The sequence below is a fragment of the Streptomyces alanosinicus genome (genome assembly GCF_014650595.1).
In the GTDB taxonomy this organism is placed as follows: domain Bacteria; phylum Actinomycetota; class Actinomycetes; order Streptomycetales; family Streptomycetaceae; genus Streptomyces; species Streptomyces alanosinicus.
In genome coordinates, this window is sequence record NZ_BMVG01000012.1 from 114,332 (window position 1) to 212,846 (window position 98,515).

Below are 98,515 nucleotides of genomic sequence, written 5' to 3' on the forward strand. Positions count from 1 at the left end.
GCGCCTTCGCCGCTCGTGTCCCCCCATCCGGAGACGAGGGCCTGTGTGCCCGGCGTGTAGGCCTGGTCACCGGGGCGCGCCATGGCGACGACCGAGCTCTGCGGCAGCGGCCTGGCCAGCGTGAGTACGGCGAAGTCGCCGGTGTTGGTCTGGCTGTCGTACCCGGAGTTGATCCGGGCGTCGCGTACGGCTATCTCCTGGCCCTCGTCGGACATCAGATGGGTGCGGCCCGCGATGACCTTGAGGTCGCGCACGCGGTTCACGGGCGCCCCGAGGACTCCCTCGGCCAGACAGTGGGCCGCGGTGAGCACGGTGGTGGGGGCGACCGCCACACCCCCGCAGAACTGACCCGCGCGTGTACCGCCGAACCGGTCACGGCTGGACAGTGCCACGGTCCAGGGGGCCTGGGAGACATCGATCGGGAAGCCGCCCACCACCACGCCGCCGACGGCCGCGTGGGCCGCGCCGACCAGGGGTATGGCGGTCAGGGTGGCCGCCAGGACCAGCGGCCGGGCCAATGCGTGGACAAGGGAACGGCGCATGCGCGCTCCTCACTCTGTGGTTCCGTCGGAACACCCAGAGTCAGCCATATCGGCTTCACGCGCAGCCCGAAGGCCCGGCCCCTCGAGGGGAACCGGGCCTTCGTCGTCGTACGAGCGCGACCTAGTCGAGGTAGTCGCGCAGCACCTGGGAACGCGAGGGGTGGCGCAGCTTCGACATGGTCTTGGACTCGATCTGGCGGATGCGCTCACGCGTCACGCCGTAGACCTTGCCGATCTCGTCGAGGGTCTTCGGCTGACCGTCGGTGAGACCGAACCGCATGGAGACGACACCGGCCTCGCGCTCGGACAGGGTGTCGAGAACGGAGTGCAGCTGCTCCTGCAGGAGTGTGAAGCTGACGGCGTCGGCGGGGACGACAGCCTCGGAGTCCTCGATGAGGTCACCGAACTCGCTGTCGCCGTCCTCGCCCAGCGGGGTGTGCAGCGAGATGGGCTCACGGCCGTACTTCTGGACCTCGATGACCTTCTCCGGGGTCATGTCGAGCTCCTTGGCCAGCTCCTCCGGGGTGGGCTCGCGGCCCAGGTCCTGGAGCATCTGGCGCTGCACGCGCGCGAGCTTGTTGATGACCTCGACCATGTGCACCGGGATACGGATGGTGCGGGCCTGGTCGGCCATGGCGCGGGTGATGGCCTGACGGATCCACCAGGTGGCGTACGTGGAGAACTTGTAGCCCTTGGTGTAGTCGAACTTCTCGACCGCGCGGATCAGACCGAGGTTGCCCTCCTGGATGAGGTCCAGGAAGAGCATGCCGCGGCCGGTGTAGCGCTTGGCCAGGGAGACCACCAGACGGAGGTTGGCCTCCAGAAGGTGGTTCTTGGCACGGCGGCCGTCCTCGGCGATGATCTCCAGCTCGCGCTTCAGCTTCGGCGCCAGCTTGTCGGCGTTGGCCAGCTTGTCCTCGGCGAACAGACCCGCCTCGATGCGCTTGGCCAGCTCGACCTCCTGCTCCGCGTTGAGCAGGGGGACCTTGCCGATCTGCTTCAGGTAGTCCTTGACCGGGTCGGCGGTGGCGCCGGCGGCGGCGACCTGCTGCGCGGGCGCGTCGTCCTCGTCCTCGTCGGACAGGACGAAGCCGGCGTTCTCGGCGCCCTCGGGCTCCTCCGCGACCTTGGTGTCCTCGAGGACTTCCTCCTCAAGAATCTCGGCGTCGTCCTTCTTCGCCGTGGTCTTCTTGGCGACCGTCTTCTTCGCGACGGTCTTCTTGGCAACCGCCTTCTTGGCGGTCGTCGTCTTCTTGGCCGCGGCCTTCTTCGCGGGGGCGGCTTCCTCGGCGGAATCGGCTGCGACCGGCGCGGCGGACGCCGCGGGGGCGGCCGTGGTGGCGGTGGCCTTCCTGGTCGTCACCGTCTTCGCCGCGACCGTCTTGGTGGCGGTGCGCTTCGCCGGGCTCTTCGCTGCGACGCTCTTGCGGGTGCGCTTGGGCTCTGCGGCACTGACCATCAGCGTCACACCCTCTTCCTCAAGAATCTGGTTGAGGCTGCGCAGTACGTTCTTCCACTGAGTGGCCGGAATCTGGTCAGCTTCGAAGGCCCGACGCACATCGTCGCCGGCGATCTGCCCCTCAGCCTTTCCCCGCTCAATGAGCGCCATGACAGAGACGGACTCGGCGATCTCCGGCGGGAGCGTACGGGATGTGCTGGCCGACACGAACAACCTCTCGGAACGTTGGAAAACGGCTTCCGGCACCGTCCACTGCGGACAGGAGCCGACCACCGGCCTTGGGGATGGGCCGACGGTGCGGGCGGGGCCGGGAAGATGCACAGCGCCTGTCATGGCGTCCGTATTCCCTCCGCGGCTGTCACCTCTTAGGTCATCGCGCTGTTTCCGCGAGCGTTACGCCCAATCTGCGTGGCCCGAGTCACACCCCGTAAGGGGTCAAAAGCAGTCAGATGCAGACAGAGGAGATCACCGATGTCATTGCGCCCGGTCACACACGGCTCCCGGCGGCCCGTCGCACCGTCGGACCCCGCCGGACCGCACTGGGTCCGGCGGGGTCCGACGGGGGCCGGCTACGGCCGGCAAGGACCCCGCACCGCCACGAGCACCACGAGGACGCCGCACACCGGAGACCGCACCGCCTTGGCCGCGGGGGTCAGTGCTCGCGCGGGGCGGGCACCACGCGCTCGACCTCGGGGTGGACCGTGAGCAGTTGACGCATGGCCGCCTCGGCCGCCGTGCCGTCGCCGGTGCCGAGCGCGTCGACGATCCGCGCGTGCTGCGCGAGCGACGTGTCGTTGGCCCGGTCACATCCCGTGACGGGGCCGCCTGAGACCTGGAGCGCCGCCGAGACGATCCCGGAGAGGTGGTCCAGCATGCGGTTACCGGCGGTCTGGATGAGCAGGGCGTGGAACTCGCTGTCGGCGCGCGAGTAGGTCAGCGCGTCGCCCTGGGCCATGGCGTGGCTCATGATCTCCACCATGTCGCACAGGCGCTGCTGCACCTCCTCGCGTCCGTGCCCGGCGGCGAGGCGGGCGGCGAGCGGCTCGATCGTCCAGCGCAGTTCGCTCAGCTCACGGCGCTGGTCGTCGCGCTGGGGGCCGAAGGCCCGCCACTCGATGATGTCGGGATCGAGCAGGTTCCAGTCGCTGACCGGACGCACGCGCGTGCCGACGTTCGGGCGGGCGCTGACGAGGCCCTTGGCCTCGAGGACTCGGAGGGACTCGCGGACGACGGTGCGGGAGACCTCGAAGCGCTGGCCGATCTCCTCGGGCACCAGCGGGCGGTCCGCGCCCAGGTCGCCGGAGACGATCATCTGTCCCAGCTGCTGAACGAGTTGGCCGTGCAGGCCTCGTCCGCGGCTGCCCGCGGCGCGCCGGCCGACGCGCCCCAGGTCGGGGTCCGCCCCCTCCCAGGAGGGCGCTGCGACGCGGTCGGGCACCTGGGGCTCCGCGTAGGGGTAGCGGTCGAGTTCGCCCGGGCCGGCCAGACCGGAGTCGGAGGAGCGGGCGGCGGTCATCATGGTGTGCGCAAGGGTACTCACGGATCCTTTGTCGGCTCCGCCTCCAACTCCCTTGAGGTCTTTGGTGAAAAGCACACGAAAGGGTGATCGCTCACCCCGTCGCAATTGACGCCTTATCGGAAAGAAATGGGCTTTCCGACGGGGAGTTGTGCGCATGCCGGGATCGGAAGTGCACGTATGCCGGTCATCGGAACCGGGCGCGCAGCGTCGAGCACAGATACGCGCACAGCAGCGCCGACAGGGACAACACCAGCGCGCCGCCCACGGGTTGGGCGAGCACCCGCACCATCCCGAGCAGGTAGCGCTCGCCTCCGAAGGGCCACTGCAGCAGAAGCACCTCCCGCATCCGCACCGGGAGTCCGACGGTCATGCGCAGAGCCGGTCCCTGCATCGCCTTGTGCACGACGGGGACGACGACAACGGGTACGGCGAGTACGGCGGCCAGGCCGCCCGCGGTGGACCGGAACACCCCGGCCGCCAGCACACCGGCCCAGGCGCAGCCGAGGACGAGTGCGAACCAACTCACGCTCAGCGAAAGCCAGTCGGCGGGAACTTGTGTCAGCTCCCGTCCGTAGACGACATAGAGCGCTTCGGCGTCGCAGCCCATGGTGAGGAAGGCCAGCAGCAGCGCGGTGGCTCCGGAGACGAGCAGTTTGGCGGTGAGCAGCCCGAGCCTGCGGGGCACGGTGCCGCGGTCCGCCGCGAGGGCGGGGTGGCGGAACTCGTCCCCGAAGGCCAGCGCGCCGAGCAGTCCCGCCGCGAGGGCGGCGGGCGGCAGCGGCAGCTCCCGCGGCCACGCGGCGAACAGCCGCTCCTGCGGGGTGTGACCGAGCCTGGCGAGCAGTACGGCGGTGAGCGCGGACACCACCAGTGCGGCACCGCAGGTGAGGAAGCCGACGCCGATTCCGGCGGCGCGCCGGATCTCGTAGCGCAGGGGGCGGAGGGGGCTGCGGGCGGGGCGGACGGAGATGGGAGGCGGGAGCGGGGACAGGGCATCGAGGGAGCGGACGCCTCCGGTCCGGGCGGCGCGGGCGTCCTGCCGCTGACGACTGCCGTTCCTGGCACCGGGGAGACGGGTGCGCAGGTCGGAGCTGCCCGCGGCCGGGGTGTCCGTGTCGCCGGTCTGCGGCTCCGGGGCGGCCGGGACCGCGTCGTGTCCGGTGTTCACGGTGGCTGCTGCATTGACGGTCCGACCGCCGTCGGCGCCCGCGAGAGCCTCTGCGGGGACCGCTTCGGCGTCGCCGCCGGGCCCGTCCCCGCTTCCGGACCGACGGCCGCCGCACTCGGCTCCCGTGGGCCCGGCGCCGCGAACCAGGTCGACGCCTGTGCCGAGCGCGTCCTCGTGGCCGGGCTCGACGCCCTCGTGCGGCGCCGCCCCCTCCACTCCCGCGACCGTGTCGGCCCGCGACGCGTCCTCCGACGGTACGCGCGCGGCGGTCTCGGCGTACCCGTCCCCCTGCCGGGGGCCGGAGACCTCCGCGGGCGACGCCTTTGCGTCGTCGACGGCCGCCGTCCGCTCCCCCGTCGGGAGTTCCTCGCCCGTGGGTCCGTTGGACGCGGCCCGGCGTGGCGCCGAGATGTCCGCGGTGCCGCTCTCACGGTCCTCCGCCGAGAAGCCGAACGGGAGGGCTCGCCGTTCTCGCGCCTCTCGCGCCGAGGGAGCCGACGCTGTGCGGTCCGGCTCTCGCGACCGTCGGTCGGGCGCCGAGGCGGCATGCTCCGACTCGGGCGAGTCGCGGGCGGACGCGCGGACCTCCGTCCGCGACAAGCCGAGCGCCGAGCTGCCCGACGCCGACGCGGCCACATGGAGCCCGGAGGCCCCCGGCTCCACGGCGGGCAGGCCACGCACGGCTGCCGCGCGCTCCGCCGGGGGCAGGCCGCCTACCGTCGCTTCCGGCTCCACCGCCGGCAGACTGGGCACGGTCGCCTCCGGCTCGCTCACGGGCAGGGCACGCACCACCGCCTCCGGCTCCACCGCCGGTACGTCGCCCACGGCCGTCTCCGGGGCCGCCGGTGACGAGCCGGGCACGGCACGGCCCCGATCCTTCGCCGGCTCGCTCCCCGCATCTGTGCTCGTCTCCCGCGACGCGACGTCATCGGGGCCGGCGTCGGCGCCGGGCCCCATGTCGCCGACCTCGTCCGCGAGTTGGTGGACGAGGATGCCGTGTCGGAACGCGGTCTCACCCACGTCGGCGGTCGTGGAGCCGTACACCGAGAGGCGGTTGCCGCCTTCCTGTACGACCTCGACGGAGCGGCGCGCGGTACGGGCCTCCTTGGCGAGCAGCGCCGCGAGGCGCGCCGCGTGCGGGCTGCGTACGGCCACCCGCGGGCGCAGCCGGGTACGGGCGAACTCCCTTCCCTCCTGGTCGGCCACGAGTCTGCCGCCGTCGAGAGTGACGACCCGGTCGGCGGTGCGCGCGGCCTCCTTGGGGTCGGCGGTGCTGCAGAGCACCGTGCCGCCCTCGTCGGCGTGGGCCCGCAGCATGCCGTGGAGCCATTGCGCCTCGCGGGGGGAGAGACCGTCGGCGGGTTCGTCCAGGACGAGTGTGTGCGGGTCGGGCAGCAGGGCGCAGGCCAGGCCGAGTCTGCGGTCCATCCCGCGCGAGAGCGTGCCGAGGGGTTCCTCGCGAAGGCTGACGAGGCCGACCGCTTCGAGAACCTCGTCGGCCCGGCGCGCCGGAACTCCCGCGGCCGCGCACAACATACGCAGATGGCCACGGACCGAGCGGCCCGGATGCCCGGGTACGTCACCGAGGAGTACGCCGACCTCTCGCGACGGATGGGCGATCCGGTGCAGGGGCCGCCCTCTGAAGTAGGTGATGCCGCGCCCCTGTTGAAGCTCGAGCATCAATCTGAGCGCCGTCGTCTTGCCCGCGCCGGCGCTTCCGAGGAGCACGGTGACATGTCCCGCGCACGCTTCGAACGAGACGTCGTCGACGGCGGGCGGGTGCGCCTTGCGGGAATTGCTGGTCAGTCCGAAGGCCTGGATCACCTGCAGCAAGATAGCGCGCAATGTCCAGTTTTTCTGGTATATCCCGATCTACTGCCGTGTGGGGTGCGGTCCGTGCGCCGTCTCAGACCTCCGGGCGCAGCATCGGGGGGTTGAGCAGAGTGGCGCCTCCGGCCCGGAAGAGCTGTGCCGGCCGGCCACCCTGACGCGTGGTCGTCCCGCCCGTGGGGACGAGGAATCCGGGGGTCCCGGTGACCTTGCGATGGAAGTTCCGCGGGTCGAGCGCCACCCCCCACACCGCCTCGTAGACCCTGCGCAGCTCGCCGACGGTGAACTCGCTCGGGCAGAACGCGGTGGCCAGCGACGAGTACTCGATCTTGGACCGAGCCCGCTCCACGCCGTCGGAGAGGATCTGGGCATGGTCGAAGGCGAGTGGCGCCACCGGCTCGCCGTCACGGCCGTAACCGCCTTGCTGGAGCAGCTCCTCGACCGGCGCCCAGCGTGCGTTGCTGGCGTCGCCGCCCGCGCGCGGGGCAGGCAGGTCGGGCGCGAGCGCGAGGTGTGCGACGCTCACCACACGCATCCGCGGATCCCGCTTGGGGTCCCCGTACGTGGCGAGCTGTTCGAGGTGGGCTCCGTTGTCCTGGGCCGGGACCGAGGGGTCGTGCGCGCACAGCCCGGTCTCCTCGACGAGCTCACGCGCCGCCGCCTGGGAGAGATCCTCGTCAGCCCGCACAAACCCGCCGGGCAGCGCCCAGCGTCCCTGGAACGGGGGTTCGCCCCTGCGGATCGCCAACGCACACAGGGCATGGCGGCGCACGGTCAGCACGACCAGGTCCACGGTGACGGCGAAGGGCGGAAAGGCTGACGGGTCGTAGGGCATGCGGCGATCATAGTCGTCTTCCTGACGATAAACACTCCCTCCATCGGGCCCGTCGGTGGCGGCTCCACTTCGTTCGGATATGGGGAGCAGGACCGGCTCCTGTTCTTCGTCCGGTGCGTCGTACGAGGTCAGACTCCCAGTTGCAGGCCGTCCGCCGCCTCCTCGACCATGGCGAGGCCCAGCCGGCTGACGCGCACGGAGAACGGGGCCCCGGCGACGCGCAGCCCGGTCAGACCGATTTCGCCGATCGGCGCGCTGCGCAGGGGGCACAGCGTGACCGTACCGGCGGGGGTGTCGGGGCGGATGCCCGCGAGCGCGGTGAGCATCGTGATCGCGGAGGCCGCCGCGGTGGCCGCCGGCCGGCAGGCCGCGGGGTGCGGGAGGGGAGCGCTCCCGCTGAAGCGCTGTTCGCCGGCGAACATGTCGGGCAGCCGGTGCCCGAAGTGCTCGGCCGCGTCCAGCAGTCCCTTCAGCAGACCGCTCGCCTCCTTCTCGTAGCCGGCGGCGGCCAGTCCGGCGACGGCGAGAGCGGTGTCATGGACCCGGACGGCTCCGGTCCGGTGGCCGAACGGGTTGTGTCCCGCCTCCTTGGCGCCGAGCGCTCTCAGTCCCCATCCCGCGTCCATGGCGGGGGTGCCGAGCAGCCTGGCGAGCTGTTCGGTCTGGATTGGATCGAGAAGGCCAGGGGCGAGCCGCCCGGAGCCGAGCAGGCCGGTGTCGAGGAGGTGAACGGCGGTGGAGCCCAGGTGCGGCACGGGTCGGCCGTCCGGTGCCAGGGCCGCGGCCGGGCGCCCGCCGCCGCGGTCCTCGACCCAGAAGTCGGCTCGGAAGGCGGTCTGCAAGGCCTGGGCCCACTGGCGTAGCTCGATGGCGCCGGGCCGGTCGAAGGCGTCGAGGAGATCGGCGCCGAGCAGGGCCGCCCGACAGGCGTGGGCCTGTGTGTCACAGCGGGCCGGGCCCCCGGGCTGGGGATCGGGGAGGTAGGGGCCGTCACCGGCGGTGGTCCGCAGCCAGGTCAGGCAGCGTTCCGCCGCGGGCAGCAGCTCTCGCGCCTCCTGCTCGGGAAGTCCCCAGCGGCGGGCCTCGGCGAGCAGGACGGGGAAGAGCAGGGTGGCCTCCGTGCCCGTGCAGCCGGGCGGGAGATGCGGGCCGGCGTCGCGTCGTGGCCCGGGGATCAGTCCGGACCGTGGGCTCCGGTCCGTGAGCTGGGTGCGGGCCAGGGCGCGCAGGGTGCCCGCGGCCAGCCGGGTGCCGAGCGGCAGCGCCATCCGGGCGGCGGCGAGGGCCTCGGCGGGGGCCAGTCCGCAGCGCCAGGGCGCACCCGCGGCGAGGTGGATGTCGGCAGGGTGGGCCGGGTCACGCAGGAGCAGAGCCTGCAGGTCGGCGACCGCCGTCTCCAGCAGCGGGGTCACCCGGGGGTCGTCACCCGTCGCCCGGGCCGGGGCGAGCGGGCCGGCGGTGGCATGTCCCGCTGGGCGCAGCGGCCCCGCACCATCGAGCCGCACCCGGAGTTCGACGGCTGCCGTGCCGCCCGGCGCCAGCTCCACCTCCCACCGGAGCAGTCCGGCCGACGCGAGCGCGTCGGCGGGTGGCGGGTCGGCGATGACGGAGGCGGCGGCACCGGCCGTGGCCCAGCGCAGGCCCGAGTCGTGCACGGTGGCGGCGAGTTCGGGGCCTGCCTTGCCGGAGGCGATGGCGGCGAGTTCGGCGAGGTCCGTGCCGAGGGCCACCTCCACGGGCAGCCTCAGCGGTCGCAGGGCGGCGTTGCGCAGGGTGATCCGCTCGGTTCCGTCGGCACGCCGGGTCCGCTCGACCACGACGTCCGGATCGGGTCCCGCCGACGGGGACAGACGCAGGGTCCCCACGAAACGGGCGCTGTCGGCACCGGTCATCCTGGCCTGCACGGCCAGCGGTTCACGGCCGCCCACGCGGACCTGGCACCGCGAGAGCAGGCGCCTGCCCCCGCGGTAGAAGCCGTCCAGACCTCGGCCGGTCAACTGTCCCTCACCGGAGATCGCAAGGCCTGGCAGGGCGACACAGACGAGGGCGGCGTGTGTGGGCGGCAGCTCGGGCGCCGGACGGCTGCCCTCCGGCGCGCGTGCCGGCGGGGCAGCGGTGGGCCGGCGGCCGCGGCCCGGTGTCAGCGCCGAGGGCCTGCCGCGGCCTGCCGCCGGGTTCAGGCCCAGGGCCTTGGACGACTGCGGAGCGGCGATGGTCTTCCGTGTGGTGGTGACGACACCGTCCGGCGGGTACCACTCGCGTCTGTCCCAGGGCGGACGTTCGCCGTCGGCGGCTGAGGACGCGGTCGGCTGCTGTTGCATGGGGTGGCTTCCTCCGCGCTGGATGCGCCTCGGACGTGCCGGGCGACCGGTGGGGCGCCCGGGCGGACAAGGGTCGTACGGCGGCAGGACCCGGCCAGGCGTTCCGCCACTCAGGTGAACGGAGCGGGACTCGTCGGGGTCACGGCCCGCCTCGGGGAAGCCCGTCGAACGGCGACGGGACGAGTCTGCGCCGTAGCCGCCCGGGCCGTCGGCGCGCCGGTGCCACCAGCGGACGCGCGGCGGACCGAGATGTCGGCGGCCGGCGCTCGGACTGCCCGGGGCGGTGTTCACCTGTCCGCCTCTGGCTCGTGGTCGTCGCGCCCGGGCTGAGCCGCACCGGTCGTGGTGTCGTGCATCTCAGCCGCGCGCGTGGGCATGCCGCCCGGACCGCGGTTGCCGGAGCGCGAGAGGGCGGCTGTCGACGAGCCGGGGCGGGAGCCGGCCGGCCTGAGCCGGTCGGCCGTGGTCCGAGCCGCGCGAGGCGCACCGCCGCCACTCGCCGGCCGCGTTCGCCGCCGTCGGCGAGTGCCCGTTCCCCGGCGCGCTTCGGCGCCCTGGGAGTCTGTCCGATCAGCCGCTCCCGGCGCCGGCGCATCTGCTGTTGCCGACCGGTCGGCTCCGGCCGTCGTCTCCTCCGCGTGCCGCTGAGCGCCGGTCTCCCCCGGCGCGCAGCCCGAACCTCCCACGCGGTCCCTTCGGTCCGCACGCCCCGAACGCTGCGTGCGGTCCACACAGTCCGCGCGGTTCGCCCGCAGACAGCGGCGGATCGCTTCCGGGTCGAGGCCGTCGTTGCAGGCCTGGTGCAGCAGCCGGGCGAAGAGGTAGTCGGGATCCGCGCCCAGGGCCATGGCCAGCGCCTCACGGGCCTCCAGTTCGTCACCCGTCGACCACGCGACCCAGCCGACCAGGGTCAGCGGAGCCGCCGCGTGTTCGCCGTAGGGGCCGACACAGCGGCGGGCCAGGGCGCGCCAGAGCCGGAGGGCCGGGCCGGCCTCGTCGCCCTCCATCCAGGCGGCCGCCCGGTCGCGGGTCGTGCGGTCCTGGAGTCCGAGGATCAGCGCTGCCGCCTCGTCGTGGGCGAGCAGGCCGTCGTCGCGCAGGTCCGCCGGATGCGTGCCCGTCACCGGCACCGCGGCGGCGAAGCGGCGGATGATCCGCTCGGCGAGGGCCAGGGTCTCCTGTGCCACTTCCGTGCGGGACGCCGCGTCGAGCATGCGGGCCACCAGGGTCATACCGGCCGTGTCCAGGGCGGTCTCCTGCTTCAGGGCCGCGGTCGTCTCCCAGGGCTGCATCCTGGCGCGCAACTCCCTGAGTGTGCCGCGCACTTGGATGCCCGCGTAGGTGGCCGCGGCGGCCAGCACGGACGTGCCGGGCAGGCCCATCGGAGTGCCGTCATCGGGACAGCAGCCCTCCGTCGGGCAGCAGTACGACCAGAAGCGGCCGTCGGAGATGCACAGTGCCTCGATGACCGGCACATCGAGGTCGCCGCACTGGGTGCGCAGCAGATGGGCCAGGCGCGCAAGCCGACGTTTGACGTCGCGGCCGGACTCGCCCGGCGAGGGTTCCTGGCAGACGTACGCCACCATCTGCTCGGGCTTGGCGCCGCGCCGTCGGCTGCCGGTCACCAGGCCGTGGGCCAGCTGATGTGCGGCCGCCTCCCAGTCCTCCTCGTGCGCGGGGATGCCGAGCCGGGCCCGGCCGCCGAACCTGCCGCTGCTCTCGCGGTCGTGCAGGGCCACCAGCACCATGCTGTCCTCCGGGCGGTAGCCGAGGAGGTAGGGCAGGGCGTCGGCCAGTTCGGCGGGGGTGCGCAGCGTGATCTGGGTGTCGTGCGTGGGCGATCCGGGGCGCCGCTCCGGTGCCGGGATGTCGCCGTTCTCGATCGGTCCGGTGGTTTCGCTGTGATTCGTCATGCGCCGACGATCTCGCGGACCGCGTCCCTCCGCTTGAGCCTGTGGACAAGTCGAATCAGGGACACGACAAGCCCGTTCCTGGTTGTCCACAGGCACGACAGGAAGCACGCCCGTTTGTCGGTCCCGTCCGGTTGCATCGGACGCATGGAACGCACGAGTTGTCTTGCCCGGCATGGGCTTGCCCGGCATGGGCTTGCCCGGCATGGGGACGAGCCGGTCCGGCGGGACCGGGGAGGCACGGGCCTCGGCGCCGGAGACGTCCGTGTCGGCGGAGGCCCGTGGGGCTCAGCCCGCTGCGGCGAGGACCAGGGGAAGCACCTGCCCGCTGCCGGACCGGCGGAGCAGGCGGGCCGCGACCGCGAGCGTCCAGCCGGAATCGGTGTAGTCGTCCACGAGCAGGACGGGACCGGGCGAGCCGGCCAGGGCACCCACCAGGTCCTCCGGGACGGTGAAGGTGCCCGACAGCGCCCTCAGGCGTTGGGCGGAGTTGCTGCGGCGGGCCGCGTGCGCACCGTTCGGCCCGGTGTACGTCAGCGCGCCGAGGTAGGGGAGGCGGCCGACGGTCGCGATTCCCCGGGCGAGGGAATCGACCAGGCGCGGGCGGGTCAGCGACGGCACGGAAACGACTCCGACCGGCCGGGCCGAGGCGTCCGGGACGTTCGGCGCCCAGCCGCCAGCACAGCGCGCCCAGTCGGCGAGGACGGCCACCGCGGCCTGCAGCACATCGTCGGGGACCGGGCCGTCGGGGGCGTGCTCCGCCAACAGCGGGCGCAGTCGGTTGCCCCAGCCGATGTCCGAGAGCCGGCCCAGAGCGCGCCCGGTGGAGCACTGCTCACCGGCCGGGATACGGCCCTTGAGGTCGATGCCCAGAGCGGGCATCCCCGTCGGCCACATCCGGCGCGGCTCGACCTCCACGCCCGGGCGGTCCAGTTCCTTCGTGGCCCCCGTCAGCGCATCGGCCGAGACGGCGGAGTCGATCCACGCGCCGGCGCAGTTGTCGCACCGACCGCACGGGGCCGCCCCCTCGTCGTCCAACTGTCGGCGCAGGAACTCCATGCGGCACCCGGACGTGCGCACGTACTCGCGCATGGCCTGCTGCTCGGCCGCCCGCTGCCGCGCCACCCGGGCGTACCGCTCCGTGTCGTACACCCAGGCCTGCCCGGTACTCTCCCAGCCGCCCTTCACTCGCTTGACGGCCCCGTCCACGTCGAGGACCTTCAGCATCGTCTCGAGCCGGGTGCGCCGCAGGTCCACCGCGGCCTCCAGGGCCGGCGCGGACAGCGGCCGTGCCGCGCCGGCGAGGGCCGAGAGGGTCTGGCGGACCTGCTCCTCGGGCGGGAAGGCGGTATCTGCGAAGTAGCGCCAGATCGCCTCGTCCTCCGCGCCCGGCAGCATCAGTACGTCGGCGTGCTCGACCCCGCGCCCCGCGCGGCCCACCTGCTGGTAGTAGGCGATCGGCGAGGACGGCGAGCCGAGATGGACGACGAAGCCCAGGTCCGGCTTGTCGAAGCCCATGCCCAGGGCCGATGTCGCGACCAGCGCCTTGACCCGGTTCTCCAGGAGGTCGGCCTCGGCCTGCAGCCGGTCGGCGTTCTCCGTACGGCCCGTGTAGGACGCCACCTCGAAGCCGCGCTGCCGGAGGTAGGCGGTGGCCTCCTCGGCGGCCGCCACGGTCAGCGTGTAGACGATCCCGGAGCCCGGCAGCTCGTCGAGGTGCTCGGCGAGCCAGGCCAGGCGGTGTGCGGCGTCCGGCAGTTGGACCACGCCCAGCCGCAGGCTCTCCCGATCCAGCGGGCCGCGCAGCACCAGGGCCTCGCCGGCGCCGGTCCCCAGCTGTTCGGCCACATCCGCGGTGACCCGCGCGTTGGCGGTCGCGGTCGTGGCCAGCACCGGCACGCCGGGGGCGAGCGCGGCCAGCATCGCGCGCAGCCTGCGGTAGTCGGGGCGGAAGTCGTGACCCCAGTCGGAGATGCAGTGCGCCTCGTCCACCACCAGCAGACCCGTCGTGGCCGCGAGCCGGGGCAGCATGCGCTCCCGGAAGTCGACCGAATTGAGGCGCTCCGGGCTGACGAGAAGCACGTCGGTCCCGCCGTCCTCGACCTCCTGGTGGATCGCGTCCCACTCTTCCGGATTGGCCGAGTTGATCGTCCGCGCCCGGATACCGGCCCGTGCCGCCGACTCGACCTGGTTGCGCATCAGCGCCAGCAGCGGCGAGACGATCACCGTCGGACCCGCGCCGCGCCGCCGCAGCAGAGCCGTGGCGACGAAGTACACCGCCGACTTGCCCCAGCCCGTGCGCTGCACCACCAGCGCGCGCCGGCGGTCCTGCACCAGGGCCGCCACCGCCCGCCACTGATCCTCCCGCAACCGGGCCGAGCCCTCCGGAACACCGACGAGCTCGGCAAGGACGGCATCGGCTTCAGCGCGCAGCTCCAGGGAGTCCATGCCCCCTATGCAACCCGATTCCGGGGACGGTCGGCCAATTCACTGGGTGTGAGACCGACGAGCGCTCAATGTAGGGCGGTGTGTCTTCGCAGGTCAGGCCGCTGATCCGGGTTGGCCTCCGCTTGCTCTTCGAGTTCCGGAGCCCGCGCGACGACGCCACCCGGTTCCATGGCCCGGCCCCCCGGACACCCAGGTACACCCAGGACACCGAGGACAAGGACACCGAGGACACCCGGGCCTGCCGGGCCTGCCGGACCTCCGCGCCGACCGAGACCCCGCCAGGCGCGGCACTCGCGCGGAGGGAAGCATTCCGGCCGTAGTAGAGGGCTCGTAGGGGCGGGCCGCGGGTCGTGTGTCGGACATCGGCCGAGGCGACCGGCATGCGTCCACCGCTGACGCTCTCCGGACCCGGAGTCGGCCGCGCCGATCGCGCGGGCGGCCGCCGTTCGGCTCGATGGCGTACAGCGAGGAGCCGCCGCGGATGCCGTGCGGCGCAGCATGCGGCGGCTGCGGGCTTCGATGCCGCGCGGGCGGTGTCACCACTGGTGGCGGCCGTCCGGAGCCGGTCGCGCCCCGCCTCGCCAGCCGTACGGGGCACGAACCGACACGTCAGGCGTCGCCGGGCTAACCTTTGGGTAGGGATATTAGCCACGCACCCCCAGATAACAGTCGGTGGCCCCAATTGCTCGTTGCCGCATCCAAGTTCGGCAGGAAGAATTGAGGTCCGCTCCCCGCACGGCGCGTCCGTGATCCGGTTGGGCTCTGTCGCGGTGCGCGGTCCCTCGAATCCGACCTCGCCCGCAGTCTGGGCGCGTAGCCGAAGGGAGGAACGTGACCTTCGGATTCGCCTCGTCCTCGGCGGGCTCGTTGTCGACCTCCGCGTCCGCCGCTTCAGCCAGCCGCTTGCTCGAGCCGGCCGAGTGGGCCTCCGCCGGAATCCCTCTGCTGCGCAATCCCCGCGAGGTCGTCAGCGGACTGCATGCCCGCCATCTGCCGGGAATCTCCACGGCGATCGTGGCCGTGCTCGATCCGGACGAGCGGCTGTGCGCCAGCGCGTCGTTCTCGCGCCGTCCGGCCCCAGCCGACGGCTGGATGTTCCGTAACGCGTTGCTCGCGCAGCTGCGCCGGGTCATTCCGCACGACCTGCGGCGCCGGACCCCGGTGCGCACGGCCATCCTCGTCTACTGCCGCGAGGGCGACGCGCGTTGGACGGAGGAGGACGGCGCGTGGATGTGGGGCCTGCGTGACGCCTGCACGCTGCACGGGCTGCGGTGCGGGGCGTACATCACCCTCACCCACGACGGCTGGCACGTGCTGGGCGAGGGACGCAGCGGACGCCGGCCCAGCGCCGACTCCCCTCCGGAACCCTTCGCCATGACCGAGGCCCCGCCGCTCACACCCCGCACCGGCGGCCCGGTCTCCGAGGTGCTGCGCCGCGCGGCGGCTCGCTGAAGGACGCGGCGGTCTCAGACCTCCGGCCGCTGCCGGGACGACGGCCCCGGTCGACACAAAGGCCCGCCTTGGGCCCGCCCCTCTTCCCATGGCGGGGAAGACAGATGCCGATGCCGGGCCGCGAGAGGGCGAGCCAGCTGTGCAGCGCAAGACGAGACAGCCGTGCAGCGCAAGAGCAGTGCCGCGCCGACGTACGGACCGACGCGCAGACCGCCGCGGCACCCAGGGGTGCCGTACTCGGTCTCGCCCCCAGCGTCCTCACCCGCCGTACTCAGGCCGCCCCGTAAGCGGAACGTCCGCCGCCCGTCCGGGCACGCCAAAGGGCGCGCCGTGCGCATACCGCCGGAGCGGCACACTCGTCACCCCGGTGCCCCGAGGTGCCGGACGCCGCTCAGACGCCGGCGCCCAGCACCCCGTTGATCTGCTGCGGATCACCGCAGACGATCAGCAGGGCACCGGCCCGGGCGTGGGCCAGCGGAAGGGCCGAGGCGGCAGCGGAGGCCGGGCCTCCGTTGACGGCCACGACGACCACGGGGCGGGACGCGGCACGGGAGGCGATGGCGGCGTCGGTGTAGAAGACGTCGTCACCGGAGTCGTGCTGCGCCCAATAGGAGGCTTCACCGAAGGACAGCTCGTGCTCCGCCCACGGGTGCTGGGCACCAGTGGTGATCACGAGCACGTCGCCCGGGGCGCGCCCCGAGTCCAGCAGCAGGTCCACTGCCTCGTCGGCGGCGTCGAGCGCGCCATCGGCCGAAGCCGGGATCAGCTGGATCTGCGGGGTGACCGCCGTGGCGGCGGGAGCGGCCGGGCCCGAGGGGGCCGGCTTGGCCGGAACCACGTCACGCGGTGTGCGCTGCACCGGCGGCGCCGGCCGCTGAGGGCCGGGACGACCGGGGCGGGACGCCGCGGGACGGGGGCCGGGTACGGGGCGGGGGGTCGGCGCGGTACGGCCACTGGCCGGAGTGACGCGGGGACCCTGGGCACTCTCGTGAATCTGAGGCTCCTCGGGAATGAGAGGCATGAGCTGATATTTATCAAACGTTGGTGCGGTGCGGGCGACCGGGTGGCACATCAGTGCGAGCGGAACCGTCAGAAATCGAAGCCGAGCTGGCCCTCGATTGCCGGAACGCTTCCGTCCGCCCAGCTGCGGACCTTCTTGAGGTGCCGCCACTGAGGCAACGCATCAAGATACGCCCACGTCAAGCGGTGGTGCGGGGTGGGCCCCCACTCCTCCAGTGCGGCCTTGTGCACGGGCGACGGATACCCGGCGTTGTCCGCAAACCCGAAGTCTGCATGGTCGACACCCAGTTCGGCCATCATTTTGTCGCGCTGAACCTTGGCTATCACCGACGCGGCTGCCACGGCCACACACGATCGATCGCCCTTGATCACCGTGCGGACCTTCCAGGGAACGCCGAGGTAGTCGTGCTTCCCGTCGAGGATCACAGCGTCGGGGCGGACCGGCAGGCCGTCCAGTGCGCGGACCGCGGCGAGCCGCAGCGCCGCCGTCATCCCCAGGGCGTCGATCTCCTCGGGGGAAGCATGCCCCAGCGCATAGGCCGTCACCCATGCGCGCAGGACCTCGGCCAGTTCCGTGCGCCGCTTGATCGTCAGCAACTTGGAGTCGGTCAGCCCCTCGGGCGGACGGCGAAGTCCGGTGACCGCGGCGCAGACGGTGACAGGTCCGGCCCAAGCGCCGCGCCCCACCTCGTCGACACCGGCAATGATCTTCGCTCCGGTCGTGGCGCGCAGGGAGCGCTCGACGGTGTGAGTAGGTGGTTCGTACGGCATGGCGCCCTCAGCCTACGCCGCCGGGATCGCCACCCGACACCCCGGTCGTCCGACCGCCGCACGGGTCGCCGCGCAGAGCACCGACGCGAGGGTTCACCGCCCGTAAGGCCGCGGGGTTCACTGCCCATACGGCCGTAGCAGCGGGAGCATCAGCCGGTCGATCATCTCCTCGAGATCCTGGTCGCTCCATTCGCTGGCGCACATCTTCGAGCGGTACATCATCATGGCTGGGACAGCGTCGAAGACATAGCTGTTGGCGGCGTCCGGTCGCACCTCTCCCCGCTCTATTCCACGGGAGATGACCTCACCGAGGAGCCTGACGGTGGGCTCCACCACGCCTCCGACGATCACCTCCTGAAAGCGCTCGGCCTGAGTCTGGTCGCACTCGTGAATCACAGAGCGCAGCGCCACACCGGGCGGCGAGTACATGATCCGCCGCGCCTGCCGACACAGGGCGAGGAGGTCCTCGCGCACGCTGCCGAGATCGGGAGCCGCCTCCATGGGGGGCAGTCCGGTCACCAGTGCGTCCGCGACGAGGTCCTCCTTGGACGGCCAGCGGCGATACACCGCGGCCTTGCCGGTCTGGGCGCCGGCCGCGACTCCTTCCATGGTCAGCCCCTTCCAGCCGACCTCGCCGAGCTGTTCCAGCGCGGCATTCAGGATCGCGCGCTCCAGCACCGCGCCACGCCGACGAGGGGAAGTCGTCGGGGCGGGAGCGGCCGTCCAGCGCGAAGTAGCCATCGACATCTCTCCAACAAGCAAGGGAACGGGGATTCCGGGGCGGGTGCGCCGCATCGCAGCAAAAGGGGGGACGCGAGGCGGGCACAGGATGAGCAGGGCACAGAATTAAGTGAACGCTTGCGTTCACTGTCGGAAACTCACTACCGTGGGCGCGACAGTGAACGCAAGCGTTCACTAACGCCTTTGTGGGGGACCCATAGTGACGACCTCTCAGCTGCTTCAGAAACCGAAACCGGGCATGCCCCGCCGGGAGGGACATCCCGGCATCGCACTCGCCGTCATCGCGGCCTGCCAACTCATGGTGGTACTCGACGCGACGATTGTGAACATCGCACTCCCGCACATTCAAGACGCTCTCAAATTCAGTACCACGGACCTGACTTGGGTGGTCAGCGCCTACACGCTCACCTTCGGCGGGCTGCTGCTGCTCGGCGCGCGGGCCGGTGACATCCTCGGCCGTCGCCGCGTGTTCATGGCCGGCATCCTGCTGTTCACCTTCGCCTCGCTGCTGGGCGGGCTCGCCCAGGAGCCCTGGCAGCTGCTGGCCGCACGGGCCCTGCAGGGCGTGGGGGGCGCGATAGCCTCGCCCACGGCGCTGGCACTGATCACCACGACGTTCCCCGAAGGCCCGGAACGCAACCGGGCCTTCGGCGTGTTCGCCGCCGTGTCCGCGGGCGGTGGCGCCATCGGCCTGCTGGCGGGCGGCATGCTCACCGACTGGCTCGACTGGCGATGGGTGCTGTTCGTCAATGTGCCCATCGGTGTGCTGATCGCGTCGCTCGCGCCGCTGTACATCAGCGAGTCCGAGCGGCATCCGGGACGCTTCGACATCGCGGGGGCGCTCACCTCGACGGCCGGCATGGCCTCGCTGGTCTACGGATTCATCCGTGCCTCGGAGAACGGCTGGCGGGACGGCCTCACCCTCGGTTCGTTCGGCGCGGCGCTGATGCTGCTGATCGCCTTCGTGCTCACCGAGACGCGGGCGAAGGAGCCGATCACCCCGCTCAGAATGTTCGCGGACCGCAACCGCTGGGGCACGTACGTGATCATGCTGAGCCTCGCCGCGGCGATGTTCGGCATGTTCTTCTACATCGTGCTGTTCGTCCAGGACGTACTCGGCTACAGCGCCATCGAGGCCGGCCTGGCCTTCCTCCCCGTGACGGTGGCGATCGCGGTCGGCGCGGGCCTGTCGCAGCGCTTCCTTCCGGCGCTCGGCCCGAGGCCGTTCATGATGGCCGGCACCGGGCTCGTGGCGATCGGGCTGATCTGGCAGACCTTCATCCGGCCGGACAGCTCCTACCTCGGCGGGGTGCTCGGGCCGATGCTGGTGTTCGGCTTCGGCATGGGCCTGAACTTCGTGACAGCCACCGTCACGGCGGTGTCCGGCGTCGCCTCGCACGAGGCGGGCGCGGCCTCCGGGCTCCTCAACGCCATGCAGCAGGTGGGCGGTTCGCTCGGGCTGTCCATCCTGACGACCGTGTTCGGCTCGGCCGCCAAGGACGAGGCGAAGAAACAGCTGCCGAAGTTCCTCACCGGCAGCTCGCCGGAGCAGAAGGCGCAGTTCGCCAAGACGCATCAGCTGCCCGCGCCCTGGGGGCACGAGGTGCTCGCCCACGGCATCTCCACCGCTTTTGTGCCGGCGGCGGCGATGGCCGGGGCCGCGTTCCTCACCGCCTTGCTGGTGATCCGGGTCCGCAAGAGCGATCTCGACTCGCTGTCCGGCGCGGCGGGGCCGGGCATCGGCTGAATCCACCCGCGCCGCGCAGAGCCGCGGCCGGCCGGACCACCACCCGGGGACGGGCAGCGCACGCGACGGCCCGGCCGGCCGCACCCACATCCGCACCACCAGCGCCACCAGCACCCCCAGCACCCCCATGAGCACCAGAGCGCGCACCATCACCAGAACCGGCACCGCGCCTGCCATCGCCACACCCCCCTCCGGCCCTCCGACCGCTGCTCCACGACTCTCCGTCGATCCCGCCACCGAAGGCCACGACCTGCGGCGGTTACGGGAAGAACGGGCGGTGGTCACGGAGAGTTCCCAGCGGGCACGGAGAGTTTCAGGGTCGAAGAGGCCCGAACAGCCGGAGGGCAGGCGCCCAGACTCCGACCCCGCCCTCGATCCTCGCCCGCGGCCCTCGCCCCCGGGCTATGTCAGAGCCCCGTGGGCGCCCACTCCGGCAGTGCCTCGGTGCGTTCCGTCCACGCGGCGGGCGGGGCTCCCGCCTTGGCGGAGGCGAGCACGCCGCCCACGATCGCGCAGGTCGTGTCCATGTCGCCGCCGACGCCGGCCGTCGTCCAGAAGGCCGTCTCGTAGTCACCGAGGCTGCGTGCGGCGGACCAGAGGGCGAAGGGAACGGTGTCGTGGGCGGTCGTACGCCGACCGCATCCCAGCACTGCCGCGACGGTGCCCGCGTCGGCGTAGTCGAGCATGTCGCGGGCCCGTCGAAGTCCCTGGCCGACCGCGCTCTTGGGCACCAGGGCGATGACCCCGTCGAGGAGCGCCTCCGGGCCGGGCGGGCCGTCCGGGGAGCCGGCCAGCGCCGCCGCGGCGGCCACGGCCATGGCGCCGACGACCGCCTCACGGTGCTGATGGGTGGGGTAGGCCGAGATCTCCGCCTGGTGAGTCGCCTGCTGGGGGTCGTCGGCGTACCAGGCGCCCAGGGGGGCGATCCGCATCGCCGCTCCGTTGCCCCAGGATCCCCGTCCGTTGAACAGTCCGGCGGCCAGCTCACGCCAGTCCTCGCCCTCCCGGACGAGTCTCAGCAGGCGGTTGACCGCGGGGCCGTAGCCCCGGTCGAAGTCGTGGTGCTCGGCGAAGGAGCGGGCCAGGGCGTCCTGGTCGATGCGACGCCGGGCGGCGAGGACGGCGACCACGGAGCACGCCATCTCGGTGTCGTCCGTCCACTGCCACGGCCCCGCGGGCAGCTCGCGTCGCTTCAGCAGGGGGTGGTTCGCCGGTACGAAGAACTGGGAGCCCAGGGCGTCCCCCACGGCCAGTCCGCGCAGGCTCGCCAGGGCGCGCTCCAGGCGCCCGGAGGAAGAGGAGTCAGCGGTCATCGCTCTGCCACTCTATCCGTTCACCCAGTACGACAGCGGTTCCCGCCAGCGCTCGAAGGGCCGGTCCAGGGAGTACCTGCCGTCCTCGCCGAGTACGAGCATCCGCATCTCGGCGTTCCCGGGGTTCGACAGCGACTCGAATTCCGCGACCGTCCAGTGGAACCAGCGCATACAGAACAGCCGCATCGCCAGTCCGTGTGTCACCAGGAGGACGTTCGGCGGATGGTCCGGGTCCTCGAAGCTGCGGAACAGGCTCTCCAGGAAGCCGCCGACCCGGTCGTAGACATCGGCTCCGGACTCGCCCTGCGGGAACCGGAAGAAGAAGTGGCCGTACGCGTCGCGATAAGCCTTCTGCAGGCGCACGTCGTCGCGGTCCTGCCAGTTGCCCCAGTCCTGTTCACGCAGGCGGGGCTCCTCCCGGACACGTATGAGATCCGGGTCGAGATGGAACGCGCGGAGCGTCTCGTGGGTCCGGCGGTACGGGGAGACGTACACGCTCACCCGCTCGCGCCCGAAGAGCTCCCGCAGTTCCTTGCCGGTCTCCTCGGCCTGCCCCCAGCCGCGCTCGGTGAGCGCGAGTGCGTGGTCGGGCTCGCGCTCGTACACGGAGTCGTCGACGTTGCCCGTGGACTCGCCGTGCCGGACAAGGACGATGCGCCGTGGTCGTGCCATGCCAAAACCCTAGATCGAACGAGGCGGAGTCGAGGACTCGTACGGGCCCCATACGGCGTAGGTCACACGAAATCCCGCGTCGCGAGCCCCTCCCGGGCGCCGTGTGCGCACCTTCAGGGAGCGGGTTCGACCCTCCAAGCAGCGAGTTCGATATTCAAACTCACCCAATTCAAACTCACGAAGGGGGTGGTGCGGTCTCAGACCGTCCAGGACGGCTCCATGTCCACGATGTCGCCGGAGAGCGCCGCGACGTCGGCCTCGGTCTGGGCGCGCAGTGCGAGTCGTTCCACCCGCTCGGTGCGGTATTTGCCGTGCTCGGCCGCCGACCGCCACATCGACAGGACCAGGAACTCCTGCTCGGGCGCCTCCCCGAACATGCCGCGGATCATGCCGGGCGAACCGGCCATCGCGGGGTTCCACACCTTCTCCTGCATGAGGGTGAAGTGCTCGACGCGCTCCTCGTGGATCCGGCACAGGGCCACGCGGATCAGATCGGCGTCGGTGAACCGCGGTTCGAAGCCCGTCTTCACATCGAAGCGGTACTCGAACAGCTTGACCTGCGCGTCCTTGAACGTGCCGGCCTGGGCGGACGCCAGGCGGTCGTGCGAGCGGGCCATGAAGGAGTCGTAGAAGGCGCGGCTCTCCCAGAAGGCGAAGATGTGCGCCACTCCCGGCCGCTGCCGGCTCCAGCCACCGCCCTGTCCCCGAAACCCCGGCTCCCCCAGAAGCCCCGCCCATTTCCGCTGCCCGCGCTCGAAGCCGCGGCGGTCCACCACGGCGCAGCGAATCCACTTGACCAGCACCGCGCCATCGTAAGGCCACCTGGCGTGGCGTCGGTCACGCTCCGGCGGAGATCACCCGCGCGTACGCCCCCGCACGCGTGGCACGATGGACAAGATATCCCGGCTCCATGGGAGTTGAGGGCGAGGCAACCACCAGGGGGAAGGGGAAGCCCGTTGACCGGCTTCAGCAAAGGAATGGACAAGGTCGAGGTCGCGCTGAAGTGGGACCCCAGCCCGGCGGGCCAGCCGCCGACCGATCTCGACATCGTCGCCGCTACGTTCGTCTCGGATGACGCGTACGGCGAGCCGGCCTACGTGGTGCACTTCGACAGCCGGTCACCGGACGGCACGATCTTCCTCAACCGCGACAGCACGGACGGCAGGGGTTTCGGCTGGGACGAGGTTATGTCCCTGGAACTGGGCCGGCTCGACGCCCGGTACGCGCGCGTGCTGGTCGGTGTCGTCATCCAACAGCGGACCGGACACAAGACGTTCTCCCAGGTGCTGAATCCGGCCATGCGCGTCCGGGAGCGCTACACCGTGCTCGCCGAGGACGACTTCGGCTCGGTGCCCGGGGCGACGGCGGCCACGATCGCCGAGTTCGCGCGGGACGCCGCCGGGGAGTGGCTGTTCCGTCCCGGGGTGCACGGCTTCGAGGAGGACCCGGCGACCTTCACCCGGGTCATGGGCAGGGCTCGGTAGCGGCGTCCCGGGCAGGACCCGGCAGAGGCAACCGGGCAGGACCCGGCAAAGGTAAGGGGCGCCGACCAAAGTCGGCGCCCCTTACCTCACTTCAGTGATGTCGGGTCATCAGCTGCAGCCGCTGGTGGAGCCGCAGCCCTCGCAGATGTAGCAGGAACCGGCCCGCTGCATCTTTGTACCGCAGGAGAAGCACAGCGGGGCGTCGGCCTGGATGCCCAGCTGCATCTCCACCAGCTCGGCACTGGTGTGGGCCTGCTTCGGGGCCGACTTGACCGCCTCGGACTCGGCCTTCGGCGCGGCGACCGCCTTCAGCTCCTGGGCACGCGGGGCCGACTGGGCCAGGCCCTCGACGTCGACGTCATCGATGGCCTGCTCGTAGGAACCGGTCTCCAGGTGCCGCTGGCGCTCCTCGGCGGAGTGGATGCCGAGCGCGGAGCGGGTCTCGAAGGGCAGGAAGTCCAGCGCCAGGCGGCGGAAGATGTAGTCGACGATCGACTGCGCCATCCGCACGTCCGGGTCGTCCGTCATACCGGCCGGCTCGAAGCGCATGTTGGTGAACTTGGAGACGTACGTCTCCAGCGGCACGCCGTACTGGAGGCCGACGGAGACCGCGATGGAGAAGGCGTCCATCATGCCCGCGAGGGTCGAGCCCTGCTTGGACATCTTCAGGAAGACCTCGCCGAGACCGTCGTCCGGGTAGGAGTTGGCAGTCATGTAGCCCTCGGCGCCGCCGACGGTGAAGGACGTGGTGATCCCCGGGCGGCCCTTGGGCAGACGCTTGCGGACCGGGCGGTACTCGACGACCTTCTCGACCGCGGTACGGATCGTGTCCTCGGCCTTCTCCGCGATCTCGGCCTTCTCGGCCGCCTTGTCGTCCTTCTTCTTGGCGGAAAGGGGCTGGCCGACCTTGCAGTTGTCGCGGTAGATCGCGAGCGCCTTGACGCCGAGCTTCCAGGCCTCGAAGTAGATCTCCTCGACCTCCTCGACGGTCGCCGTCTCCGGCATGTTGACCGTCTTGGAGATGGCGCCGGAGATCCACGGCTGGATCGCGGCCATCATGCGGACGTGGCCCATCGGGGAGATGGCGCGCTCGCCCATGGCGCAGTCGAAGACCTCGTAGTGCTCGTGCTTGAGGCTCGGGGCGTCGATCACATTGCCGTGCTCGGCGATGTGGGCGACGATCGCCTCGATCTGCTCCTCCTGGTAGCCCAGGCGGCGCAGGGCCTGCGGGACGGTGCCGTTGACGATCTGCATCGAGCCGCCGCCGACCAGCTTCTTGAACTTCACGAGCGCCAGGTCGGGCTCGACACCGGTGGTGTCGCAGGACATCGCGAGGCCGATGGTGCCGGTCGGGGCGAGAACGGACGCCTGGGAGTTGCGGAAACCGTTCTTCTCGCCGAGACGCACCACGTCCTGCCAGGCCTCCGTGGCGGCGGCCCACACCGGGGTGTCCAGGTCGTCCATGCGGACGGCCACGCCGTTGGCGTCGGCGTGCTGCTTCATGACGCGCTGGTGGGCGTCGGCGTTGCGGGCGTAGCCGTCGTACGTGCCGACGACCGAGGCCAGCTCGGCGGAGCGGCGGTAGGCCGTACCCGTCATCAGGGAGGTGATGGCGCCGGCGAGGGCGCGGCCGCCGTCGGAGTCGTAGGCGTGGCCGGTGGCCATCAGCAGGGCGCCGAGGTTGGCGTAGCCGATGCCGAGCTGGCGGAACGCGCGCGTGTTCTCGCCGATCTTCTGCGTCGGGAAGTCCGCGAAGCAGATCGAGATGTCCATCGCGGTGATGACCAGCTCGACGACCTTCTGGAAGCGCTCGGTCTCGAAGGACTGGTTGCCCTTGCTGTCGTCCTTCAGGAACTTCATCAGGTTCAGCGAGGCCAGGTTGCAGGACGTGTTGTCCAGGTGCATGTACTCGCTGCACGGGTTCGACGCGGTGATCCGGCCGGACTCGGGGCAGGTGTGCCAGTTGTTGATCATGTCGTCGTACTGGATGCCCGGGTCGGCGCAGGCCCAGGCCGCCTCGGCGATCTTGCGGAAGAGCGACTTGGCGTCGACCTCCTCAAGGACCTCACCGGTCATCCGGGCGCGCAGGCCGAAGTTGCCGCCGTCCTCGACCGCCTTCATGAACTCGTCGTTCACACGGACCGAGTTGTTGGCGTTCTGGTACTGGACGGAGGTGATGTCGTCGCCGCCCAGGTCCATGTCGAAGCCCGCGTCGCGCAGGACGCGGATCTTCTCCTCCTCCTTGACCTTGGTCTCGATGAAGTCCTCGATGTCGGGGTGATCGACGTCGAGCACGACCATCTTGGCGGCGCGGCGGGTGGCGCCGCCGGACTTGATGGTGCCGGCGGAGGCGTCGGCGCCGCGCATGAAGGAGACCGGGCCGGAGGCGTTGCCGCCGGAGGAGAGAAGCTCCTTGGAGGAGCGGATGCGGGAGAGGTTCAGGCCGGCGCCGGAGCCGCCCTTGAAGATCATGCCCTCTTCCTTGTACCAGTCGAGGATCGACTCCATGGAGTCGTCGACGGACAGGATGAAGCAGGCGGAGACCTGCTGGGGCTGCGCGGTGCCCACGTTGAACCACACAGGGCTGTTGAAGCTGAAGATCTGGTGCAGGAGGGCGTACGCCAGCTCGTGCTCGAAGATCTCGGCGTCGGCGGGCGAGGAGAAGTACTTGTGGTCCTCACCGGCCTTCCGGTACGTCTTCACGATGCGGTCGATCAGCTGCTTGAGGCTGGTCTCGCGCTGCGGGGTGCCGACGGCACCGCGGAAGTACTTGCTGGTGACGATGTTGACCGCGTTCACCGACCAGAAGTCGGGGAACTCGACGCCACGCTGCTCGAAGTTGACCGAGCCGTCGCGCCAGTTGGTCATGACGACGTCACGGCTCACCCATTCCACCTCGTCGTACGGGTGCACGCCGGGGGTGGTGTGGATGCGCTCGATACGCAGTCCCTTGGTGGCCTTGGTGCCCTTGGCTCGGGAACCTCGTGCCGGACCGCTCGCCGTCTCTGTCATGCCGCCTCCCTCTACGGGCAAAAACGCCCTGAAGTGCCCCGTTTGTTCCCGTGGCACGGTGTTCTGTCTTGTGTTGCGGACACCCTCAGCTGCCGCCCGCAACAGGTCTTGGTCGCCGCCTTCCGGCCGGAACCCGGTCCTCCTACCGGTTTCCGGCCCACCGGTCAGTCGGCGGCGTGGGCGGGCACAGGGACCTCGGTGGTCCCGCCGGGCCCGCGTTCGTCTTCCCGGCTCCCCGCTCCCGCGTCTTCCTCGTCCGCGACAGGGCCCCGCGTCGCCTCCCTCAGCTCCGCGATGGCGGCCTCGAAGTCCTCGAGCGAGTCGAACGCCCGGTAGACGGAGGCGAATCGCAGATAGGCGACGAGGTCGAGCTCCTGCAACGGGCCGAGTATGGCCAGCCCCACGTCATGGGTGGACAGCTCGGCGCTTCCGGTGGCCCGCAGCGCCTCCTCGACCCGCTGGCCGAGCTGGGCGAGGGCGTCCTCGGTGACAGGCCGCCCCTGGCATGCCTTGCGCACACCGTTGATGACCTTGGTACGGCTGAAAGGCTCGGTGACCCCGGACCGCTTGATCACCATGAGCGAGCAGGTCTCCACGGTCGTGAAACGACGGGAGCAGTCGGGGCACTGGCGGCGTCTGCGGATCGACGTGCCGTCGTCGGTCGTACGACTGTCGACCACGCGGCTGTCGGGGTGCCTGCAGAAGGGGCAGTGCATGATCTCCAACCCTCCTCTACAGCAGACTCAACAACCTCACCGGACCCACGGGCCCCGCGAAGCAGCCCTAAGCATAGGCGATCGCGGAGCCTCATCAGACCCGGGGGACCACAACTTCTGGGCTGCTGTAGCCATCCAACCACTAGATGTAGGGATTGGCCCATACACCCAGGCAGTCACGCGTGTCGCAACGGAACGGCGGCGAACACCCGGCACATGGGCGACCCTTGCGGGGACACGCGGGCACAGAGCCGTACCTCTGTGGCGCTTACGGAGATACCGTGGGCGCCGCACGGAGGACACGTGGGACTCCGGCACAGAAGGCGCCCGGAGCCCGGACCAGCGGATTCCGGATGGCAGACTGGGGTGACGACTCACGAGGTCGGCGACCCCGGCGGTGAAGGGTACAACAATGGGCGCTTTTGTCCGCCAGGTGGGGCGTTAGCAATACACCCAGACACATGATCGCGTCAGGTGAATCGCACTTTTTCACTCGAACGTGTGTTTGGCGCAACCTTTCGAAAGCAACTACCGTTGTCCAGCAGGGAGACCATCGAGAGGGGCCGACGTGACCACCACCGCAGACAGTGCCACCATCACCGCCCAGGACCGCTCCCAGGGCCGAGTCGAGCCGGTACACGTGATGAACGAAGCCACGAATCCCGAGGGACAAAAGCGCTCCCTGCCGGGCCGACCTCCAGGAATCCGGGCGGACAGCTCGGGACTCACCGACCGGCAGCGCCGGGTGATCGAGGTCATCCGGGACTCCGTGCAGCGACGCGGCTATCCGCCGTCGATGCGCGAGATCGGCCAGGCCGTCGGGCTGTCGAGCACCTCCTCGGTGGCGCATCAACTGATGGCACTGGAGCGCAAGGGCTTCCTGCGCCGCGACCCGCACCGCCCGCGTGCGTACGAGGTGCGCGGCTCGGACCAGGCCGTGACCGTGCAGCCCACGGACACCGCCGGCAAGCCCGCCGCGTCGTACGTCCCGCTGGTCGGCCGGATCGCCGCCGGTGGCCCCATCCTCGCGGAAGAGTCCGTCGAGGACGTCTTCCCCCTCCCCCGTCAGCTCGTCGGCGACGGTGAGCTGTTCGTCCTCAAGGTCGTCGGCGACTCCATGATCGAGGCCGCGATCTGCGACGGCGACTGGGTGACCGTGCGCCGTCAGCCCGTCGCCGAGAACGGCGACATCGTGGCGGCCATGCTCGACGGCGAAGCCACCGTCAAGCGCTTCAAGCGCGAGGACGGCCACGTCTGGCTCCTCCCGCACAACGCGGCCTACGAACCGATCCCCGGCGACGACGCGACCATTCTGGGCAAGGTCGTCGCGGTGCTGCGACGCGTGTGACGCCTGCAGCGGGCGCGCCGCGCGGCTGCTCGCTCCCTGACCGGGCCCCGGAACCCCTGCGCCGGTTCCGGGGTCCTGCTGTATCCGGATCCGGCGCCCGGCCGCGTCCCTCTCAAGGCGCCCGGCCGCGTCCGCGTCCAGGAGGGTGATTTCCGGCGCTTTCCCATCGCGGGGTAGCCTGACCGCCGGTCAGGCTACCCCGCGATCACTCGGCCCCGGCCCGCTCTGCTTCCGACTCCCTGGCCGCCGCGTCGATCGCGGCCAGGGACTTACGGACCTGGTTACGGTCCGTGGTGGACCAGAACTCCGGCAGTGACGCCTTCAGATAGCCGCCGTAGCGTGCGGTGGCCAGTCGCTGATCCAGTACGGCAACCACGCCCCGGTCCCCCGTCGCACGGACGAGCCGGCCCGCGCCCTGGGCCATGAGCAGCGCCGCGTGCGTGGCGGCGACCGCCATGAAGCCATTGCCGCCGGCGTCCTCCACCGCCTTCTGCCGGGCGCTCATCAACGGATCGTCCGGACGCGGGAACGGGATCTTGTCCATGACGACCAGCTGGCAGCTCGGGCCGGGCACGTCGACGCCCTGCCACAGGGACAGGGTGCCGAACAGACAGGTCTTCGGATCGGCCGCGAAGTTCTTGATCAGTTCGCCGAGGGTCTCCTCGCCCTGGAGCAGGATCGGGAACTCGGGGATCCGCGAGCGCAGTTCCTCCGCCGCGAGCTGCGCGGCCCGCATGGACGAGAACAGACCGAGGGTGCGGCCTCCCGCCGCCTGGATCAGCTCGGTCAGCTCGTCGAGCATGTCGGAGCGCTCGCCGTCCCGCGCGGGGCGCGAGAGATGCTTGGCGATGTAGAGGATGCCCTGCTTGGGATAGTCGAAGGGGGAGCCGACGTCGACGCCCTTCCACTGCGGCAGGTCCTCGCCCTCCGTGCCCTCGGCGCCGAGCCCCAGGGAGGCGCCGACGCCGTTGAAGTCGCCGCCCAGCTTGAGGGTCGCCGAGGTGAGGACGACCGAGCGGTCCGCGAAGAGCTTCTCCCTGAGCAGACCCGAGACCGACATCGGGGCGACGCGCAGGGAGGCGCCGAAGCGGTCGTGCCGCTCGTACCAGACGACGTCCCACTCCGAGCCGTTCACGACCCGCTCCGCCACGTCGTGCACCGCCTCCACGGAGGCCAGCGCCTGCTTGCGGACCGCGTCCTCGTCCTGCACCGACTTGTCGCGCGTCGCGCCGATCGCGGAGATGACCGTACGGGCGGCGTCCCGCAGGGCCATCAGGGCGTAGCCGAGGTCTTCCGGGATCTCCTCCAGGCGGCCCGGCAGGGCCAGCTCCATCAGCCGCTCGAAGCCCTCGGCGGCGGTCTGGAGCTGATCCGCGGCCTTCTCGTTCACGAGCTTGGCGGCGCGCCGCACCGCGCGGTTGACCTGACCGGGCGTGAGTTCCCCGGTCGCGACACCGGTGACCCGGGAGACGAGTTCATGGGCCTCGTCCACGATCAGCACCTCGTGCTGCGGCAGCACCGGCGCGCCCTCGATGGCGTCGATGGCGAGCAGCGCGTGGTTCGTGACCACGACCTCGGCGAGCTTGGCACGTTCGCGGGCCATCTCCGCGAAGCACTCGGCGCCGTACGCGCACTTCGACGCGCCCACGCACTCCCGTGACGACACCGACACCTGCGCCCAGGCCCGGTCCGACACGCCGGGAGTGAGATCGTCCCGGTCGCCGGTCTCGGTCCCGTCCGACCAGTCGCGCAGCCGCAGGAGGTCCTGCCCCAGCTTGCTCGTCGGCGCGGCGGCCTCGAACTGGTCGAAGAGCCCGTCCTCCTCGTCCTGCGGCATGCCCTCGTGCAGCCGGTGCAGACAGAGGTAGTTCGAGCGGCCCTTGAGCATCGCGAAACCCGGGCGGCGGCGCAGCAGCGGGTGCAGGGCGTCGACCGTGCGGGGCAGATCGCGCTCCACGAGCTGGCGCTGCAGCGCGAGGGTGGCCGTCGCCACGACCACCCGTTCCCCGTGCGCGAGCGCCGGCACCAGGTAGCCGAGCGACTTTCCGGTGCCGGTGCCGGCCTGGACCAGCAGATGGGATCCGTCGTCGATCGCCTCGGCGACCGCTTCGGCCATGGTCACCTGGCCGGGGCGCTCTGTGCCGCCGACAGCGGCGACGGCGGCATGCAGGAGTTCGGGGAGTGAGGGCTTCGTCATAGCCCGACCACCCTACGGCCCGGCACTGACAAACGGGCGATCAAGGCGGGGACGGGCGGCGGGATCACGGCCGGGCTCCTGGAGGGGTGGGCGGGCGCGAGGCGCACGCGGACGGGTTCGAAGGAAAGGGGCGGACAGGTTTCGAGAAAACGGAGGAAGTGCGGGCGCGGTCGACCCAGGCGGGGACCACATGTGAACGCACCCTCACAGGGCGTTACATCACATCGCGCAGGGCCCGGTCCCGGATCATGACAGCGGCCCGCTTGCCGGGCAGCTCGACCTCCTCCGCGAACCGGAAGCCGGCGCTCAGGAACGCCGCCACGGACGGGGCGTTGCGAAGATCGGGTTCCGCTACGACCCGTGCGCACGCCGGGCGCCGGTCGAGGATCAGGTCGGCCACGGCTCGGAGCAGGGCGGATCCCAGCCCGCGCCCTCGGTCCCCGGCCTCGCCGACGAGGAGGTGGATCCCGGTGTCATGGGGACGGGCCGGATAGTGGCGGGCCAGCGGATCCAGGTCGGCGCGGTAGATCTCCCAGTAGCTCATCGGTGTGCCGTCCAGTACGCCGAGACACGGCACGCTGCGCCCGTCGCCGTCGAGCTGAGCGCGCAGATGGTCCTCCGTCCGCTTCTGGGAGCCGGCCAGCTCCCAGAAGGGCGCTACGGCGGGGTCGTTCATCCACCGATGGATGCGGGGCAGGTCCTCGTCGACGCGCACGGGCAGGAGCTGGAAGGTGCCGACGGGGGTGACCACCGGACCCCAGGTGTGGAGTTGGTCCAGGAGGTGGGCCGCCCCTACGGCGAAGACGGCGAGGAACTCGGAGGGCAGCTGCAGTTCCAGGGTGTCCTCGCAGTCCCCTTCGTCGTCCTCGATGGCGAACCCGGTGAAGGGGGCGGCCGGTGTGCTGCCCGCGCTGTCCCCTCGGGGGCCGTCGGCGCCCCGGACCACAGGGGCACCCGGGGGGACGGGGGTGCCGGAAGGGGCGGGGCGGGCGCCGAGGCCGGCGTTCGCGTCGGTGGGAGGCAAGGTGCGCTCCTCTCAGGAGACGAGGTGGGTCATGGTCCTCGGTGATGCGGGGAGACAAGGGAGACAGCGGAGACAGGTGGACGGGCTCAGGGATGAACGGTGGGTGGGCTCGGGGATGAAGGGTGGACGGGCTCAGGGATGAAGAGGGTTGGCGATGGTGACGTAGACGGACTGGGTGTCGACCGGGCCGATGAGTTCGTCAAGGCCGTGCAGCCGGGTCAGCAGGTTGGCCTTGCAGCGCAGGACGGGTGAGTCGAGCAGATGGCGGGGCAGCGGGGTACGCAGTGCGCCGGGTCCCGTGGCGACGCCGGTGAGGAAGCGACGGAAGGCCGCGAGGAGGAGTCTTTCGTCGACAAGGCGCTGGGAGCCGAACGCGCCGATCAGGCCCAGCACATTGTTGATGGCCAGGTAGTAGGCGAAGCGTTCGTCGGTGACCTCGTCGGAGACGAAGGTGTCGCTGCGCTCTCCGACGCCGGGCAGCCGGGATCCCAGTTCGGCGCGCCGGGACTCGCGGAAGTAGTAGCCCTGGTTGTCGCGGTAGCGGCCGCCGGCGGGCCAGCCGTCGCGGTCGAGCAGGAGCAGGGTGTTCTGCTGGTGGGCTTCGAGGGCGATGCCCGCCTCGCCGTCCAGCCAGAGGACGGGACGGACGACCTGCTCCAGGTACCGGAGGAACCACTCGGCGGCAACGGCGCCGACGGGCCGGCCGGTGTGCGCGGCGAGCCGCGTGATGAGCAGGGCCAAGCGGGACCGCATGGGCCAAGTGCCCTGTCGGGGCGAGGAGTTGACCGCTGGTTCGGCAGCGGGACGGGGCGATACGAGCGCCGAGGAGTTGCCGGCCGGTTCGACGACGGGACGCGGCGAGACGAGTCCGGCGACACAGCCGACATCCTCGCTCGGCGCGAACGGGTTGTGTCTGATCAGCACGTCGAGTCCGGTGACGGGCCCCTGGTCCGGGTCGTCGACGGCGAGCCAGGCCGGGTCGCGGACGATGTCGAAGCCGGGGTGTACGGCCTGCCACTGCTTGGCCAGGCCGGTGCGCAGCAGCCGGTGCACCTCGACTCCCCGGTGCAGTTCCTTGCGGAGGTTCTCCCGGCGGGAGTTGGTGATGCGCAGGCCGAGCGACAGCTTGAGCATCGCCGGGGCACCGGATCGGTGGACGGTGCGGACGGAGGAGGTGGGATGCCAGCTGGGTCCGAGGGGGCCGAGGTCACGGAGGAGGCCGGAGTCGAGCAGAGCGGCGACGGCTGCGCGGTGGCGCAGTTCGCGGGCCTGCCATGGGTGCAGGGGGAGGGCGGCGTGGCCGTCGGGCAGTGGGAGACCGGTATCGGCGAAGCGCCTTGTGAGGTCGGCGGCGGGGACGGGTCGGCCGCGCTCGGTCCAGGCGGAGTCGCAGGCGAGGAGGGCAGGGGCGACCGCGATCCAGTGCAGAGGGAAGGAGCCCCGCAACTCCGGTGAGTAGCGGGGGGTTTCCGAAGCGGTCAGGCCTTCCCGGCTCTTGGGGGTCGGGTGCAGGGGGTGTCCGAGCAGGAGGGCCTGCTCGGCGGAGAGAAAGAGATCGGGCCCGTCGGCGGGGCGCTCGCGCCGGTCACGGATGAAGATGGCGGTGTGTCGGACGGAGTCGGCGACCCGGCCCACCAGGCCGCCGCCATCGCTTTCGCTACCGGCTCTGCCACCGCCATCGCTGCCGGCACCGGCCCTGCCGCCACCATCGCTGTCGCCACCGGCTCTGCCACCGCCATCGCTACCGCCGCCGGCTCTGCCGTACCCGTCGTCGCCGGCCGCAGGGTGCCCGGCGGGGGCGTCTCCGTGGGTGCCGGCGATGGGCTTCCGGGGACGGCAGCCGCTGAGCGTGGCGCCCGCTGCCTCCCGGGCGAGCAGCGCCGCCAGGGTGGCGGAGTCTACGGCGGGGGCGGTGTCGGGGGCGCTGTGCAGGCGTGGCGGGCCGAAGCGGTGCCAGCCGGTCGGCGACCAGTAGCGGACCGGCACGAGCAGGGCGGTGCCGCTGGCCGGGAGCGGAAGGTGGAGGGTGCCGTTGGTGGGGGCGGCCAGGCCGGTCTCTCGTACCCAGCAGCGCAGGAGGTTCTCCACGGCGGCGGCCTGGGCGGCGGTGTGCGGGTCAGGATGTTCCAGGAGCTCGCATCCGGGCTCGGTCACCCGGGTGAGATCCGCGGTGCGCCTTTTCTGCTGGGGAACCGACTCGGCGAGCGGCACGGGAGAGGCCGGCGTGCCGGAGTCGCCCTGTTCGTCGGGGGCACCGGAGCTGCCGTCGGGTGTGGGCGTGTCGTTCATGACGGCTCCTCGTAGCTGGCTGGGAGGTGCGGGTTCCTGCTGTCGCTGTGTCGCCGTTCCCGGGTGGCGCCGACGCTTGCCCTTGTGGCGGCCTCGGTGGCGGATCACCCTGGTCGCGGAGAGCGGGGGAGCGGGAGCGGGAGAGCTGTGGGTGTGGGTCACGGGAGGCCGGTGCGGCCCGAATGTCCTCACTGGTAGGGGTGTTGGGGTGGTCGGGACGGAAAGGGCGAGAGGGCGGAAGAGGATGGGAGGGCGGGAAGGGCGGAATGGACAGGCAGGACGGGAAGGGAGCGATTCCGAGGGCTGCTGCCGGCTTCGGGAACCGGGCAGTGTGGGCGCTGCCCTCAGTCCGCACCCTGGTCAGAGGTCCGCACCCTGGTCAGATCCATGGTGTCTGAGGTGACGCGGGCTCTTCCCCTCGTGCGTGCGGGCCACCGCTGCCACCGCGTCCGCCAGGCGGTCCAGAACGGCCGCCGCCTGCTCGTCGCTGATCGTGAGCGGGGGAAGCAGCCGGACCACGGCCGCGTGACGGCCGCCGAGTTCGACGATCAATCCGCGCTGGAGGCACTCCCGTTGGACGGCGACGGCGAGGTCGGGCGCGGCCGGGTGCGGTGTGCGGGGGGACTCCAGGTCGGGGGACGCGGCGTGGCGGTCGCCGGATTCGGCTGCGGAGCCTTCGGGATCCACCAGTTCGAGCCCGATCATCAGCCCCCGTCCCCGCACCTCCCCTACGCAGGCGAACCTGTCGGCCAGCTCACGGAGTTGGCGCAGCATGCGGGTGCCGAGGTCGGCGGCGCGTTCGGCGAGGCCGTTCTCCCGCACATGGCTGAGGGTCGCGGTGCCCGCGGCCATGGCGAGTTGGTTGCCTCGGAAGGTTCCGGCGTGGGCGCCGGGTTGCCAGACGTCGAGATCGTCGCGGTAGACGATCACGGCCAGCGGGAGGCTGCCGCCGATGGCCTTGGACAGGACCATGACGTCAGGGGTGATACCGCTGTGGTCGACGGCCCAGAAGGCGCCCGTCCTACCGACGCCGGTCTGGATCTCGTCGGCGATCAGCGGGATCTCCCGGGCGGCCGTGAGCTGCCGCATACGGCGCAGCCAGTCGTCCGGTCCGGGGATCACCCCGCCCTCGCCCTGGACGGGTTCGAGGATCATCCCGGCGGGCAGCGGCACACCCGACTTGGGGTCGTCGAGGAGGGACTCGGTCCAGTGGGCGGCGAGTTCGGCGCCGCGCGGTCCGCCGACGCCGAAGGGGCAGCGGTAGTCCTGTGGATAGGGCAGACGGGCGACCTGGATGTCACGGGCGCCGCCCGAGGCGGCCAGGGCACCGGCGGTCATGCCGTGGTAGGCGCCGGTGAAGGCGAGGACACCGGTGCGGCCGGTCGCGGCCCGGACCAGTTTGAGGGCGGCCTCGACGGCGTCCGTTCCGGCCGGTCCGCAGAACTGGACGCGTCCGCGGTCGGCGAGGCCGGCCGGGAGGGTGCGGAACAGTTCGGTGATGAAGGCGTCCTTGACGGGGGTGGCCAGGTCGAGGACGGAGAGGGGGGCGCCGGAGTCGAGGACGCCGCGGATGGCTTCCAGTACGACCGGATGGTTGTGGCCGAGGGCGAGGGTGCCGGCGCCCGAGAGACAGTCGAGATAGCGACGGCCGTCGGCGCCCTCGATGGTGAGCCCGCGCGCCCTGACCGGGACGATGGGCAGCGCCCGTGCGTAGGTACGGGCGGAGGATTCCCGCGCCGACTGGCGTCTGAGGATCCCCTCGTGCACGGCGGGCGCTCCCCCGTTCGTGTCTCCAGCCATCGACTCCGTAACGGCCACCGGTCGCTGTCCTCCCCGCTGTTCAGAGGCGAGTTGATCCACGGGGACCAAGTGCAGGCAGCTGGCCCCCCACCGCTACAACCTCCGGCCGTTCGACGGGTTACGGGTTGCCGCAAGATCATTGCCGGGACGGCAGGACGACGGCAGGTCGACAGCCGACCGTCAGACGGACGACGGCCGACCGCCGGGCGGACGACGGGCGGACGACGGACGGTCGGGGTGTTCCGCACGGTCTCACGCGCCGCGCCCCCAACGTCGGTCGGATCAGGGAACGGATCAAGGACAGGAGCGGTGAATGGACGTCAAACCGGTAGATCCACGGATGATTGGCCAGCTCAGACGGCTTGTAGCCGAACCGTTGCCGTTCCATCGGAAGTCCCCCACAGCGAGCGCATAGTCTGGGACGCCGTTTCCCAAAACGATCGTGGGACGGCCGTGAACGTCCCATGAGTTCACGGCCGGTGGCGCGACCGAAGCGCCGAGTACCTTCACAACAGGGGGAGTCAAGAGCATGCGATCCATACGACCGTCGTTCACTGATCGGCGAGGGAGGGGCACCCGCACCTCCACCTCGCTCGCGGCGGTCGCCCTCGCCTCGGCGCTGGCGCTGACCGCCACCGCCTGCAACGGCGACGACAACGCCAGCGGCCAGCCGACCGCGTCCGCGTCCGCGACCTCGGCCGGCGACGGAAAGATCAAGATCCCGGACGACCTGAAGCAGAAGCTGAAGGACCACGGCATCGACATCGACAAGTGGAAGAACGGCGCCTGGAAGAACTGGAACAAGCAGGACTGGCTGCGCGAGGCCAACGACTTCATCAACCCGATCATCAAGGGCCTGTGGGACCCGAACCGGATGCGCCACTCCAACGACCCGAGCAAGGGTGTCAAGGACAATGACATCTCGGGTGACCAGGGCGTGACGGACCCGACCCCGCAGCCGGTGAAGGCGCAGTCGGTGGCGACGCCGTACCACGTCAACGCGGCCGCCTCGGGCAAGGTGTTCTTCGACTCCCCCGAGGGCCACATGGTCTGCTCGGGCACGGTCGTGGAGGACCCCGCGCACCCGGGCAAGTCCAACCTGGTCTGGACGGCGGGTCACTGTGTGCACGCCGGCAAGAGCGGCGGCTGGTACCGCAACATGGCCTTCGTGCCGTCGTACAACAACTCCGGCAAGCCGGCCGCCCAGCTGCAGAACGCCACCCGGTCCGAGATCGCCCCGTACGGCGTGTGGTGGGCCGATGCGGCGCAGACCTCGCAGCAGTGGATCGACCAGGGCGGTGAGACCGGCGGCAACGGTGCCCCGTATGACTTCGCGGTGATCCATGTGACGCCGGAGCAGGGCAACAGCGGCAAGTCGCTGGAGGAGACGGTCGGCGGGGCGCTGCCGGTGAACTTCAACGCTCCGGCGGTGCCGAAGGTCAGCGGCGGCATCACCGCGTCCGGCTACCCGGAGGCGGCTCCGTTCGACGGTCAGCTGCTGTACCAGTGCAAGGACAAGCCGGGTCGGCTGTCCATCGCCAAGTCGGAGCCGACGATGTACCGCATCGGCTGCACGATGACCGCGGGCTCCTCCGGCGGCGGCTGGGTGGAGACGGGCACGGACGGCAAGCTGGCTCTGGTGTCCAACACCTCCATCGGCCCGGTGACGTCGGGCTGGCTGGCCGGTCCCCGGCTGGGCGATGTGGCCAAGGGTGTGTACCAGTCGGTCAGCAAGAAGTTCGCCGGGCAGTAAGGGCGGGCGGAATCGCCGCCTCGTCGGCGGAGTGACTGCTCCCTGAGAGCACGAAGGCCCGCCCCCTGAAAAAGGGGCGGGCCTTCGTCATGGAGTCGGTCAGGCCGCCGGCACCGGAACGTACGGCGCCAGGTCCGCCGCCAGTTCCTCGTGCACCCGGACCTTGAGCAGGGTGCCCTCCGCGGTGTGCTCCTCGGAGATCACCTCGCCCTCGGTGTGGGCGCGGGCGACGAGCTTGCCGTGCGTGTAGGGCACGAGCGCCTCGATCTCGACCGAGGGGCGGGGCAGGTCGTTGTCGATCAGGGCGAGCAGTTCCTCGATGCCCTGGCCGGTGCGGGCCGAGACGGCGATCGAGCGCTTCTCGACCCTGAGCAGTCGCTGGAGGACCAGCGGGTCCGCCGCGTCCGCCTTGTTGATCACGACGATCTCGGGCACGTCGGTGGCGCCGACGTCCCGGATCACCTCGCGCACGGCGGCGAGCTGCTCCTCCGGTACCGGGTGCGAGCCGTCCACCACGTGCAGGATGAGGTCGGAGTCGCCGACCTCCTCCATGGTGGAGCGGAACGCCTCGACCAGGTGGTGCGGAAGGTGGCGTACGAAGCCGACGGTGTCCGCCAGCGTGTACAGCCGACCGCTCGGGGTCTCCGCGCGGCGGACGGTCGGGTCCAGGGTCGCGAACAGGGCGTTCTCGACCAGGACGCCGGCGCCCGTGAGTCGGTTGAGCAGGGAGGACTTGCCGGCGTTGGTGTAGCCCGCGATGGCGACGGACGGCACCTTGTTGCGTCGGCGTTCCTGGCGCTTGATCTCGCGGCCGGTCTTCATCTCCGCGATCTCCCGGCGCATCTTCGCCATCTTCTCGCGGATCCGGCGCCGGTCCGTCTCGATCTTGGTCTCACCGGGGCCACGGGTGGCGAGGCCGCCGCCCTTGCCGCCGCCCATCTGGCGGGACAGCGACTGACCCCAGCCGCGCAGCCTCGGCAGCATGTACTGCATCTGCGCGAGCGAGACCTGCGCCTTGCCCTCGCGGGACTTGGCGTGCTGGGCGAAGATGTCCAGGATCAGGGCCGTACGGTCGACGACCTTGACCTTGGCGATGTCCTCCAGCTGGATCAGCTGGCCGGGGCTCAGCTCACCGTCGCAGATCACGGTGTCGGCACCGGTCTCGACGACGATGTCGCGCAGCTCCAGGGCCTTGCCGGAGCCGATGTAGGTGGCCGCGTCGGGCTTGTCACGGCGCTGGATCACGCCGTCGAGGACGAGTGCGCCCGCGGTCTCCGCGAGGGCGGCCAGCTCCGCGAGGGAGTTGTCGGCGTCCTGTGCGGTGCCGGTGGTCCACACCCCGACGAGCACGACCCGCTCCAGGCGGAGCTGTCGGTACTCGACCTCGGTGACGTCCTCCAGCTCGGTGGACAGACCCGCCACGCGGCGCAGGGCCGCGCGCTCGGAGCGGTCGAACTGGTCGCCGTCCCGCTCGCCGTCGATCTCGTGGCTCCAGGCGACGTCCTCTTCCATCAGGGCATCGGCCCGAAGACCTTCGGGATAGTCGTGCGCGAGGCGCTTGGTGTCCTGGGAAGGGGAAGAAGAGGAGGTCATTGGATCCTTACGTCGATGGGAGTGCCTGTGCGGGCAGTCATAGCGTAGAACGCGCGAGCATCCCGGGAGATTCCCGCGGGCCGGGCCGCGCCGACCTGACGATGGTCGCACGGCCCGTCCCGTCGCGTCACCGCCTTATTTCCGGGGCCTGTCCTTGGCGGCCTTGGGCGAGGACGCCGCGGGCTTCCAGTCGGGGTGGCCTGGCATCGGAGGAGTCTTCTCGCCGTACAGCCAGCCCTTGAGGAAGCCCGACAGATCGCGGCCGGCGACGGTCGAGGCGAGGCTGATGAAGTCCGCGGTGCCGGCGGTGGAGTCCCGGTGCTTCTGGACCCACGTCCGCTCCAGGCGTTCGAAGGCCGGCTTGCCGATCTCCTGGCGCAGGGCGTACAGCGCCAGGGCCGCGCCGTCGTAGATGTTGGGGCGGAAGAGGCTGATCTTCTGGCCGGGTGCGGGCGCCTTGGGCAGGGCGGGCGGGCCGCCGGCCGCACGCCAGCGGTCGGAGTTGGCGTAGGCGGCCTTCATCCGGTCCTCCATGGGCTTGTGCGCCGTCTCCTCCGCGTAGAGGGCCTCGTACCAGGTGGCGTGCCCCTCGTTCAGCCAGACGTCGGACCAGGTGCGGGGGCTGACGCTGTCGCCGAACCACTGGTGCGACAGCTCGTGCACCATGATCGACTCGACGTACCACTGGGGGTAGGCGGGCTGTGTGAACAGGTTCTTCTCGAAGAGCGAGAGGGTCTGTGTCTCCAGTTCGAACCCGGTGTCGGCCTGCGCCATGAGCACGCCATAGGTCTCGAACGGGTACGGGCCGACCTTGCCCTCCAGCCAGGCGATCTGCTTGGGCGTCTTGTCGAGCCAGGGCTGGAGCGCCTTGGCGTCGGCGCTGGGCACGACGTCACGGACCTGCATCCCGTGCGGGCCCTCGCGGTGCAGCACGCTGGAGCGGCCGATGGAGACCTGGGCCAGTTCGGTGGCCATCGGGTGCTGGGTGCGGTAGGTCCAGGTGGTCTTGGAGCCGACCTGGTCCGCTCCGACGGGCAGACCGTTGGCCACGACGGTGTAGCCCTTGGGGGCGGTGACATGGAAGGTGAAGAACGCCTTGTCGGACGGGTGGTCGTTGCAGGGGAAGACCAGGTGCGCGGCATCGGCCTGGTTGGCCATGGCGAGGCCGTCGTTGGTGCGCACCCAGCCGCCTTCCTGGTCCTTGCCGGGGACGGGTTCACTGGTGTGCTTCACCGTGATCCGGGTCCAGCTGCCCTCGTCGAGGGGGTGGTCCGGGGTGACGACCAGGTCCTCGCCGGCGCTGGTGAACTCCGCGGGACGCCCGTCGACCTCGACCGACTTGACGGTGCCGTGCGCGAAGTCGAGGTTGATCCGCTCCAGGTCGGCGGTGGTCCAGGCGTCGATGGTGGTCACGGCCTGCAGCGGCTTGTCGTTGCTGCCGGGGTAGGTGAAGGACACGTCGTACGACGCCACGTCGTAGCCCGGGTTGCCCAGGTAGGGAAAGAGCCGGTCGCCGACTCCGAGGGGCTCGGCCGGGGCCGCGGCGGCGAGCAGGCAGACGGTGACGGCGGAGGCCAGCAGGGCCGCCGCCCGGTGCCGGGAGGCGCGGGACCGGATCCGGGACCGGGCGCGGGTGCGGGGGGTGAGCAGCATGGGTTACCGCTACCAGGGCGCTTGCTCGCGACGACGGCGACGCGCGCCCGTCCCACCCGAACGGGTTGGGTCCGCAGCCCTTCTGCCCAAGGCCGGGAATCGGTCAGGAGTGCGGGTGCTGGTGCTGGGCGCGGGTCACGTCGTACACGCCCGGGACGTCCCGCATGGCGCGCATGAGGGCCGGGAGGCGGGCCGCGTCGGGGAGTTGGAGGGTGTACGTGTGCCGGACCCGCTGCTGACTGGGGGGTTCGACGGTGGCGGAGACGATGTCGACGCCCGTCGAGGAGATCGCCTCGGTGAGATCGGCGAGCAGATGGGGGCGGCCGAACGATTCAGCGACCAGGGTGACCCGGCATTCGGCGGTGTCCCCCCAGCGCACGCCGGTCTCCGTGCGCCCCCGGCCCTTCATGTGCGCCACCGCGGCGCACCCGACGCGGTGCACAGTCACCGCTCCCCCGCGTACCACGAAGCCGGTGATCTCGTCCGGCGGCACGGGCGTACAGCAGCCGGCGAGCCGTACGGCGGCCGCGGGCGGTTCCACCAGGACGTCGGCGCCTCTGGGGCGGGCCGTGGGGGCGCTCTCGGCGGCGTCGGCGCGCGCGCCGCCCTCGGGGCGCACGGAGGCAGTGGCCTCGGCGGGTTCGCGGCGGGCGCCGTCCGCGTCCTCGGTCTCGGCGCCGCCGCCGGGATGTGTGGCCAGCCAGCGCTGGATGGCGATCCGGGCGGCCGGGGTGTGGGCGTGCTCCAGCCACTCGCGGGAGGGCTCGGAGGCGGGGTCCTGGCCCATCAGGAGCTGAACGCTGTCGCCGTCCTTGAGGACGGTGCTGAGGGTGGCCAGCCGGCCGTTGACCCGGGCGCCGATACAGGCGTGCGCGTCCTCGCCGTACTGCGCGTAGGCGGCGTCCACACAGGTGGCTCCGTCGGGCAGGCCGAGCGTGCCGCCGTCGGGGCGGAAGACGGTGATCTCGCGGTCCTGGGCGAGGTCTTCGCGCAGCGTGGACCAGAAGGTGTCGGGGTCGGGCGCGGCCCGCTGCCAGTCGAGGAGGCGGGAGAGCCAGCCGGGACGGGTGGGGTCGGCGCGCTCGCCGTCGGCGGGATCGTCGGACGCGGGATCGTCGGACGCGGGATCGTCGGACGCGGGGGCATCGGACGCGGGGGCGTACGGGTTGCCGAGGGCGACGACGCCGGCCTCGGCGGCCCTGTGCATCTGGTGGGTGCGGATGAGGACTTCGACGACCTGACCGTCCACGCGCGCGACGGCGGTGTGCAGCGACTGGTACAGGTTGAACTTCGGTACGGCGATGAAGTCCTTGAACTCCGAGACCACCGGCGTCATACAGGTGTGCAGCTCGCCGAGGACGCCGTAGCAGTCGGCGTCCTCGTGCACGAGCACGAGGAGGCGGCCGAAGTCGGTGCCGCGCAGCTGTCCGCGTTTGCGGGCCACGCGGTGGACGGAGACGAAATGCCGGGGGCGGATGAGGACTTCGGCCGGGATGCCGGCCTCGCGCAGCACCCCACGCATCTCGTCGGCGACCTCGGCGAGCGGGTCGTCGGGGCGGGCGGCGTTCTCCGCGATGAGCTCGCGGGTGTGTTCGTACTCCTCGGGACGGAGGATGGCGAAGACCAGGTCCTCCATCTCGGTCTTCAGGGCCTGTACGCCGAGGCGCTCGGCGAGCGGGATGAGGACGTCGCGGGTGACCTTGGCGATCCGCGCCTGTTTCTCCGGGCGCATGACGCCGAGGGTGCGCATGTTGTGCAGACGGTCGGCGAGTTTGATCGACATCACGCGCACATCGCTGCCGGTGGCGACGAGCATCTTGCGGAAGGTCTCCGGCTCGGCGGCGGCTCCGTAGTCGACCTTCTCCAGTTTCGTCACCCCGTCGACGAGATAACGGACCTCCTCGCCGAATTGTTCCCGCACCTGATCGAGCGTCACATCGGTGTCCTCGACGGTGTCGTGGAGGAGCGAGGCGGTCAAGGTCGTGGTCTCGGCGCCGAGTTCGGCGAGGATCAGGGTCACCGCGAGCGGATGGGTGATGTACGGCTCACCGCTCTTGCGCATCTGGCCCCGGTGCGAGGACTCCGCGAGGACGTAGGCGCGGCGCAACGGGTCGAGGTCCGCGTCGGGGTGGTGGGCGCGGTGCGCCTCCACGACATGGCCGATCGCGTCGGGCAGTCTGCCGCGGACGGCGGGGCCGAGCAACGCGGCCCGGCCGAGCCTGCGCAGATCGATCCGCGGCCGGGACTTCCTGCGTTCCGCCCTGGGCACCGCGGGGGCGGTGGCCGCCGTGGGCAACACCGGGCCAGGGGACGCAGGGTTCGTGGCCTCCGCACTCATGGGCACCTCCGGCTCGTGGACCGGCGGACGGGGCCCCAGGGCGTACGCGGCTCAGGGATGGCGACGTTCCCCCGTCCGTGCCGGTGCTTGATGCTATCGAGCCCACCACGTGCGACCGACCGCCTCTCGCCGAGCGTGAAACGGATCACCCATTCGAGCGACGGAAAAGAGGTTTAGGGTTTGCGCCACATGTCCTGGGGCCGTCCGCGGTGTCGAACACCCCGGGCCATCGGAAACCGCTGATCCGGGCGGTGCGGGGTGTCTTCCTCGTGGTTTCGCCGTGTCAGCCGGCGGCGTTTTCCAGCCAATTGCCGTCGATCTCGCCCTCGGCGACGATCACGGCGGGTCCGGTCATCTCGATCTCGCCGTCGGGTCGTTCGCTGATGACCAGGCGGCCGCCCGGCAGGTCGACGGTGTACGTGACCGGGGTGCCGGTGACGGCCGGGTCGGCGCCGTCGCGCCGGGCGGCGGCCACGGCGACGGCGCACGCGCCCGTGCCGCACGAGCGGGTCTCGCCGGAGCCGCGCTCATGCACGCGCATGGCGACGTGGCGGGGGCCGCGGTCGACGACGAACTCGACGTTGACCCCGTCCGGGTAGGCGGCTGCCGGGCCGACCGGCGGCGCGGTGTACAGGTCGCCGGCGTGCGCGAGGTCGTCGACGAAGGCGACCGCGTGCGGGTTGCCCATGTTGACGTTGCGGGCGGGCCAGCTGTGCTCGCCGACGCTCACCGTGACCTCGCCCTCCGGCAGCCGGGCACGGCCCATGCCGACGGTGATGTCACCGTCCTTCGCGATGTGGACGGTCTTCACACCCGCGCGCGTGGCGATCGCGAGGTCGCCTTCGCCCACATGTCCGGCGTGCTGGAGGTAGTGCGCGAACACACGAACTCCGTTGCCGCACATCTCGGCGACCGAGCCGTCGCCGTTGCGGTAGTCCATGAACCACTCGGCCTCGGCCGCCATCGACGCGGCCTCCGGGTGGGCGGCGGATCGCACCACGTGCAGCACCCCGTCGCCGCCGATGCCGGCCCGGCGGTCGCACAGGGCGGCGACGGCGGCCGGGCCGAGGACGAGGGCGTTCTCCGGGTCCGGGACGATCACGAAGTCGTTCTCCGTGCCGTGACCCTTGAGGAAGGCGATCCGTGTGCTCATTCCTCGATCGTACGGGAGCGCTCCGCCGGGGGTGCCGATGCAGGTGTGAGGTGGTGCGGGGCAGCGGGACGGTGCGGGTTGCCGGTGGCTGGTGGCTGGTGGCTGGTGGCTGGTGGCTGGTGGCTGGTGGCGCAGTTTCCCGCGCCCCTGGATTCAGCGGAGCCTGACTACGCGATTCAGCGGAGCCTGGCTACGCGCCACACCGCCAGGACCACGACCACGGCCACCAGCAGGACGTACCCGAGTACGACCCTCCAGTCCGGGCGGCGGCCCGAGCCCCTCGCCGGCAGACCGGGCCAGGTGTAGCCCACCCGACGGGCGGCCATCATGCCCCAGCCGGCGGCGCAGGAGCAGATCAGCATGCCCAGCATGGCGATGACGGCGCCGCTGTCACCGAAGTCGAAGGCGAGCGGGAAGGCGAACATCAGCGAGCCGACGGCGGACAGTCCGACGATGGGGGCGAGCTGCCAGATGCGCAGCCGGCGCTGCGGGCGCAGCTCGACCTCGACCTCCGGACCGCCCGGGTACATCTCCTCGGGCTCCGGTCCGTCGGCGGTCACCCCGTCGGGCGTCTCGTCGGGGCCGTCCTCGGTCAGCCGGGCCTCGATGAGCGGGTCCTCGGTGAGCGGGTCCTCGATCAGTCGGTCTTCCGCACGTTCACGCTCCGCGCGGGGGTTCTCGGCCGACCGCTGTTCGGTCACCCGGCCTTCGGCCGGACCGTTCCCGTCCAGGCAGTGCCCGGTCGGGCGGCCCTCGGCCAGGGCCGGTTCGTCACCCTCAGTGGTGAGGTGCTCGGCACTTTGTGCGGTGTCGCGAGGGCCGGCCTCCATCGCCACGCGCCCTCCCAACTAGGCTCCACTTGGTCGATCGAAGCTCGATGATGGCACGGCGCCGAAGGCCGCGAAGACCGGCGGCGCATCCCGATGCCATGACGTGATCAGGCTGTAACCGGTCGTTCGACCAACGCCAGGGCCTGGTGCGGAAGTTCCTCCCGATCCGCCACGGCCCCACTCAGCCAGTGCACGCGGGGGTCGCGCCGGAACCACGAATCCTGCCGGCGCGCGAAGCGCTTGGTGGCGCGCACGGTCTCGGCCCGCGCTTCCGCTTCGGTGCACTCCCCGGCGAGCGCCGAGAGCACCTGCTGGTAACCCAGCGCACGCGACGCCGTGCGCCCCACGCGCAACCCCTCCGCCTCCAGTGCGCGGACCTCGTCCACGAGACCCGCCTCCCACATCCGGTCGACGCGCAGCGCGATGCGCTCGTCCAGTTCCGGACGCGCCACGTCGACGCCGATCTGGACGGTGTCGTAGACGGAGTCATGGCCCGGCAGGTTCGCGGTGAACGGCCGTCCGGTGATCTCGATCACTTCGAGGGCCCGGACGATGCGACGGCCGTTGCTCGGCAGGATCGCGCGGGCGGCGTCGGGGTCGGCGGCGGCCAGGCGGGCGTGCAGTGCGCCCGAGCCGCGCAGCGCCAGCTCCTCCTCCAGGCGGGCCCTGACCTCGGGGTCGGTGCCGGGGAACTCCAGGTTGTCGACGGCCCCGCGGACGTACAGGCCGGAGCCGCCGACGAGGACGGGCCAGCGGCCCTCGGCGAGCAGGGCGTCGATCCGGGCGCGGGCCAGCTTCTGGTACTCGGCGACGGAGGCGGTGACCGTCACGTCCCAGATGTCGAGCAGGTGGTGCGGGATGCCGCCGCGCTCCTCGGGCGTCAGCTTCGCGGTGCCGATGTCCATCCCTCGGTACAGCTGCATGGAGTCGGCGTTGACGACCTCCCCACCGAGCTGCTGGGCCAGGAAGACGCCAAGATCGGACTTTCCGGCCGCGGTGGGTCCGACGACGGCGATGACGCGGGGAATGGAAGGTGCGCTGCTCACCGCACCAGTCTCGCAAACCTGCAGACCGTGCCTCGAACGAGTTACGTGACGGCTGGGGTCGCGGGTCGTTGCCCGTGGCGAGATACCGCCTACGGCACGCCGGAGGCGGTGACCCGGGCGGCGCAACCGTACGCACCGGGTAACGCGGGAATTCGCCCGCACGAGTACCGTATGGAGTGGATATGGGTGTTTTTGCACGACTCCTCCGTAAGCCGAAGGTGACTCCGGAGGCGACGGCCGCCGAGGCGGAGGCCGGTGCGGAGCCGGCAGCGGCCGAGGCGGAGGAAACGGAGTCGGCAGCGGCCGAGGCGGAGGCGACCGGATCGGCGGAGGCGACGGGTTCGGCCGGAGACGGGAGCGAGGACGGGGCGGCGCTGTCGGACGCCGCCGCGGACGACGCGTCCGAGGGCTCCGGCATCCCGAAGCAGCAGTCCGCCGAGGAGGCCGCCGACAACGAGGCCGGCGAAGGCGCCCGCAGGTAACTGCCCCGCGAGGGAAGGTGGACCATGGGTCTGTTGGACAACATGAAGGCCAAGCTCGGCCCGGCCAGGGACAAGGTGTCGGACCTCGCGCGGCAGCACGGGGACAAGGTCCAGCACGGCCTCGACAAGGCCGCGCACGTCGTGGACGAGCGGACCAAGGGCAAGTACAGCGAGAAGATCCACGCGGGCACCGGCAAGGCCAAGGAAGCGATGGACCGTCTCGCGCACAAGGACGGTGCCGACGCGGAGACGGCCACCGGCGATCCGACGGTCCCGACCCGGCCGGAGGACCCGCCACCGGCTTCCTGAATCTCTTCAGCGGCACGCGGATCGGCGGACGGTCGCGGAGCACGGTCGTACACACCGGCTCCCGGCCGTCCGCCGTTTGCGTGCGCGTACGCGCGCTCGTGCTCGTGCGCCCGCGCACGCTCTGCCTCTGGTGAGGGATGCGCCACGTACGCCGGGGCGCGCTCCTGGGGTACGCGCGTGCGAGCGCGCGGCGCGCGCCGTCCGGTGTGCCTCGTGCGAGCCGTGAGCTCCGGCGCACGAGCGTGCGCGCCGTAGCACGGGGCGCGGGGGCGCGGGGGCGCGGGGGCGCGGGGGCGCGGGGGCTGGGCACAAAGGCGCGGTGCGCGGGGGCGCGAGGCCCGTTACGACCAGGTAGCCACCACGTAGCCCACGCCGTACGGTGCGGCCTCGTACAGCAGCGAGCCGCTGAGGTTCGCGTCTTCGGCGGCGCCGGCCAGGACCTGCCAGGGGGCCCGGCCGGAGGCCTTCAGTTCATAGGCCAGCTCGGCGTCCAGCGCCTTGACGCCCGCCACGTCCGCCGCGCCCAGCACGCGCGCGACCTCCGCGTCGAAGGGTGCCGCCCGCTCGTCCAGGTATCCGGGCGCCTTGAGCGTGCGGCACGCGCTGGCGTCTCCCATCACCAGCACCGCCGTCCGCCCGGCCCGGACGGCCAGCTCCCGTCCGGCGTCGGCACACCGCTCGGGCGCGAGCGGCTCCCCGACACCGAGCCCCTCGATCGGGGCATCCGACCAGCCCGTGCGTTCCAGCAGCCATGCGGCGACGGCGAGCGACGGCGGCAGCTCGCGCTCGCCGGGGGTGTCCGTCGCCGGGCCGAGGCGTACGTCGAGATCGACCCCGAAGCCCCGGAAAGATCCCCGGGCGCCCTGCGGAAACGATCCCCGTCGGCTCTGCTCGGCGGGTCCGAGCACCACCAGGAGGTCCGGGCGGGCGGCGGCGAGCACACCGAGCGCGTCGGTACAGGCCGCGCGCGCGGCGTCCATCTCGGGTGCGGCACCCGCGGCGACCTCGGGCACGAGCAACGGCGGGCAGGGGCAGACGGCAGCGGCTACCAACATGGTCGGCAGGTTAACGCCGTACGACGCCCGACTCAGCCCTCCGTGCGCAGATCGGCCGGATCGATCACCCTCAGGGGCAGGTCCGTCAGTCGCAGCCGCAGCCGGTCGCCACCGCCGCCAGCGGCTCCGGGACGCCGATCTTCGGCAGGCCCAGCATCACACCCGCCGGCTTGACGGACTCGGCGGCGGTGCGCTTCTCCCAGGCGTCCCCGGCGCGCGTGCGGCGCACGGCGAGGACGGGTCCCTCGGCCAGGAGGTGGTGCGGGGCGGCGTAGGTCACCTCGACGGTGACCACGTCGCCGGGGCGGACGTCCTGCTCCGGCTTGGTGAAGTGGACGAGGCGGTTGTCGGTGGCGCGGCCGGAGAGCCGGTGCGTGGCGCCGTCCTTGCGGCCCTCGCCCTCGGCGACCATCAGCTCCAGGGTGCGGCCGACCTGCTTCTTGTTCTCCTCCCAGGAGATCTCCTCCTGGAGGGCGACGAGCCGCTCGTAGCGCGCCTGGACGACTTCCTTGGGGATCTGGTTGTCCATGGTCGCGGCCGGGGTGCCCGGGCGCTTGGAGTACTGGAAGGTGAAGGCCTGCGCGAAGCGCGCCTCGCGGACGACGTGCAGGGTCTGCTCGAAGTCCTCTTCCGTCTCTCCCGGGAAGCCCACGATGATGTCGGTGGTGATCGCGGCGTGCGGGATGGCCGCCCGCACCTTCTCGATGATCCCGAGGTAGCGCTCCTGCCGGTAGGAGCGGCGCATCGCCTTCAGTACGGTGTCCGAGCCGGACTGCAGCGGCATGTGCAGCTGCGGCATCACGTTCGGGGTCTCGGCCATGGCGGCGATGACGTCGTCCGTGAAGTCGCGCGGGTGCGGGGAGGTGAAGCGGACCCGCTCCAGGCCCTCGATGTTCCCGCAGGCGCGCAGCAGCTTGCTGAAGGCCTCACGGTCGCCGATGTCGGAGCCGTAGGCGTTGACGTTCTGCCCGAGCAGCGTGATCTCGCTGACGCCTTCCGCCACCAGCGCCTCGGCCTCGGCGAGGATGTCTCCGGGCCGGCGGTCCTTCTCCTTGCCGCGCAGGGCCGGGACGATGCAGAAGGTGCAGGTGTTGTTGCAGCCGACGGAGATCGACACCCAGGCCGCGTAGGCGCTCTCGCGCCGGGTCGGCAGCGTGGACGGGAAGGCCTCCAGCGACTCGGCGATCTCGACCTGCGCCTCCTCCTGCACGCGGGCGCGCTCCAGGAGGACCGGCAGCTTGCCGATGTTGTGCGTGCCGAAGACGACGTCCACCCAGGGCGCCTTCTTCACGATGGTGTCGCGGTCCTTCTGGGCGAGGCAGCCGCCGACCGCGATCTGCATGCCGGGCCGTGAGGCCTTCCTCGGTGCGAGCCGGCCGAGGTTGCCGTACAGCCGGTTGTCGGCGTTCTCACGCACGGCGCACGTGTTGAACACGACCACGTCGGCGTCCCCGTCCGCCCCCTCGGGCGCCCGCACGTAACCGGCCTCTTCGAGGAGCCCGGCCAGGCGCTCGGAATCGTGGACGTTCATCTGGCACCCATAGGTGCGGATCTCGTAACTCTTGGGTGCTTGAACGTCCACTGCGGGGCTCCGGTCGCTGCTGGTCATGAGTCAAGGGTAGGCGGTGCGGGAACCGCACCGGGACGGCCGGCCGCGGGGACAATCCCTCATCACGCCTCGGCGCAGCGGACAGTGATCCAGAGCGGAGGACCGGCCGAGGTCCGCTGCGAGCGGTGCTCAGGGCCGAGCGGACGACAGGGTGGCGGGGGGATCACACGTCGCGGAGCTGTCGGACGCGGAACGTTATCGTGATCAGTTCGCCGAGGTCCGTGCCGGAGGCGGCGACGCCACGTATCACGTGATGCGCGGCTGGAGCCGGCGGACGGCCTGGCCGTGCCCGGCGCACCTGGAGTCATGATGCGAGGAGTTCCACTGTGACCACCGTCCGAAAGGCCGTCATCGCCGCCGCGGGACTGGGGACGCGCATGTTCCCGATCACGAAGGTGGTCGAGAAGGCGATGCTGCCCATCGGCCGCCGGCCCACGATCGACTACGTCGTCCGGGAGTGCGCTGCTGCCGGCGTCGAAGAGATCGCCATCGTGGTGCGCAAGGGCAGCACGCAGATCCAGCGGTACTACGGAGACGACAGTGAGCTTCGTGCCCTGCTGAACCGACGCGGGTGGGCGGAGAAGGCGCGCGCTCTGGACGAGATCAGCTCCGTCCCCTCGATCACTTTCATCGAGCAGTCCCTGGAAGACAGCTACGGAACCGCGCTGCCCGTGATGCTCGCCGAGGACTTCGTCGCCGGCGACAGCTTCTTCTACCTCTCCAGCGACGACCTGCTCGTGGACGAGCCCGGCTGGTCGACCCTGGCGGAGCTGGGGCGCCAAGCCGCGGGAGGATACGCGCTCGTGGGCCAGCCGGTCACCAAGGCCGCTCTGGAGCGCTATGGCCGCCTCCAAACGGCCGAGGCCGACGGCCGACTGGTGCTGACGGATCTCATCGAGAAGGACAGCCGGCCGGCCGACGGCGGCCAGGCTCTGATCAATATCAGCAGGTACGCCTTTCCCGGAGAATTCCTTTCCGTGCTGGCCACATTGGCCACGCACGAAGAGTCGGGGGAATACCGGCTCACTGACGGGCTGCTGGAAGTCGTCCGTTCCCAGCCCGTCGCCGTAACCGTCGGCCGCGGCAGCTACTTCGACCTCGGCAGCGAGCAGGGTCTCGCCGAAGCCACCCAGCACGTGGTCGGCGACTAGCACTTCAACCGACACCGGCACGATTCAAGTCCTGGCTCACTCGATATCCGGTCGGCCAAGGCCGGTGTGATCAGCGATCAGGAGCGGACGGACGACGCGCAGTCGGCCCAGCGAAGCGTGTGCGTGGCTGCGCGGCTTCCGACGTCCACGAATCCGCCCAGGACGCCGAGAACCGTCCATCAGCTCAGCCGGCGAACCATGGAACACGGCAAGCGTGCGGCGCCGTTCCTTCCGGGCACAACGACTTGATCACTGCCTTGCGGATCGCCCGCCACGTCCGCAGGGAACACGCCAAGTGGACGCGCAGCTCAACCACTTCCCGCTCCCCGCTGTGATGGCCAGGATGCTCGAAGGCCCACTGCTCCGCCAGAAAGCCATAGATTTCAGCAGTCGCCAGGTCACTATCAGGAGAGGTGCACGCAACGTCCGCCTTGACGGCCGTGGCACTCCGGCACCCGACCGCCCGGTCGACGAGTTCCCTGACCCATGCCAGCCCCTGCTCGTCCGCGTACAAGCCGAACCTCAGAATGCGCATCCTCATGATGGAGCGAAGCTACACCGAGGCCGCCCACGGCCCCGGCGGCCTTCGGAAACCCCGTGGAGCCGGCGTGCTCGCTGTGCCTAGGGTCGCGCCATGAGTACTCGCACTTTCCGGATCACCGTCCGCGGCGCCTTCGACGGCCTCACCGAAGCGCAGCGGGCCGCGCTGCTGGCCGGCGCCGCCGAGCACGACGTGCTGCGTGCCGCCTTCGCACCCGAGGGCACCCTCACCTACGACATCGCCGCCAGGCCGGCCTTCGTCTTCCGCTTCTCCGCCGCCGGGGAGGAAGAGGAGGACATCCTGGAGGCGACCGAGCGGGCCGAGGCGGCGGCGCGCGGCTGGCTCGCCGAGCGCGGCTACAGCTTCAAGAACCTCCGCTCCACCGCCGAAGACCTCTCCCAGGCGCCGATGGGCAAGCGGCAGCGGCGCGCGGCACGTTCCAGCGGCTCATGAAGCGGCGTACTTCCAAGGCCTATAAACTTGACTACTCAAGGAGATGGCAATGAATCCCGGCCATGACGCCGGGGCAGACGGTGGCGGCGGCGATGAGTGACTCCCTGGACGCGACGCTGCGGCTGGTACGGGCCCAGGCGGCGCTCGTGCGGCGCTTCGACTCCCGGCTGAGCGGCCTGCACGGTGTCAGCCTCACCGACTTCACCCTGCTGCTCCGGCTGGGACAGGCGCCCGGCGGCCGGATGCGCCGGGTGGACCTCGCCGGGGCACTGGGCCTGACGGCCTCCGGGGTCACACGCGGGCTGGCCCCGCTGGAGCGGATCGGCCTGGTGACCCGCGAGGCGGACGCCCGGGACGCGCGCGTGGCCTACGCCTCGCTGACCCCGACGGGCCGGCGACGGCTGAAGGAGATGGTCACCACAGCCGAGGAGACCGCCGCCGAGGTCTTCGCCCCAGCCGCGTGGAGCGTCGAGGACATCGCGCTGCTGTCGGCCCTGTTGACCCGCCTGGGCGGCAGGGGCCTGGCCGGTCACTGAGCCTGCGGAGGGACACCGCCGGCTCCCGAGCGGGTTGGCCGTCCTCGTGGCTCCGCGCCGTCCCCCGGCCGCACTGGCCGCACCGGCCGCCGTCCGCACCCGAGGCGGCGGCCGGTCTTCAATGTGCCACCGAAACCCGGGCTTTCGGTCGCGTATGACGCGAACTCGCCGTGTCACAGCTCACGTTGAGGTGTGGCCGGATTGTGAGGGAATCGCGCAGGGGCGCATGGGATGCTCATGGCTCACCACGAGTTACCGGCCGGTACGAACCCCGAGTGGACCGTCGGCCCGGTACCTCTCTGCCACCCCCCACCGCACACGGGACCCACCATGCACCGACGCATGCGGCACAGACGTGCCCTGCTGCCCGCCTTCGCCGTGACCAGCCTCTTCCTCGCCGCGGCCTGCTCCTCGACCACGCCGCACGCCGAACCGTCCTCAACCGCCGGGCACGGCCGGCAGATCGAGGTCGTCGACGGGCCCGCCGACGGCACGGACCACTCGCTCACCGTCGCGGCGGCGCCCGCCACTACCGCGACCGCCACGGCCGGACCGGCCGGCTCCGGGCAGCACGCGCGCAGAACCGGGCTTGCCATCAGCGCCTACGACAGCCACACCCGGCGAGCCGTGCTCTCCGACAAGCCTGCCCGCCACGGGAGTTCGTCCGGATCCCCAACGGACTCCCCCTCCCCCTCTCTCTCCGCCTCTGCCTCCCCCTCTCGCTCCCACTCCGCCTCCCCGAGCCCTTCCGGTGCCCCGCACCAGGCCGCCGTCGGCGATGTGATCGCCAGTGCGCCCGCGCCCGGGGCACCGCACGGGCTGCTCGCCAAGGTGACCAAGGTGATCGGCGAGACCCACGGCGGCACCGAGGTGCAGACGGAGCCCGCCGCACTGAACGCGCTGCTCGGCGATGACACGGCCAAGGGTGACGTGCCGGTCGACCCGTCGTCCTTCGCCGTGGACAAGCTGCTGCCCGATGTGAAGGTGTCCTGGGCGAAGACCGGTGACGTGCATGTCGGCCCGAAGGGTGCGACAGTGCCGCTCGGCAGCCTCCGGCTCGATGTGAGCGCCGGTATACCGACGGCCCAGGGCGCCCCGGCCTCGGCCGGCGCCTCGGTGAAGGGCTTCGTCCAGGTCGCCCCGAAGGTCGACTTCGCCTACGGCGGCTCCGGTACCGACGCACCACCCGGCTCCGCCTACCTCGGTGTGTCCGGCGACTGGACCTCCGGCTGGGCGGTCAAGGGCCGGGCCGCCGCGACGACCGGCACCGCGCTGCGGATCCCGTTCGCCAAGCTGCACGCCGATCCGGTCCTCCAGGTCGGCCCCGTCCCCGTCGTCGTCAACCTCGACCTGACCTGTTATGTCCAGATCAGCGCCGACGGGCGGGTCACCGTCGATGTCCAGCAGAGCCTCAAGGGCGCCTTCAAGGCGGGCGGCACCTTCGGCCCGGCCAAGGGCTGGACGCCGGTCAGCTCCTCGACCATGAAGAGCACCCCCGTGCACGCCTCCGTCAGCACCGACGGAAGCCTGAAGACGGCGCTCGGCGCCGAGGCCTCGGTCGGCCTCTACGGCGCCGTGGGTGTCAGCGCCGACCTGGCTCCGTATCTGCGCGGCGAGGCCGCCGGCACCGTCACCACCGGCTCCGCCGGCACCCCGGCGAAGAGCAAGGGCGCCTGGAGTGTGTACGGCGGGGTCGACTTGTCCGGGACCCTGCGGCTCCAGCTGTCCGTCTTCGGGACACCGATCATCCAACGGAGCATCCCGCTGGGCGCGTTGCACCGCGAGTGGAAGCTGGCGGCCGGCACGTTCTGACCCGCGCCCGGCTCCGGATCCTCCTCCAGGCGTCTGTTCCGATCCAGGCGTTCTGTTCCGATCTAGGCGCTCTGTTCCGAAGCGCCGGTCCGTGCCGCCGGTATCCAGCCCTGGTGGCGCAGTACGGACGACACGTCCGGTGCGCGATAGTGCTCCCCCTTGAGGACCTTGCCGTCGGCCCGGCGGGCGACCTGCCCGTCCGGGCCGAGCTTGCTCATGTTGGCCCGGTGGATCTCGGCGATCACCTGGTCGAGGTCGATTCCGTGGACCAGCGCCGTGCCGTACGCCACATAGACCACGTCCGCCAGTTCGTGCGCGAGCTTGTCCAGCGGGCCGTCGACCGCGACCTCGGCGACTTCCGCGGCCTCCTCGGCGAGCAGTTCCCCACGGTGCGCGGCCAGTTCGGGGTCCACCTCCGTCGGCGTACTGCGGGCGTCGAGGCCGAAGGCGCGGTGGAACTCCTGGACGAGATCGGCGGGTGAAGTACTCATGCGCCGACTCTAACGGCCGCCACCGACACCGCCCGCGGACCGAGTTCCGAACCGCGTTCCGGACCGCTCCCGGGCCGCTTCCGGACGCCTCCCGGACCCCTCCCGGACCGCTCCCGGCCGCCTTCCCCCGTCTCGGAGTGACCCCGGCCCTGGTCAGCGCCGCGCCCGGCCTGGCAGGATCGCCGCATGTCCAAGGTGTTCCCCCGGATCGGCAGACGCCGGGCGCTGCCGGCCGCGGCCGCCGGTGCCGTCGTGCTCGGGCTGTTGCTGTGGTGGCTGCTGCCGCTGAGCGAGAAGCCGCCGAGCGGGACGATCGTCTTCAGTACAGGCACTCCCCGAGGGGTGTACCAGGAGTACGGCGAGCGGCTGCGCGCCGAGTTCGCCAAGGACATGCCCGGCCTGAAGGTGAAGCTGCTCAACAGCGCGGGATCGCAGGAGAACGTGCAGCGGGTGGCGACCGGCAAGGCCGACTTCACCATCGCGGCGGCCGACGCGGTGGAGACGTACGCGCTGGAGCACCGCAGCGGCGCAGAGCGGCTGCGCGGGGTGGCCCGGCTCTACGACGACTACGTGCATCTCATCGCGCGCGGCGGCTCCGGCATCCACAGTGTCGCGGACCTGCGGCACAAGCGGGTGGCGATCGGGCTGCCCGACTCCGGGGTGCGGCTGATAGCCGACCGGGTGCTCAAGGCCTCCGGCATCGACCCGCGCAAGGACATCACCCCGGTCGCGGACGGCATCGACACCGGGCCCGACCAGCTGCGCCAGCACAAGATCGACGCCTTCTTCTGGTCGGGCGGCCTGCCCACCAAGGGGCTGGTCGAGCTGGCGAAGAAGTCCGCCTTCACGTTCGTACCGATCGACGGCGACCTGGTCGGCAAGCTGCACGACGAGGGCCAGGAGGCGCGCTACTACCGGGCCACCAACATCCCCGAGTCGGCCTATCCGGCCGTGCAGCAGGGCAGCGAAGTCCCGACGATCGCCGTGTCCAACATCCTGATGACCCGCGCGGACATCGATCCCCGGCTGGCCGAATGGGTGACCCGTACGGTCATCAAGAGCCGCGACGGCATCGGCGCCCATGTCCACTCCGCCCAGCTGGTCGACCTGCGCACCGCCATCTACACCGACCCGCTGCCCCTCCAGGAGGGCGCCCGCCGCTACTACCGCTCGATGAAGCCGTAGCCCGAGCAGGTCTGGAGGACCGGCGGGCGGGGTCGCCCGCCGCGCCGTGCCACCGCTGCCGGCCCCCGGCCCCGTCCGGCCCGCGCTGCCCCGTGGGTCAGGGTGTGGGTCAGGGCTCCCCGTGCCGGGGCACCGTCACCGTGACGCGCAGGCCCCGGGGCTCGTGATGGCCGTAGGCGATCGAGCCGCCGCCCGCCATGAGCAGGGCGCGCGTGATGGACAGGCCGAGGCCGGAGCCCTTGATGTTCTGGTGCCGGCCGCTACGCCAGAAGCGGTCGCCCACGCGCGCGAGTTCCTCCTCGGTGAGGCCGGGTCCCGTGTCGGTGACGACGATCGTGGACATGTCGCCGTTCGAAGCGACGGCGACCTCCACCGTGCCGCCCTCGGGGGTGAACTTCACGGCGTTGTCGATCACCGCGTCCAGGGCGCTGGACAGCGTGACCGGGTCCGCCCAGGCGGTCGTGGGCGGACAGTCCCCGGTCAGCCGGACGCCCTTGGCCCCGGCGGCCGGGGACCAGGCGGCGACCCGCTCATCGGCAAGCGCGCCGATGTCGGTCAGGCCCAGGTCCGCCTCGGCGTGCTCGGCGAGCGCCAGGTCGAGCAGGTCGTCCAGGACCTGCGCGAGGCGCTTGCCCTCGGTGCGGACCGAGGCGATCTCCTCGTTGCCCTCGGGGAGTTCGAGGGCAAGCAGTTCGATACGCAGCAGCAGCGCCGAGAGCGGGTTGCGCAGTTGGTGCGAGGCGTCGGCGACGAAGGCGCGCTGCTGCTCCAGCACGTCCTCGACGTTGTCCGCCATCTCGTTGAACGACCGGGCCAGCCGTCTGAGTTCCGGCGGCCCGCCGGCGGCCGCGACCCGGGACTTCAGCCGTCCGGTGGCGATGTCGTGCGTGGTGGCGTCCAGGACGCGCACGGGCCTGAGCACCCAGCCGGTCAGCCGCAGCGCCGCGCCGACGGCCAGCAGCATCGCCGCGCTCTCCCCGGCCCCGATGAGCAGCCAGCCGCGCAGGATCCGCGAACGCATCTGGCCGGTCGGCGAGTCGGTGACCACGACCGCCACGACGTCCCCGTCCCGGATCACCGGCGAGGCGACGATCAGCCGGCTGCGCTGCCAGGGCCACACCTGCTTCGGGTCGTGGCTGCGCCGGCTGAGCAGCGACTCCTCGAAGGCCTCCCGCATCTCCCCTCGCGACGGTACGAACCAGTCGCCGGGGGCATTGGCCATGGCCGAGCCGTTGCGGTAGAAGACACCGGCGCGGATGCCGTAGACACCGTAGTAGCTGTCCAGTTCGGCACGCAGGGCTTCCAGGCGCTCGTCGGTGCTGGTGCGGCGGGATCCTCTGGGCCCGTCGGTGACGAACTGGGCGAGTGCCGCGAAGCGGGCCGTGTCGTCGATGCGGTCGACGACGACCTTCTGCTGCTGTGCGGCGGCCAGGCTGACGGCGAGCGGCAGTCCGAGGGCGAGGAGGACGGCCGCCATCAGGACGATGAGCAGCGGCAGCAGACGTGAGCGCACCCGTCCCCGCTACGCGGCCGGGGCGACGAGGCGGTAGCCGACGCCGCGTACGGTCTCGATCAGGGCGGGCATGCGCAGTTTGGCGCGCAGGGAGGCGACATGCACCTCCAGGGTGCGCCCGGTGCCCTCCCAGCTGGTGCGCCAGACCTCGCTGATGATCTGTTCCCGCCGGAAGACCACGCCGGGACGCTGCGCGAGCAGGGCGAGCAGGTCGAACTCCTTGCGGGTCAGCTGGACGACCGAACCGTCCACGCTGACCTGCCGGGTGGGCAGTTCGATCCGCACGGGACCGAGCAGCAGGGAGCTGTCGCCACCGGGGCCCGGCTCCTCGTGGACGCTGCGCCGGCTGACGGCGTGGATGCGGGCGAGCAGTTCCCCGGTGTCGTACGGCTTCACCACGTAGTCGTCGGCGCCGAGGTTGAGGCCGTGGATACGGGAGCGGACGTCGGAGCGGGCGGTGACCATGATCACCGGGGTGCCCGTGCGTTTGCGTATCTTGCCGCAGACCTCGTAGCCGTCCTGGTCGGGCAGGCCCAGGTCGAGCAGGACCACACCGAAACCGTCGCCCTCGGGGACGAGCGCCTGGAGGGCCTCCTCGCCGCTGCGCGCGTGGGTGACGTCGAAACCGTGTCGCGCGAGTACGGCGGACAGGGCCGCGGCGACGTGGTTGTCGTCCTCGACGAGCAGCAGTCTCATCCCGGCCCCCTCCGGTTCAGTGTTCGTACGGTCTGGGTTCGCGCGCGCCGTGTAGCCCACGCGCGCGTGCACCATGGCAGTGACGCCGATGGACAAGGACGACGTCAAGAGGGTTCCGGTTGCCCGCCGTTTCCGTTATCCGGCCGATACGCACAGGGGAGACAAGTACTACGACACGTGTCCGATTGCTATCGGATCGTGATGCTCAGATCTCCCTCAGATATGATGACGCAGGTCACAGCCGCTCATTACTGTCCTCCGAAACCGAGGAGGACGGAGCCCGAGAGCGATGACCGAAGTATCGGTGGCCAAGGAAGACGCGGTCACGTCCGACGAACTGGTCGTCCTGAAGAGCGTCAACAAGCACTTCGGCGCGTTGCACGTTCTCCAGGACATCGACCTGACGATCGCCCGCGGCGAGGTCGTCGTGGTCATCGGGCCCTCCGGGTCCGGAAAGTCGACCCTGTGCCGCACCATCAACCGCCTGGAGACGATCGACTCGGGCACCATCACGATCGACGGAAAGTCGCTGCCCCAGGAGGGCAGGGAGCTGGCCCGGCTGCGGGCGGACGTCGGGATGGTCTTCCAGTCCTTCAACCTGTTCGCGCACAAGACCGTGCTCGAGAACGTGATGCTGGGCCAGCTCAAGGTCCGCAGGACGGAGAAGAAGCAGGCCGAGGAGAAGGCCCGGTCGCTGCTCGACCGGGTCGGCGTGGGCACCCAGGCCGACAAGTACCCCGCCCAGCTCTCCGGCGGCCAGCAGCAGCGCGTCGCCATCGCGCGGGCGCTGGCGATGGGTCCGAAGGTCATGCTCTTCGACGAGCCGACCTCCGCCCTCGACCCCGAGATGATCAATGAGGTCCTCGAGGTCATGCAGCAACTCGCCCGCGAGGGCATGACGATGGTCGTCGTCACCCACGAGATGGGATTCGCGCGCTCGGCCGCGAACCGTGTCGTCTTCATGGCCGACGGCCGGATCGTCGAACAGGCCGCGCCGGACCAGTTCTTCAGCAACCCGCGCAGCGACCGGGCCAAGGACTTCCTGTCCAAGATCCTGCACCACTGACGGTACGGGGGCGGCCGCCGCACCGCGGGCCGGCTCTCCGACGGACCTCGTCCCTCTCCATTCAAAGGATGTTCAGCATGAAGCTCCGCAAGGTCACCGCCGTCTCGGCCGCCGTCCTCGCCCTCACCGTGTCGGCCACCGCGTGCAGCGGCAAGAAGAACGACAGCGGTTCCTCCGGCGGCAAGAAGATCGCCATCGGCATCAAGTTCGACCAGCCGGGCCTCGGCCAGCAGACCCCGCAGGGCTACTCGGGCTTCGACGTCGACGTGGCCACCTATGTCGCCAAGAAGCTCGGTTACAGCGCCGACCAGATCGAGTGGAAGCAGTCGAAGAGCGCCGACCGCGAGACCATGCTGCAGCGCGGTGACGTCGACTTCATCGCCGCCACCTACTCGATCACCCCGGAGCGTCAGCAGAAGGTCGACTTCGCCGGCCCGTATCTGCTGGCCCATCAGGACATCCTGGTGCGCGCGGACGACACGAAGATCAAGGCGCCGGCGGACCTGAACGGCAAGAAGCTGTGTTCGGTGACCGGCTCGACCTCGGCGCAGAACCTCAAGGCCAAGCTTGCCCTCAAGACCAACCTCGTGACGTACCCGACGTACTCGGCCTGTCTGTCGGGCCTGCAGAGCGGCGCCGTCGAGGCTCTCACCACCGACGACTCGATCCTCGCGGGTTACGCCTCCCAGGCCCAGTTCAAGGGCAAGTTCAAGCTGGGCGGCCTCAAGATGACGAACGAGAACTACGGCATCGGCGTCAAGAAGGGCAGCGCCCTCAAGGCCAAGATCAACAAGGCTCTTGAGGACATGGTCTCCGACGGTTCCTGGGAGACGGCCGTGAAGAAGAACTTCGGCCCGGCGAACTACAAGAACGAGCCCGCCCCGAAGATCGGCGACATCAAGAGCTGAGGCAGCGCCCGCCGGTGCGCCGTCGCTCCTGACGGCGGCGGCGCACCGCGGCACCCTTACACGCGGAAGCGCGGGAGACAGTGTTCGACTTTCTTGACAAGTACGACGTATTGGGCGCCTTCTGGACGACGGTGCAGCTCACGCTGCTGTCGGCCGTGGGCTCCCTGGTCTGGGGCACTCTGCTGGCCGCCATGCGGGTGGGTCCGGTACCGCTGATGCGCGGTTTCGGCACCGCCTACGTGAACATCGTGCGGAACATCCCGCTCACGGTGATCATCCTGTTCTCCTCGCTCGGTCTCAGCCAGACGCTGGGGATCACCCTCGGCGCGGACGACTTCAAGGTCCAGGGCTTCCGGCTGGCCGTGCTCGGTCTGATCGTCTACACCTCGGCTTTCGTCTGTGAGGCGATCCGCTCCGGCATCAACACGGTGCCCGTCGGCCAGGCCGAGGCCGCGCGAGCCATCGGTCTCAGCTTCACGCAGGTGCTGGGCCTGATCGTGCTGCCGCAGGCGTTCCGCGCCGCGATCGGCCCGCTGACCAACGTGCTGATCGCCCTGACGAAGAACACGACGGTGGCCGCCGCGATCGGCGTGGCGGAGGCGGCATTCCTGATGAAGGAAATGATCGAGAACGAGGCGCAGCTCCTGGCGATCTCCGCGGTCATCGCCCTCGGGTTCGTCTGCCTGACCCTGCCGACCGGTCTGATCCTCGGCTGGGTCGGCAAGAAGGTGGCGGTGAAGCGATGACCTCGGTCCTGTACGACGCCCAGGGCCCGCGAGCCAAGCGGCGCAACATCCTGTACACGGCCCTCTTCGTGGTCGCCTTCGCGGCCCTGTTGTGGTGGGTGTACAAGAAGCTCGACGACAAGGGGCAGCTGGCCTGGTCGTTGTGGAAGCCCTTCCTGTCCGGCACCGAGGCGTACTCGACGTACATCTGGCCCGGTCTGGAGAACACCCTTGAGGCGGCCGCGCTGGCGATGGTCATCGGGCTTCCGCTGGGTGCCGTCCTCGGCATAGCCCGGCTGTCGGACCACGCATGGGTGCGCATCCCGGTCGCGATCGTCGTCGAGTTCTTCCGCGCGATCCCCGTTCTGGTCCTGATGATCTTCGGGCTCGCGCTCTTCGCCCAGTACACCGATGTCAGTTCGGACGACCGTCCGTTCTACGCGGTCGTCACCGGACTGGTGCTGTACAACGCGTCGGTGCTCGCCGAGATCGTCCGCGCGGGCATCCTCACCCTGCCGAGGGGCCAGTCCGAGGCGGCCCTGGCGATCGGCCTGCGCAAGAACCAGATGATGCGGCTCGTCCTACTGCCGCAGGCGGTCACCGTCATGCTCCCGGCCATCGTCAGCCAGCTGGTGGTCATCGTGAAGGACACCGCTCTCGGCGGTGCGGTCCTCACCTTCCCCGAACTGCTCACCTCGGCCAACACGATGGCCGGCTACTACGGCAACATCATCGCCTCTCTGACCGTCGTGGCGGTGATCTACCTGGTCATCAACCTCTCCCTGACCTCGTTCGCGAGCTGGCTGGAACAGCGGCTGCGGAAGGGGAAGAAGTCGACGGGCGCCGTGCTGGGAGCCCAGGACGTGGCGGGCATCGCGGGTACGGCGGCGACCGGCGCCGGGGGCGCCGCGGGCGGCCCGGACCTCGGCGCCCGCCTGGTCGGCGGTCCGCACCGTGACGGCGATGCCGGCGGCCACGCGAACTGACGACCGCTCAAACGGCTTGAGCCATCCGGGGGCAGTGGCACGATCGCCACTGCCCTTGGTCACTTGACGCAAACTCTGCCAATGGGTTGCATACGTTGTGTGATCGTGCACCCCGCTCCGCCTTCCTGTTCACTTGTCTCCGTCAGGGCATCGTCACGGGCAGGGGGCGGCGCGTCATGGACCCGGTGATCATCGTCGGAGCGGGCCCCGTCGGGCTCGCGCTCGCCCTGGCGCTGGCCCGCCAGGAGGTGCCGACCGTCGTCCTGGACGAGGGCCCCGGCAAGGACGAGCCCCGCCCCGCGCGCACCGTCGTGCTGCGCGAGAGCACGGTCGCCCTGCTGGAGCGGCTGACCGGGGTCGCGCTCGGTGATCACGGCGTGCGCTGGGCCGGATGGCGGTCCCTGCGCCGCCGGCAGGTGATGAGCGAGATCGCCTTCGACGAGGCGGACCCCGCCGCCCCGCTGCATATCGCCCAGCACGTCCTCACGGCCGCCCTGCGCGCGGTCCTCGCCGACGAACCGCTGGTGAAGACGGCCGTGGACAGCCGTCTGGACTCCATCGAGCAGGAGCGTTCCGGCATCACCGCGCACACCCGCGGCGAGAACGGCACCTGGTGGCGCGGCAGTTATCTGGTCGGCTGCGACGGACCGCGCTCCACCGTGCGCAAACTGCAGGACATCCGCTTCCCGGGCCGTACGGCGGTGGAACGGCACGCGGTCGCCGCGCTGCGCGCGGAACTTCCGTGGGAGGGCCAGGCGTTGCTCCATCGGATGCCGCCGTGGCGGCAGTCCGGGCCCTCGGCCGGGGAGGTGACCGCCCGCCCCCTCCCGGACGGCGTGTGGCGCCTGGACTGGCTGCTGCCGCCGGGCAAGGAACTGGTCACGCCCGAGATCCTGGTGACCGGGATCCGTGAGACGCTCGCGGGCTGGGCGGACGGCTCCACACCGACGTACGAGCTGCTCGACACCGGTGTCCACACGGTGCACCACCGCCTGGCCCGCCGGTGGCGCGCCGGACGGGTCTTCCTCGCCGGGGACTCCGCCCATCTGCTCGGCGCGCTCGGCGCCCAGGGGCTGGACGAGGGCCTCAGGGACGTCGACAACCTCTCCTGGAAGCTCGCCGCGGCCTGGCACCACGGCCCGCACGAGGCCTTGCTGGACAGCTATCAGACCGAACGGCGCGCGGTGGTCGCCGCCCGGCTGCGCGCCGCCGACCAGGTGTTGCCGGCGCTGCGCGGCTCCGGTGGGCTGCGCCAGATGGTCCCGGGCGCGGCACGGGGCCATGACGCGCTGCTCACCGACGGGCATCTGGGACGCGGGTCGCTGGGTGCGCCGGCGGCATACGACGACTCCCCGCTCGCGCCGACCCGGCAGCTGGAGGGCGAGATCCCGGTCGACACCCCGCCCGGTGCACCGGTCGCCGATGTACAGGTCACCGCGGAGGACGGTTCCTTCGTCCAGCTGCGCGACCGGTTCGGCCGCGGTGCCCTGCTCGTCGTCCTGATCGCGCCGGGCACGGGCGTGTGGGACCGCAAGCACTGGGCGTCCGCCGGGGTCATGCCCCGGCTCGCGGCGGCCGTGTCGGCGCTGCCCCACCCCGCCGAACTGCTGGTCGCCGAGAGCTACCCGGGTGCGCCGGCGCACAGTGTGCTGCTCGTGCGCCCCGACGGCCACCTGGTCACCGCGTTCAGCGGGGTCCGGCCGGCCGAACTGTACGAGGCGGGGGAGGCCGCGGTGGGCGGCCCGGTGCAGGAGGAGGCACAGGCGGCTTCCGGGGCGCGTTGACCCGGGGGCGTGTCACCGTCTGTCCACATGGTGACGGTGAGTTGACCGGCGTGCACGCGCGTGCTGTACTCCGGACCATGACCGACACCTGTGTGCGCCTGTGGCGGAGGGTCCATATGGACCTCGTCCGCTATGCGGGCTGCGTGTGTCGCCCGTCCTGCTGAATTCGCATCCCCTCTTTCTTCCCGGCGCTGTCATGCGCCCGTTCCGCGAACATTCCTCAGGACGGTGTACGTGTCTGCCTCCCCTGCTCCTGTGTCCCCTGAAGTCGGTTCCGCCGCCCCCACCCAGGCGGACCTCCTGAACTTTGTACGGCGTACGGCCTCCGACGCCGAGTTGATCGCCTCCCTGCCGCTGGATCCGGAGGGCCGCACCTGGGTACGGCTGGAGGGGCCGGGCGGCAGCGAGGCATGGCTGATCGGCTGGCCGCCCGGCACCGGCACCGGCTGGCACGACCACGCCGACTCGGTCGGCGCGTTCCTCACGGCGTCCGGCACCCTCAAGGAGTACTCGCTCGCCGCCCGGCTGCCGACCGACGGCTGGAAGACCCTGGAACTCACGCCGGACGTGGACCGCGAACGCGGGCTGCCCGCCGGCCAGGGGCGCGCCTTCGGCCGCCACCATGTCCATGAGGTCCTCAACGACTCCCGGGACGAGCACGCGATCTCCGTGCACGCCTACTACCCGCCCCTGCCACGCATCCGCCGCTACAGCCGCACCGGTCATGTCCTGCGTCTGGAGCAGGTCGAACGTCCGGAGGACTGGCAGTGAGCGGCACGGAGACGACCACGGAGAAGAGCACAAAGAAAAGCACGGAGAAGACACGGGCGGGCACAGGAAGTCCGGCCGGTGCGGGTGAACAGCCGGTCGGCATCGACGAGTTGTTGGAGCGGATACGCGCGGGCTACCGGCGGATCGGGGCACGGGAGGCGCACGAGGCGGCGCGGAAGGGTGAGGCGCTGCTGGTCGACATCCGGTACGCGGCCCTGCGCGAGCGGGACGGTCTGATCCCCGGCGCCCTGGTCGTCGAGCGCAATGAACTGGAGTGGCGCCTCGACCCCCGAGGCAGCCATCGTCTTCCCGAGGCCACCGGCCATGACCTGCGTGTCGTGGTGCTCTGCAACGAGGGCTACGCCTCCAGCCTCGCCGCGGCCTCCCTCCATCAGCTGGGCCTGCACCGGGCCACGGACCTGGTGGGCGGCTTCCAGGCATGGCGGGCGGAGGGACTGCCGGTGGAGCCGGCGACGGTCTGAGCCTGAGCCGGGCCGGGTCCGCGAACCCCGGCAAGCGGCGACGGCACCGGCAGCCGTTCGGAACTCCCGTGCCGGGCACGGGAGTTCAGGCGGCGTTGGCGTGCAGACAGGCGATGGCGGGGCGGGCGCCGTACACCACCCAGCGGGGACGGCGCCTCGGCGGCGACACCCCCTGCCCCGGGGCTCAGCTGTCCCCGTCCCCCAGGAACTCCGTGTCCTCGCCCTCTTCCTCCAGGGCTTGGCGGACGACGCGCAGGGCCATGCCCTCGGGGTAGCCCTTGCGGGCGAGCATCCCGGCGAGGCGGCGCAGCCGCTTGTCGCGGTCGAGGCCGCGGGTGGCGCACAGCTTGCGGGACACGAGATCGCGAGCCGTCGCCTCCTCCTGGTCGGAGTCGAGCTGGGAGACGGCCTCGTCGATCAGTGCCGAATCGACGCCCTTGGTGCGCAGCTCCTGAGCGAGCGCCCGGCGCGCGAGTCCGCGGCCGTGGTGCCGGGACTCCACCCAGGCGTCCGCGAACGCGCTGTCGTCGATCAGCCCGACCTCCTCGAACCGCGACAGCACCTCCTCGGCCACGTCCTCGGGGATCTCCCGCTTGCGCAGGGCGTCCGCGAGTTGCTTGCGGGTGCGCGGGGTCCCGGTGAGCAGGCGCAGACAGATCGCCCGTGCCCGCTCAGCCGGGTCCCCTGAAGACTCCCCCCGCTCGGCCCTCGACGAGGAAGGGGCGCCTTCGTCCTCACCGGGCGCGTCCCCGAAGCCACGCCCCCTCCGGCCACGGCCCCGACCGCCTCGTGGGCCGCCGCCGCTGCCGCCGTTGCCGGAGCCACGGCCCGAACCTCTGCCGAACGAACCGCCCCCGTACGGCCCGTCGTCCCTGGTGCCCGGGTGGGTGCCCGTGCTGTCCGCGTATCCCCCGGTTCCGCGGTACTCGTCGTGTGCGTCGTACCCCCCGTGCCCGTGTCCCCCACGATCGTCTCGACCGTCTCGGCTGTCCCGGCCGTCGTCCCGGTATCCGTCGTCACCGCCTGAGGCGGAGTCCGGGTGGCCCCCGGTGCCCCTCCCCCGTGGGGCACCGGGGGTGGCGTACTCGTACTCGGCCCAGTCGGTTCGTCGTGTCACGGGTCAGCTCTTGGCTGTGGCGGCCTTGGGCTTGGCGGCCTTGGCGGCTGCCGGGGCGGGTGCCGCCTTGGTGTCGTCGGCGGGCGTGGTGGTGACCGCGGCGTCCGCGCCGGGCTCGGCGGCGGGCTCCTCCGGCCGGACACCGACGCCCAGCTTCTCCTTGATCTTCTTCTCGATCTCGTTGGCCAGGTCGGGGTTGTCCTTGAGGAAGTTGCGCGCGTTCTCCTTGCCCTGGCCGAGCTGGTCGCCCTCGTACGTGTACCAGGCGCCGGCCTTGCGGACGAAGCCGTGCTCCACTCCCATGTCGATCAGGCCGCCCTCGCGGCTGATGCCCTGGCCGTAGAGGATGTCGAACTCGGCCTGCTTGAAGGGCGGGGCCACCTTGTTCTTGACGACCTTGCAGCGGGTGCGGTTACCGACCGCCTCCGTGCCGTCCTTCAGGGTCTCGATGCGGCGGATGTCGATGCGCACCGAGGCGTAGAACTTCAGCGCCCGGCCACCGGTCGTGGTCTCCGGGGAACCGAACATCACGCCGATCTTCTCGCGGAGCTGGTTGATGAAGATCGCGGTGGTCTTGGACTGGTTGAGCGCGCTGGTGATCTTCCGCAGCGCCTGGCTCATCAGACGGGCCTGCAGACCGACGTGGCTGTCGCCCATCTCGCCCTCGATCTCCGCGCGCGGGACGAGCGCGGCGACGGAGTCGATGACGATGAGGTCCAGGGCACCGGAGCGGACCAGCATGTCCACGATCTCCAGGGCCTGCTCGCCGTTGTCCGGCTGGGAGAGGATCAGATTGTCGATGTCGACGCCGAGCTTGCGCGCGTACTCGGGGTCGAGGGCGTGCTCCGCGTCCACGAAGGCGACCTGGCCGCCGGCCTTCTGGGCGTTGGCCACGGCGTGCAGGGTCAGCGTGGTCTTACCGGAGGACTCCGGTCCGTAGATCTCCACGACACGGCCGCGCGGCAGGCCGCCGACGCCGAGGGCGACGTCGAGTGCGGTCGACCCCGTCGGGATGACCTCGATGGGCTCCTTCGACCGCTCGCCCATGCGCATGACCGCGCCCTTGCCGAATTGCCGTTCAATCTGCGCGAGCGCGGCGTCGAGCGCCTTCTCGCGGTCGGTTCCTGCCATGGGTTCCACCCGGTTTGCTTGAGTCGATCGCTTCACGTCAAAGACGCTAACGCCTGCCACTGACAATGCGCCCCGACGCAGGTCCAGCCTGTGGATAACCGAGGGACTTCTGCCCGCGAAACGGGACGAACCCACTACCGAAAGCTTCGCCTGAACCTCCATGAGAATGGATGTTCGATTTCCATGTCAAGCACTCAGAGCGGCACCGGAACCCGGGATTCAGCGGCACCGGAACCCGGGAGTCAAGGCCGCCGGCGGCCCGCGGCCCGGGAAGCCGCCCGGAGCGACAGCCACGCGCCTATCGTCGCTCCGCATGACCCACACGGAGAGCGAGATCACCGCGGAGCTGGTCCGGGATCTGCTGCGCGACCAGCACCCCGATCTGGCCGATCGCCCGTTGCGGCTCGGCGCACGCGGCTGGGACAACCAGCTCTGGCGACTCGGCGACGACCTGGCCGTCCGGCTGCCCTGGGCGACGCGGACCGCGGACGCGCTGCTGCGCAAGGAGTACGCCTGGCTGCCCGCCCTCGCCCCGCGCCTTCCCCTGCCGGTCCCCGTCCCGCAGCGCCTCGGCGAGCCCTCCGTGCGGTTTCCGCGTCCCTGGATCGTCGCCACGTGGGTGCCGGGCGCACCCGCCGACCGTGCCCCCGCCACGAGCGCCGCGGCGTCGGCCGACGCCCTGGCCGCCTTCCTGACGGCTCTGCACCGGCCCGCCCCCGGCGCGGCGCCCGCCGGCCGAGGCCGCGGCGGGCCGCTGCCCGGCCGCGCCGATCAGTTCGCCGAGCACCTCGCCTCGGCCGTCGAACTGGGGCTGGTCCCCGACCCCGGTGCCGTCCGCGCGGTCTGGGAGGACGCCGTCGCCGCGCCCTCCTGGGCGGGCCCGGCCGTGTGGCTCCACGGCGACCTGCACCCGGCCAACGTCCTCACCTCGGACGGCACGTTCTGCGGTGTGATCGACTTCGGCGACCTCTGTACCGGCGATCCGGCCTGCGACCTCGCCGCCGCTTGGGTACTGCTGCCGGACGGCGCCGCCGACCGCTTCCACGCCGCATACCGGCCCGCCCCGGACCCCGCGACACTGCGCCGCGCCCGGGGCTGGGCAGTGCTGCAAGCCCTCAGCGGCCTCCGTATCGGAGAGGCCGGCGTCCGCGGCCGCCCGGGCGGCAAACCCACGTGGGGCCCACCCGCGCGGACAGCGCTGCGACGGCTCGTCCGTGACCGGAGCCGTTGAGCAGGTGGATCACCTGCCCTGGCTGCGGTCTCCCCCTGATCCCGGGTGCGGGCGCCCTTACTCCCCGGGGCGTACGACGGGTGCCTTCGGCCGTACGACGACCGCGCGGACCGCTCCCCGGGAGCCTGGGCCCATGGAGAATCCGCGTGTCGTCGACCGCCTCTGTCAGGCGACGGGGCTGCTGCTCGTGCTGTCCGGTCTCATGCACCTGGTGGTGTTCGCGGTCGACGGCGGCTCCTGGGACGGCCCCGTCTCCTGGCGCAAGCCCGTCACCTTCGGGCTCTCCTTCGGGCTGACGCTGATCGCGCTCACCTGGGTCACGTCGTATCTGCGCATCGGCCCGCGGCTGCGCTCGGTGCTGCTGCTCGTCCTCGCCGCCGACTGTGTGGTGGAGGTCGGCGGGATCACCCTCCAGGCGTGGCGCCGGGTGCCCTCGCACCTGAACATGGAGACCCCCTTCGACACCGCGGTGTCGATGACGCTCGCGGCGGGCGGCGCTGTCCTGGTGGTCCTGCTCACGGTCTTCGCCGTCGCGTCCTTCCGGCGCCGGCCGGCAGGGCCGGCCGGTATGCCGCTCGCGATCCGCTCCGGGTTCGCGATCCTGCTGGTGGCGCTGGCCTCCGGAGCGGCGATGATCGCGCGCGGGGTCGTGCTGACGAGGACCGGTCACCAGGAGGCCGCCTACCACTCGACGGCCCCGCTGAAGCCGTTGCACGGTGTGAGCCTGCACGCGGTGCTCGTCCTGCCCGCACTGGCCTGGCTGCTGTCCCGCTCGCCTTGGGACGAACGCACGCGCGGGCGGCTCATGGCCACGGCGGTCGGCTGTTACGCGGCAGCCGTCGCCGGCGCGGGGGTGTGGGCGGTACTGACGTATTGAAGACTGACGTAGTGAAGGCTGACGTACTGCAAACAGGCGGGACGCCGAGGCCCCGGCCTACGCCGACTCCTCCGGCTCCGGAGGAGGGTCTGGAGGGTGGCCACCGCCGGGATGGCGTCAGCGTCGCTCGCCCGGCACGTCCATGACCGTGCAGACCACGCGCCACACGTCCTTCGCGTCCCAGCCGGCGTCCAGGGCCCCGTGCACGGTGTGCCCGTCCAGCTCCGCCATGACGTGATCGCGCGCGAAGGTGTCGGCGTACCCCGGACCGAAGTGTTCCGCCATCCGCTGCCAGAAGACCGTCAACCGCATGACTCCAGTATCCCGCCCCTGGGGGTGGGCCCGGCCGGGAGCCCTTGCCGAGACCGCTTTCCGTCCTACGGTCTGACCCATGTCCGAAACAGGAGCTTCCCCACTCCCCTCCACGCCTCCGGCGCGCTCCCCGCTCTTCCGCGCCGAACAGTTCGTGTGGCTCACCGCGCGCGTGCTGGAGCAGCGCCTCTTCGCGTACCACTTCCTGCACGGCACCCCGGACGCGGTCGAAGCGGCGCTGGACGCCTACCGCAACGAGGACGGCGGGTACGGGTACGGGCTGGAGCCCGATCTGCGCGGTCCCGTGAGCCAGCCCCTGCACACCGCGCACGCGCTGCGCGTCCTGGACGCCGTCGGACGCTGCGGTGGGCAGCGGGTGGAGCGGGTGTGCCGCTATCTGACGTCGGTCTCCACCACGGACGGCGCCCTGCCGGCGGTCCGCCCCAGCCAGCGCGGGTATCCGACGGCACCGTTCGTCCCGGTCGTCGACGACCCCGCGAGCGAACTGCTCGCCACCGGACCCGTGGTCGGGCTGCTGCACCGCAACGAGGTGTGGCACGCCTGGCTGTTCCGGGCCACGGACTTCTGCTGGCAGTCCGTGGAGTCGCTGGACAAGTCCCATCCGTACGAGGTGGAGGCCGCCGTGGCCTTCCTGGACTCCGTCCCCGACCGCTCACGCGCGGAGGCCGCCGCGGACCGGCTCGGCCGTATGGTGCGCGAGCAGCGGCTCGCGGCCCTGGACCCGGACCGGCTGGACGCGTATCCCGTCGCCTCCGGTTACGCCCCGGGCGAGCACCACTTCCCGCACGACTTCGCCAGGAGTCCGGAATCACTGGCACGCGCGTGGTTCACGGACGACGAGATGGCACGCTCCCTGGACCACCTGGCCGCCGAGCAGCAGGACGACGGCGGCTGGCCGGTACTCCCCCACTGCCCGAACCGTGGGTGGTATCCCCAGCGCGAGTGGGCGCCGGCCCCCGCGCTGGAGTCACGTCCCCTGGTGACGATCGAGGCACTGCGCACCCTTCGGGCGTACGGCCGCTTCGTGGGCTGAGCCGGCCGGCGCCGGTGCCGTGTCACCCTCCGACGGCCCGTACGCCCGCCGTCACCGCCACGGCCACCGCGACGACCAGCAGGAACGGCGCGCGCAGCACCAGCGCCACGGCGGCCGCGCCGAGCCCGGCGACCCGCGCGTCCAGCACGAGCGCGTGCCCGTCGGCGAAGGTCTGCTGCGCGGTCAGCGCGGCCAGGAGGGCGACCGGCAGCAGGGCCGCGAGGCGTCGTACGAACGGCCGCTCCAGGGCGGCCGCGGGCACCAGCAGCCCGGCGAGCTTGACGGCGTAACAGCCGACGACGGTCAGGCCGATCGCGATCCAGGTGTTCACCGTTCCTCCTCGGGCGTCTGCGGTGTCGTCGATCCGTCGGCGGCGCGGGATTCCCGCGCCGCGCCCCGGCGCTCCGCCGCGGGCGTGTCCCGCCGGCGGGGCTCGGCACGGCTGTGACGGCCCTGGGCGACGAGGACGGCCGGGGCCGCCAGCGCCGCCACCAGGACCGGGACGCCGGCCGGCAGCACCGGCAGCAGGCCGAGGCCCAGCAGGACCGCCAGGCCCGCGGCCGCGCGCTCGGCGGCCGACTTCAGCATCGGCATGAGCAGGGCGAGGAACACGGCAGGCCCGGCCGCGTCCAGACCCCACGCGCGCGTGTCGCCGATGGCCTTGGCCCCGAGCACGCCGAGCAGTGTGGTGAGGTTCCAGAGCACGTACAGCGTGAGCCCGGTGACGGTGAAGCCGATGCGCCGGGCGCGTCGCGTCGGCTGTGCCAGGGTGACCGCCGTGGTTTCGTCGATCACCCACTGGGCGGCGAACGGCCGCACCGCGCGCGGGAGGGCGAGCAGCTGCGACAGCCGCAGCCCGTAGAAGGCGTTGCGCACGCCGAGGATGAAGGCACCGGCGGCCGCGGTGAACGGACCGCCTCCCGCGGCGAGTGCTCCGACCAGCGCGAACTGGGAGGCACCGGTGAAGACCAGGAGGCTGAGCGCGCAGGTCTGGAGCAGTCCGAGCCCGCTGCCGGCCGAGGTCACCCCGAAGGCGAATCCGGAGAGGCCGACGGCGATCCCGACTCCGAGTGCGTCGCGTACGACGGCCCGGTCGGGCTTGTCGGCGTCGTCGGCGGTCCTGTCTGTGAGAACTGTCTGTTGTGCCACGTCCCGGACGGTACGGGCGGGTCTCAGTGACGGTCTTGTACGTTCTTGCGCTCACGCCGGCCGTCGGTCCTGTGCTCGCGCTGGTAGGCCCCGGGAGGCACGCCGACGATCCGGGCGAAGTGCCGGTTCAGGTGGGGCTGGTCGGTGAAACCGACGGCCACGGCCGCCTCGGCAGGGGGCCGGCCCGCGTCCAGCAGCAGCCGCGCCCGGCGCACGCGGGCGTCGGTCAGCCAGGTGTGCGGCGGCATGCCGTAGGTCTCGCGGAAGGCCCGCAGCAGCGCGAACGGGCTGGTGCCGAGGTCGGTGGCCAGCTGTTCCAGGCTCGGCGGCCGGGCCATCCGCTCTTCGAGAACCGCACGCGCGCGTGCGGCGATGACCGCGCCGGCCGTACGGATCCGCCGCTGGGGCAGCGGGCCGCCGTTGAGCTGCAGCAGCCGTGTGACGGCGACGCGGAGCACGGTGTCTGCGGCCAGCGCGTTGCCCTCGTCGGCGGCGCGCAGCACCCGGTGGACGAGGCGGGCGGTGTGGAGGTCGTCGAGAACCGGGCTGACGAAACCCGGAGTGCCCCGGATGCCGGTGGTCTCGGCCGCGATCGCGGCGACCACCTCGGGCGAGGGGTAGACCGCGCCGTACCGCCAGCCCTCGGGGACTCCGGCGCGGCCGGTGTGCGCGGTGTCCGGGTTGACCAGGGCGAGGGCTCCCGCGCCGACGGACACGTCGGAGCCGTGGTGGTGGAAGACCTCGACGCCGTCGGCTATGGCCGCGATCACGAAGTGCTCGTGGGTGTGCCGGACGAAGGTCTTGCGGATGTACCGGGCACGCAGCAGGTCCACGCCCGGCAGGTCGTCGTACCGCCAGTGCCGCGCACGCTCCGCCGGCCGGTCCCGGGCCGTTTCCCCGCCCGTCCGTTTCCCGCCCGTCGGTTGCTCGCCCCACGCCGCCGTGCCCGCCATACGCCCATTCTCCGCCCCACCGCCGCCGACCGGGCCCCGCCCCACCCCCACAGCATGACGTTTGCCCAGGTCAGCGTGATTGTCAGTGGCCGGGTGCAGGATGGACGCATGGTCAGCTCCGCACACCGAGGCCTCGACGGCTTCTCACCCGCGACCCGCGGCTGGTTCACGGGGGCGTTCTCCGCGCCCACCGCGGCCCAGGCCGGCGCGTGGCAGGCCATCGGCGCGGGCTCGGACGTGCTGGTGGTGGCCCCGACCGGCTCGGGCAAGACGCTGGCCGCGTTCCTCGCCGCCCTGGACCAGCTCGCCTCGGCCCCGCCCCCGGCCGACCCGAAAAAGCGCTGCCGGGTCCTGTATGTGTCCCCGCTGAAGGCCCTCGCGGTCGACGTCGAGCGCAACCTGCGCAGCCCGCTGACCGGCATCCGCCAGGAGTCCGTGCGCCGGGGCCTGCCCGAACCCGAGGTCAGGGTAGGCATCCGCTCCGGGGACACCCCTGCGGCCGAGCGGCGCGCGCTGTCCACACGCCCGCCGGACATCCTCATCACCACCCCCGAGTCGCTGTTCCTGATGCTGACCTCGGCCACCCGCGACGCCCTGACGGGCGTGGAGACGGTGATCCTGGACGAGGTGCACGCGGTCGCGGGCACCAAGCGCGGCGCCCATCTCGCGCTGTCCCTGGAGCGGTTGGACGAGCTGCTGCCGAAGCCGGCCCGCCGGATCGGCCTCTCGGCCACCGTCCGCCCGGTCGACGAGGTGGCCCGGTATCTCTCGCCGCGCCGCAAGGTGGAGATCGTCCAGCCGGAGTCCGGCAAGGAGTTCGACCTGTCCGTGGTGGTCCCGGTCGAGGACATGGGCGAGCTGTCGGGCGCCCCGGCGGCGGACGCGGCCGAGGGCGCGGAGCGGCCCTCGATCTGGCCGCATGTGGAGGAGCGGATCGCCGACCTGGTCCAGTCCCATCGCTCCACGATCGTCTTCGCCAACTCCCGCCGCCTCGCCGAGCGCCTGTGCAACCGGCTCAACGAGATCGCGTACGAGCGGGCGACCGGCGAGACCCTGGAGGAGCATCACTCCCCGGCCCAGCTGATGGGCGGCTCCGGCGCGGCCCAGGGCGCACCGGCGGTGATCGCCCGCGCGCACCACGGCTCGGTCTCCAAGGAGCAGCGCGCCCTGGTCGAGGAGGACCTGAAGGCGGGCCGGCTGCCCGCCGTGGTCGCCACGTCCAGCCTGGAGCTGGGTATCGACATGGGCGCCGTCGACCTGGTCGTGCAGGTCGAGTCCCCGCCTTCGGTCGCCTCCGGACTCCAGCGCGTCGGCCGCGCGGGGCACCAGGTGGGCGCCGTCTCCACCGGTGTCGTCTTCCCCAAGTACCGCGGTGACCTCGTCCAGGCCGCCGTCGTCACCGAGCGTATGCGCACCGGCTCGATCGAGTCGCTGAGGGTGCCCGCGAACCCGCTGGACGTGCTCGCGCAGCAACTGGTCGCCATGACGGCACTGGACACCTGGCAGTTCGACGACCTGCTCGCCATGGTCCGACGGGCGGCACCCTTCGCGTCGCTGCCCGAGTCGGCGTTCACGGCGACCCTGGACATGCTCGCGGGTCGCTATCCGTCGGACGCCTTCGCCGAGCTGCGCCCGCGCGTGGTGTGGGACCGCGTGACCGGCGAGATCACCGGCCGCCCGGGTGCCCAGCGCCTCGCCGTCACCTCCGGCGGCACGATCCCCGACCGCGGCCTGTTCGGGGTCTTTCTCGCCGGTTCCGACCCCAAGAAGGGCGGCGGCCGGGTCGGCGAGCTGGACGAGGAGATGGTGTACGAGTCCCGGGTGGGGGACGTCTTCACGCTGGGCACGAGTTCCTGGCGCATCGAGGACATCACCCGCGACCGGGTCCTGGTCTCCCCCGCGCCCGGGGTGCCGGGCAGGCTGCCGTTCTGGAAGGGCGACCAGCTGGGCCGCCCGCTCGAACTGGGCCGCGCGGTGGGCGCGTTCCTGCGCGAGGTCGGCTCGCTGTCCAGGGAGGACGCCCGGCTGCGGCTGCTGGCGGCGGGCCTGGACGCCTGGGCCGCGAACAACGTGCTGTCGTACCTCGACGAACAGCGCGAGGCCTGCGGCCACGTCCCGGACGACCGCACGATCGTCGTCGAACGCTTCCGCGACGAGCTGGGCGACTGGCGGGTCGTCGTGCACTCCCCCTTCGGTGCCCAGGTCCACGCCCCCTGGGCGCTCGCGCTCGGCGCCCGGCTGTCCGAGCGGTACGGCATGGACGCGCAGGTCATGCACGCCGACGACGGCATCGTGCTGCGCCTGCCCGACGCCGACCTGATGGGCCTGGACCTGCTCGACCAGGCACCGATGAAGGCCGGCACGGAGTACGACAGCGAGCAGGCCCCGGTCGGCGCGGGGGACGTCTCCTTCGACAAGGGCGAGGTCGACCAGATCGTCACCGAACAGGTCGGCGGCTCCGCCCTGTTCGCCTCCCGGTTCCGCGAGTGCGCCGCCCGCGCGCTGCTGCTGCCGCGCCGCAGTCCCGGCAAGCGCACGCCACTGTGGCAGCAACGCCAGCGTGCGGCCCAACTGCTGCAGGTGGCAAGCGAGTTCGGCTCGTTCCCGATCGTGCTGGAGGCGATCCGCGAATGCCTGCAGGACGTCTTCGACGTTCCCGGGCTCGTCGAGCTGATGGGCGACATCGAGTCCCGCAAGGTGCGCCTGGTCGAGGTCACCACCCCGGAGCCGTCCCCGTTCGCCCGCTCCCTCCTCTTCGGATACGTCGCTCAGTTCCTGTACGAGGGTGACTCCCCGCTCGCCGAGCGCCGGGCCGCCGCGCTGTCCCTGGACTCCCGGCTGCTGGCCGAGCTGCTGGGCCAGGCCGAGCTGCGCGAACTGCTCGACGCCGAGGTGCTGACCGAGCTGGAGCGCGAGCTTCAGTGGCTCACCGAGGACCGCCGGGTCAAGGATGTGGAGGGCGTGGCCGATGTGCTGCGGCTGCTCGGCCCGCTGACCGACGCCGAGTTGGTCGCGCGGGGCGCGGATCCGCACTGGGCACGCGAGCTGGCCGGGACCCGCCGGGCCATCAGGGTCCGGATCGCCGGTGCCGACCACTGGGCGGCGATCGAGGACGCGGGCCGGCTGCGCGACGCGTTCGGCACGGCCCTGCCGGTCGGTGTGCCCGAGGCCTTCACCGAGCCGGTGAAGGACCCCTTGGGCGATCTCCTCGCCCGATACGCCCGCACCCACGGCCCGTTCACATCGGCCACGGCGGCGGCGCGCTTCGGCCTCGGTGTGGCGGTCACCGAGGGCGCTCTGCAGCGACTCGCCGGCAGCGGCCGGGTCGTCCAGGGCGAGTTCCACCCGGCGGGCATCGGCCAGGAGTGGTGCGACGCGACGGTCCTGCGCCGTCTGCGCCGCCGCTCCCTGGCCGCCCTGCGCCATGAACTGGAGCCGGTGCCACCCGCCGCGCTCGCCCAGTTCCTGCCCCAGTGGCAGCACATCGGCAAGGGTCACGGGCTGCGCGGCATCGACGGACTGGTGCGCGCCGTCGAGCAGTTGCAGGGCGTCTCGGTGCCCGCGTCCGCGCTGGAGAAGCTGGTCCTGCCCTCGCGCGTGGCGAACTACACGCCCTCGATGCTCGACGAACTGACCTCGGCCGGCGACGTGGTGTGGGCCGGCGCGGGCGCCCTGCCCGGCAAGGACGGCTGGGTCTCCCTCTATCTGGCGGACGCGGCCCCCCTGTTGCTCCCGCCGTCCCACCCTCTGGAGCTGACCGCGCTCCACCAGTCCGTCCTGGACGTGCTCCGCGGCGGCTACGGCCTGTTCTTCCGCCAGATCGCCGACCAGGTCCGTGCCACCACGCACCCCGAGGTCACCGACCCCCAACTCGCCGACGCGCTCTGGGACCTGGCCTGGTCGGGCCGGCTCACGAACGACACCCTCGCCCCGATGCGCTCGCTGCTGGGTTCCGGTCGTACGGCGGGCTCCACAGCCCACCGCGCCAAGCGCGCCGTCCCGCGCGGGCGCTACGGCTCCTTGACGGCCGCCGCGCGCCCCGCCTCCCGTTCGGGACCGCCGACCGTCGCCGGCCGCTGGTCGCTGCTCCCCGCGGCCGAGCCGGACGCCACCGTGCGCGCCCACGCGCTGGCCCGCACGCTTCTGGACCGGCACGGCGTGGTCACCCGAGGTGCGGTCGCCGCGGAGGGGATCGAGGGCGGCTTCTCGGGGGTGTACCGGGTGCTGTCGGCCTTCGAGGAGAGCGGTCAGGCACGGCGGGGGTATGTGGTCGAGGGTCTGGGCGCGGCCCAGTTCGCCATGGACGGCGCGGTGGACCGGCTCCGCGCGGTGGCGGGCGCCCGCGAACGCGGCGAGAGCCTGACCGCGCCGGCCCACCAGCCCGGCTTCCCCACCCCGGGCCGCCCGCCCGGCTCGACCGACACGGCCTTCCCGGACGGCTTCACCGACACGGAGTTCCCTGGCGGCTTCCCCGACGCGGCCTTCCCGAGCGGCCTCGGCGCGCCCGACGGCGCACCGCACGACCACGCGCTCCCCGCCGACTTCGCCGGCGGCGACGGCAGCCGGGACGGCGGATTCGCCCACCCCGGTCTCGACGGCGACTTCACCTGGCCCCCGGCGGACCCCCCGTCCGGCCCCGGCGACCATGTCTCCCCCCGCGACCTCGCCGACCCCTTCGCCTCCCCCGGCTACGGCGGCCCCCGAGGGGGCGGAGCCGGCGTCTACGGCTCGCCGGCACACCGGGGGTACGGCAGCGGGCGTACGGGCATGTCCGCGCCCGATCCCCGTGCCGTGGTCCTCGCCGCGGCCGACCCCGCCAACGCCTACGGCGCGGCCCTCGCCTGGCCCGAGCCGCCGACCGGTGCCGGACACAAGCCGGGCCGCAAGGCGGGCTCGCTCGTCGTCCTGGTGGAGGGCGAGCTGACGCTGTACATGGAGCGCGGCGGCAAGACCCTGCTGGCCTGGCCCGCCGCCCCGGACATCGCGGCCCCGGACGATCCCCGTCTGCGTACGGCCGCCGAAGCGCTGGCCGCGGCGGCCCGCACGGGCTCCCTGGGGACGGTCACGGTCGAGCGGATCAACGGCGCCCAGGCCCTGACCTCCCCCATAGGCGCCCTTCTGGAAGGCACGGGTTTCGTGGCCACGCCGCGCGGCCTGCGGCTGAGAGCATGACCGCCACCCGGCACACCGCCATCGCCACCGCCGGCCGGCGCCCACCTCACCCGACCGTGGCACGCTGGACGCATGCCCGAAGGTGACACGGTCTGGCAGGCCGCGAGGCGGCTGCACGAGGCCCTCGCGGGCAAGGCGCTGACCCGTAGCGACTTCCGGGTGCCCAGGTATGCGACGGTCGACCTCACCGGCCGTACGGTGCTCGGCACGCTCCCGCGTGGCAAACACCTGCTGACCCGGTTCGAGGGCGGCCTGACCCTCCACACCCATCTGCGGATGGAGGGCGCCTGGAAGGTGTACGGCACCGGCGAACGCTGGCGCGGCGGTCCGGCGCACCAGATCCGTGCGGTCCTCTCCGCCGCCGACCGCACGGCCGTGGGTTATCGCCTCCAGGTCCTGGAACTGCTGCGCACGAGCGAGGAGGAGCGGGTCGTCGGCCACCTGGGCCCCGATCTGCTGGGCCCGGACTGGGACCCCGAGCGCGCCCTCGCCAACATCCTCGCCGATCCCGCCCGTCCGCTCGGCGAGGCCCTGCTCGACCAGCGCAATCTGGCCGGCATCGGCAACATCTACAAGAGCGAACTGTGCTTCCTGCTCGGTGTCACCCCCTGGCTGCCGGCCGGCGCGCTGCCCGTGGACCGCGCCCAGAAGCTGCCCGCGCTCGCCCACAGGCTCCTGGAGGCGAACCGCGACCGCCCGGTCCGCCAGACCACGGGCCTGCACCGGCACGATCTGTTCGTCTACGGCCGCGCGCCCCGCCCCTGTCTGCGCTGCCACACCCCGGTCCGGGCGGCCGACCAGGGCGACGGCTCCCGGGAGCGCCCCACCTACTGGTGCCCCACCTGCCAGACCGGCCCCGCACCCGCCCCCGGCTCACCCCAGCACCGGCGGGACCGCCGCCGCACCGCCTGAGACCCGGCTCCCCCTCCCGCGCCGGCCCGTCGCCCTGCGCCGAGCCACCTCCCGCTCATCGACGATCCGCCTCCCACTAATTGACGATCCGTCAGAAACGCTCGTACCGTCGCTTCATGTCCCTCACGGCGTACGACCTCACCGGACGCACCGCGTTCGTCACCGGAGCCGCCGGCGGCATCGGCCGGGCCTCCGCCGTGCTGCTCGCCGAGGCGGGCGCGACCGTGCACTGCGCCGACCGCGACGCGGACGGCCTGCGCGGCACGGCGGAACTGATCGAAAAACGCGGCGGCACGGCCCGTACCCATGCCCTGGACGTCACCGACCGGGCGGCGCTGGCCGGGGCCGTCCGGACCTGTGAGCGCTTGGACGTGATGGCGGCGATCGCCGGGATCATGCACAGCAGCCCCGTGCTGGAGACCCGCGACGAGGACCTCGACCGGGTGCTGGACGTCAACTTCAAGGGCGTGCTGTACGCCTGCCAGGAGGCGGCCCGGCAGATGCTGGCCCGGGAGGTCCGGGGCAGCATCGTCACCATGGCGTCCGGCGCGGTCGACACCGGCGGCCCCGGGCTGCTCTGCTACGGCGCGGCCAAGGCGGCCGTGGTCCAGCTGACCAAGACGCTGGCCGCTGAGGTCGGCCGGCACGGTATCCGGGTCAACGCGATCGCGCCGGGCTGGATCCGCACCCCCATGACCGAGCGCCATGACCAGCGGGCACAGGCGCACACCGAGGGGATGATGGCCCGGATGGCGCCATTGGGCCGGGTCGGCGAGCCGGACGATGTCGCGCACGCGGTGCTGTATCTGGCGTCGGACGCGTCGGCGTTCACGACGGGTCAGATACTTCGCCCGAACGGGGGCGTGGCGATGCCCTGGTAGCGTCCCCCGCCCGCCAGGCGGCCACCCAGCGCCCCGTCGCCAGCGCCCCGGCCGCCCGCCCCTTGGGCACACAGTGCACCGGCAGCAGACTCAGCCCCCACCCACCGGCCGCCACCGCGCCCTCCAGCACACCCGCGCTCTGTCCGAGGGTGATGCGCAGCACAGCCCACCACCACACGGCGCCGAGCCCCAGCCCGACCGCCCCGCGCACCATCCGCGCCACCATGCCCGCCATCACCTCCTGCGGGACGCTAGACCGCCGCTCGCCCGGCGCAAAAGGCGCACCGAGGGCTCATGGATGCAGCACCGACAACAGCCCCTCCGGGGAAAGTACGAGGACGACGACGAGCACGAGACCGACCGACGAGCCGGCCGGACGGCTCACGCGTTCTCCGCCTGGAACATCCAGTGATGCTTCTCCAGATCCGCCGTGATCGAGATGAAGATGTCCTGGGACACCGGATCCGGCTCACCCGTCGACTCCACCCGCTCCCGCATCCGGATGATCACCGCGCCGAGCGCGTCCACCATGGTCCGGACGGCGTCCGTGTCCTTGATCCAGCCCGCCGGAGTGGTTTTGATGCCGCTGCCGGAGGCCACCCTGGTGGCGCGTCCGTCGGGCGGCACACCCAGCGCCGAGGCCCGCTCGGCCACGGTGTCGGAGTGGATGCGCGCGGAGGCGACGACCTCGTCCAGCTGGAGGTGGATGGAGCGGAAGCGGGGCCCGACGACGTTCCAGTGGATCTGTTTGGCGACCAGTGAGAGGTCCACCAGGTCCAGGAGGGCACCCTGCAGCGCCTCGGCCACGGTCTTCAGGTCCGCGTCGGCCAACGGGCTTTTCACGACGTACATCCGCTTCCTCCGATGCGTGGGTGCCGTCACGTCCCTCCACCATGACCGCACCACCCACACCGGGCAAACGGGAGCGGATACGAAGGAGCCCCGGTCGACTGCTCCCAGGTTTCCCTGGGGCGGTCGACCGGGGCTTCAGCCGTATCGGGGTGTCAGGCCGCGCACGCGTACATCACGCGGCGACCACGTCCACCGCCTCCGCGGGTGCCTTGATGGTCACCCGTTCCGGTGGCACGCCGGTCACCGACACCGACCCCAGCATCGGACGGACCGGAGTGGGCACAGGCGCGGTGGCCGCGGCGGACTGGGCCAGCTCGGCGAGCGCCAGTTCGTCGCTCACCTCTCGCATCAGTTCCGACATCCGTACGTCCAGCGCGTCGCAGATGGCGGAGAGCAGCTCGGAGGAAGCCTCCTTCTGCCCCCGCTCCACCTCGGAGAGATAGCCGAGTGAGACTCGGGCGGACGAGGAGACTTCGCGCAGAGTACGGCCCTGGCGTTGGCGCTGCCGACGCAGCACGTCACCCAGCAGGCGACGGAGCAGAATCATCGGTGGCTCCCTCCTCGGACCGCGTAGCCGAATCCTTCTCGCCCCACCGTACCGCCTCGCGCCGCGGCCGTGCGGGGAGCGATGTCGTGTTCACTCAGGGCTGCAAACATCAAAACCCCCCGTTCCGTTCCGTATCCTGTGCCCGCTCATTCCCGGTCTGTTCGCCCGCAAGCTGCTCCAGGAGCCTTGCGAGTACGCTCCGTACACTCTCCATACGGATTTCCGCACGACTGCCGTTCAACCGCAGGGACTCCACTTTTCCGCCACCGGCAGAACCGGTGCGGTCCGTGAAGGGTCCGTCGACGGCCACGAACACCGTCCCGACGGGCTGGCCGTCCTGCGGATCGGGACCGGCGACTCCGGTGGTCGCGATGCCCCAGTCGGCGCCCAGCGCCTTCCGTACTCCGGCTGCCATCTGGCCTGCGACCTGCGGATCCACCGCTCCTCGCCGGGCCAGCACGGTGGCGTCGACGCCCAGCAGCTCATGCTTGAGCTCGGTGGCGTAGGCGGTGACCGAACCCCGGAACACCTTGGACGCTCCCGGGACCGAGGTGATCTCCGCGGCCACCAGACCACCGGTGAGCGACTCGGCGACGGCGAGGGTCTCGCCCCTCACCGTCAGTAGTCGCACCACTTCGGCGGCCTGCGCGCTCACGCTTCCTTCTCCTCCAACGCGGCCGCGCGCTCGGCGATTCCCTGCCGGCGCAGCACAATGGCTTGTCTTACGTAGTCCAGGCCCGTGACGACGGTGAGAACGACCGCCACGGCCATCACCCAGAACCTCAGAGTGGCCAGCCACCCCGTCAGCGCCAGCACATACATCCCGACCGCCACGCCCTGGGTGAGGGTCTTGAGCTTGCCTCCACGGCTGGCCGGGATCACGCCGTAGCGAATGACCAGAAAACGCAGCAGCGTGATGCCGAGTTCCCGGCCGAGGATCACGGCCGTCACCCACCAGGGCAGATCGCCGAGGGACGACAGACAGATGAGCGCCGCCCCCATGATCGCCTTGTCGGCGATGGGGTCGGCGATCTTCCCGAAGTCCGTGACCAGGTTGTACGTGCGCGCCAGATGACCGTCGAACAGGTCAGTGATCATGGCGACGGCGAAGGCCGCCCAGGCCAGCGAGCGCCAGGCGGGGTCATAGCCGCCGTCCGCCAGCATCAGGGCCACGAAGCCGGGGACCAGGACCAGTCGCAGCATGGTCAGCAGATTGGCGACGTTCCAGACGCTCGCCTGGTTGACGGCGGCGGCCGCGATCTTCCCGCCGCGCGCCGGCTTCGCGTCGGCCTCGGGGTCGGAGCCAGCAGCGGAAGCAGAACCGGAGACCTCGGACCGGGCGCCGTCGGCAGCGGCCGGCCCCCGCGCGCCGTGCGCGCCGGAGGAGCCACCCGCGGCGGATGCCGGGACTCCGGTCATCTGCCCGCCTCCTCACTACACGCGAGCGAGCCGGTCAGCGGCTCGGCCACCAGGTCGACACCTTCCGTACCGACCACCTTTGCCTCGACCATACGTCCGACGCTCAGGCCCTCGCCGCTCGTGAGCAGCACCTGGCCGTCCGTCTCCGGCGCCTGGTGCGCGGCCCGGCCGTGGACGCCCTCTTCCTCGTCGACGGACTCCACCAGCACATGCACGGTCTCGCCGACGCGCTCCTCGGCGCGCTGCGAGACCAGTTCCTCGGCCAGCCGGGACACCCGCGCCAGCCGCTCGGCCACGAGGTCCTCGTCGAGCTTGTCGCCGTATGTCGCGGCCTCCGTGCCCTCCTCGTCGGAGTAGCCGAAGACACCGATGGCGTCCAGGCGGGCGCCGGTCAGGAAGCGCTCCAGCTCGGCCAGGTCCGCCTCGCTCTCGCCGGGGAAGCCGACGATGAAGTTGGAGCGCACACCGGCTTCGGGGGCCTTGGAGCGGATCGTGTCGAGCAGCTCCAGGAAGCGGTCGGTGTCGCCGAAGCGGCGCATGGCGCGCAGCACGTCGGGCGCGGAGTGCTGGAAGGACAGGTCGAAGTACGGGGTGACCTTCGGGGTGGAGGTCAGCACGTCGATCAGGCCGGGGCGCATCTCGGCCGGCTGCAGATAGCTGACCCGCACCCGCTCGATGCCGTCGACCTCGGCCAGCTCCGGCAGCAGGGACTCCAGCAGGCGGATGTCGCCCAGGTCCTTGCCGTAGGAGGTGTTGTTCTCGGAGACCAGCATGATCTCCTTCACACCCTGTTCCGCCAGCCAGCGCGTCTCGTTCAGTACGTCGCTCGGGCGGCGTGAGATGAAGGAGCCGCGGAAGGACGGGATGGCGCAGAAGGAGCAGCGCCGGTCGCAGCCGGAGGCCAGCTTGACCGAGGCGACCGGGGCACCGTCCAGCCGGCGGCGCAGCGGTGCGCGCGGACCGGAGGCGGGCGCCAGGCCCTCCGGGAGGTCGACCGGGCCGTGGCCGGGCAGTGCGACGGACGCGGCCGACTCCTGACGCTCGGCGGGGCTGATCGGGAGCAGCTTGCGGCGGTCGCGCGGGGTGTGGGAGGCGTGGATGCCGCCGGACAGGATGGTCTGCAGGCGGTCGGAGATATCCGTGTAGTCGTCGAAGCCGAGCACGCCGTCGGCCTCGGGCAGCGCCTCGGCCAGCTCCTTGCCGTACCGCTCGGCCATGCAGCCCACCGCCACGACGGCCTGGGTTCTTCCATGGTCCTTGAGGTCATTGGCCTCAAGGAGGGCATCGACGGAGTCCTTCTTCGCGGCCTCCACGAAGCCACACGTGTTCACCACGGCGACATCGGCGTCCGCGGCGTCCTCGACGAGCTGCCAGCCGTCCGCCTCCAAACGGCCTGCGAGCTCCTCCGAGTCCACCTCGTTACGGGCGCAGCCAAGAGTGACGAGTGCGACGGTACGGCGTTCAGGCATGGGCTCAAGACTACTTCGTCTCACTGACAGCCCACGTCGACGGGGTTGGCCGGGATCGGCCGACCCCGTCACACATGCGCCTGCGCAGGGGCCGGTCAGCCCGCGACCGGGTCGCCCTTCGTGTAGGTGAGGCGCTCCACGGCACCCGGCTGGAAGTTGTCGTCGATCTTCTTGCCGTTGACGTACAGCTCGATCGCGCCGGCGTCGCCGAGGATCAGGTTGATCTTGGAGCTGTCCTGGAAGGTCTTGGACTCGCCCTTCTTCAGCAGCCCGTCGAAGAGCATCCGGCCGTTGTGGTCCTTGGCCGAGATCCAGCTGCGTCCGTTCGGTGTGCTGACCTGGACGGTCACCTTGTCCTGGGGCGCGGCGGCGATGGCGCTGTCGGAGGGTTCGGTGCTGGGCTGGGCGGGCTTGTCCTTCTTCGGCGGGGTGCTGGCGGACTTGCTCGCGGCGGGTGTGCCACCCTCGGCGACCTGCGATTTCGCATCGCTTCCTGAGTCGCCGCCCTTCACCGCGGTGAAGCCGACGAAACCGATCACGACAACGATGGCGGCGACCATGGCCGCGGTCCAGTTCGGTCCGCGGCGCTCGGGCCGGATCCGCTCGGCCTCGAACAGAGGTGCTGCCGGGGTGGGGGCGGGACGGCCGCCGTGCTCGGCGTCGAACTGGGTGATCATGGGTACGGGATCGAGGCGGACGGCCCTGGCCAGCGTACGGATGTGCCCGCGGGCGTACACATCACCGCCGCAGGGGCCGAAGTCGTCCTCCTCGATGGCGTGCACGATGGCGCTGCGGACACGAGTGGCACTGCTGACGTCGTCCACGGTGAGCCCGGCCGCGATCCGCGCCTGCTGCAGGGCGCGGCCCACGGAGACACGGGCTTCCTGGGACTCGTCTTGGAACGGACGCTCGTCTTCAGGGGAGTTGCCGATGGACACGGGGGCGCCTTTCGAGCGTGTAGCCACCTGTGCTGGAAGCTCAGTCTAGGGGTGGTACGAAAGGGTGGGGCAACCGGGCGGTGGGACTTTGTACGCCATCGGAATGGCCGGACATGCCGAGGGCTGGACAGGCGGTACCCCAGGATGAGATGCCTACCTGTCCTCTCGCTCAACTTGACGTGCGACAAAGGGAAACGGTTGCTCACCGATCTCTAACGGGTGGATCACGACGATGACGCCACCCGGCGTAACCGGCGTCCGCCGGACGGCCCTTCTTTGTCCTACTCCCCAGACTCACCGCGAATAATGGCCAGCACGCCGTCCAGCTCGTCAGGCTTCACAAGAACGTCACGGGCCTTGGAGCCCTCGCTCGGTCCCACGATGTTGCGGGACTCCATGAGGTCCATGAGCCGCCCGGCCTTGGCGAAGCCGACGCGCAGCTTGCGCTGCAGCATGGAGGTCGACCCGAACTGGGTGGAGACGACCAGCTCGGCCGCCTGGCACAGCAGGTCGAGGTCGTCGCCGATGTCCTCGTCGATCTCCTTCTTCTGCTTGGTGCCGACCGTGACGTCGTCCCGGAAGACGGGCGCCATCTGGTCCTTGCAGTGCTGTACGACGGCCGCGACCTCGGCCTCCGTGACGAACGCGCCCTGCATACGGGTCGGCTTGTTCGCGCCCATCGGCAGGAACAGGCCGTCGCCCTTGCCGATCAGCTTCTCGGCGCCGGGCTGGTCGAGGATGACGCGGGAGTCGGCGAGCGAGGAGGTGGCAAAGGCCAGCCGGGACGGCACGTTGGCCTTGATCAGGCCGGTGACCACGTCGACCGAGGGGCGCTGGGTGGCGAGCACCAGGTGGATGCCGGCGGCGCGCGCGAGCTGGGTGATGCGCACGATCGCGTCCTCGACGTCGCGCGGGGCCACCATCATCAGGTCGGCCAGCTCGTCGACGATCACCAGCAGATAGGGGTAGGGCTGCAGTTCCCGCTCGCTGCCCTCCGGCGGCTTGACCTTGCCCTCGCGGATGGCCCGGTTGAAGTCGTCGATATGCCGGAAGCCGTAGGCCGCGAGGTCGTCGTAGCGCAGGTCCATCTCTCGGACGACCCACTGCAGCGCCTCGGCGGCCCGCTTGGGGTTGGTGATGATCGGCGTGATCAGATGCGGGATGCCCTCGTACGCGGTCAGTTCGACGCGCTTGGGGTCGACCAGGATCAACCGGACGTCCTCCGGGGTCGCCCGCATCATGACCGAGGTGATCAGGCAGTTGATGCAGGACGACTTGCCGGAGCCGGTGGCGCCGGCGACCAGCATATGCGGCATCTTCGCCAGCGAGTGCATCACATACCCGCCCTCGACGTCCTTGCCGAAGGCGACCAGCATCGGGTCGTCGTCCTCGGCGGACTCCGCGAGCCGCAGCACGTCGCCGAGGTTGACCATCTCCCGGTCGGTGTTCGGGATCTCGATGCCGACCGCGGACTTGCCGGGGATGGGACTGATGATCCGTACGTCCGGGCTGGCAACGGCGTACGCGATGTTCTTGGTCAGTGCGGTGATCCGCTCGACCTTCACGGCGGGGCCGAGTTCGACCTCGTAGCGGGTGACCGTCGGGCCGCGGGTGAAGCCGGTGACGGCGGCGTCGACCTTGAACTCGGTGAAGACCTGGGTGAGCGAGGCGACCACCGCGTCGTTGGCCTCGCTGCGCGCCTTGCCGGGACCGCCGCGCGTGAGCAGGTCCAGGGACGGCAGTGAGTAGGTGACGTCCCCGGCGAGCTGGAGCTGCTCCGCGCGCGGGGGCAGGTCGCGAGGCTCGTCGGGGGCCTTCTTGGTCAGGTCGGGGACCATCCCGGCCTGGAGCTTCTCCTGCTTGGGGCGCGCGGCCGGCACCGACGACGGCGTGGGAGCCGGCGCGGGCGCGGGTACCGGAGTCGTCTCCTCTCGGTCACCGACGCTGACGCCCTGGGTGAGATCGGCGACCAGCGGGGAGGGCGGCATGCCGTGCAGCACCGCGCCGTCGAGCGCCGCCGCGGCGGCCGCGGCGACGTCCACGGCGTCCATCTGGCGGTGCGGATCCGGCTGGGGCACCGCGGAGCGCCTGGGGCGGCCGCGGCGCTGCGAGAGGGCCTCCTCCTCGGCGCCGTCGGGGTCGTACGCCTGGGGGGCGGACGAGCGCTTGCGGGGGCGCGCGGGCAGCGCCTCGCGCCACTGTTCGTCATAGCGCGCGTCGTCCTCGCTGAACTCCTCCGCCTCAGGGTCGTGCAGCACGCCCAGGCGTAGGCCGAGCGCCCGCAGCCGCTGCGGGATGGCGTTGACCGGGGTGGCGGTCACCACGAGCAGACCGAAGATCGTCAGCAGCACGAGCAGGGGTACGGCCAGAACCTCGGTCATGGTGTACGTCAGCGGGGTGGCCGCCGCCCAGCCGATGAGGCCGCCGGCGTCCCTTATCGCCTGCATGCCGTCGCTGCGCGCGGGCGAGCCGCAGGCGATGTGGACCTGGCCGAGCACGCCGATGACGAGCGCGGACAGACCGATCACGATCCGGCCGTTGGCCTCCGGCTTCTCCGGATGCCGGATGAACCGTACGGCGATCACGGCGAGCAGTACCGGGACCAGGAGGTCGAGCCGGCCGAAGGCACCGGTGACGAGGATCTCCACCAGGTCGCCTACGGGACCCTTCAAGTCGGCCCAGGTACCGGCGGCGACGATCAGTGCGATGCCGAAGAGGAGCAGGGCGATGCCGTCCTTGCGATGGGCCGGGTCCAGGTTCTTCGCGCCCTGCCCTATGCCGCGGAAGACAGCGCCGAGCGCGTGCGCGACGCCGAGCCAGAGGGCGCGCACCAGCCGGTACACGCCCCCGGTGGGACTGGGTGCCGGCTTCGGCGGCGCCTTCTTCGCCGGGGCCTTCTTGGCAGGCGCCTTCTTGGCCGCCGCCTTCTTCGCTGCGGCCTTCTTCGCCGGAGCCTTCGCGGGAGCGGCCGCCTTCTTCGCCGGCTGCTTCTTCGCTGCGGAGGGACGTGAGGCCATGGGTGTGAGGTTACCGGGGGAGACGACAACGGACACGCGTGCCTACAGCTTCACCCGTTCGTGTCGCCTTTACCGGGGACCGGAGCTGACGCACGCTCATGGGCAACCGCCGCATGGGCCTACGTCAGTTACGTCAGCTCTGGGCCGGCACCGAGGTGCCGCCGGGTCCGGAGCCGGGCTCCAGGGCGTCGAGCGCACGCCGCAACCCGGTGAGTTTGCGCTCCAGATGAGCCGCCGTGGCCACTGCGGCCGCGTCCGCCGAGTCGTCGTCCAGCTGCTTGGACAGCGCCTCTGCCTGCTCCTCCACGGCCGCGAGCCGCGCGGACAGCTCGGCGAGCAGTCCGGCGGACTCCTTGCCGCCGACCGCGCCCTTGCCGCCGCCCTCCAACTGCAGCCGCAGCAGCGCCGCCTGCTCCCGCAGCTGGCAGTTCTTCATGTACAGCTCGACGAACACCGAGACCTTCGCACGCAGCACCCACGGGTCGAACGGCTTGGAGATGTAGTCGACGGCGCCCGCCGCGTAACCCCGGAAGGTGTGGTGCGGGCCGTGGTTGATCGCCGTGAGGAAGATGATCGGGATGTCCCGCGTCCGCTCACGCCGCTTGATGTGCGCGGCAGTCTCGAAGCCGTCCATACCCGGCATCTGGACATCGAGCAGAATGACCGCGAAATCGTCTGTGAGCAGTGCCTTAAGTGCTTCCTCCCCGGACGATGCCCGCACCAGCGTCTGATCGAGCGCAGAGAGGATCGCCTCCAGCGCCAACAGATTCTCCGGCCGGTCATCGACCAGGAGGATCTTGGCCTTCTGCACCATGGCCCGCCCTCCTCGCCCCGGCGGTACACCGGGCGCCGCCCCAGGGGACGACTCCCTTTCGCCGCCCGTCCTTGTGCCGGTCATCGTAGCCGCACCCCGCCTGTCGCCACACCCTGTCACCGCGATGTCACTGTGCACCTAGCAGAAACGGGGCGGGGGCCGGGATGGTTCCCGGAATCCGCCGTTCCCATACGTGCTCAGCCACCTTAAGCCGTACGTTCGCGCTCACCTCAAGTGGGCAACTCCCGACACACGCCGAGGGTTCCCCGGGTGTTCACATCGAGGGTTCCCCGGGTGTTCACATCCCGGAGTGCCGGTCTCGTCACTTCCCGCCCATCCACTGCTGCATCACCGCCAGCAGATGATCCGGGTCGACCGGCTTGGTCACATAGTCGGAGGCGCCGGACTCGATCGCCTTCTCCCGGTCGCCCTTCATCGCCTTCGCGGTCAGCGCGATGATCGGCAGCCCGGCGAACTGCGGCATCCGGCGGATCGCCGTGGTCGTCGCATACCCGTCCATCTCCGGCATCATGATGTCCATCAGGACCACCGCCACGTCGTCGTGCTGCTCCAGCACCTCGATGCCCTCGCGGCCGTTCTCGGCGTACAGCACCGAGAGGCCGTGCTGCTCCAGGACGCTGGTCAGGGCGAACACATTACGGATGTCGTCGTCGACGATCAGCACCTTCTGGCCGCCGAACCGCACCGCGCGCGCGGACTGCGGAGCGCTGTCCTGCTCCGGCGCCGCCGCCCACTGCTCGGACCGCTGCTCGCCCTGCGGCAGACTCCGCCGACGGCGGCGGAAGAGCGCCGCGGGACCGTTCTGCGTCTCCCGGTACGACTTCACCTCGGCCGGGGTCTCGATCTCCACGGCGGACAGCTCCGAGGACTCCTGCGCCTCGGAGGCCAGCAGCTCACCGGCCTCCAGCTGGGGAACGGACTGCTGGTAGCCCTGCGGCGGCAGTTCACTCGGGTGCAGCGGCAGGTAGAGCGTGAACGTCGAGCCGCGGCCCGGTTCGCTCTGCGCGTGGATCTCCCCGCCGAGCAGCTGCGCGATCTCCCGGGAGATCGACAGGCCGAGACCGGTGCCGCCGTACTTGCGGCTGGTCGTGCCGTCCGCCTGCTTGAACGCCTCGAAGATCACCCGCATCTTGCTGGCCGCGATACCGATGCCGGTGTCCGTCACCGAGAACGCGATCAGCGGCGCCGCCGGATCGGACAGCGAGCCGGCCTCCAGCAGCTGCTCCCGGATACCCATCGGTACGTCCCCGCCGGCCGGCCTGATCACCAGCTCCACGGAGCCGGAGTCGGTGAACTTCACCGCGTTCGACAGCAGATTGCGCAGCACCTGCAGCAGCCGCTGCTCGTCGGTGTGCAGGGTCGCGGGCAGCTCGGGAGAGACCCGTACGGACAGATCCAGGCCCTTCTCCGCGGTCAGCGGGCGGAAGGTGGCCTCCACGTAGTCCACGAGCTGCACGAGCGCGATCCGGGTCGGCGACACGTCCATCTTGCCCGCCTCGACCTTCGACAGGTCGAGGATGTCGTTGATCAGCTGGAGCAGATCCGAGCCGGCGCCGTGGATGGTCTCGGCGAACTCCACCTGCTTCGGCGAGAGATTGCCCTCGGCGTTGTCGGCGAGCAGCTTGGCCAGAATCAGCAGCGAGTTGAGCGGCGTACGCAGCTCGTGCGACATGTTGGCGAGGAACTCGCTCTTGTAGCGCATCGACACCGCGAGCTGCTCGGCGCGCTCCTCCAGGACCTGCCGGGCCTCCTCGATCTCGGTGTTCTTCACCTCGATGTCGCGGTTCTGCCGGGCCAGCAGCTCGGCCTTCTCCTCCAGTTCGGCGTTTGAGGCCTGCAGGGCCTTCTGCCGGTTCTCCAACTCGGCGGACCGCTCACGGAGTTGCTCGGTCAGCTCCTGCGACTGCTTCAGCAGCTGCTCGGTCTTGGTGTTGACCGAGATGGTGTTGACGCTCGTCGCGATCATCTCGGCGATCTGGTTGAGGAAGTCCTTCTGGATCTGCGTGAACGGCGTGAAGGAGGCCAGCTCGATCACTCCGAGCACCTTGCCCTCGAACAGCACCGGCAGCACGATCACCTGCGCGGGCGGGGCCTCGCCGAGCCCGGAGGAGATCTTCAGATAGCCGCTCGGCGCCCGCTCCACCAGGATCGTGCGCTTCTCCTGGGCAGCCGTGCCGATCAGCGCCTCACCGGGCCTGAACGACGTCGGCATGGAGCCCATGGAGTAGCCGTACGAGCCCTGCATGCGCAGCTCGTACGTCTCCTCGCCGTCATGGGCGTCCTTGCCCTCCATGAGGGGCATCGCCACGAAGAACGCTCCGTGTTGCGCGGTGACCACCGGCGTCAGCTCGCTCATGATCAGCGAGGCCACGTCCTCCAGGTCCCGGCGTCCCTGCATCAGTCCGGAGATACGGGCGAGGTTGCCCTTGAGCCAGTCCTGCTCCTCGTTGGCGATCGTGGTGTCGCGCAGGTTGGCGATCATCTTGTTGATGTAGTCCTGCAGCTCCTGGATCTCGCCGGAGGCGTCCACGTCGATCTTCAGGTTCAGGTCACCGCGGGTCACCGCGGTCGCCACGCGCGCGATGGCACGCACCTGCCGGGTCAGGTTCCCGGCCATCTCGTTCACGGACTCCGTGAGGTCGCGCCAGGTGCCGTCGACGTCACGCACGCGTGCCTGGCCGCCGAGCTGTCCCTCCGTACCCACCTCGCGGGCCACGCGCGTGACCTCCTCCGCGAAGCTGGACAGCTGATCAACCATCGTGTTGATCGTCGTCTTCAGCTCAAGAATCTCACCGCGGGCGTCAATGTCGATCTTCTTCGTCAGGTCACCCTTGGCGATGGCCGTGGTGACCATGGCGATGTTGCGCACCTGACCGGTCAGGTTGGACGCCATGCCGTTCACGGACTCGGTGAGGTCCTTCCACGTGCCGGCCACACCCGGCACGTGCGCCTGACCGCCCAGGATGCCGTCCGTGCCCACCTCGCGGGCCACCTTGGTGACCTGGTCGGCGAACGAACTCAGCGTCTTCACCATGATGTTGATGGTGTCGGCGAGCTGCGCGACCTCGCCGCGCGCCTCGATCGTCACCTGACGCGTCAGGTCACCGTTGGCGACGGCCGCGGCCACCTGGGAGATGTTCCGCACCTGCATGGTCAGGTTGTTGGCCATCAGGTTGACGTTGTCACTCAGGTCCTTCCAGATGCCGGTGACACCCGCCACGTGCGCCTGACCGCCCAGGATGCCCTCGGTGCCCACCTCGCGGGCCACCCGGGTCACCTGCTCGGCGAAGCTGGACAGTTGATCAACCATCGTGTTGACCGTCGTGACCAGCTCAAGGATCTCGCCCTTGGCGTCAACAGTGATCTTCTTCGACAGATCGCCCTTGGCGACCGCCGTCGTGACCTCGGCGATGTTGCGCACCTGGATGGTCAGGTTGTTCGCCATGAAGTTCACGGACTGCGTGAGGTCCTTCCAGGTGCCGGAGACGCCCTGCACCTCGGCCTGACCGCCGAGGATGCCCTCCGTACCCACCTCACGGGCCACCCGCGTGACCTCCTGGGCGAACGACGACAGCTGGTCCACCATCGTGTTCAGGGTGTTCTTCAGCTCCAGGATCTCCCCGCGCGCGTCCACGGTGATCTTCTGGGAGAGGTCACCGCGCGCCACCGCGGTCGCGACCTGCGCGATGTTGCGCACCTGCGCGGTGAGGTTGCCGGCCATGCCGTTCACCGAGTCGGTCAGGTCACGCCACACACCGGCCACACCCGGCACCTGGGCCTGACCGCCGAGCCGGCCCTCCGTGCCCACGTCACGCGCGACCCGCGTCACCTGGTCGGCGAAGGCCGACAGCTGATCAACCATGGTGTTGATCGTGTTCTTCAGCTCAAGGATCTCGCCGCGCGCATCGACGTCGATCTTCTGCGACAGGTCGCCGCGCGCCACGGCCGTCGTCACCTGGGCGATCTGCCGCACCTGCGAGGTCAGGTTGCCGGCCATGAAGTTGACGGAGTCCGTCAGCTCCTTCCAGGTGCCCGACACGCCGTCCACCCGGGCCTGACCGCCGAGGCGGCCCTCCGTACCCACGTCCCTGGCCATCCGCGTGACCTGGTCGGCGAAGCTCGACAGCTGGTCCACCATGGTGTTCACGGTGTTCTTCAGCTGGAGCATCTCGCCGGAGACGTCCACGGTGACCTTCTGCGACAGGTCGCCGTTGGCCACCGCCGTCGTCACCTGGGCGATGTTGCGCACCTGTCCGGTCAGGTTGCGGAATGCGGTGTTGACGGAGTCGGTCAGGTCCTTCCACGCACCGGCGGCACCGGGCACCTGTGCCTGACCGCCCAGCTCACCCTCGACACCGATCTCCCGCGCGACCCTCGTCACCTCGGCACCGAACGCCGACAGCTGGTCCACCATCCCGTTGACGGTGTTCTTCAGCTCCAGCATCTCGCCCGCCACGTCGACCGTGACCTTCTGCGACAGATCACCGCTGGCCACGGCGGTCGTCACGGTGGCGATGTCACGCACCTGAATGGTCAGGTTCCGGAAGACCGTGTTGACGGAGTCCGTCAGGTCCTTCCACGTACCGGCGGCACCGGGCACATTCGCCTGGCCGCCGAGCCGCCCCTCCGCACCGACCTCGTTCGCGACCCGGGTGACCTCATCGGCGAAGATCCGCAGCGTCTCGGTCATCTGGTTGATCGTCTCGGCGAGCTGCGCCACCTCCCCGCGCGCCGGGACGGTCACCTTCTGCGACAGGTCACCATTGGCGACAGCGGTCGTGACCTGCGAGATCCCCCGCACCTGCGCGGTCAGGTTGCCCGCCATCGTGTTGACGGAGTCGGTCAGCTCCTTCCACACGCCGGCCACCCCCGGCACCTGCGCCTGACCGCCCAGGATGCCCTCGGTGCCCACCTCCCGGGCCACCCGCGTGACCTCGACGGAGAAGGACGACAGCTGCTCCACCATCGTGTTGACGGTGTTCTTCAGCTCCAGCATCTCGCCGGCCACATGCACGGTGACCTTGCGCGACAGATCACCACGCGCCACCGCCGTCGTCACCAGCGCGATGTCACGGACCTGAGCGGTCAGCCGGTTCGCCATGGTGTTGACGGACTCGGTCAGGTCCTTCCACGAACCCGACATACCGCGCACCCTGGCCTGCCCGCCGAGCTTGCCCTCGGTGCCGACCTCGCTGGCCACGCGCGTGACCTCGTCCGTGAACGTCGACAGCTGGTCGACCAGGTTGTTGACCGTACGGCCGACCTTCAGGAACTCGCCCCGCAGCGGATGCCCGGTGCCTTCGTCCGGCGCCTGCGTCCGCAGCTCCATCCGCGGCGACAGATCACCCTCGGCGACCGCCGTGAGCACCCGGCCGACCTCCGAGACCGGCCAGACGAGATCGTCGACCAGCGCGTTGGAGGCGTCGATCGCGGACGCCCAGGAGCCCTCGCAGGCCCCCGCCTCCAGCCGTTCCGTGAGTTTTCCCTCACGTCCGACCATGCGCCGCACCCGGGACAGCTCACCGGTCAGATGCAGATTCCGGTCGGCCACCTCGTTGAAGACGGCCGCGATCTCCGACATCACGTCGTCCCCGGTGACCGTGAGCCGCTTGCGGAAGTTCCCGTCGCGCATCGCGACGAGAGCCGCCAGCAGCCGGTTCAGGGCGGCCGTGTCCACGGCGGTCGTTCCGCCGCGCCTGCCCAGGGACGGTCCGCCTTTCGCGCGCGTCTTCGTGCCACGCGTCGCCGCGCCAGACTCCACTGTGTCCCTCCCGGAGGGGTAGACCGCTACTGCCGTGCTCGGCCGCTTCGGCCCGGCCTGCCGATCACCGGCATACCGGATACTTCCGCGTACCCGTTACTGCTGCGTATTTCTGCCAGACGAGATCCGGCCACACCAGGGGCTGCTGCCCGCTGTACACGGAACACACGCAGCGCGACCCGACCTTCATCAGAAGCCTGCCCAGTGTTTCACCCTGCCCGAACCAGGCCATAACAGTTCGGCAGCTTCGCACATCGTCCGCACACCCTGGGGGGTAAACACCTGCGACCGGCATCCGCTCGGACGGCGAAGGTAAGTAACCTTGCATCCGGCTGTCCAGCCGCACCGGTCCGACCGGCCTGGGCGGTGGCACGAGCACGAGCGGGCATCGGAGGGGCGGCCGCAGACCATGACCACCGGAGTCATCCCCGGGGGACAGCCCCCGGAGCCACAACCGACGGGCGAGCTGATGCCGCAACAGCGGCGCGAGCCGGCCGGCCACGCAGCCCTGCACGTCGACAACCGGCCGAGGAGTTCTGTGATCACCGCGCGCGCGGCCGCCACTTTCGAGCCCGTCGGGCGATCGGTCGCGACCGCCCGATCCTTCGTCCGCGACACCCTCCAGGGCTGGGGCTTCGTCGATGTCGTCGATGACGCCGTCGTCCTCACCAGCGAACTGGTGACCAACGCGGTCGTCCACGCGGGCACACACGCGGACGTGCTGTGCCTGCGCGCCGAGGACGGCGTGCGCATCGAGGTCGCCGACCGCTACCCCGAGCGCGAGGTCCCCCTGCAGAACGCCACCGCCACGATGGGCAGCCCCGACCGCGAGGGCGGCCGCGGTCTGCAGCTGTGCGCGGCACTCGCCGCCCGCTGGGGCGTCGACTACACCCCCACCCACAAGAACGTCTGGTTCCAGCTCAACCTCCCCGAACGCCCGGTCGGCACCCGCACCGCCGGCCCGTCGCTCCCCGCCGACCTGCTCCCGATGGCCGACGGCCGGGTCCGCGTCGCCGTCCTCCAGGTCGACCGCAAGGGCGCCATCACCTCCTGGAACGAGGACGCCGAGGAACTCTTCGGCTACGCCTCCGGCGAGGTCGTCGGCCAGCCCCTCACCGAACTCGCGGCCTGGCCGCACACCCCGGGCACCAGCACCGGCGTCGCCGAGGCGCTCCAGCTCTCCCGCTGGGAGGGCAGCTACGGGATCCGCGGCGCCGACGGCCGGGTGGTCCCGGTCTACGCCTCCCACCTCAGGGTCCGCGACACCGGCGGCGAGCCCTCCACCGTCTGCCTCCTGGTCCGCGACCACGAGCGCGCCGTGCTCCAGACCCCGCCGCGCGTCCCGGCCGGTGACCAGGCCCAGAACACCGACGGACCGAACACCGACCCCTTCGAGGTGTTCATCGGCTCCCCCGCCCCCGACGACCTCGACGGCCTGCTGCAGCGCACGGTGGAACGCGCCCGCGACATGCTCGACGGCGACTCCGCGTTCCTGCTGTTGGCCACCGACGACGAGACCGAGCTGGAGGTCCGCGCCTCCACCGGCCTGCCCTCCGCCCGCCAGCGCTTCGCGCGCGTGCCCGTAGAGGCCGGCCCCGGCCGCTACGGCTCCGCGCGCATGCCCGCCGTCCACGACGACCTCACGGCCGTACCCGGAGCCGTGCCCCTGCTGTCCGGCACCGGCATGCGCTCGGTCGTCACGGTCCCGCTGAAGGTCGAGGGCCGGCTCACCGGGTCACTCGGCGTCGCGGCCGAGGGACCCGGCCGGTACTCCAACGAGGAGGCGCTGCGCCTGCAGTTCGCCGCCGACCGCATCGCCCTGGCCGTCGAGTCGGCCCGCCTGGGCGAGCTGGAGCGGCTGCGCCGAGGCTCCCTGAGCTTCCTGGTCGAGGCCTCCGACCTGCTGGCCGGCACCCTGGACCGCGACCAGACCCTGGCCCTGATGGCCCAGATGACGGTCCCCACCCTGGCGACCTGGTGCGCCGTCTACACCATCGCCGACCAGGCCTCGGAGCCGTATCTGTCGTACGTCCTGCACGAGGACGAGGAACTCATCGACGGCATCAAGTCGTTGCTGTCGAAGATCGCCCCGCCGGACCCGGTACCGACCCCCGGCGCCCGTGTGTGGACCGTCCCGGCCGAGGTGGCGCACCAGGCGGCCCTGCGCACCTCGATGCGCAGCCTCGGCCTGGCCGGCGGCCCCACGCACCGGGTCGCCGCGGGCATCGGCCCGACCCTCGCCACGGCCTCCGCGGTCGGCGGCGAGACGGTCGTCCTGCCGCTCGTCGCCCGCAACCGCGTCATCGGCATGCTCGTGCTCGGCAAGCCCACCGACGAACACTTCCGCCAGGAAATCCTGGAACTGGCCGAGGACTTGTCCCGCCGGGCCGCCCTCGCCCTGGACAACGCCCGTCTCTACTCGGAGCGCACGGCCATCAGCCAGGCCCTTCAGCGCAGCCTGCTCCCGCCCGGTACCCCGCACATCGACGGCGTCGAGGTGGAGGTCATCTACCGCGCGGCCGGCGAGGGCAACGAAGTCGGCGGCGACTTCTACGACCTCTTCCCCATCGGCAACGGTGCCTACGGCTTCGCCATCGGCGACGTCTGCGGTACGGGCCCGAACGCGGCGGCGGTCACCGGCCTCGCCCGGCACGCCCTGCGTCTGCTGGCTCGCGAGGGCCTGTCCGGACCGGCGGTCCTGCAGCGGCTGAATTCGGCCATTCTCGACGAGGGTGACCGCAGCCGTTTCCTGACCCTCCTCTACGGCGAGATGCGCCTGCGGGAGGACGGCAGCGCCGAGCTGAAGGTGGTCTGTGCCGGCCATCCGCTCCCGCTGCGTCTGCGCCAGGACGGCACGGTGACGCCCGCCGCCGAGCCGCAGCCGCTGCTGGGCGTGATCGAGGACCTGGAACTGCACGAGGAGACGGTCACCCTCGACCCGGGTGATGTGCTGCTGTGCGTCACGGACGGCGTCACCGAACGCCGTGAGGGCACGCGCATGTTGGGCGACGACGGCCTAGCCGACGTCCTCACCACCTGCACGGGCCTGACGGCGGGCGCGGTCGCCGCGCGCATCATGCGCGCCGTGGAACGCTTCGCCTCGGACGCCCCGTCGGACGACATGGCGATCCTGGCGATGCGCGTCCCGGGAATCCACAAGGAGGCCTGAGACACGAAAAAGGCCCCACCCGAAAGGGTGGGGCCTTTTTTGCTGGAGCCCCCAAACGGAATCGAACCGTTGACCTTCTCCTTACCATGGAGACGCTCTACCGACTGAGCTATAGGGGCCTGTCGTTTTCGAGGTTTCCCTCGCGGCGACAAAGAAACTGTACCCCGATCAGGGCCGAGTTCCCAAATTCGTTCGGTGCCCGCTCAGTAGGCGGGCTGCAGGAGTCCCCCGAGCGCGTTGCAGGCGGAGACGATCCGCTGCATCTCCCGCTTGGTGAGCGAGGCGTCCACGGGCAGCGTCAGTGTTTCGTCGGCGGCCAGCTCAGTCTCCGGCAGTGACACACACCGACGGAATTCCGGCAGCCGGTGCACAGGCGTCTTGACCGGCACCCGGCACTCGACTCCCTTGGCCCGCAGGGCCAACGCGAAGGCGTCCCGGTCGGGCCGGCCGTTCCCCGGGACCCGCACGACATACTGCTGATAGGTGTGCCCGTCGCCACCGTCCGGCGTGCGTACGCCCTTGAGCTTGGCGTCGAGGTAGGCGGCCCGCTCCCGGCGCTGGGCTATCTCGTCGTACGGCGCCTCGGACTCGCCCTGCTCCAGCACGAGCACCTCGTGCCGCTGCCCGAGCGCGTGCAACCGCCCCACGTCGGCCCACCGTCCGAAGCGGTGTACGACAACGACCGCTGCGGTGCGCGGAGTTACGGCCGCCTCGACAGCGCCGGGGTCGAGGCAGTAGGTCACCGGGTCTATGTCGGCGAACACGGGGAGCGCGCCGGCCAGGGTCACGGCCTCGGCGACTTCGACGTTCCCGAAGGCCGGTACGACGACCTCGTCACCGACTCCGACGCCGGCGGCTCTGAGCATTGCAGCAGTACCCATGTGCTGGATGCTCGGCGCGCAACGTGAACTCCAAGTTAAGCAGAACGTAAAAAGGTCGGACCCCGAACCGAAGTTCAGGATCCGACCTTTTTGGAAGAATTGTTCGGCGGCGTCCTACTCTCCCACAGGGTCCCCCCTGCAGTACCATCGGCGCTGTGAGGCTTAGCTTCCGGGTTCGGAATGTAACCGGGCGTTTCCCTCACGCTATGACCACCGAAACACTATGAAACTGTCGAACCTTGCCACACCACGCTCTGTGAAACGTGGGGCTGTTCGTGGTTTCAGAACCAACACAGTGG

76 protein-coding genes, 1 tRNA gene and 1 rRNA gene (1 of these 78 only partly in view) are annotated in these 98,515 nt (G+C 71.2%); 27 read left to right on the plus strand and 51 right to left on the minus strand.

Annotated elements, in window-relative coordinates; all coding sequences use genetic code 11:
• The 8 genes from IE277_RS24410 to IE277_RS24445 all read right to left on the minus strand — a co-directional run.
• Positions 1 to 542, minus strand: partial view of a serine protease gene (locus IE277_RS24410; protein WP_189955824.1) — the 5' portion only. The gene continues 334 nt to the left of window position 1, outside the view; 542 of the gene's 876 nt are visible here — the first part of the coding sequence; its start codon is at positions 540 to 542; its stop codon lies off the left edge, out of view.
• A gap of 121 nt (positions 543 to 663) precedes the next feature.
• A complete protein-coding gene (locus IE277_RS24415) occupies positions 664 to 2,208 on the minus strand; it encodes an RNA polymerase sigma factor (RefSeq protein ID WP_189955825.1) in 1,545 nt (514 codons plus the stop codon).
• Between the two features lie 445 nt (positions 2,209 to 2,653).
• Entirely contained in the window at positions 2,654 to 3,541 is an 888-nt protein-coding gene (locus tag IE277_RS24420) for a FadR/GntR family transcriptional regulator (protein ID WP_189955826.1), read from the minus strand.
• A 163-nt stretch (positions 3,542 to 3,704) separates the two neighbouring features.
• Complete coding sequence (locus IE277_RS24425; RefSeq protein ID WP_189955827.1) at positions 3,705 to 6,512, minus strand: ATP-binding cassette domain-containing protein; 2,808 nt, start codon at positions 6,510 to 6,512, stop codon at positions 3,705 to 3,707.
• Between the two features lie 82 nt (positions 6,513 to 6,594).
• Positions 6,595 to 7,353: an NUDIX hydrolase gene (locus IE277_RS24430; RefSeq protein WP_189955828.1), complete on the minus strand. Its 759-nt coding sequence runs from the start codon at positions 7,351 to 7,353 to the stop codon at positions 6,595 to 6,597.
• A 128-nt stretch (positions 7,354 to 7,481) separates the two neighbouring features.
• Positions 7,482 to 9,674, minus strand: a complete 2,193-nt coding sequence (locus IE277_RS24435; RefSeq protein WP_229881939.1) for a glycogen debranching N-terminal domain-containing protein — start codon at positions 9,672 to 9,674, stop codon at positions 7,482 to 7,484.
• Positions 9,675 to 9,961: 287 nt separating this feature from the next.
• Positions 9,962 to 11,587, minus strand: a complete 1,626-nt coding sequence (locus IE277_RS24440) for a DUF4192 domain-containing protein (RefSeq protein WP_189955829.1) — start codon at positions 11,585 to 11,587, stop codon at positions 9,962 to 9,964.
• A 285-nt stretch (positions 11,588 to 11,872) separates the two neighbouring features.
• Positions 11,873 to 14,032, minus strand: coding sequence for a RecQ family ATP-dependent DNA helicase (locus IE277_RS24445; protein WP_189955830.1), 2,160 nt, complete (start codon positions 14,030 to 14,032; stop codon positions 11,873 to 11,875).
• An 831-nt stretch (positions 14,033 to 14,863) separates the two neighbouring features.
• Here IE277_RS24445 and IE277_RS24450 point away from each other — a divergent pair.
• Positions 14,864 to 15,484, plus strand: a complete 621-nt coding sequence (locus IE277_RS24450; protein ID WP_189955831.1) for a hypothetical protein — start codon at positions 14,864 to 14,866, stop codon at positions 15,482 to 15,484.
• Positions 15,485 to 15,875: 391 nt separating this feature from the next.
• Here IE277_RS24450 and IE277_RS24455 read toward each other — a convergent pair whose 3' ends face one another.
• The 3 genes from IE277_RS24455 to IE277_RS24465 form a co-directional block, all read right to left on the minus strand.
• On the minus strand, positions 15,876 to 16,505 hold the full coding sequence (locus tag IE277_RS24455) for a hypothetical protein (RefSeq protein ID WP_189955832.1): 630 nt from the start codon (positions 16,503 to 16,505) through the stop codon (positions 15,876 to 15,878).
• 68 nt (positions 16,506 to 16,573) lie between these two features.
• Positions 16,574 to 17,275: a ribonuclease HII gene (gene rnhB / locus IE277_RS24460; protein ID WP_189955833.1), complete on the minus strand. Its 702-nt coding sequence runs from the start codon at positions 17,273 to 17,275 to the stop codon at positions 16,574 to 16,576.
• A gap of 117 nt (positions 17,276 to 17,392) precedes the next feature.
• Positions 17,393 to 18,016, minus strand: coding sequence for a TetR/AcrR family transcriptional regulator (locus IE277_RS24465; RefSeq protein WP_189955897.1), 624 nt, complete (start codon positions 18,014 to 18,016; stop codon positions 17,393 to 17,395).
• A gap of 238 nt (positions 18,017 to 18,254) precedes the next feature.
• On the opposite strand from IE277_RS24465, the gene IE277_RS24470 reads away from it, so the two are divergent.
• Positions 18,255 to 19,763: an MFS transporter gene (locus IE277_RS24470; protein WP_229881940.1), complete on the plus strand. Its 1,509-nt coding sequence runs from the start codon at positions 18,255 to 18,257 to the stop codon at positions 19,761 to 19,763.
• Positions 19,764 to 20,170: 407 nt separating this feature from the next.
• Here the strand turns inward: IE277_RS24470 and IE277_RS24475 are convergent, their stop codons facing one another.
• From IE277_RS24475 to IE277_RS24485, 3 genes are all read right to left on the minus strand, one after another.
• Positions 20,171 to 21,076, minus strand: coding sequence for an ADP-ribosylglycohydrolase family protein (locus IE277_RS24475; RefSeq protein WP_189955835.1), 906 nt, complete (start codon positions 21,074 to 21,076; stop codon positions 20,171 to 20,173).
• 12 nt (positions 21,077 to 21,088) lie between these two features.
• Positions 21,089 to 21,748, minus strand: a complete 660-nt coding sequence (locus IE277_RS24480) for a histidine phosphatase family protein (RefSeq protein WP_189955836.1) — start codon at positions 21,746 to 21,748, stop codon at positions 21,089 to 21,091.
• 197 nt (positions 21,749 to 21,945) lie between these two features.
• Complete coding sequence (locus tag IE277_RS24485; RefSeq protein WP_189955837.1) at positions 21,946 to 22,551, minus strand: YdbC family protein; 606 nt, start codon at positions 22,549 to 22,551, stop codon at positions 21,946 to 21,948.
• 153 nt (positions 22,552 to 22,704) lie between these two features.
• Here IE277_RS24485 and IE277_RS24490 point away from each other — a divergent pair, with 153 nt between their 5' ends.
• Entirely contained in the window at positions 22,705 to 23,232 is a 528-nt protein-coding gene (locus IE277_RS24490) for a TerD family protein (RefSeq protein ID WP_189955838.1), read from the plus strand.
• Positions 23,233 to 23,340: 108 nt separating this feature from the next.
• Here IE277_RS24490 and IE277_RS24495 read toward each other — a convergent pair whose 3' ends face one another.
• Together IE277_RS24495 and nrdR are read right to left on the minus strand one after the other, a co-directional pair.
• Complete coding sequence (locus tag IE277_RS24495; protein WP_189955839.1) at positions 23,341 to 26,244, minus strand: vitamin B12-dependent ribonucleotide reductase; 2,904 nt, start codon at positions 26,242 to 26,244, stop codon at positions 23,341 to 23,343.
• Between the two features lie 164 nt (positions 26,245 to 26,408).
• Positions 26,409 to 26,960 carry a transcriptional regulator NrdR gene (gene nrdR / locus IE277_RS24500; RefSeq protein ID WP_189955840.1) on the minus strand — a complete coding sequence of 184 codons (552 nt, stop codon included), beginning with the start codon at positions 26,958 to 26,960 and terminating at the stop codon, positions 26,409 to 26,411.
• A 568-nt stretch (positions 26,961 to 27,528) separates the two neighbouring features.
• On the opposite strand from nrdR, the gene lexA reads away from it, so the two are divergent.
• Positions 27,529 to 28,308, plus strand: coding sequence for a transcriptional repressor LexA (gene lexA / locus IE277_RS24505; RefSeq protein ID WP_189955841.1), 780 nt, complete (start codon positions 27,529 to 27,531; stop codon positions 28,306 to 28,308).
• 205 nt (positions 28,309 to 28,513) lie between these two features.
• Here the strand turns inward: lexA and IE277_RS24510 are convergent, their stop codons facing one another.
• The 4 genes from IE277_RS24510 to IE277_RS24525 form a co-directional block, all read right to left on the minus strand.
• The gene (locus IE277_RS24510; RefSeq protein WP_189955842.1) at positions 28,514 to 30,505 is read right to left on the minus strand and encodes an ATP-dependent DNA helicase; all 1,992 of its coding nucleotides are present in this window, start codon (positions 30,503 to 30,505) and stop codon (positions 28,514 to 28,516) included.
• Between the two features lie 214 nt (positions 30,506 to 30,719).
• The gene (locus IE277_RS24515) at positions 30,720 to 31,529 is read right to left on the minus strand and encodes a GNAT family N-acetyltransferase (protein WP_189955843.1); all 810 of its coding nucleotides are present in this window, start codon (positions 31,527 to 31,529) and stop codon (positions 30,720 to 30,722) included.
• Positions 31,530 to 31,661: 132 nt separating this feature from the next.
• On the minus strand, positions 31,662 to 33,818 hold the full coding sequence (locus IE277_RS24520) for an IucA/IucC family protein (protein WP_189955844.1): 2,157 nt from the start codon (positions 33,816 to 33,818) through the stop codon (positions 31,662 to 31,664).
• Positions 33,819 to 34,178: 360 nt separating this feature from the next.
• On the minus strand, positions 34,179 to 35,618 hold the full coding sequence (locus IE277_RS24525; protein WP_189955845.1) for a diaminobutyrate--2-oxoglutarate transaminase family protein: 1,440 nt from the start codon (positions 35,616 to 35,618) through the stop codon (positions 34,179 to 34,181).
• A gap of 529 nt (positions 35,619 to 36,147) precedes the next feature.
• Between IE277_RS24525 and IE277_RS24530 the strand changes: the two genes are divergently transcribed.
• Positions 36,148 to 37,371 (plus strand): trypsin-like serine peptidase, encoded by a 1,224-nt coding sequence (locus IE277_RS24530; RefSeq protein ID WP_189955846.1) that lies wholly within the window; start codon positions 36,148 to 36,150, stop codon positions 37,369 to 37,371.
• A gap of 99 nt (positions 37,372 to 37,470) precedes the next feature.
• On the opposite strand, the gene hflX is transcribed toward IE277_RS24530, so the two are convergent.
• The 6 genes from hflX to miaA form a co-directional block, all read right to left on the minus strand.
• Positions 37,471 to 38,964 (minus strand): GTPase HflX, encoded by a 1,494-nt coding sequence (gene hflX, locus IE277_RS24535; protein ID WP_189955847.1) that lies wholly within the window; start codon positions 38,962 to 38,964, stop codon positions 37,471 to 37,473.
• Between the two features lie 135 nt (positions 38,965 to 39,099).
• Entirely contained in the window at positions 39,100 to 40,617 is a 1,518-nt protein-coding gene (locus IE277_RS24540; protein ID WP_189955848.1) for a M1 family metallopeptidase, read from the minus strand.
• A gap of 103 nt (positions 40,618 to 40,720) precedes the next feature.
• A complete protein-coding gene (locus tag IE277_RS24545; RefSeq protein ID WP_189955849.1) occupies positions 40,721 to 42,955 on the minus strand; it encodes a RelA/SpoT family protein in 2,235 nt (744 codons plus the stop codon).
• Between the two features lie 283 nt (positions 42,956 to 43,238).
• Positions 43,239 to 44,108 (minus strand): diaminopimelate epimerase, encoded by an 870-nt coding sequence (dapF, locus tag IE277_RS24550; RefSeq protein ID WP_189955850.1) that lies wholly within the window; start codon positions 44,106 to 44,108, stop codon positions 43,239 to 43,241.
• 176 nt (positions 44,109 to 44,284) lie between these two features.
• Positions 44,285 to 44,749, minus strand: a complete 465-nt coding sequence (locus IE277_RS24555) for a hypothetical protein (RefSeq protein ID WP_189955898.1) — start codon at positions 44,747 to 44,749, stop codon at positions 44,285 to 44,287.
• Positions 44,750 to 45,045: 296 nt separating this feature from the next.
• Positions 45,046 to 45,984: a tRNA (adenosine(37)-N6)-dimethylallyltransferase MiaA gene (gene miaA / locus IE277_RS24560; protein ID WP_189955851.1), complete on the minus strand. Its 939-nt coding sequence runs from the start codon at positions 45,982 to 45,984 to the stop codon at positions 45,046 to 45,048.
• Positions 45,985 to 46,166: 182 nt separating this feature from the next.
• Here miaA and IE277_RS24565 point away from each other — a divergent pair, with 182 nt between their 5' ends.
• Together IE277_RS24565 and IE277_RS24570 are read left to right on the plus strand one after the other, a co-directional pair.
• Entirely contained in the window at positions 46,167 to 46,466 is a 300-nt protein-coding gene (locus IE277_RS24565; protein ID WP_189955852.1) for a hypothetical protein, read from the plus strand.
• A gap of 24 nt (positions 46,467 to 46,490) precedes the next feature.
• On the plus strand, positions 46,491 to 46,775 hold the full coding sequence (locus IE277_RS24570) for an antitoxin (protein WP_189955853.1): 285 nt from the start codon (positions 46,491 to 46,493) through the stop codon (positions 46,773 to 46,775).
• A 341-nt stretch (positions 46,776 to 47,116) separates the two neighbouring features.
• On the opposite strand, the gene IE277_RS24575 is transcribed toward IE277_RS24570, so the two are convergent.
• Together IE277_RS24575 and miaB are read right to left on the minus strand one after the other, a co-directional pair.
• Positions 47,117 to 47,830 carry a class III extradiol dioxygenase subunit B-like domain-containing protein gene (locus IE277_RS24575; protein WP_189955854.1) on the minus strand — a complete coding sequence of 238 codons (714 nt, stop codon included), beginning with the start codon at positions 47,828 to 47,830 and terminating at the stop codon, positions 47,117 to 47,119.
• Positions 47,831 to 47,915: 85 nt separating this feature from the next.
• Positions 47,916 to 49,439, minus strand: coding sequence for a tRNA (N6-isopentenyl adenosine(37)-C2)-methylthiotransferase MiaB (gene miaB / locus IE277_RS24580; protein WP_189955855.1), 1,524 nt, complete (start codon positions 49,437 to 49,439; stop codon positions 47,916 to 47,918).
• Between the two features lie 326 nt (positions 49,440 to 49,765).
• Here miaB and IE277_RS24585 point away from each other — a divergent pair, with 326 nt between their 5' ends.
• Positions 49,766 to 50,590 carry a sugar phosphate nucleotidyltransferase gene (locus tag IE277_RS24585; RefSeq protein ID WP_189955856.1) on the plus strand — a complete coding sequence of 275 codons (825 nt, stop codon included), beginning with the start codon at positions 49,766 to 49,768 and terminating at the stop codon, positions 50,588 to 50,590.
• A 184-nt stretch (positions 50,591 to 50,774) separates the two neighbouring features.
• Here the strand turns inward: IE277_RS24585 and IE277_RS24590 are convergent, their stop codons facing one another.
• Positions 50,775 to 51,125 carry a hypothetical protein gene (locus IE277_RS24590; RefSeq protein ID WP_229881941.1) on the minus strand — a complete coding sequence of 117 codons (351 nt, stop codon included), beginning with the start codon at positions 51,123 to 51,125 and terminating at the stop codon, positions 50,775 to 50,777.
• 99 nt (positions 51,126 to 51,224) lie between these two features.
• Here IE277_RS24590 and IE277_RS24595 point away from each other — a divergent pair, with 99 nt between their 5' ends.
• The 3 genes from IE277_RS24595 (at position 51,225) to IE277_RS24605 (ending at position 53,932) form a co-directional block, all read left to right on the plus strand.
• Positions 51,225 to 51,584, plus strand: a complete 360-nt coding sequence (locus tag IE277_RS24595) for a DUF6204 family protein (RefSeq protein ID WP_189955858.1) — start codon at positions 51,225 to 51,227, stop codon at positions 51,582 to 51,584.
• A gap of 62 nt (positions 51,585 to 51,646) precedes the next feature.
• Complete coding sequence (locus IE277_RS24600; protein WP_229881942.1) at positions 51,647 to 52,120, plus strand: MarR family winged helix-turn-helix transcriptional regulator; 474 nt, start codon at positions 51,647 to 51,649, stop codon at positions 52,118 to 52,120.
• A gap of 342 nt (positions 52,121 to 52,462) precedes the next feature.
• Positions 52,463 to 53,932, plus strand: coding sequence for a hypothetical protein (locus tag IE277_RS24605; RefSeq protein ID WP_229881943.1), 1,470 nt, complete (start codon positions 52,463 to 52,465; stop codon positions 53,930 to 53,932).
• Positions 53,933 to 53,994: 62 nt separating this feature from the next.
• Here the strand turns inward: IE277_RS24605 and IE277_RS24610 are convergent, their stop codons facing one another.
• A complete protein-coding gene (locus tag IE277_RS24610; protein ID WP_189955860.1) occupies positions 53,995 to 54,423 on the minus strand; it encodes a pyrophosphohydrolase domain-containing protein in 429 nt (142 codons plus the stop codon).
• 186 nt (positions 54,424 to 54,609) lie between these two features.
• On the opposite strand from IE277_RS24610, the gene IE277_RS24615 reads away from it, so the two are divergent.
• A complete protein-coding gene (locus IE277_RS24615) occupies positions 54,610 to 55,608 on the plus strand; it encodes a TAXI family TRAP transporter solute-binding subunit (protein WP_189955861.1) in 999 nt (332 codons plus the stop codon).
• Between the two features lie 109 nt (positions 55,609 to 55,717).
• Here the strand turns inward: IE277_RS24615 and IE277_RS24620 are convergent, their stop codons facing one another.
• Positions 55,718 to 57,121 (minus strand): sensor histidine kinase, encoded by a 1,404-nt coding sequence (locus tag IE277_RS24620; RefSeq protein WP_189955862.1) that lies wholly within the window; start codon positions 57,119 to 57,121, stop codon positions 55,718 to 55,720.
• Between the two features lie 9 nt (positions 57,122 to 57,130).
• A complete protein-coding gene (locus IE277_RS24625) occupies positions 57,131 to 57,817 on the minus strand; it encodes a response regulator transcription factor (protein WP_189955863.1) in 687 nt (228 codons plus the stop codon).
• A 289-nt stretch (positions 57,818 to 58,106) separates the two neighbouring features.
• Here IE277_RS24625 and IE277_RS24630 point away from each other — a divergent pair, with 289 nt between their 5' ends.
• From IE277_RS24630 to IE277_RS24660, 8 genes are all read left to right on the plus strand, one after another.
• On the plus strand, positions 58,107 to 58,883 hold the full coding sequence (locus IE277_RS24630) for an amino acid ABC transporter ATP-binding protein (protein WP_189955864.1): 777 nt from the start codon (positions 58,107 to 58,109) through the stop codon (positions 58,881 to 58,883).
• 77 nt (positions 58,884 to 58,960) lie between these two features.
• The gene (locus IE277_RS24635; RefSeq protein WP_189955865.1) at positions 58,961 to 59,791 is read left to right on the plus strand and encodes a glutamate ABC transporter substrate-binding protein; all 831 of its coding nucleotides are present in this window, start codon (positions 58,961 to 58,963) and stop codon (positions 59,789 to 59,791) included.
• Between the two features lie 80 nt (positions 59,792 to 59,871).
• Entirely contained in the window at positions 59,872 to 60,537 is a 666-nt protein-coding gene (locus IE277_RS24640) for an amino acid ABC transporter permease (protein WP_189955866.1), read from the plus strand.
• Entirely contained in the window at positions 60,534 to 61,502 is a 969-nt protein-coding gene (locus tag IE277_RS24645) for an amino acid ABC transporter permease (RefSeq protein ID WP_189955867.1), read from the plus strand. Before IE277_RS24640 ends, IE277_RS24645 begins: the two co-directional genes overlap by 4 nt.
• Before the next feature lie 176 nt (positions 61,503 to 61,678).
• Complete coding sequence (locus IE277_RS24650) at positions 61,679 to 63,286, plus strand: FAD-dependent monooxygenase (RefSeq protein WP_189955868.1); 1,608 nt, start codon at positions 61,679 to 61,681, stop codon at positions 63,284 to 63,286.
• Between the two features lie 116 nt (positions 63,287 to 63,402).
• Positions 63,403 to 63,450, plus strand: coding sequence for a hypothetical protein (locus IE277_RS49610; RefSeq protein ID WP_309506048.1), 48 nt, complete (start codon positions 63,403 to 63,405; stop codon positions 63,448 to 63,450).
• 70 nt (positions 63,451 to 63,520) lie between these two features.
• Positions 63,521 to 64,057, plus strand: a complete 537-nt coding sequence (locus IE277_RS24655) for a cupin domain-containing protein (protein ID WP_373310859.1) — start codon at positions 63,521 to 63,523, stop codon at positions 64,055 to 64,057.
• Positions 64,058 to 64,158: 101 nt separating this feature from the next.
• Positions 64,159 to 64,539 carry a rhodanese-like domain-containing protein gene (locus IE277_RS24660; RefSeq protein ID WP_229881946.1) on the plus strand — a complete coding sequence of 127 codons (381 nt, stop codon included), beginning with the start codon at positions 64,159 to 64,161 and terminating at the stop codon, positions 64,537 to 64,539.
• Between the two features lie 184 nt (positions 64,540 to 64,723).
• Here IE277_RS24660 and recX read toward each other — a convergent pair whose 3' ends face one another.
• Both recX and recA read right to left on the minus strand, forming a co-directional pair.
• A complete protein-coding gene (recX, locus tag IE277_RS24665) occupies positions 64,724 to 65,656 on the minus strand; it encodes a recombination regulator RecX (protein WP_189955871.1) in 933 nt (310 codons plus the stop codon).
• 3 nt (positions 65,657 to 65,659) lie between these two features.
• Positions 65,660 to 66,787, minus strand: coding sequence for a recombinase RecA (gene recA / locus IE277_RS24670; RefSeq protein WP_189955872.1), 1,128 nt, complete (start codon positions 66,785 to 66,787; stop codon positions 65,660 to 65,662).
• 313 nt (positions 66,788 to 67,100) lie between these two features.
• On the opposite strand from recA, the gene IE277_RS24675 reads away from it, so the two are divergent.
• Positions 67,101 to 68,018, plus strand: coding sequence for an aminoglycoside phosphotransferase family protein (locus IE277_RS24675; protein ID WP_189955873.1), 918 nt, complete (start codon positions 67,101 to 67,103; stop codon positions 68,016 to 68,018).
• A 133-nt stretch (positions 68,019 to 68,151) separates the two neighbouring features.
• Positions 68,152 to 68,895: a hypothetical protein gene (locus IE277_RS24680; RefSeq protein WP_189955874.1), complete on the plus strand. Its 744-nt coding sequence runs from the start codon at positions 68,152 to 68,154 to the stop codon at positions 68,893 to 68,895.
• A 117-nt stretch (positions 68,896 to 69,012) separates the two neighbouring features.
• Here the strand turns inward: IE277_RS24680 and IE277_RS24685 are convergent, their stop codons facing one another.
• Positions 69,013 to 69,207, minus strand: a complete 195-nt coding sequence (locus IE277_RS24685) for a DUF3046 domain-containing protein (protein WP_189955875.1) — start codon at positions 69,205 to 69,207, stop codon at positions 69,013 to 69,015.
• 79 nt (positions 69,208 to 69,286) lie between these two features.
• Here IE277_RS24685 and IE277_RS24690 point away from each other — a divergent pair, with 79 nt between their 5' ends.
• Positions 69,287 to 70,261, plus strand: a complete 975-nt coding sequence (locus IE277_RS24690) for a hypothetical protein (protein ID WP_189955876.1) — start codon at positions 69,287 to 69,289, stop codon at positions 70,259 to 70,261.
• Between the two features lie 22 nt (positions 70,262 to 70,283).
• On the opposite strand, the gene IE277_RS24695 is transcribed toward IE277_RS24690, so the two are convergent.
• Genes IE277_RS24695 through IE277_RS24705 form a run of 3 tightly spaced genes read right to left on the minus strand, consistent with a single transcriptional unit; the run spans position 70,284 to position 72,363 of the window.
• Positions 70,284 to 70,592 (minus strand): AzlD domain-containing protein, encoded by a 309-nt coding sequence (locus IE277_RS24695; protein WP_189955877.1) that lies wholly within the window; start codon positions 70,590 to 70,592, stop codon positions 70,284 to 70,286.
• Positions 70,589 to 71,410, minus strand: a complete 822-nt coding sequence (locus IE277_RS24700) for an AzlC family ABC transporter permease (protein ID WP_189955878.1) — start codon at positions 71,408 to 71,410, stop codon at positions 70,589 to 70,591. The genes IE277_RS24695 and IE277_RS24700 overlap by 4 nt, the downstream gene beginning before the upstream one ends.
• A 23-nt stretch (positions 71,411 to 71,433) precedes the next feature.
• On the minus strand, positions 71,434 to 72,363 hold the full coding sequence (locus IE277_RS24705; protein WP_189955879.1) for a helix-turn-helix domain-containing protein: 930 nt from the start codon (positions 72,361 to 72,363) through the stop codon (positions 71,434 to 71,436).
• Positions 72,364 to 72,471: 108 nt separating this feature from the next.
• On the opposite strand from IE277_RS24705, the gene IE277_RS24710 reads away from it, so the two are divergent.
• From IE277_RS24710 to IE277_RS24720, 3 genes are all read left to right on the plus strand, one after another.
• Positions 72,472 to 77,535 (plus strand): ATP-dependent helicase, encoded by a 5,064-nt coding sequence (locus tag IE277_RS24710; RefSeq protein ID WP_189955880.1) that lies wholly within the window; start codon positions 72,472 to 72,474, stop codon positions 77,533 to 77,535.
• 72 nt (positions 77,536 to 77,607) lie between these two features.
• Positions 77,608 to 78,447 carry an Fpg/Nei family DNA glycosylase gene (locus IE277_RS24715; protein ID WP_189955881.1) on the plus strand — a complete coding sequence of 280 codons (840 nt, stop codon included), beginning with the start codon at positions 77,608 to 77,610 and terminating at the stop codon, positions 78,445 to 78,447.
• Between the two features lie 116 nt (positions 78,448 to 78,563).
• Entirely contained in the window at positions 78,564 to 79,328 is a 765-nt protein-coding gene (locus tag IE277_RS24720; RefSeq protein WP_189955882.1) for an SDR family NAD(P)-dependent oxidoreductase, read from the plus strand.
• Here the strand turns inward: IE277_RS24720 and IE277_RS24725 are convergent.
• From IE277_RS24725 to IE277_RS24770, 10 genes are all read right to left on the minus strand, one after another.
• Entirely contained in the window at positions 79,276 to 79,563 is a 288-nt protein-coding gene (locus tag IE277_RS24725; protein ID WP_373310860.1) for a hypothetical protein, read from the minus strand. The two genes, IE277_RS24720 and IE277_RS24725, sit on opposite strands and share 53 nt — an antisense overlap.
• Positions 79,564 to 79,709: 146 nt before the next feature.
• A complete protein-coding gene (locus IE277_RS24730; protein ID WP_189955883.1) occupies positions 79,710 to 80,180 on the minus strand; it encodes a Dps family protein in 471 nt (156 codons plus the stop codon).
• Positions 80,181 to 80,352: 172 nt separating this feature from the next.
• On the minus strand, positions 80,353 to 80,727 hold the full coding sequence (locus IE277_RS24735) for a helix-turn-helix domain-containing protein (RefSeq protein WP_189955884.1): 375 nt from the start codon (positions 80,725 to 80,727) through the stop codon (positions 80,353 to 80,355).
• 109 nt (positions 80,728 to 80,836) lie between these two features.
• On the minus strand, positions 80,837 to 81,382 hold the full coding sequence (locus IE277_RS24740) for a CinA family protein (RefSeq protein WP_189955885.1): 546 nt from the start codon (positions 81,380 to 81,382) through the stop codon (positions 80,837 to 80,839).
• A complete protein-coding gene (gene pgsA, locus IE277_RS24745) occupies positions 81,379 to 82,146 on the minus strand; it encodes a CDP-diacylglycerol--glycerol-3-phosphate 3-phosphatidyltransferase (protein ID WP_189955886.1) in 768 nt (255 codons plus the stop codon). The genes IE277_RS24740 and pgsA overlap by 4 nt, the downstream gene beginning before the upstream one ends.
• Positions 82,143 to 83,615, minus strand: coding sequence for a 30S ribosomal protein S12 methylthiotransferase RimO (gene rimO, locus IE277_RS24750; protein ID WP_189955887.1), 1,473 nt, complete (start codon positions 83,613 to 83,615; stop codon positions 82,143 to 82,145). Before rimO ends, pgsA begins: the two co-directional genes overlap by 4 nt.
• Positions 83,616 to 83,710: 95 nt before the next feature.
• A complete protein-coding gene (locus tag IE277_RS24755; protein ID WP_189955888.1) occupies positions 83,711 to 84,553 on the minus strand; it encodes a helix-turn-helix domain-containing protein in 843 nt (280 codons plus the stop codon).
• Positions 84,554 to 84,834: 281 nt separating this feature from the next.
• Complete coding sequence (locus IE277_RS24760) at positions 84,835 to 87,570, minus strand: DNA translocase FtsK (protein ID WP_189955889.1); 2,736 nt, start codon at positions 87,568 to 87,570, stop codon at positions 84,835 to 84,837.
• A 133-nt stretch (positions 87,571 to 87,703) separates the two neighbouring features.
• Positions 87,704 to 88,384 (minus strand): response regulator, encoded by a 681-nt coding sequence (locus tag IE277_RS24765; RefSeq protein WP_189955890.1) that lies wholly within the window; start codon positions 88,382 to 88,384, stop codon positions 87,704 to 87,706.
• Positions 88,385 to 88,706: 322 nt separating this feature from the next.
• Positions 88,707 to 94,166 (minus strand): HAMP domain-containing protein, encoded by a 5,460-nt coding sequence (locus tag IE277_RS24770; RefSeq protein WP_189955891.1) that lies wholly within the window; start codon positions 94,164 to 94,166, stop codon positions 88,707 to 88,709.
• Between the two features lie 409 nt (positions 94,167 to 94,575).
• Here IE277_RS24770 and IE277_RS24775 point away from each other — a divergent pair, with 409 nt between their 5' ends.
• Positions 94,576 to 97,335 carry a SpoIIE family protein phosphatase gene (locus IE277_RS24775; protein ID WP_189955892.1) on the plus strand — a complete coding sequence of 920 codons (2,760 nt, stop codon included), beginning with the start codon at positions 94,576 to 94,578 and terminating at the stop codon, positions 97,333 to 97,335.
• Positions 97,336 to 97,378: 43 nt separating this feature from the next.
• Here IE277_RS24775 and IE277_RS24780 read toward each other — a convergent pair.
• The 3 genes from IE277_RS24780 to rrf all read right to left on the minus strand — a co-directional run bounded on the left by IE277_RS24780 (position 97,379) and on the right by rrf (position 98,434).
• A tRNA-Thr gene (locus IE277_RS24780) sits at positions 97,379 to 97,454 on the minus strand.
• Positions 97,455 to 97,538: 84 nt separating this feature from the next.
• The gene (locus tag IE277_RS24785; RefSeq protein WP_189955901.1) at positions 97,539 to 98,201 is read right to left on the minus strand and encodes a DegT/DnrJ/EryC1/StrS family aminotransferase; all 663 of its coding nucleotides are present in this window, start codon (positions 98,199 to 98,201) and stop codon (positions 97,539 to 97,541) included.
• A gap of 116 nt (positions 98,202 to 98,317) precedes the next feature.
• Positions 98,318 to 98,434 (minus strand): 5S ribosomal RNA (gene rrf, locus IE277_RS24790).
• Between the last annotated feature and the right edge of the window lie 81 nt (positions 98,435 to 98,515).

What these genes read in the sequence shown, in the direction of transcription:
- recA (WP_189955872.1), bottom strand. Translation starts at nt 66,787, where the DNA reads ATGGCAGGAACCGACCGCGAGAAGGCGCTCGACGCCGCGCTCGCGCAG.
- IE277_RS24625 (WP_189955863.1), bottom strand. Translation starts at nt 57,817, where the DNA reads ATGAGACTGCTGCTCGTCGAGGACGACAACCACGTCGCCGCGGCCCTG.
- miaB (WP_189955855.1), bottom strand. Translation starts at nt 49,439, where the DNA reads ATGACCAGCAGCGACCGGAGCCCCGCAGTGGACGTTCAAGCACCCAAG.
- IE277_RS24775 (WP_189955892.1), top strand. Translation starts at nt 94,576, where the DNA reads ATGACCACCGGAGTCATCCCCGGGGGACAGCCCCCGGAGCCACAACCG.
- IE277_RS24445 (WP_189955830.1), bottom strand. Translation starts at nt 14,032, where the DNA reads ATGGACTCCCTGGAGCTGCGCGCTGAAGCCGATGCCGTCCTTGCCGAG.
- IE277_RS24565 (WP_189955852.1), top strand. Translation starts at nt 46,167, where the DNA reads ATGGGTGTTTTTGCACGACTCCTCCGTAAGCCGAAGGTGACTCCGGAG.
- IE277_RS24590 (WP_229881941.1), bottom strand. Translation starts at nt 51,125, where the DNA reads ATGCGCATTCTGAGGTTCGGCTTGTACGCGGACGAGCAGGGGCTGGCA.
- IE277_RS24710 (WP_189955880.1), top strand. Translation starts at nt 72,472, where the DNA reads ATGGTCAGCTCCGCACACCGAGGCCTCGACGGCTTCTCACCCGCGACC.
- IE277_RS24650 (WP_189955868.1), top strand. Translation starts at nt 61,679, where the DNA reads ATGGACCCGGTGATCATCGTCGGAGCGGGCCCCGTCGGGCTCGCGCTC.
- pgsA (WP_189955886.1), bottom strand. Translation starts at nt 82,146, where the DNA reads ATGACCGGAGTCCCGGCATCCGCCGCGGGTGGCTCCTCCGGCGCGCAC.
- IE277_RS24530 (WP_189955846.1), top strand. Translation starts at nt 36,148, where the DNA reads ATGCGATCCATACGACCGTCGTTCACTGATCGGCGAGGGAGGGGCACC.
- IE277_RS24570 (WP_189955853.1), top strand. Translation starts at nt 46,491, where the DNA reads ATGGGTCTGTTGGACAACATGAAGGCCAAGCTCGGCCCGGCCAGGGAC.
- IE277_RS24705 (WP_189955879.1), bottom strand. Translation starts at nt 72,363, where the DNA reads ATGGCGGGCACGGCGGCGTGGGGCGAGCAACCGACGGGCGGGAAACGG.
- IE277_RS24690 (WP_189955876.1), top strand. Translation starts at nt 69,287, where the DNA reads ATGTCCGAAACAGGAGCTTCCCCACTCCCCTCCACGCCTCCGGCGCGC.
- IE277_RS24440 (WP_189955829.1), bottom strand. Translation starts at nt 11,587, where the DNA reads ATGACGAATCACAGCGAAACCACCGGACCGATCGAGAACGGCGACATC.
- IE277_RS24635 (WP_189955865.1), top strand. Translation starts at nt 58,961, where the DNA reads ATGAAGCTCCGCAAGGTCACCGCCGTCTCGGCCGCCGTCCTCGCCCTC.
- IE277_RS24480 (WP_189955836.1), bottom strand. Translation starts at nt 21,748, where the DNA reads ATGGCACGACCACGGCGCATCGTCCTTGTCCGGCACGGCGAGTCCACG.
- IE277_RS24680 (WP_189955874.1), top strand. Translation starts at nt 68,152, where the DNA reads ATGGAGAATCCGCGTGTCGTCGACCGCCTCTGTCAGGCGACGGGGCTG.
- IE277_RS24760 (WP_189955889.1), bottom strand. Translation starts at nt 87,570, where the DNA reads ATGGCCTCACGTCCCTCCGCAGCGAAGAAGCAGCCGGCGAAGAAGGCG.
- IE277_RS24475 (WP_189955835.1), bottom strand. Translation starts at nt 21,076, where the DNA reads ATGACCGCTGACTCCTCTTCCTCCGGGCGCCTGGAGCGCGCCCTGGCG.
- IE277_RS24430 (WP_189955828.1), bottom strand. Translation starts at nt 7,353, where the DNA reads ATGCCCTACGACCCGTCAGCCTTTCCGCCCTTCGCCGTCACCGTGGAC.
- IE277_RS24765 (WP_189955890.1), bottom strand. Translation starts at nt 88,384, where the DNA reads ATGGTGCAGAAGGCCAAGATCCTCCTGGTCGATGACCGGCCGGAGAAT.
- IE277_RS24725 (WP_373310860.1), bottom strand. Translation starts at nt 79,563, where the DNA reads ATGGCGGGCATGGTGGCGCGGATGGTGCGCGGGGCGGTCGGGCTGGGG.
- IE277_RS24455 (WP_189955832.1), bottom strand. Translation starts at nt 16,505, where the DNA reads ATGCCTCTCATTCCCGAGGAGCCTCAGATTCACGAGAGTGCCCAGGGT.
- IE277_RS24520 (WP_189955844.1), bottom strand. Translation starts at nt 33,818, where the DNA reads ATGAACGACACGCCCACACCCGACGGCAGCTCCGGTGCCCCCGACGAA.
- IE277_RS24600 (WP_229881942.1), top strand. Translation starts at nt 51,647, where the DNA reads ATGACGCCGGGGCAGACGGTGGCGGCGGCGATGAGTGACTCCCTGGAC.
- IE277_RS24470 (WP_229881940.1), top strand. Translation starts at nt 18,255, where the DNA reads ATGCCCCGCCGGGAGGGACATCCCGGCATCGCACTCGCCGTCATCGCG.
- IE277_RS24605 (WP_229881943.1), top strand. Translation starts at nt 52,463, where the DNA reads ATGCGGCACAGACGTGCCCTGCTGCCCGCCTTCGCCGTGACCAGCCTC.
- IE277_RS24685 (WP_189955875.1), bottom strand. Translation starts at nt 69,207, where the DNA reads ATGCGGTTGACGGTCTTCTGGCAGCGGATGGCGGAACACTTCGGTCCG.
- hflX (WP_189955847.1), bottom strand. Translation starts at nt 38,964, where the DNA reads ATGACCTCCTCTTCTTCCCCTTCCCAGGACACCAAGCGCCTCGCGCAC.
- IE277_RS24525 (WP_189955845.1), bottom strand. Translation starts at nt 35,618, where the DNA reads ATGGCTGGAGACACGAACGGGGGAGCGCCCGCCGTGCACGAGGGGATC.
- IE277_RS24510 (WP_189955842.1), bottom strand. Translation starts at nt 30,505, where the DNA reads ATGACGAAGCCCTCACTCCCCGAACTCCTGCATGCCGCCGTCGCCGCT.
- IE277_RS24715 (WP_189955881.1), top strand. Translation starts at nt 77,608, where the DNA reads ATGCCCGAAGGTGACACGGTCTGGCAGGCCGCGAGGCGGCTGCACGAG.
- nrdR (WP_189955840.1), bottom strand. Translation starts at nt 26,960, where the DNA reads ATGCACTGCCCCTTCTGCAGGCACCCCGACAGCCGCGTGGTCGACAGT.
- IE277_RS24785 (WP_189955901.1), bottom strand. Translation starts at nt 98,201, where the DNA reads ATGCTCAGAGCCGCCGGCGTCGGAGTCGGTGACGAGGTCGTCGTACCG.
- dapF (WP_189955850.1), bottom strand. Translation starts at nt 44,108, where the DNA reads ATGAGCACACGGATCGCCTTCCTCAAGGGTCACGGCACGGAGAACGAC.
- IE277_RS24675 (WP_189955873.1), top strand. Translation starts at nt 67,101, where the DNA reads ATGACCCACACGGAGAGCGAGATCACCGCGGAGCTGGTCCGGGATCTG.
- IE277_RS24730 (WP_189955883.1), bottom strand. Translation starts at nt 80,180, where the DNA reads ATGTACGTCGTGAAAAGCCCGTTGGCCGACGCGGACCTGAAGACCGTG.
- IE277_RS24435 (WP_229881939.1), bottom strand. Translation starts at nt 9,674, where the DNA reads ATGCAACAGCAGCCGACCGCGTCCTCAGCCGCCGACGGCGAACGTCCG.
- IE277_RS24595 (WP_189955858.1), top strand. Translation starts at nt 51,225, where the DNA reads ATGAGTACTCGCACTTTCCGGATCACCGTCCGCGGCGCCTTCGACGGC.
- rimO (WP_189955887.1), bottom strand. Translation starts at nt 83,615, where the DNA reads ATGCCTGAACGCCGTACCGTCGCACTCGTCACTCTTGGCTGCGCCCGT.
- IE277_RS24610 (WP_189955860.1), bottom strand. Translation starts at nt 54,423, where the DNA reads ATGAGTACTTCACCCGCCGATCTCGTCCAGGAGTTCCACCGCGCCTTC.
- IE277_RS24630 (WP_189955864.1), top strand. Translation starts at nt 58,107, where the DNA reads ATGACCGAAGTATCGGTGGCCAAGGAAGACGCGGTCACGTCCGACGAA.
- IE277_RS24495 (WP_189955839.1), bottom strand. Translation starts at nt 26,244, where the DNA reads ATGACAGAGACGGCGAGCGGTCCGGCACGAGGTTCCCGAGCCAAGGGC.
- IE277_RS24465 (WP_189955897.1), bottom strand. Translation starts at nt 18,016, where the DNA reads ATGGCTACTTCGCGCTGGACGGCCGCTCCCGCCCCGACGACTTCCCCT.
- IE277_RS24615 (WP_189955861.1), top strand. Translation starts at nt 54,610, where the DNA reads ATGTCCAAGGTGTTCCCCCGGATCGGCAGACGCCGGGCGCTGCCGGCC.
- IE277_RS24540 (WP_189955848.1), bottom strand. Translation starts at nt 40,617, where the DNA reads ATGCTGCTCACCCCCCGCACCCGCGCCCGGTCCCGGATCCGGTCCCGC.
- IE277_RS24575 (WP_189955854.1), bottom strand. Translation starts at nt 47,830, where the DNA reads ATGTTGGTAGCCGCTGCCGTCTGCCCCTGCCCGCCGTTGCTCGTGCCC.
- IE277_RS24545 (WP_189955849.1), bottom strand. Translation starts at nt 42,955, where the DNA reads ATGAGTGCGGAGGCCACGAACCCTGCGTCCCCTGGCCCGGTGTTGCCC.
- IE277_RS24720 (WP_189955882.1), top strand. Translation starts at nt 78,564, where the DNA reads ATGTCCCTCACGGCGTACGACCTCACCGGACGCACCGCGTTCGTCACC.
- IE277_RS24735 (WP_189955884.1), bottom strand. Translation starts at nt 80,727, where the DNA reads ATGATTCTGCTCCGTCGCCTGCTGGGTGACGTGCTGCGTCGGCAGCGC.
- IE277_RS24645 (WP_189955867.1), top strand. Translation starts at nt 60,534, where the DNA reads ATGACCTCGGTCCTGTACGACGCCCAGGGCCCGCGAGCCAAGCGGCGC.
- rnhB (WP_189955833.1), bottom strand. Translation starts at nt 17,275, where the DNA reads ATGCCGTACGAACCACCTACTCACACCGTCGAGCGCTCCCTGCGCGCC.